The 115,343-nt window shown below is 62.6% G+C and carries 87 protein-coding genes, 1 tRNA gene and 1 riboswitch (2 of these 89 only partly in view); of the genes, 38 read left to right on the forward strand and 50 right to left on the reverse strand.

Annotated features, from left to right (window positions below):
- On the forward strand, positions 1–1,055 hold the 3' portion of the coding sequence (locus ASU23_RS27995) for a pyridoxal phosphate-dependent aminotransferase (RefSeq protein WP_003945423.1). The gene continues 166 nt to the left of window position 1, outside the view; the window shows 1,055 of its 1,221 coding nt (coding positions 167–1,221); the start codon falls outside the window, past its left edge; it ends in the stop codon at positions 1,053–1,055.
- 79 nt (positions 1,056–1,134) lie between these two features.
- On the opposite strand, the gene purQ is transcribed toward ASU23_RS27995, so the two are convergent.
- Both purQ and purS read right to left on the reverse strand, forming a co-directional pair.
- Positions 1,135–1,812 carry a phosphoribosylformylglycinamidine synthase subunit PurQ gene (gene purQ / locus ASU23_RS28000; RefSeq protein ID WP_003945887.1) on the reverse strand — a complete coding sequence of 226 codons (678 nt, stop codon included), beginning with the start codon at positions 1,810–1,812 and terminating at the stop codon, positions 1,135–1,137.
- Positions 1,809–2,048 carry a phosphoribosylformylglycinamidine synthase subunit PurS gene (gene purS / locus ASU23_RS28005; RefSeq protein WP_003945817.1) on the reverse strand — a complete coding sequence of 80 codons (240 nt, stop codon included), beginning with the start codon at positions 2,046–2,048 and terminating at the stop codon, positions 1,809–1,811. The genes purQ and purS overlap by 4 nt, the downstream gene beginning before the upstream one ends.
- Positions 2,049–2,213: 165 nt before the next feature.
- Here purS and ASU23_RS28010 point away from each other — a divergent pair, with 165 nt between their 5' ends.
- Positions 2,214–2,861, forward strand: a complete 648-nt coding sequence (locus ASU23_RS28010) for an MBL fold metallo-hydrolase (RefSeq protein WP_054781003.1) — start codon at positions 2,214–2,216, stop codon at positions 2,859–2,861.
- Between the two features lie 8 nt (positions 2,862–2,869).
- On the opposite strand, the gene ASU23_RS28015 is transcribed toward ASU23_RS28010, so the two are convergent.
- The 4 genes from ASU23_RS28015 to ASU23_RS28030 all read right to left on the reverse strand — a co-directional run bounded on the left by ASU23_RS28015 (position 2,870) and on the right by ASU23_RS28030 (position 6,759).
- Entirely contained in the window at positions 2,870–4,249 is a 1,380-nt protein-coding gene (locus tag ASU23_RS28015) for an Ig-like domain-containing protein (protein ID WP_058039165.1), read from the reverse strand.
- A 227-nt stretch (positions 4,250–4,476) separates the two neighbouring features.
- On the reverse strand, positions 4,477–5,181 hold the full coding sequence (locus tag ASU23_RS28020) for a DUF2334 domain-containing protein (protein ID WP_007734443.1): 705 nt from the start codon (positions 5,179–5,181) through the stop codon (positions 4,477–4,479).
- Positions 5,182–5,275: 94 nt separating this feature from the next.
- A complete protein-coding gene (locus ASU23_RS28025) occupies positions 5,276–5,773 on the reverse strand; it encodes a glutathione peroxidase (protein ID WP_003945816.1) in 498 nt (165 codons plus the stop codon).
- Positions 5,774–5,820: 47 nt separating this feature from the next.
- Complete coding sequence (locus ASU23_RS28030; protein WP_042452648.1) at positions 5,821–6,759, reverse strand: ABC transporter substrate-binding protein; 939 nt, start codon at positions 6,757–6,759, stop codon at positions 5,821–5,823.
- Between the two features lie 277 nt (positions 6,760–7,036).
- On the opposite strand from ASU23_RS28030, the gene ASU23_RS28035 reads away from it, so the two are divergent.
- The 3 genes from ASU23_RS28035 to ASU23_RS28045 all read left to right on the forward strand — a co-directional run bounded on the left by ASU23_RS28035 (position 7,037) and on the right by ASU23_RS28045 (position 10,484).
- Positions 7,037–7,861 carry a sucrase ferredoxin gene (locus ASU23_RS28035; RefSeq protein WP_232329985.1) on the forward strand — a complete coding sequence of 275 codons (825 nt, stop codon included), beginning with the start codon at positions 7,037–7,039 and terminating at the stop codon, positions 7,859–7,861.
- A 125-nt stretch (positions 7,862–7,986) separates the two neighbouring features.
- Entirely contained in the window at positions 7,987–9,264 is a 1,278-nt protein-coding gene (locus ASU23_RS28040; RefSeq protein ID WP_058039167.1) for an acyl-CoA dehydrogenase family protein, read from the forward strand.
- Positions 9,261–10,484, forward strand: coding sequence for an acyl-CoA dehydrogenase family protein (locus ASU23_RS28045; protein WP_054188015.1), 1,224 nt, complete (start codon positions 9,261–9,263; stop codon positions 10,482–10,484). Before ASU23_RS28040 ends, ASU23_RS28045 begins: the two co-directional genes overlap by 4 nt.
- Before the next feature lie 128 nt (positions 10,485–10,612).
- Here ASU23_RS28045 and ASU23_RS28050 read toward each other — a convergent pair whose 3' ends face one another.
- On the reverse strand, positions 10,613–12,025 hold the full coding sequence (locus ASU23_RS28050; protein WP_007734438.1) for a C4-dicarboxylate transporter DctA: 1,413 nt from the start codon (positions 12,023–12,025) through the stop codon (positions 10,613–10,615).
- A 119-nt stretch (positions 12,026–12,144) separates the two neighbouring features.
- Here ASU23_RS28050 and ASU23_RS28055 point away from each other — a divergent pair, with 119 nt between their 5' ends.
- Both ASU23_RS28055 and ASU23_RS28060 read left to right on the forward strand, forming a co-directional pair.
- Positions 12,145–13,731: a sensor histidine kinase gene (locus ASU23_RS28055; RefSeq protein ID WP_058039168.1), complete on the forward strand. Its 1,587-nt coding sequence runs from the start codon at positions 12,145–12,147 to the stop codon at positions 13,729–13,731.
- A complete protein-coding gene (locus ASU23_RS28060; protein WP_003945570.1) occupies positions 13,728–14,417 on the forward strand; it encodes a response regulator in 690 nt (229 codons plus the stop codon). Before ASU23_RS28055 ends, ASU23_RS28060 begins: the two co-directional genes overlap by 4 nt.
- 44 nt (positions 14,418–14,461) lie before the next feature.
- On the opposite strand, the gene ASU23_RS28065 is transcribed toward ASU23_RS28060, so the two are convergent.
- From ASU23_RS28065 to ASU23_RS28075, 3 genes are all read right to left on the reverse strand, one after another.
- Positions 14,462–16,576: a S9 family peptidase gene (locus ASU23_RS28065; protein WP_058039169.1), complete on the reverse strand. Its 2,115-nt coding sequence runs from the start codon at positions 16,574–16,576 to the stop codon at positions 14,462–14,464.
- The gene (locus ASU23_RS28070; RefSeq protein ID WP_003945463.1) at positions 16,573–17,466 is read right to left on the reverse strand and encodes a phosphoribosylaminoimidazolesuccinocarboxamide synthase; all 894 of its coding nucleotides are present in this window, start codon (positions 17,464–17,466) and stop codon (positions 16,573–16,575) included. Before ASU23_RS28070 ends, ASU23_RS28065 begins: the two co-directional genes overlap by 4 nt.
- A 155-nt stretch (positions 17,467–17,621) precedes the next feature.
- Entirely contained in the window at positions 17,622–18,656 is a 1,035-nt protein-coding gene (locus ASU23_RS28075; RefSeq protein ID WP_082654873.1) for an ABC transporter substrate-binding protein, read from the reverse strand.
- A 250-nt stretch (positions 18,657–18,906) separates the two neighbouring features.
- Here ASU23_RS28075 and ASU23_RS28080 point away from each other — a divergent pair, with 250 nt between their 5' ends.
- Positions 18,907–19,839, forward strand: a complete 933-nt coding sequence (locus tag ASU23_RS28080) for a tyrosine-protein phosphatase (protein WP_054188017.1) — start codon at positions 18,907–18,909, stop codon at positions 19,837–19,839.
- A 96-nt stretch (positions 19,840–19,935) separates the two neighbouring features.
- Here the strand turns inward: ASU23_RS28080 and ASU23_RS28085 are convergent, their stop codons facing one another.
- The 3 genes from ASU23_RS28085 to fepB all read right to left on the reverse strand — a co-directional run bounded on the left by ASU23_RS28085 (position 19,936) and on the right by fepB (position 23,027).
- Positions 19,936–20,598 carry a response regulator transcription factor gene (locus ASU23_RS28085; protein WP_003945911.1) on the reverse strand — a complete coding sequence of 221 codons (663 nt, stop codon included), beginning with the start codon at positions 20,596–20,598 and terminating at the stop codon, positions 19,936–19,938.
- Positions 20,595–21,908: a sensor histidine kinase gene (locus ASU23_RS28090; protein ID WP_003945842.1), complete on the reverse strand. Its 1,314-nt coding sequence runs from the start codon at positions 21,906–21,908 to the stop codon at positions 20,595–20,597. Before ASU23_RS28090 ends, ASU23_RS28085 begins: the two co-directional genes overlap by 4 nt.
- 111 nt (positions 21,909–22,019) lie before the next feature.
- A complete protein-coding gene (fepB, locus tag ASU23_RS28095; RefSeq protein ID WP_003945515.1) occupies positions 22,020–23,027 on the reverse strand; it encodes a Fe2+-enterobactin ABC transporter substrate-binding protein in 1,008 nt (335 codons plus the stop codon).
- Positions 23,028–23,081: 54 nt separating this feature from the next.
- Here fepB and fes point away from each other — a divergent pair, with 54 nt between their 5' ends.
- Positions 23,082–24,317, forward strand: a complete 1,236-nt coding sequence (fes, locus tag ASU23_RS28100; protein ID WP_058039303.1) for an enterochelin esterase — start codon at positions 23,082–23,084, stop codon at positions 24,315–24,317.
- Positions 24,318–24,330: 13 nt separating this feature from the next.
- Here the strand turns inward: fes and ASU23_RS28105 are convergent, their stop codons facing one another.
- The 5 genes from ASU23_RS28105 to ASU23_RS28125 form a co-directional block, all read right to left on the reverse strand.
- Positions 24,331–25,719 (reverse strand): DUF1254 domain-containing protein, encoded by a 1,389-nt coding sequence (locus tag ASU23_RS28105; RefSeq protein WP_058039304.1) that lies wholly within the window; start codon positions 25,717–25,719, stop codon positions 24,331–24,333.
- Between the two features lie 55 nt (positions 25,720–25,774).
- Positions 25,775–26,188, reverse strand: coding sequence for an HIT family protein (locus ASU23_RS28110; protein ID WP_042920316.1), 414 nt, complete (start codon positions 26,186–26,188; stop codon positions 25,775–25,777).
- Positions 26,189–26,254: 66 nt separating this feature from the next.
- Positions 26,255–27,676, reverse strand: a complete 1,422-nt coding sequence (purB, locus tag ASU23_RS28115) for an adenylosuccinate lyase (protein WP_058039170.1) — start codon at positions 27,674–27,676, stop codon at positions 26,255–26,257.
- A 55-nt stretch (positions 27,677–27,731) separates the two neighbouring features.
- Positions 27,732–28,337 carry a TetR/AcrR family transcriptional regulator gene (locus ASU23_RS28120; protein WP_003945736.1) on the reverse strand — a complete coding sequence of 202 codons (606 nt, stop codon included), beginning with the start codon at positions 28,335–28,337 and terminating at the stop codon, positions 27,732–27,734.
- Positions 28,338–28,401: 64 nt separating this feature from the next.
- On the reverse strand, positions 28,402–29,562 hold the full coding sequence (locus tag ASU23_RS28125; protein WP_037132442.1) for a pyridoxal phosphate-dependent aminotransferase: 1,161 nt from the start codon (positions 29,560–29,562) through the stop codon (positions 28,402–28,404).
- A gap of 162 nt (positions 29,563–29,724) precedes the next feature.
- Between ASU23_RS28125 and ASU23_RS28130 the strand changes: the two genes are divergently transcribed.
- From ASU23_RS28130 to ASU23_RS28140, 3 genes are read left to right on the forward strand one after another with little or no spacing between them, the layout of a single operon-like run.
- The gene (locus tag ASU23_RS28130) at positions 29,725–31,335 is read left to right on the forward strand and encodes an ABC transporter substrate-binding protein (protein WP_042452661.1); all 1,611 of its coding nucleotides are present in this window, start codon (positions 29,725–29,727) and stop codon (positions 31,333–31,335) included.
- A 54-nt stretch (positions 31,336–31,389) separates the two neighbouring features.
- Positions 31,390–34,758: a serine hydrolase gene (locus tag ASU23_RS28135; protein ID WP_058039171.1), complete on the forward strand. Its 3,369-nt coding sequence runs from the start codon at positions 31,390–31,392 to the stop codon at positions 34,756–34,758.
- A 20-nt stretch (positions 34,759–34,778) separates the two neighbouring features.
- Positions 34,779–36,176: a serine hydrolase gene (locus ASU23_RS28140; protein WP_042453531.1), complete on the forward strand. Its 1,398-nt coding sequence runs from the start codon at positions 34,779–34,781 to the stop codon at positions 36,174–36,176.
- Between the two features lie 51 nt (positions 36,177–36,227).
- Here ASU23_RS28140 and ASU23_RS28145 read toward each other — a convergent pair whose 3' ends face one another.
- On the reverse strand, positions 36,228–37,037 hold the full coding sequence (locus ASU23_RS28145) for a hypothetical protein (protein WP_054782118.1): 810 nt from the start codon (positions 37,035–37,037) through the stop codon (positions 36,228–36,230).
- 82 nt (positions 37,038–37,119) lie between these two features.
- Between ASU23_RS28145 and ASU23_RS28150 the strand changes: the two genes are divergently transcribed.
- Positions 37,120–38,508 carry a HAMP domain-containing sensor histidine kinase gene (locus ASU23_RS28150; protein ID WP_058039172.1) on the forward strand — a complete coding sequence of 463 codons (1,389 nt, stop codon included), beginning with the start codon at positions 37,120–37,122 and terminating at the stop codon, positions 38,506–38,508.
- Between the two features lie 3 nt (positions 38,509–38,511).
- Here ASU23_RS28150 and ASU23_RS28155 read toward each other — a convergent pair whose 3' ends face one another.
- Positions 38,512–39,186, reverse strand: a complete 675-nt coding sequence (locus ASU23_RS28155; protein ID WP_037132434.1) for a response regulator transcription factor — start codon at positions 39,184–39,186, stop codon at positions 38,512–38,514.
- 117 nt (positions 39,187–39,303) lie between these two features.
- Here ASU23_RS28155 and ASU23_RS28160 point away from each other — a divergent pair, with 117 nt between their 5' ends.
- On the forward strand, positions 39,304–40,137 hold the full coding sequence (locus tag ASU23_RS28160) for a phosphatase PAP2 family protein (RefSeq protein ID WP_207624134.1): 834 nt from the start codon (positions 39,304–39,306) through the stop codon (positions 40,135–40,137).
- Here ASU23_RS28160 and ASU23_RS28165 read toward each other — a convergent pair.
- Positions 40,073–41,155, reverse strand: coding sequence for an ABC transporter substrate-binding protein (locus tag ASU23_RS28165; RefSeq protein WP_231915000.1), 1,083 nt, complete (start codon positions 41,153–41,155; stop codon positions 40,073–40,075). The genes ASU23_RS28160 and ASU23_RS28165 overlap by 65 nt on opposite strands.
- Positions 41,156–41,197: 42 nt before the next feature.
- Here ASU23_RS28165 and ASU23_RS28170 point away from each other — a divergent pair, with 42 nt between their 5' ends.
- Positions 41,198–41,710, forward strand: coding sequence for a MarR family winged helix-turn-helix transcriptional regulator (locus ASU23_RS28170; RefSeq protein WP_231914999.1), 513 nt, complete (start codon positions 41,198–41,200; stop codon positions 41,708–41,710).
- A gap of 74 nt (positions 41,711–41,784) precedes the next feature.
- Here ASU23_RS28170 and ASU23_RS28175 read toward each other — a convergent pair whose 3' ends face one another.
- Both ASU23_RS28175 and purD read right to left on the reverse strand, forming a co-directional pair.
- On the reverse strand, positions 41,785–43,353 hold the full coding sequence (locus tag ASU23_RS28175) for a GMC oxidoreductase (RefSeq protein WP_007734403.1): 1,569 nt from the start codon (positions 43,351–43,353) through the stop codon (positions 41,785–41,787).
- A 242-nt stretch (positions 43,354–43,595) separates the two neighbouring features.
- On the reverse strand, positions 43,596–44,852 hold the full coding sequence (gene purD / locus ASU23_RS28180; RefSeq protein WP_058039174.1) for a phosphoribosylamine--glycine ligase: 1,257 nt from the start codon (positions 44,850–44,852) through the stop codon (positions 43,596–43,598).
- A 171-nt stretch (positions 44,853–45,023) separates the two neighbouring features.
- Between purD and ASU23_RS28185 the strand changes: the two genes are divergently transcribed.
- The 6 genes from ASU23_RS28185 to ASU23_RS28210 all read left to right on the forward strand — a co-directional run bounded on the left by ASU23_RS28185 (position 45,024) and on the right by ASU23_RS28210 (position 51,426).
- The gene (locus ASU23_RS28185; protein ID WP_058039175.1) at positions 45,024–46,646 is read left to right on the forward strand and encodes an ABC transporter substrate-binding protein; all 1,623 of its coding nucleotides are present in this window, start codon (positions 45,024–45,026) and stop codon (positions 46,644–46,646) included.
- Positions 46,643–47,677 carry an ABC transporter permease gene (locus ASU23_RS28190; protein WP_007734398.1) on the forward strand — a complete coding sequence of 345 codons (1,035 nt, stop codon included), beginning with the start codon at positions 46,643–46,645 and terminating at the stop codon, positions 47,675–47,677. Before ASU23_RS28185 ends, ASU23_RS28190 begins: the two co-directional genes overlap by 4 nt.
- Positions 47,670–48,491 carry an ABC transporter permease gene (locus ASU23_RS28195; protein ID WP_058039176.1) on the forward strand — a complete coding sequence of 274 codons (822 nt, stop codon included), beginning with the start codon at positions 47,670–47,672 and terminating at the stop codon, positions 48,489–48,491. The genes ASU23_RS28190 and ASU23_RS28195 overlap by 8 nt, the downstream gene beginning before the upstream one ends.
- Positions 48,488–49,405: an ABC transporter ATP-binding protein gene (locus tag ASU23_RS28200; protein WP_058039177.1), complete on the forward strand. Its 918-nt coding sequence runs from the start codon at positions 48,488–48,490 to the stop codon at positions 49,403–49,405. The genes ASU23_RS28195 and ASU23_RS28200 overlap by 4 nt, the downstream gene beginning before the upstream one ends.
- A gap of 1 nt (position 49,406) precedes the next feature.
- A complete protein-coding gene (locus ASU23_RS28205) occupies positions 49,407–50,054 on the forward strand; it encodes an ABC transporter ATP-binding protein (protein ID WP_003945821.1) in 648 nt (215 codons plus the stop codon).
- Positions 50,055–50,124: 70 nt separating this feature from the next.
- Complete coding sequence (locus tag ASU23_RS28210; RefSeq protein ID WP_058039178.1) at positions 50,125–51,426, forward strand: HNH endonuclease signature motif containing protein; 1,302 nt, start codon at positions 50,125–50,127, stop codon at positions 51,424–51,426.
- Between the two features lie 85 nt (positions 51,427–51,511).
- Here ASU23_RS28210 and ASU23_RS28215 read toward each other — a convergent pair whose 3' ends face one another.
- Together ASU23_RS28215 and ASU23_RS28220 are read right to left on the reverse strand one after the other, a co-directional pair.
- Entirely contained in the window at positions 51,512–53,659 is a 2,148-nt protein-coding gene (locus ASU23_RS28215) for a glycosyltransferase family 39 protein (RefSeq protein ID WP_058039179.1), read from the reverse strand.
- Entirely contained in the window at positions 53,656–54,882 is a 1,227-nt protein-coding gene (locus ASU23_RS28220; RefSeq protein ID WP_228232619.1) for a glycosyltransferase, read from the reverse strand. The genes ASU23_RS28215 and ASU23_RS28220 overlap by 4 nt, the downstream gene beginning before the upstream one ends.
- 102 nt (positions 54,883–54,984) lie before the next feature.
- On the opposite strand from ASU23_RS28220, the gene ASU23_RS28225 reads away from it, so the two are divergent.
- The 3 genes from ASU23_RS28225 to ASU23_RS28235 all read left to right on the forward strand — a co-directional run bounded on the left by ASU23_RS28225 (position 54,985) and on the right by ASU23_RS28235 (position 57,340).
- Positions 54,985–55,413 (forward strand): HIT family protein, encoded by a 429-nt coding sequence (locus ASU23_RS28225; RefSeq protein ID WP_058039180.1) that lies wholly within the window; start codon positions 54,985–54,987, stop codon positions 55,411–55,413.
- Positions 55,414–55,651: 238 nt separating this feature from the next.
- Positions 55,652–56,287, forward strand: a complete 636-nt coding sequence (locus tag ASU23_RS28230; protein ID WP_007734383.1) for a ScbR family autoregulator-binding transcription factor — start codon at positions 55,652–55,654, stop codon at positions 56,285–56,287.
- Between the two features lie 156 nt (positions 56,288–56,443).
- On the forward strand, positions 56,444–57,340 hold the full coding sequence (locus ASU23_RS28235) for a serine hydrolase (protein ID WP_007734380.1): 897 nt from the start codon (positions 56,444–56,446) through the stop codon (positions 57,338–57,340).
- A gap of 71 nt (positions 57,341–57,411) precedes the next feature.
- On the opposite strand, the gene ASU23_RS28240 is transcribed toward ASU23_RS28235, so the two are convergent.
- The 7 genes from ASU23_RS28240 to ASU23_RS28270 form a co-directional block, all read right to left on the reverse strand.
- Positions 57,412–59,031, reverse strand: a complete 1,620-nt coding sequence (locus ASU23_RS28240; RefSeq protein ID WP_058039306.1) for a CdaR family transcriptional regulator — start codon at positions 59,029–59,031, stop codon at positions 57,412–57,414.
- 47 nt (positions 59,032–59,078) lie between these two features.
- Positions 59,079–60,194, reverse strand: coding sequence for an o-succinylbenzoate synthase (gene menC, locus ASU23_RS28245; RefSeq protein WP_054188095.1), 1,116 nt, complete (start codon positions 60,192–60,194; stop codon positions 59,079–59,081).
- A complete protein-coding gene (locus tag ASU23_RS28250) occupies positions 60,191–61,129 on the reverse strand; it encodes a GNAT family N-acetyltransferase (RefSeq protein WP_202426978.1) in 939 nt (312 codons plus the stop codon). The genes menC and ASU23_RS28250 overlap by 4 nt, the downstream gene beginning before the upstream one ends.
- Positions 61,130–61,131: 2 nt before the next feature.
- Positions 61,132–62,226, reverse strand: a complete 1,095-nt coding sequence (locus ASU23_RS28255; RefSeq protein WP_051649497.1) for a M20 family metallopeptidase — start codon at positions 62,224–62,226, stop codon at positions 61,132–61,134.
- 143 nt (positions 62,227–62,369) lie between these two features.
- On the reverse strand, positions 62,370–63,227 hold the full coding sequence (locus tag ASU23_RS28260; RefSeq protein ID WP_003945883.1) for a tryptophan 2,3-dioxygenase: 858 nt from the start codon (positions 63,225–63,227) through the stop codon (positions 62,370–62,372).
- Positions 63,228–63,241: 14 nt separating this feature from the next.
- A complete protein-coding gene (locus ASU23_RS28265) occupies positions 63,242–64,522 on the reverse strand; it encodes an MFS transporter (RefSeq protein ID WP_037132270.1) in 1,281 nt (426 codons plus the stop codon).
- Between the two features lie 208 nt (positions 64,523–64,730).
- Complete coding sequence (locus tag ASU23_RS28270) at positions 64,731–65,576, reverse strand: M55 family metallopeptidase (protein ID WP_007734371.1); 846 nt, start codon at positions 65,574–65,576, stop codon at positions 64,731–64,733.
- A gap of 203 nt (positions 65,577–65,779) precedes the next feature.
- Between ASU23_RS28270 and ASU23_RS28275 the strand changes: the two genes are divergently transcribed.
- Together ASU23_RS28275 and ASU23_RS28280 are read left to right on the forward strand one after the other, a co-directional pair.
- On the forward strand, positions 65,780–67,255 hold the full coding sequence (locus tag ASU23_RS28275) for an amidohydrolase family protein (protein ID WP_058039182.1): 1,476 nt from the start codon (positions 65,780–65,782) through the stop codon (positions 67,253–67,255).
- Between the two features lie 47 nt (positions 67,256–67,302).
- Complete coding sequence (locus ASU23_RS28280; RefSeq protein WP_042920403.1) at positions 67,303–68,613, forward strand: alanine racemase; 1,311 nt, start codon at positions 67,303–67,305, stop codon at positions 68,611–68,613.
- A 24-nt stretch (positions 68,614–68,637) separates the two neighbouring features.
- Here ASU23_RS28280 and ASU23_RS28285 read toward each other — a convergent pair whose 3' ends face one another.
- Positions 68,638–70,089, reverse strand: a complete 1,452-nt coding sequence (locus tag ASU23_RS28285) for a cell wall metabolism sensor histidine kinase WalK (RefSeq protein WP_058039183.1) — start codon at positions 70,087–70,089, stop codon at positions 68,638–68,640.
- Complete coding sequence (locus ASU23_RS28290) at positions 70,086–70,802, reverse strand: response regulator transcription factor (RefSeq protein WP_007734368.1); 717 nt, start codon at positions 70,800–70,802, stop codon at positions 70,086–70,088. Before ASU23_RS28290 ends, ASU23_RS28285 begins: the two co-directional genes overlap by 4 nt.
- A 146-nt stretch (positions 70,803–70,948) precedes the next feature.
- On the opposite strand from ASU23_RS28290, the gene ASU23_RS28295 reads away from it, so the two are divergent.
- From ASU23_RS28295 to ASU23_RS28315, 5 genes are all read left to right on the forward strand, one after another.
- Complete coding sequence (locus ASU23_RS28295) at positions 70,949–71,449, forward strand: hypothetical protein (protein ID WP_058039184.1); 501 nt, start codon at positions 70,949–70,951, stop codon at positions 71,447–71,449.
- Positions 71,436–72,707: a hypothetical protein gene (locus ASU23_RS28300; RefSeq protein WP_058039185.1), complete on the forward strand. Its 1,272-nt coding sequence runs from the start codon at positions 71,436–71,438 to the stop codon at positions 72,705–72,707. The genes ASU23_RS28295 and ASU23_RS28300 overlap by 14 nt, the downstream gene beginning before the upstream one ends.
- A 43-nt stretch (positions 72,708–72,750) precedes the next feature.
- A riboswitch (guanidine-III (ykkC-III) riboswitch) is annotated at positions 72,751–72,816 on the forward strand.
- Positions 72,817–72,830: 14 nt separating this feature from the next.
- Positions 72,831–73,145 (forward strand): multidrug efflux SMR transporter, encoded by a 315-nt coding sequence (locus ASU23_RS28305; protein WP_058039307.1) that lies wholly within the window; start codon positions 72,831–72,833, stop codon positions 73,143–73,145.
- 47 nt (positions 73,146–73,192) lie between these two features.
- Positions 73,193–74,008, forward strand: a complete 816-nt coding sequence (locus ASU23_RS28310) for a hypothetical protein (protein WP_003945831.1) — start codon at positions 73,193–73,195, stop codon at positions 74,006–74,008.
- A gap of 478 nt (positions 74,009–74,486) precedes the next feature.
- The gene (locus ASU23_RS28315) at positions 74,487–75,284 is read left to right on the forward strand and encodes a GAF and ANTAR domain-containing protein (protein WP_003945473.1); all 798 of its coding nucleotides are present in this window, start codon (positions 74,487–74,489) and stop codon (positions 75,282–75,284) included.
- A 70-nt stretch (positions 75,285–75,354) separates the two neighbouring features.
- On the opposite strand, the gene ASU23_RS28320 is transcribed toward ASU23_RS28315, so the two are convergent.
- A tRNA-Thr gene (locus tag ASU23_RS28320) sits at positions 75,355–75,426 on the reverse strand.
- Between the two features lie 122 nt (positions 75,427–75,548).
- Here ASU23_RS28320 and ASU23_RS28325 point away from each other — a divergent pair.
- Positions 75,549–76,976, forward strand: a complete 1,428-nt coding sequence (locus tag ASU23_RS28325; RefSeq protein ID WP_007734361.1) for a threonine/serine exporter ThrE family protein — start codon at positions 75,549–75,551, stop codon at positions 76,974–76,976.
- 83 nt (positions 76,977–77,059) lie between these two features.
- On the opposite strand, the gene ASU23_RS28330 is transcribed toward ASU23_RS28325, so the two are convergent.
- The 4 genes from ASU23_RS28330 to ASU23_RS28345 all read right to left on the reverse strand — a co-directional run bounded on the left by ASU23_RS28330 (position 77,060) and on the right by ASU23_RS28345 (position 96,181).
- A complete protein-coding gene (locus tag ASU23_RS28330; protein ID WP_003945538.1) occupies positions 77,060–77,308 on the reverse strand; it encodes an MbtH family protein in 249 nt (82 codons plus the stop codon).
- Positions 77,305–78,651 carry a lysine N(6)-hydroxylase/L-ornithine N(5)-oxygenase family protein gene (locus ASU23_RS28335; protein ID WP_007734359.1) on the reverse strand — a complete coding sequence of 449 codons (1,347 nt, stop codon included), beginning with the start codon at positions 78,649–78,651 and terminating at the stop codon, positions 77,305–77,307. Before ASU23_RS28335 ends, ASU23_RS28330 begins: the two co-directional genes overlap by 4 nt.
- A gap of 150 nt (positions 78,652–78,801) precedes the next feature.
- Positions 78,802–95,496 carry a non-ribosomal peptide synthetase gene (locus ASU23_RS28340; RefSeq protein WP_253741525.1) on the reverse strand — a complete coding sequence of 5,565 codons (16,695 nt, stop codon included), beginning with the start codon at positions 95,494–95,496 and terminating at the stop codon, positions 78,802–78,804.
- Between the two features lie 100 nt (positions 95,497–95,596).
- On the reverse strand, positions 95,597–96,181 hold the full coding sequence (locus ASU23_RS28345) for a bifunctional 2-polyprenyl-6-hydroxyphenol methylase/3-demethylubiquinol 3-O-methyltransferase UbiG (RefSeq protein WP_007734355.1): 585 nt from the start codon (positions 96,179–96,181) through the stop codon (positions 95,597–95,599).
- 151 nt (positions 96,182–96,332) lie between these two features.
- Here ASU23_RS28345 and ASU23_RS28350 point away from each other — a divergent pair, with 151 nt between their 5' ends.
- The 3 genes from ASU23_RS28350 to ASU23_RS28360 all read left to right on the forward strand — a co-directional run bounded on the left by ASU23_RS28350 (position 96,333) and on the right by ASU23_RS28360 (position 99,354).
- Positions 96,333–98,480: an MMPL family transporter gene (locus tag ASU23_RS28350; protein WP_007734352.1), complete on the forward strand. Its 2,148-nt coding sequence runs from the start codon at positions 96,333–96,335 to the stop codon at positions 98,478–98,480.
- A gap of 103 nt (positions 98,481–98,583) precedes the next feature.
- Positions 98,584–98,994, forward strand: coding sequence for a DUF302 domain-containing protein (locus ASU23_RS28355; protein WP_003945447.1), 411 nt, complete (start codon positions 98,584–98,586; stop codon positions 98,992–98,994).
- 90 nt (positions 98,995–99,084) lie between these two features.
- Positions 99,085–99,354 (forward strand): metal-sensitive transcriptional regulator, encoded by a 270-nt coding sequence (locus tag ASU23_RS28360; RefSeq protein ID WP_007734349.1) that lies wholly within the window; start codon positions 99,085–99,087, stop codon positions 99,352–99,354.
- A gap of 59 nt (positions 99,355–99,413) precedes the next feature.
- On the opposite strand, the gene ASU23_RS28365 is transcribed toward ASU23_RS28360, so the two are convergent.
- Positions 99,414–100,217 (reverse strand): alpha/beta fold hydrolase, encoded by an 804-nt coding sequence (locus ASU23_RS28365; RefSeq protein ID WP_003945829.1) that lies wholly within the window; start codon positions 100,215–100,217, stop codon positions 99,414–99,416.
- A 110-nt stretch (positions 100,218–100,327) separates the two neighbouring features.
- On the opposite strand from ASU23_RS28365, the gene ASU23_RS28370 reads away from it, so the two are divergent.
- The gene (locus tag ASU23_RS28370; RefSeq protein WP_007734348.1) at positions 100,328–101,263 is read left to right on the forward strand and encodes a methionyl-tRNA formyltransferase; all 936 of its coding nucleotides are present in this window, start codon (positions 100,328–100,330) and stop codon (positions 101,261–101,263) included.
- A gap of 44 nt (positions 101,264–101,307) precedes the next feature.
- Here the strand turns inward: ASU23_RS28370 and ASU23_RS28375 are convergent, their stop codons facing one another.
- Both ASU23_RS28375 and ASU23_RS28380 read right to left on the reverse strand, forming a co-directional pair.
- Positions 101,308–103,083, reverse strand: coding sequence for an ABC transporter ATP-binding protein (locus tag ASU23_RS28375; RefSeq protein ID WP_042920544.1), 1,776 nt, complete (start codon positions 103,081–103,083; stop codon positions 101,308–101,310).
- A 23-nt stretch (positions 103,084–103,106) separates the two neighbouring features.
- Positions 103,107–104,861: an ABC transporter ATP-binding protein gene (locus tag ASU23_RS28380; RefSeq protein ID WP_080552832.1), complete on the reverse strand. Its 1,755-nt coding sequence runs from the start codon at positions 104,859–104,861 to the stop codon at positions 103,107–103,109.
- A 156-nt stretch (positions 104,862–105,017) separates the two neighbouring features.
- On the opposite strand from ASU23_RS28380, the gene ASU23_RS34385 reads away from it, so the two are divergent.
- Positions 105,018–105,191, forward strand: coding sequence for a hypothetical protein (locus ASU23_RS34385; RefSeq protein WP_164490548.1), 174 nt, complete (start codon positions 105,018–105,020; stop codon positions 105,189–105,191).
- Between the two features lie 103 nt (positions 105,192–105,294).
- Positions 105,295–106,758, forward strand: coding sequence for a trehalose-6-phosphate synthase (locus ASU23_RS28385; protein ID WP_085989962.1), 1,464 nt, complete (start codon positions 105,295–105,297; stop codon positions 106,756–106,758).
- Between the two features lie 88 nt (positions 106,759–106,846).
- On the opposite strand, the gene ASU23_RS28390 is transcribed toward ASU23_RS28385, so the two are convergent.
- The 8 genes in view from ASU23_RS28390 to ASU23_RS28425 are tightly spaced (at most 8 nt apart) and all read right to left on the reverse strand, a layout consistent with a single transcriptional unit that may run on beyond the window.
- Positions 106,847–107,395, reverse strand: a complete 549-nt coding sequence (locus ASU23_RS28390; protein ID WP_007734345.1) for a hypothetical protein — start codon at positions 107,393–107,395, stop codon at positions 106,847–106,849.
- On the reverse strand, positions 107,392–108,195 hold the full coding sequence (locus ASU23_RS33630) for a hypothetical protein (RefSeq protein WP_082661489.1): 804 nt from the start codon (positions 108,193–108,195) through the stop codon (positions 107,392–107,394). The genes ASU23_RS28390 and ASU23_RS33630 overlap by 4 nt, the downstream gene beginning before the upstream one ends.
- Positions 108,195–109,589 carry an MCE family protein gene (locus tag ASU23_RS28400; RefSeq protein ID WP_058039187.1) on the reverse strand — a complete coding sequence of 465 codons (1,395 nt, stop codon included), beginning with the start codon at positions 109,587–109,589 and terminating at the stop codon, positions 108,195–108,197. Before ASU23_RS28400 ends, ASU23_RS33630 begins: the two co-directional genes overlap by 1 nt.
- Positions 109,586–110,833, reverse strand: coding sequence for an MCE family protein (locus ASU23_RS28405; protein ID WP_042920418.1), 1,248 nt, complete (start codon positions 110,831–110,833; stop codon positions 109,586–109,588). Before ASU23_RS28405 ends, ASU23_RS28400 begins: the two co-directional genes overlap by 4 nt.
- Entirely contained in the window at positions 110,833–112,125 is a 1,293-nt protein-coding gene (locus ASU23_RS28410; protein ID WP_003945764.1) for an MCE family protein, read from the reverse strand. The genes ASU23_RS28405 and ASU23_RS28410 overlap by 1 nt, the downstream gene beginning before the upstream one ends.
- Before the next feature lie 8 nt (positions 112,126–112,133).
- Positions 112,134–113,192, reverse strand: coding sequence for an MCE family protein (locus tag ASU23_RS28415; RefSeq protein ID WP_054781758.1), 1,059 nt, complete (start codon positions 113,190–113,192; stop codon positions 112,134–112,136).
- Positions 113,189–114,208, reverse strand: a complete 1,020-nt coding sequence (locus tag ASU23_RS28420; RefSeq protein ID WP_007734337.1) for an MCE family protein — start codon at positions 114,206–114,208, stop codon at positions 113,189–113,191. Before ASU23_RS28420 ends, ASU23_RS28415 begins: the two co-directional genes overlap by 4 nt.
- A protein-coding gene (locus ASU23_RS28425) for an MCE family protein (RefSeq protein WP_042449518.1) crosses the window boundary here: on the reverse strand, positions 114,208–115,343 show its 3' portion. 49 nt of this gene lie beyond the right edge of the window; 1,136 of the gene's 1,185 nt are visible here — the last part of the coding sequence; the start codon falls outside the window, past its right edge — the gene reads right to left on this strand; it ends in the stop codon at positions 114,208–114,210. Before ASU23_RS28425 ends, ASU23_RS28420 begins: the two co-directional genes overlap by 1 nt.

Raw genomic sequence — 115,343 nt, forward strand, 5'->3', positions numbered from 1 at the left:
TGATGGCCATGATCCGCAATCTCCCTACCGCGCAGGGATATTGCGATTCTCGCGGACTGTATTCGGCGCGCACTGCGGTGGTCCAGTACTACCAGACGCGGGGTATCACCGACGTCACCGTCGACGAGATCTATCTCGGAAACGGTGTGTCCGAACTGATCACCCTGACGATGCAGGCCCTCTGCAATCCAGAGGACGAGATCCTGATTCCCGCTCCCGACTATCCCTTGTGGACGGCTTCGGTTTCACTTGCCGGCGGCACGCCCGTCCACTACCTCACCGATGAAAGCCAAGGCTGGGCACCGGACTTCGACGATCTGGAAGCTCGGATCACGCCGCGCACCCGAGGGATTGTCGTCATCAATCCCAACAATCCGACGGGCGCCGTCTACTCGACGGAGGTGCTGCAACGCTTCGTGGATCTAGCGCGCAAACACGATCTGATGCTCTTCGCCGACGAGATCTACGAAAAGATCGTCTACGACGGCCGATCCATGACAAACCTTGCGACGATGACCGGGCGAGACGTTCTGTGTCTGACGTATTCGGGACTGTCCAAGGCCTACCGCGTGTGCGGATTCCGAGCCGGATGGCTGGCCATCACCGGACCACTCGAGCGGGCGTCGAGCTTCATCGAAGGCATCAAATTGCTGGCCAACATGCGAATGTGTGCCAACGTGCCGGCGCAGCACGCTATCCAGACTGCACTCGGCGGACGCCAGTCCATCGAGGACCTGTTGCTTCCACAAGGTCGGCTGACGGCCCAGCGCGATCTCGCACACACCACGCTCAACAGCATCGACGGGATCAGTTGCCAACAGGCCGACGGGGCGCTGTACCTGTTCCCCAAGCTCGACGTCGACAAGTTCGGCATCGTCGACGACGAGAGGTTCGTTCTCGATCTACTGGAATCGGAGAAGATTCTTGTCAGCCACGGTCGCGCGTTCAATTGGATCGAACCCGATCACTTCCGGTTGGTGACTCTCCCCAACACCGACGATCTCTCGACGGCACTCGAGCGACTCGGCAACTTCCTCAGTTCCTACAGCCAGTAGCCCTGGGTACCGGGCCCACATACGACTGAACGCCGACCGGATTTCCGGTCGGCGTTCAGTGGTGAAAATCAGCAGGCGATCAGGCAGTGACGATCGCGTCGAGGGCCGAGTAGAACAAGCCCAATCCGTCGTCACTGGGACCGGTGAGAGCCTCGGTGGCGTGCTCGGGGTGCGGCATCAAACCGACGACCCGGCCGTTGGCCGAGGAGATGCCGGCGATACGACGCTGCGAGCCGTTGGGGTTCTCCTCCGAGTAACGGAAGACGACGCGGCCTTCGCCCTCGAGTTCGTCGAGAACCTTCTCGGACGCCTGGAAGCGACCTTCACCCGACTTGAGGGGGATGAGGATCTGCGCGCCGGCCTCGTATCGCGAGGACCACGCCGTGTTGTTGGCTTCGACCGTCAACCACTCGTCGCGGCAGATGAAGTGCAGACCCTGGTTACGGGTCAGAGCACCGGGCAGCAATCCTGCTTCGCAGAGGATCTGGAAACCGTTGCAGATGCCCAGGACCGGCATGCCGCCCTTGGCTGCTTCCACAACCTTGCCCATCGCGGGAGCAAAACGTGCGATCGCGCCGCAACGAAGGTAATCGCCGTACGAGAATCCGCCGGGAACGATGACCGCGTCGACACCCTTGAGGTCTGCATCGCCGTGCCAGAGTTCGACAGCTTCACCGCCGGCCAGGTTCACTGCCCGCGCCGCGTCGATGTCGTCGAGCGTGCCGGGGAAAGTGATTACTCCGATACGTGCGCTCATGCCTCGACTCGCCTGACGGTCCAATCCTCGATCACCGTGTTGGCCAGCAGGCCTTCGGCGATCTTCTCGAGTTCGGCGTCTTCGACACTGCCGTCGATCTCCAACTCGAACCGCTTGCCCTGACGGACATCGGATACTCCTGCAAAGCCCAGGCGAGACAGTGCCCCGACAATTGCCTGTCCCTGGGGGTCGAGAATCTCGGCCTTGGGCATGACTTCGACGACGACACGGGCCACGTGCTGCTCCTCGGTACTAGTGCGCGAACCCGGAGTGAAACGCTCGGGTGATGGCCAGTTTACCGGGCGGACCCGAGATGGTTCGCATCGAGTGATCGGGGCGTGACGGCGACCACCTGTGAAACCCGCCTGCGAGTCCCTTCGGGGCGGCGCATACTCGAAATCATGCGACTGACACATTTTGGCCATTCCTGTGTGCTCGTGGAGTTGAACGGCTCGAAGATCCTCTTCGATCCCGGCAACTTCTCGCACGGATTCGAAGGCATCACCGGCCTCGACGCCATCCTCGTGACACATCAACACCCCGATCACGCCGACCCTGCGCGGCTGCCCGAACTGGCCGAAGCGAATCCCGACGCCGTGCTCTACAGCGATCCGCAGACGGCTGAAAAGCTCGGTGGGCGCTGGACCGGCGTCCGGCCGGGCGACCGGTTCAGCATCGGCGACGTCGAGGTGACCGGAACGGGCGGAGAGCACGCAATCATCCATCCGGACCTACCGATGATCGACAACACCGCGTTCCTCCTCGGTGACGCCACCAACCCGGCACGGTTCATGCATCCCGGCGATTCCCTCTACGTCCCCGAACAAAAGATCGACGTTCTCGCCCTCCCCGCCGCCGCACCGTGGCTCAAGATCTCGGAGGCCATCGACTACCTCCGCGCGGTGGCGCCGCGCGTTGCGGTTCCCATTCATCAAGCGATCATCCGCGACGAGGCCGCGGGCATCTTCTACGGTCGCTACTCGGAAATGGCTGCCGACGGCACCGAGTTCCGAGTTCTCGACGAGGAGTCGAGCGTCGAAGTCGCCTGATTCGGTTCTCACGCACTCACATCGACGATGATCCAGCCGGTGCTCGTGCCACCGGCTGCGTCGGTGAGTGTGTAGAGAATCCTGTCGGTGCCTGCCTTCGTTCCGGCTTCGAACACCACTTCGCCGTTTTCGAGCTTCACGGTGCCACCGAGAAGTGACGTCGCCCCGACGCCGGTCACTTTGATCGAATCTCCGTTGCTGTCATGATCATTCGCGACGGCGTCGACGGTGACTGTGCCGCCTGAGCGGACCCGCGCGGTGTCGAGTGCGGCGTACGGCGGGATCGGGCTTGCCGTGTACCGACCGACGTCGTCGAGTCGAGCCGAGGCAACCTCCGCCGCATCGACGATGGCAGCGAATTCGGTGCCGTCGAAGCGCGAGAGGTCGTTACCGTTCATGATGGTCGATCCCTCGGCGCCGCCGCCGTGGTAGTCGTCGGCATAGAAGTTGTGGCCCAACTCGTGGCGGAGAACGCGGCTGAAGTTGCCGTCGGACTCGGCACCGACATGCGCGTAGCTGTGGTCGAGTTCGAACTTCGAGTAGTAGGCATTTCCGCCACCGGATGCGCACACGACGGTTGCCTGATCGACACTCGACCCGACCTGATCGGACCACAGATCTTCCAACTGCTCGAGATTTTCACAACTGCTCGAGTACGGATCATCGGCGGAATCTGCCCGCAGGACAACTCGACCGAGGACCGGCCGAATCCCGACGTCTCTGATCCAGATGGCAGCGGTGCGGGCCATTGATTCCTCGGCCCGATCCAGAGCGACGGCGGCACTGCCTGCGCCGTGCGCGGAGTACCACTCGCCACTGAGGTCCAGTCCGACCACGAACTGCTTGACCGTCTTGCCGACCCTTGCGGCCGAGGCCGGCGCAATGGCCGCGGTGGGCCACTTGGGTTTTGCGTCGATCGGCGCCGTGCTGCGACCGACCACCTCGGATCCGACGAACTCTATCGAAACACCACGATCGAAAATCACCTGCCCGCGCAGTGTTCCGGCGGAGTCGACGATGGCCGAGACGATTGCGTCCGGACGCCCTTCCACGCTGCCGATGTACGAACGGGGCGCCGGGATCACCGCGTCGGTCAGCTCTCCGTCGCTGTCTTGCACAGCCATCGAGAACTCGGATCCCCGCAGGTTCATCTTGTGAAGGCGCAGTGTGAGTTGCTCACCTTCATCGTCGACGGTTGCGGTGCGGACGCCATCGCTCGATCCGCTCGATCCGCTCGACCCGCCGTCGACACTGCCCGTCGGCAGCATGTGAACCGCGCCGGTCGGAGCGGCAGACGCGAGCGCCGGAACGAACGCAGCACAGACGACTGCGCCCACAGCCACGGCGACAAGACCCTCGACCGACTTGGAGAACACTCTCGTGCGCATGGCGAGATCCCAATCCCATCTACTAGCGGCAGATTAACTGCACGCACTCTAGCAGTGGGAGAGTTGGCTGACCCAGCGCTCTAATTAATCGTCCGTTTTATGCGATTTTGACCCACTCTGCACTACTACCAGCAAGGAAGTGGAGAAACGCGAAGAGTCTGCCCGCTCGGACAACCCGGACAGACGACATGTTCTCGTAGCTATCAAATAGTTGCCAACTGCCGAATTCAGGCAGCGCCGAGCTCCTGAGACGGGGAGTTCCACCGATACACCTGCGAGTCGGCTTCGTGGAAGAGGGCAAGGTCGACGGCGTCGAGGACGGCCTGACGTGGGCCCTCGTTTCCCAACTGCTTGGCCGTGATCGACAATCTGACCAGTCCCCCACGTTTGGCGGCACGCCCGGCTCCGAGAACCAATGCGCGACACCACCACGGCTCGGCCTTGAAGCCTTCGCCGATCCCGAAAACCCTTCCCCGTTGCAAGGTTCCGCGGGTCAGATCATGTACTGCCCCGAGGCCTGCCATCGTGCGAAAGCCCGTCTCCGGCAACACCGACATGGCACCGGGCGATGCCACCCAGCGCGGCGGTGCGAACACCCGGGTCCGAAGGCCTGCATGCTCGAGAACGCGGTCCGCAGCGAGTAGTCGCAGTTTCGCTTCGTGCTTCGACAGAGTGGCGAACTCGGCTCGGCGACGCTTGGTCGCGGCCTGGTCGTAGCCGTGCAGAACGATGGCATCGCCGTGCTCGCGACGCTCACGCAGCCAAGCCGTCGTCACCGCGTCGTCGGCCAGTCGGTATTTGTCCTTCAGTCGCGGCGCCACCAGGAGCGACAAGCGGACACCTCGAGTGTCCATCTCGTCTGCGAATCCGGCAGCGAGATAACATGTCTCGTCTCTGATTCCGGATACCGACACGATCAGTTCTGCGGACATACTCCGATAGTGGCAGCTGTGGGTGAACAGCACACTGCCGCCGGATGATCATCCGGCGGCAGTTTTCAGCGCACCTACTGGTTCTTGGAAACCTCTAGTTCTTGGGAAGCGCAGCTTCGATCGCGGCGACAACCTCGGGTGCGTCAGGCTCGGTCCGCGGACGGAAGCGGTTGACGACGGTGCCGTCCGGTCCGATCAGGAACTTCTCGAAGTTCCACTGAATGTCTCCCGCAGCGCCTTCGGCGTCGGCCGCCTTGGTGAGCTCGGCGTACAGCGGATGCTGGTTTTCGCCGTTCACCTCGATCTTCTCGAGAAGCGGGAACGTGACGCCGTAGGTAGTGGAGCAGAACGTCTCGATCTCTTCGGCGGTACCCGGTTCCTGCCCCATGAACTGGTTGCACGGGATACCGATCACGGTCAGACCGCGATCGGCGTACTCGCTGGCCAGCTTCTCGAGCGCCGAGTACTGCGGGGTCAGTCCACACTTGGACGCGACGTTGACCACGAGGACGGCGCGGCCGTCGTATTCACCCAAAGAGGTGGGCACGCCACCGAGGGTGTTGATCGCGATGTTCTGTACTGGAGTTGTCATAGGCTCCAACTTAGCGACTCTCTCACGCACTGCTCCTTCGCGCACTGCTAATTCGACGCTCCGAGAATGCGATCGAGGTCGTCCAGAACGGTGAGGCCGCCGAGCGGTCCGACGCCGGTGATCCAGTAGGACATGTCCACCAGATGCGGGTTCGGGAAGAATCCGGCGTTGTCGGCCACGGCCTTCGGCATCGTGCCGGCATCGGCCGGTTTCGCGGAGGTGACCAGGATGAGGTCGGCGTTGGCTCCGGAGACGAATTCCGGGGAGAGGTCCACCGAGATCGAGTTCTCCCAGTCGCGTGCGGGAATCGTGAGTCCAGCACATTCGAGAGTGCTTCCGGCAAACGACGTGGGTCCGTACAGCGTCAGAACGTCGTCGCGTGGGCGGATCAGCTGAGCGGTCTTGCCCTCGGTGCTGTGCTTGCTCGCCACTTCCTCGCAGCGTGCCGTGTAGTCACCGAGCAGTTCACCTGCCTGATCGGTCTTGTTCAACGCCTCTGCGACGAACTGGACGTTGTCCTGCCACGGATCGGTCTGAGTTGCCATGTAGACGGTCGGTGCGATGGCAGCGAGCTGCTCGTACAGATCACCGTGCCGCGATTCCGTTCCGATGATCAGGTCCGGGCTCAGTGCGACGATCTTCTCGAGGTTCGGTGCCGCGACGGTTCCGACCATCTCGATCTCCGCCGCCTTCTCACCGAGGTACGCCGGAACGCCGGTCGTCTCGCTGAGTACCGCGGTGCCCACGGGAATCACGCCCAGCGCTACCGACGTGTCGAGCTGAACCGGCTCGAGCACGACAACTCGCTGCGGATCCGTCGGTACGTCGGTAGTTCCACGGGCGTGGGTGACCGCGTGCACGGTGTCGGCAGACTGACTGCCGGTATCCGTCTTGTCGTCACTGCCACACGCCGTTGTCGTTGCCACTATGGCGGCGAGGACAAAACCACCCAGCATGTACTTCGTCCGCGAGTTACTGCGTTTCATTCACAAACTCCTGTTACCGACTGCTTCCGACCGTCACAGCCACGTGCATTCACCGCGGCTGAGCAAAGGATTCACCATCCAATAGTCTGGTGAGCCTAACCTACGAGACTGGAGCCTCATCATGTCTTCCCTCCCCTGCCACAGCGACGGTGTCCTGGGGAAAGGATCTATGCAGTGCCTTTCGGAATTTGTCGCCAATCCGCAAACCAGTCGACGCCCTCACGCCTGTACACGGCAGTCGTCGACCGCCGGCGAACCTATGGTCGGTCGCGCCGGAATGACACATCTGTGGGTATTGATCGAGCATCCCGGCCCCTGGCCGGCGTCCGCCCCTGACGACGTTCTCCCCGTCGCGCTCACCGAAAAGATCTACGCAGCGCAGGGCCGTATCCGTGTCGTGGTGATCCGGCGGACCCGCAACCGCCGGGTGCTCACCCCGACGTGTGTACTCGCCTGGACGGACGGCACACGCCAATGGATGCGGGAAGGGGCGGTCGACCGATACGAGGACCTGTCGGTACTGCCGTTCGAATCGATGGCCACCGGAGCGGAACCCGACTTCGGCCGCTCCCGCACGGAACCGCTCTTCGCAGTCTGCACGCATGGAAAGAAGGATGCGTGCTGCGCGGAACTCGGCCGCCCGGTCGTTTCGGCGCTGAACGCGGCACAGATCGCAGATGTGTGGGAATGCAGTCACATCGGCGGAGATCGTTTCGCGGCCAACATGATTGCGTGGCCTGCCGCAGTCTATTTCAGCCGACTGGACGGCAACTCCGCAATCGATGCTGCCGAGAAATACCTAGCCGGAGAATTGGAGCTGCTGCACCTGCGCGGCCGGGCGGCACTGTCACAGGCCGCTCAGGCAGCCGAACATGCTGTCCGACGCGCCACCGACATCGTCGCCACGGACGCACTCGAGAGCATCAGCGAGAGTGTCGACGGAGAACACACGACTGTCGATCTTCGGTTGGAGGGGAGAGACTTTCGCGTCGTCGTTCGCTCCGGTCCTCCAGGGCTGCCGTTCCGACATGATTGTGGTGCCGGAGGGACCGTCGAATGGAGCGGATGGACCGTCGAGCACGTTCACGAGCAACCCCACTGACCACTCGATTTCGACAAGAGTGCCCGGCAGGCCATCGAACCGAGATTTGCGCGGACTGACAACACTTCGAATCAGGTCGCGATGAAGGATCGACGCCCCTGGTGTTTACAGCTTGCATTCTTCCCATGACCACCGCACTGACGCCGAATGCCGTACCCCGGTCTGCTGATCCGATCAAAAGTGAGGTCGACTACGAAACACTGGCAGAGAAATTCCGTCCGATCTTCGCGGACATCGCACAAGGCGTCGTCGAACGCGAACGCGATCACGTACTTCCCTTCCAACAGATCGACGCACTCAAGAATGCAGGCTTCGGCGCCGTTCGGGTGCCGACAACACACGGTGGATCCGGTGCGAGCATCCCGCAATTGATCCGCTTACTAGTCGAGCTGTCGAGCGCCGATTCCAATATCACCCAGGCCCTGCGCGGACATTTCGCATTTGTCGAAGACCGACTGGTCGCCGACCCAGGCCCGGAGCGTGACATCTGGCTCCGACGCTTCGCGGAGGGACAGTTGGTCGGCAACGCGTGGACCGAAATCGGCGACGTTGCATTGGGCGAAGCCAATACCAAGGTCTCGCCCGCACCCGATGCCGACCATTTCCTGGCGAACGGGGCAAAGTTCTACAGCACGGGTTCCATCTTCGCCGACTGGATCGACCTGTACTCGCAGCGCACCGACACCGGCGCATTCGTGATCGCGGCGGCCGAGGCGAGACAACCCGGTGTCACACACAGTGACGATTGGAACGGGTTCGGTCAGCAGACGACTGGCTCCGGTTCGTCCGTCTACGAGGACGCAATTGTACAGCCGGAGAACATCTTCGACTTCTCGACACGATTCAAATACCAGACCGCGTTCTACCAATTGTTCCACCTCGCCACTCTCGCCGGCATCGCCAAGGCTGCTACGATCGAGATCTCTCGTCGAGTTGCCTCTCGCACTCGAACCTTCAGTCACGGCAACGCTCCGAGATACGCGCAGGATTCGCAGATCCAGCAAGTTGTCGGCGAGGTGTCCTCTGCAGCCTTTGCAGCCGAGGCCGTTGCACTGCACGCAGCACAGTCGTCCCAATGGGCTTACGAAGCCGCATTCTCCGGCTCGCCGGAGGAAGAGAAGGCCGCCAACATCGCAGCCGAAATCGATTCGGGGCGAGGGCAAGTCGCCTCGATCGGACTCGTCGTGCCGGCCACGGCCAAGATCTTCGACGCACTCGGTGCTTCCGGAGTCAGCCGCGACCTCGATCTCGATCGATTCTGGCGCAACGCCCGCACCGTCGCCAGCCACAATCCGGTCGTCTTCAAATCCAAAGTTGTCGGCGACTACGAAATCAACGGAACCGAACCGATTTACGTGTGGGCCATCGGGACCGCACCGACCGAAAAGGATGAACAGGCATGACCGTGACCAGTGAAACCGAAGTCTTCGTCGGCGTTCCCGACACATCCGAGGGCTGGATCGACCGGGCTCGCGAGGTGAGCAACATCCTTGCCGCCGACGCACTCGCCCGCGACCGAGCCGGCGAACCACCGTTCCGAGAAGTTCAGCTGCTCAAGGACAGTGGTCTTGTGACGCTCCTGGGCCCGGTCGAGTTCGGCGGCGGCGGGCAGCGATGGGAGACCGCCTACAAGGTGGTTCGGGAGATCGCCCGCGCCGACGGCTCCATCGGACAACTGCTCGGATACCACTATCTGTGGGCATGGGCAGCCAGATTGGTCGGAACCGATCCGCAGATCTCCGCTGTCGAGGAGCTGTACACGAGCAACCGATTCTTCTTCGGCGGCGCGGTCAACCCTCGAGACACCGACCTCACCGTCGCGGACCGCGGAGACACCCTGGTGTTCAACGGTGTGAAGTCGTTTTCCACCGGCGGCCGAGTCACCGACCTCACGGTGCTCGAAGGAATCATCGACGGAACTGCGACGCATGTGTTCGCAATCGTGCCGACTGCTCAGGACGGCATAGTCTTCCGCGGTGATTGGGACAATCTCGGGCAGCGCCTCACCGATTCCGGCAGTGTCGAGATCAACGACGTCGAGGTCGACTGGGCAAGTGCGGCAGGCTTTGTCGACAAGGAATTCCAACCTCTGGTCTACAACACCCTGAACTTCCCGGCGATCGAGATCGTGTTCGCCAACTTCTACCTCGGGATCGCTCGTGGCGCACTGGACACTGCCGCCGAGTACACCCGAACCCGTACGCGTCCATGGCCGTACGGCGGTGACAACCGCGAAATCGCAACCGACGAGTGGTACCTCCGTGAGGGCTACGGCGACTTGCAATCCAAGCTGTGGGCAGCGGAGGCCTTCGTGGATCAGGTCAGCCGTGAGGCCGACGCAGTGCTCCACGACGCTCGCGAAAACCTCACCGAGCAGGCTCGCGGCGACCTCGCCGTACGCATTGCGGCCGCAAAACTTCGCGCCGCCGACGTCTCCTTGGAGATCAGCAACAAGATCTTCGAACTGACCGGTGCCCGAGCCACGTCCAACGACGTCGGCCTGGACATCTACTGGCGCAACATCCGGACGCATACCCTTCACGATCCGCTCGCGTACAAGCGCCGTGAAGTCGGTAGTCGTTTTCTGACCGGCGAGATTCCCGAACCGACCTGGTACACCTAGCCACGAACAGAAGGAGACCGTCGCACGGTTGGTGCGGCGGTCTCTTTCATCGTTACGACCAGGATCACTGATCGTAGATCGGGTTCCGCGCCTGCAGCGCAGTCAAACGTTCAGCAGAGCGGACGTTTCTAGTGATGGCTCACGAACGACTGTTTGGTGCCGGTCGGAGCCGTTTCGAGCTTGTGCTGCTCTTCTTCGTCCTCGTCGTCGAGCATCGTGGCTTCGTTGAACGGAATCTTCCCGTCGAGTACCTCGACGACGCGTTCCTTGTCGATCGTCTTGGTCCAGGCGCCGACCAGGAGAGTCGCAACCGCATTGCCCGAGAAGTTGGTGATCGCTCGCGCTTCCGACATGAAGCGGTCGATTCCGACGATGAGTCCGACGCCGTCGAGAAGCTCGGGGCGATGGCTCTGCAGTCCGCCTGCCAGCGTGGCCAGACCGGCGCCGCTGACTCCGGCAGCGCCCTTGGAGGCGATGATCATGAACACCAGCAGCGAGAGCTGTTCACCGAAACCGAGTGGCTGTCCCATGGCGTCGGCGATGAAGATCGAGGCCATCGTCAGGTAGATCGCGGTGCCGTCGAGATTGAACGAGTAGCCCGTGGGAACGACGATGCCCACCGTGGTGCGCTCGACGCCTACGTGCTCCATCTTGGCGATCAGACGCGGCAGTGCCGATTCGGAGGACGACGTGGCGAAGATGAGCAGGTACTCACGGGCCAAGTACTTGACCAGCTTGAAGATGTTGAATCCGGTGACGGCGCGCAGCAGCGTTCCGAGAACACCGAAGACGAAAATCAGGCAGGTCAGGTAGAAGCCGATCATCAGCGTGCCGAGCTGGACGACGGCGTTCAAACCGGTCTGGCCGACGACGCTGGCGATGGCACCGAAAGCACCGATCGGGGCGAGCCAGAGGATCATCGTCAGGATCTTGAACACGAGCTTCTGGATGTATCCGACGGCCTTGAGGATCGGTTCACCCGACTTGCCGAGCGACTGGATCGCGAAGCCGACCAGAAGGGCGACGAACAGAGTCTGCAGCACGCTGCCGGCTGTGAGGGAGGACAGCATCGACGTCGGAATGATGGACGCGATGAAGTCCCAGGTACCGCCCGCGCTGTGGGCCTGATCTGCAAGCTTGGCCACGGAGGCCGCATTGGGCGTGATGTTCAGGCCACTGCCCGGGTTGAGCAGGTTGCCGACGCCCAGGCCGATCGCGAGTGCGATGGTGGACATCCCGATGAAGTAGGCGAGTGCGAGGCCGCCGACCTTGCCGACCTTGGCCGCCGCTCGAACCGAGCCGATGCCGAGCACGATGGTGCAGAAGATGACCGGGCTGATCATCATCTTGATCAGGCTGACGAACAACGTGCCGAGTACACCGACGGACTTACCGAACTCGGGTGCGAGCCAACCGACGAGGATGCCGCCGATGACCGCGACGATGACGCTCATGTAGAGCCAATGCGTCTTGTCGCGCTTTGCCTTGGTGCCCTCGGGCTGTGGGGAACCGTCTACTGTCCCTGTTGCCGTGCTGCTCATGGGGTGTCCTTTGGATCGGATATCTGTGAAGTGATCGGGATCACTTCGAGTCGTGGAGAATTCTTGTTGCAAACAGGTGGGCCCGGAAGTTTGTGTTCATTACGTTCAGGAGGCGCTCGATGGTCGAACGAAAGACCGGCCGACGTATGAGCGTCGCCAGGCAGATCCTGCTCCTGCAATTGGCGTTGTTGGCGCTGGTCATCGGTGTGGGGGCCGCGCTCGCAGTTGTCGACGAACGCCGAGACAGCGACGACGCGATCCGCAGGCAGGTGAGCTCGATAGCGCAGACTCTCGCCCTGTCGGATTCGACGGCGGCAGCCCTGACGAGTCCGGACCCGACCGCGATTCTGCAACCACAGACCGAGAAGATCCGACAGGCAACCGGCGTCGATTTCATCGTGGTGATGGCGCCTGATCGCACTCGGTTCACCCACACGAGCCCGGAGCTGATCGGTCAACTCTTCACCGGGAACATCGACCGCGCACTTGCCGGCGTGACCTTCACAGAGACGTACGCCGGGTCGCTGGGGCCGTCGATCCGCGCAGTCACTCCTGTCTACGATTCCGGCGGAACCTTGGTCGGTCTGGTTTCTGCCGGTGTCACCCGCGAGCAGATCACCAAGCAGTTCGCCCAAAGTGTTCCGGTCATCCTGTTCGTTGCCGGCGGCGGTCTTCTTGCCGCCCTCCTGAGTTCACTTCTGGTGAGTCGGCGTATCCGGCGACAGACCCTGGGGATGGCGCCGGATGAACTGCGCACCATGTACGAACACCACGACGCCGTCCTGCACAGCATCGGTGAGGGTCTGGTGGTGATCGGGCGAGGCCGAAGCAGAGATGCGCGAGTGGATATCGTCAACGACGAAGCGCGTCGCCTCCTCGATCTACCGGACGGGCCCGTGCCACTTTCGTCCATCCCCGAGACCATGCGAGTCGACGACGCCTCTCCCGCGAAGGATCAAGTGCACCTCACCGACAAGCGTGTGCTGGTGGTCAACCAACACCCGGTTGAGTGGGAGGGCAACAGAATTGGCACCGTGCTGACAATTCGCGATCACACCGAATTGCAGAACGTACTCGGGGAATTGGATTCGGTACGCAGTTTTGCCGAGTCGCTTCGATCGCAAGCCCACGAGAGTGCAAATCGTCTGCACACGATCATCACGATGGTCGAGTTGGGCCGGAACGAAGACGCAGTGGCCTTCGCCACCAATGAATTGCGAGTGTCCCAACAGTTGATAGATCGTCTGATGAATGCGGTCCACGAACCGGCGCTCGCCGCACTGCTGCTCGGGAAAATGAGTGAAGCGACCGAACGCGGGGTCGACCTGACCATCACCGAAGACACCGCGCTCGGTCCGGTTCCTTCGCTCAATGCACGCGAGTTGGTCACGCTGGTCGGCAATCTCGTGGACAATGCTATTGACGCATCGCGCGCGAGCGAGTCTCCGTGGGTGGAAGTGACGGTAATGGAAGAGGATTCGATGATGGTTGTTGCCGTCGCCGACAGCGGCCCGGGAATGACACCCGAAGCACTCGAAAAGGCCAAGGGCCGTGGCTACTCCACAAAATCCGGCTCTCGTGGACTCGGTCTCGCACTCGTCTCTCAAGTGGTGAAACGGCACGGCGGCACGCTCACCAGCGAACCGGCGATGGGCTCCATGCTGGTGGTCCGCATCCCGCTGCGCGAGGCGGAAGCGCCGCGATGATCCGTGTACTGATAGTCGACGACGAACCGTTGATCGCGCAGGCGCACCGTTCCTACGTCGAGCGAGTGCCGGAGTTCGTGGTCCACGGCGTGGTTCATTCCGGGAACGCCGCCGTGCGTGCAGTTACGGCGGCCAACGCCACCGACCAGCCCATCGACCTGGTCCTGCTCGACATCGGGTTGCCCGACGCCAGCGGTCTCGACGTGGCTTCCGCCCTGGGCGGTTTGCGGCCCAGTCCGGACATCATCGCGGTTACCTCGGCGCGCGATCTGGAGGTGGTCCGAAGCGCCGTGGCTCGCGGGATCGTCCTCTATCTTCTCAAGCCGTTCACTTTCGCAGCATTCCGCGACAAGCTCGAGCGCTACCTCGAATATCGTGCAGCGCTTCCCGCTGGAGAGTCTGCGGTCAGTCAACACGACATCGACCGCGCGATGTCTGCGCTACGAACGTCCGACGATCGAGCAGCGGCACCGAAAGGCTTTGCGTCTCAAACACTCGGACTCGTCGCAGCGTCTGTCCGGGATTCTGAGGGACCCGTGACCGCTGCAGAGGTGGCAGCCTCGGTCGGCGTGTCCCGGGTGACAGCCTGGCGCTACCTGGAAAAGCTGGCAGACGACGGCATGCTCACCCGGGAGACCGAGTACGGGCGCGCTGGGCGCCCTCAGGTTCGTTACCGCAGAACCTGATTGACACAGAACCTGACAGTCACCGAACCCGATTGACACCGGAGCTAGTTCGCACCCACGGTGTCCAGCACCCAGGCGAACTCGAACGCGACCTCTTTCCACTTCTCGTAGCGACCGCTGACACCGCCGTGTCCGGCGCTCATCTCGGTCTTGAGAAGTAGCGGAGCATCACCGGTCTTGGTGGCGCGCAGTTTTGCGACCCACTTGGCCGGCTCCACGTACAGAACACGGGTGTCGTTGATGCTCGTGATCGCAAGAATGGCGGGATAGTCCTTGGCTTCCACGTTCTCGTACGGGCTGTACGAGCGCATGTAGTCGTAGACGTCCTTGTTGTGCAGCGGATCTCCCCATTCGTCCCACTCGATGACCGTCAACGGCAGCGACGGATCGAGAATCGACGTCAACGGGTCGACAAACGGAACATTGGCGAGAATGCCGGCAAACAGTTCCGGAGCGAGGTTGGCGACAGCGCCCATCAGCAGTCCACCCGCACTACCGCCGTCGGCAACCATCCGGTCGGCCGACGTGACACCGGTGTCGATCAAATGCTTTGCGCAAGAGACAAAATCGGTGAAGGTGTTCTTCTTGGTGAGCGTCTTGCCGTTTTCGTACCAGTGACGGCCCATCTCGCCGCCGCCGCGCACGTGTGCGACGACGAAGACGACACCGCGATCGAGCAACGACAAGCGGGCAACCGAGAACGACGGGTCGATGCTCGCCTCGTAGGAACCGTAGCCGTACAACAGCAGCGGCGCGGGACCTTCCGGCGCACCTACGCGCCTCACGATCGAGAGCGGAATGCGGGTTCCGTCGTCGGCTACTGCCCAGTCGCGACGCTGCTCGTAGTTACTCGCATCGAAGTCTCCGAGAACGGGCTGCGACTTACGCAGTGCCAGTTCACCACTGGCGACGTAGTAGTCGTACACCTGCCCGGGAGTGATGAATGAGGTGAATCCGAGCCGGATGGTGGGCTGCGCCCATTCCGGGTTGGACCCCATGCCGATGCTGAAGAGTTCTTCGTCGAAGTCGATTTCGTGGCGTTCGCCGTAGCCGTCATCCGTCAACGGCCACACGGCAACCCGAGTGAGCGCCTCGCGGCGGTAACTCAGGACGAGGTGTCCGGCGAAGGCTTCGGCTTCTTCCAGACGAACGTCTGCGCTGTGCTCGATCAGCGTCGTCATGTTCGTCGGATCCGACACGGGAGCTTCCACCAACACGAAGTTCTCTGCCTTGATGCCGTCGACGACGTCGTTGTGGAGGATCAGGAAGCGGTCCTCTCCCCCGATCACGGCGTGCTCGGCCCCGTACTCGACGCCCTCGCGACGCGGGATGATGACGCGGAAGTCGCCTTCCGGGTTCGCCGATTCCAGCATCCAGCCTTCGCTGGTCACCTTGGAACCGACCCAGATCATCAGGTACTTCTCGCTGCGGGTGGACCCCACCGAAACCCAGTACCGTTCGTCGGGCTCGTGGAACACCGAAACATCTTGACTCTGCGGCGTTCCCAGCTTGTGACGCCACACCGTGTCCGGACGCCAGGAGTCGTCGACCGTCATGTAGAAGACGTGACTGTGGTCGATCGCCCAGGTGGCGCCAGGCGCGGTATCGGGAATCTCGTCGGCGAGCATCTCACCGGTCTCGAGGTTCTTGAACCGCAAGGTGTACCGCTCGTCGCCGACGATGTCCACCGAGTACGCGAGCAACGTGCCGTCCTCGCTGATGGAGAACGCGCCGAGCGAAAAGAACTCGTGCCCTTCGGCTTCGACGTTACCGTCCATGAGGATCTGCTCGTCGGCCAGCTCGACGCCGGGCGTCAGGTCGGGCGGAGTCCAGTCATCTTCACCGGCGATGGGGCACCGGCACTGGACGGTGTACGACTTGCCTTCCACGCTGCGCGAGTAGTACCACCACTTACCCATGCGCGTGGGCACCGACATGTCGGTTTCCTGCGTCCGCGACTTGATCTCCTGGAAGATCTTCTCGCGCAAGGGCTCGAGCGCGGCCGTCTGCTCGTCGGTGTACGCGTTTTCGGCTTCGAGGTATGCGACTACCTCGGCGTTGTCCTTGTCCCGCAGCCACTCGTAGTCATCGACGAACGTATGTCCGTGATGGGTACGTTCGGCGGGGACCTTCTTTGCGACCGGCGGGATCAGGCTCATGCGCTGGGACCGACCCAATCGTCGAAGGACAGACCGGAAATGCGCTCGTACGCCTCGATGTAGCGTGCCCGGGTCGCGTCGACGATCTCCTGCGGCAACGGCGGCGGTGTCGTGTCCGAGCTACGGTCCCAGCCGGATTCAGGGCTCGTGAGCCAGTCGCGCACGAACTGCTTGTCGAAACTGGGCTGCACCTTGCCCGCTTCGTAGCCTTCGAGAGGCCAGTAGCGCGACGAGTCGGGGGTGAGCACCTCGTCGGCGAGCACGAGGTTTCCAGCGGAGTCGAGACCGAATTCGAGCTTGGTGTCGGCAAGGATGATTCCGCGATCCGCTGCGAAGTTGGAGGCGCGGGCATAGACGTCGAGAGTGTCCTCACGAAGCTGCACTGCCAGCTTCTGGCCGACCTTCTCCACTACCTGATCGAAGCTGATGTTCTCGTCGTGATCCCCGAGAGCCGCCTTGGACGCCGGGGTGAAGATCGGGTCGGGCAGACGCGACGCCTCGACGAGGCCCTCGGGCAACGCGACGCCGCACACTGCGCCGGTGTTGTTGTAGTCGACCAAGCCGGAGCCGGTGAGGAAGCCACGAACGACGCATTCGACGGGAACCATGTCGAGGGAGCGCACCACGAGAGCGCGGCCGAGAACCTCTTCCGGGATACGATCGTCGTCGGGCTCGCCGGCCAGGTGGTTGGTGCCACCGAGGACGTTGAAGAAGAACACGCTCATCGCGGTGAGCACGCGCCCCTTGTCCGGGATCGGTGTGCTGAGCACGTGGTCGTAGGCCGAGATCCGATCACTCGCGACAAGCAGCAGATGCTCGTCGTCGATCGTGTAAAGGTCACGGACCTTGCCACCGGCCAGATGAGTGTAGGAATCAAGTGTAGGACGCACCCGGTCACCCTATCGGGCGTTCGCAGTTCGTACAGAACCCCGGTAGCCGGGACAGGTAAGCGTCCTCGCCGTTCGGAGAGCTGTCCGCCCTGCTCATCCGGATATGCAGGTGGCCCCTCGCCATCAGGCGAGAGGCCACCGTCACAGTCGATGAACTACTGGTTTGCGGGCAGCTTCGACAGGCCCTCGTCGATCGAATCCAGCGTCAGAAGGGCCGTCTGATAGGTCGCGGCCAGCGAATGCTGGACCTGGACGACGTTGCCGGCCTTCACTGCGGGCAATTCCTTCCACAGCTCGGAATTGACCAGCTCCTGCAACTGGGGCGACATCGAGCCGTCGGCATTGAGGCCGTAGACGATCACGTCGACATTTCCGAGATTTTCACCGATCTTCTCGATGGATACCTGTTCGACGTGGATGTCGGCAGGGTCTGCGGGGGTGCCGGGGAACTGCAGTCCGAGTCCGTCGAAGAGATTGGTCGTGTACGAGGACGCGTACTCGCGTGAGAAGGTGCCGGCTTCCGGCTTGCAGACGTTGCACACGCCGCCGAAGGTCAGCGAGCCGAGCTTGTCCTTGTACTTCGCGGCCAGTTCGGCGGTTTTGGCGTCGTAGTCGTCCTTGAACTCGCCGTAGTTGTCGGAGACATTCGCGGCATCGGCGAACTGCTCGCCCAGCACTCGCCAATCAGCAGGAACCGTCGGTCCCAGGAAGACGACGGGAGCGGCCGCCTCGAGCTGCGCCATGTCCAGCTGGCTTTCGACTCGAGCGGGAACACCCATGATGATCAGATCGGGCTCGGCAGCGACGATTCCCTCGTAGTTGAGCTGGGAGACGTTGCCGTCGGGCGCGACCTTCGGCAGAGCTTCGTAAGCGGCCTTGGTCTTGTCGTCCATGTTGCCGAGTTCACGGGTCCACTCGCATACTGCTGCCAGGTTCGCTCCCGCCTGAATCAGCGGCAGAACTGCGTATCCGCAGGCCACGATCCGCTGCGGGTCGCTCGGGATCTCGATGGATCCGTTCTGCGCCTCGAAGACACGGGTCGGCGAGCTCGCGGCTGTCGTCGACGATTCGGACGACGCCTCCTCGGAGTTGCTGCAGCCGGCGACGCCGACCGCCAGCGCAGCTGCTGCGCCGATCACCACTGCGCGGCGAAACCGCGACAGACCTTGAACCCGCATGTTGAACTCCATCTGAACGCACCGGACTGCTCCGGAATTGATTTGGTGAGGCTAACCAATATCAGGGCACTGGACCTTTACACAAACAACGGTCCCGAGGAATGAACTGCGCCTCCCGAGCCGCCCACTCTCACAGCAGCACGCCTCCCACTGAGAGGGAGCAAAGCAAGATTCCTCTCGAATCGGACACGCGAACTCGCTACCTTGCCTTCGCGATACATCATCGACTCGCCACTCTCTCCGCTCGACGAAGGGCTCACACATGTCCCGATCCACCCGTACCTGCTCACTACGGTCTGCCGCGGCCATTGCGTTGACCAGTAGCTTTCTCATCACCGGTTTCGGCGCCTCGATCGCGCAGGCCGAACCTGGCCCCTCGGCTCCGCTGTTCGGCTCGCTGGATTTCGGATCCAGCAACCTCGGCAGTTCCGAGCAGACCCCAGATGCGCCGCGGCTGACCGGGATCGACAATTTCCGCGACGTCGCAGGCACCGGCGCCGGATACTCGGGGACTTTCGGCCTGCCCGTGAACAAGGGAGTCTTCTACCGCGCGAACGCGATCACGCCCAAGGGCGATGACATGAGCAATCTCGAAAAGCTGGGACTGACAAAGGTTTACGATCTGCGCACTGAACCCGAGATCGCCAGTAAGCCCGATGTCTTGCCCGGCGGGGTTGCGTACGAGAACATTCCGATCCTGTCCGGGAACATCGCCGAGATGATCGCGAAGATCAAGTCCCCCGAGGACTCACGATCGATGATGCAGGACATGAACCGCGCCTTCGTCACCGGAGCGACGGAGCGAGCCGGGTTCGCGCAGTTGCTCACGGGTCTCGCGGAAACCGAAGGTGCACAGGTCTTCCACTGCACCGCAGGCAAAGACCGCACCGGCTGGACGTCGTTTCTGCTGCTGAGTATCGCCGGTGTCGACCGCTCGGTGATCATGAACGACTACTTGCTGACCAACGAGTACACAGCCGAAGGCATGAAGGCCACGCGCGCGGGCATCGCGGCGAGCCTGGGCGAACAGATGGCCGTCAACATGGAGCCTCTGTTGGGTGTCGAGGCAAGCTATCTCGATGCCGGTCTCGCCCAGTTGGACCAGACCTACGGGTCGGTCGATCGGTACCTGACCGAGGGCCTGGGTCTGAGCCCGGCGACTGTCATGACGCTCAAAGCCAAACTGCTGGGCTGAGTGGCACGGATGCCCCGGGTTCGACGAGGGATCGGACCCGGGGCACGTGTACTTCTCTGCCCGTGCCGCGGCGGATGCGCCGCAGCGTCCCGTGCGTCAGCGCGATACGGCGATCACGTTGTTTCGGTACGCCCAGATGACGATCTGCACACGGGTACGCACCTGCAGCTTCTTGCAGATGTTGCTGATGTGCGACTTCACCGTGCTCTGTTCGAGGCTGAGGGAATCTGCGATGTCGTTGTTTCCCAAGCCTTGTGACAGCAACTGCACCACATCCATTTCACGCGCACTGAGACCGTGATCCGATCCGGAGCGCGCCGTGGACATCGGTGCCGGCTTACGCCTCGCGAACTCCACGATCAGTCTCGACGTCAATCTCGGCGAGAGCACCGAGCCACCTTCGGCCACGGTCAACACTGCCGACGAGAGCTCTTCGGGATCGGCGTCTTTGAGCAAGAACCCTGCGGCACCGCTGTCGAGCGCCTCGAAAACGTACTCGTCGAGATCGAACGTGGTGATCACGATGACGCGGGTCCCGGGAAACTCGGCAAGGACCTCCCGGGTCGCAGTCAACCCGTCGCCGTGCGGCATTCGGATATCCATCAGCACGACGTCCGGACGCAGTGCACGCACCTGCTCGTACGCCTCGACTCCCGTCTTGGCATGCCCGACGACGCGAATCTCGGGGTGACCGGAGAGAAACAGCTCGAACCCCTGCCGTACCACCTGCTGGTCGTCTGCAATAAGGACATCGATCATGCGTTGATCCTCCCGTTCACCGGCACCAGTGCCTGCACAGCCCACTCACCTTCCGAATTCGGTCCGGCGTCCAGTTGACCACCCATGAGCGTCGCGCGTTCGCGCATTCCCACAATTCCGAGGTTTTGCCCGTCGGAGGCCGGGCGAGCATTCCCGAGAGTATTGACCACCCGTACCCTCACCGCACCGGCTTCTCGACTCAGACACACCTTGGACTCGCTACCCGGCGCATGGCGAAGGACGTTCGACAACGCCTCCTGCACGATGCGGTAACACGTCAACTGGACTCCGCTGTCCAGGTCGTCGAAGCGGCCGACCTTCTCCAACGAGATCGACGAGATGGTGCGCTTGCAGTCGTCCACCAACTCGTCGATGTCGGAGACCATGGGCGTCGGGAAATCGGGGTCTTCCTCACCCAGGCGAAGTATCCCCACGATCTGCCGCAAGCTGTTGAGGGCCCGCTGACCCTGCTCGATGACGCCCCCCAGAAGGGCTTGTGCTTGTTCGGGATTGCTCGAGAAGAACTTGTCGGCGGCACGAGCCTGGATGATCATGCCGGTCATGTGGTGGGCAGCGACGTCGTGCAGTTCACGTGCCATGTCCTGCCGTTCGGCGACAACGGCATTCGCGATCTTGCGTTCGCGGTCCCGGTGCAGATCCGCTACTGCCTGACTGTTCTCCACTGCTTGTTTTCGCAGGCGCGCGACAATCTTTCCCATGGCTGCGACGACCAGGAAACTCGTGACGGTGTTTGCCGCCGGTTCGAGGAACAAGTGAGGCAACTCCCCCACCTGAACCTCGGCGACCGTCAGCCCGTCCCGTTCGGTGAGATACATCGCCAAGATCACGTCCATCGCCATTCCGAGGACCAGCAGTCCGACCAGGCGCATGCCTGTCACTCGGATGGACACTGCCATGATCGCGAACCAGAAAAGCGGCGTGGCCCCCAGCGATCGACTGCCGAGGAAGAGCATCAATCCGCCGGATCCTGCCAACGTCAGGAGGTAGTACGCGATCGGGTACCGCCGGCGCGCACACGCCACAACGGTCAACACCGTCAGGAAACCCATGATGCCGACGACGGTTCCCGGATCGCTCAGCACTCGATTGCTCGTCTCGGGTTCAGTCTTGAGACTGGCGAGACCGAACACCCACGGCACACTCAGCAGGCCGACGATCACGGCCGCCGTGGCCGGGTTGTTCAGGTTGAAACGTCCCCACCCTCGCGATGCCAGGGCTTGCCCCGGGGCATTCTGACCAGCCGAGTCGAACATCCACTCCCCATTCCGCATCCGATGATTGACGTTCATGGTGGCATGCGCGCACCACTTGGTCCCACATTCGGCGAACGTGAAGGGAATGTTCGATTCCCGGCTCCTACCAAAGCACTAGTTGAAGGTGAAAGGCCTAGTACTTATGGCTCAGCTGAACTGCTCGACCAACCGGTTCACCATGTTGGTTGCGCTGTAGTAGTCGAGACGGAAGGTGTCCAGACCCACGGCATAGACATGGTGGTCACGAATTGCAGGATGCTGGGCCAACAGGGGAAGTGCCTCGACCGCTTTCACCGCACCGTCGTCGGCGCTGACCAGGATCAGGGTGTTGCCCGCGATACCGTCGTAGAGGTTCTCCGCCGAGACCTGAATGATGTCCTTGCGCTTACCCATGGATTCACTGCTCTTCGCGGACTCGGGAATGTCGGCGACCGTGAAACCCATCGCCGTGAGCAACTTCGCCTGCCCGGACTCGTGCGTCCAGATATTGGCGCCGCTGCCGTCCTCGTAGTAGACGAGCGCGGTGGTCGGCTGCGGGGGAAGTGTGATCTTGGCCTTCGCGGCCTCTACTGCGCTGTCGAACTTCGCGACCGTGGCCGCCGCGTTGTCTTCGAGACCTGTCGCCTTACCCAGCACAGCGGCGACTTCCTGCCAACTACTTCCGCCGTAGTCCACCACGATTGTCGGCGCGATGGCCGTGAACTGTTCGTACAGATCGACGACGGAGTCACCTCCAGTTGCCGAGACGACGATCAGGTCCGGGTTCTGCGCCAGAACGGATTCCGCGTTCGCACCGCCCATCGGCAACACTGCAAGTCCGCGTTCTTCTGCTATGTCGCCCCACTGTGTGAACAACCCCTGCGCATCCGAGACGTCGGTGTTCGGTCCCGTCGATGCGGTAGCCACCACCGGAGCGTCGATCGACAACAGCGTGCCCGTCAGCGTCACACTGGTCGAGACGATCCTCTCCGGCTTCGACGTGATCTCCACCGGCCCCTTCGGCGTTTCCACGGTACGCGGCCAATTACCCTGCGATGCAGCTGAGTCAGCATCGGAATCGGCATCCGCAGAACTACAACCGACGAGGGCGAACCCTGCTACCAAGACTGCGGAGAGCACCTTCAGGGTGCGTGATTTTTTCATTGTGACGCCCACTGGCGGACCACTCCTCGAATTCAAAAGCCCATCAAATTAGGTTAGGCTGTGCTCATGCTAACTCAGGCGGTGACCGAATTGTCCGCTACCCTCGCAGCCTCGCCCGACATCGAGACGTCCTGGAATCGGATAGTGCAACAAGGAACGCCGATCATCGAAAGCGTTGATACACAGACTGTTCGAGTTACGTTCCTCTGGCGTCAGCCCGAGGAGACCGAGGTCGAGCGCGTTTACCTGGATGCAAATTCGCTGACCGACCATCACGCAGAACAACTCAGCGTGATGCAGCGACTCGGCGACAGTCCGGTGTGGTTCTACACCGCCGAAGTCTCGAACACCTGGCGTAGCAGTTACAGCATCATCCCGGTACCGAAGTCCGTAGTCGACGAGTTCGACTATCCGGGAGCAGGCAAGGAAGACTCGATCCGCCGCACACGCTGGTTGGGGTTGCTCGAGCACCGAATTGCCGACCCACTCAATCCGCTTTCCGCAGGTGTGGACACAAGGCGTTCCGTCGCCGAGATGCCCTTGGCGCCGGTCCAGTTCGGTTGGGATGCTCCAGTTTTCAGGAAGTCGGTACAGCTCACCTGGGCTAGTTCGACTTTGGACTTCGAGCGGCCGGTGTGGATCTACGAGACCGTGGACGACGGATTGACACCGCTCGAAGAACGGCCGCTCGTGATACTTCTCGACGGGCGTCACTGGGCCGAGGTCATGCCGGCAGGCGCCGCCTTCGATCGTGCGGTCCAGACCGGCAAACTGAAATCCTGCGTTCTGCTGGCCATCGATTCCGTTGACAATCAACGCCGTTCGCAGGAATTGCCGTGCAACCGCGACTACTGGAGTGCAGTCGTCGACGAACTGCTTCCGCAGGTGCGCGCCGTCACACCTTTCTCGTCTGATCGAACGCGAACGGTGGTCTCGGGGCAGAGCTTCGGCGGCCTGGCTTCGATGTTCGCAGCACTCGAATTCCCCGAACACTTCGCGCTGGTCGCCAGCGGGTCCGGTTCGTTCTGGTGGCCAACCGGCTTGAAGCGCGGGGAAGACGGCCCGCCGGGTGGAGACATAGCCGCACGGATCGAGCGCGACGGCGTACCGGACGGTTTACGCGTTGTCCTCGAAGTAGGTAAGCACGAGTCCGACATGGTCGGGCACAGCGCAGCGGTCGCACAGGCGCTGGAGGCCGCAGGAGCGCAAGTGTCGTGTCGGATCTTCGACGGCGGCCACGACTGGTTGTGCTGGCGCAGTGTCCTTCTGGACTCCGTTGTCGAACTGATCGGCAGTCCGTGAGACAGACCACGCTCTAGGCCGGCTCGATGTCACCAAGCTTCCAAGTCCGATCGAAATACGGTTCGAGCGGTCCGTAGAAGCGGAAGTACGAGAACCAGTGCTGACCCGCAATGGTCTGAACCCAATTGGGTTCCTTCCCTACCGGAGTTGTAGGTCCGTAGTAGAGATCCACCGAACCGTCCTCGTTGACAACAAGATCGGGATCTCGCGAGCCACGGTCGCCTCGGCCCTGCTGGTTGTCGACAAGGCAGCGTGTGTCGACCGAGTAGACCGTCGCGGACCAGAACAACTTTGCCGGGACATCGGCGGGTACGTGGAGTGTGTAACTCTTTCCTCCGTCCAACCAGTGCCCCTCGGCGTCGGCGTAGCTACCCAGATACGCCTGCCCGAGTCCGGGCGTCGTACTCTTCATCGCCTCGGAGAAGGTGACCGCCTCGTAGAACCACGACGCGCGTTCGTAGAACTCGTCGTAGTTGTCCCCTCGCTGAGCTGAGTTGTCCAGGACAATCGCCAAGTCCCACTGGCGATCCGGCCAGTAGCGCGAACCGGGGAAGCGTTTGACGAACGCATTCGCCTGGGCGAACACCTCCCCCACTTCGACGGCCCGTTGCAAGATCTTTCTCACTCGATCATCCGGGGCGAAGGGCTTGCCCTTCTCAATCCCCAGCTGCCGAAGCCACGCCATCGGGAAGCGGTCGCGCTCTTCGACAGGTTCGTCCTGCACGATGTCGTGCAGGAGTTCCCAGTATCGAAGGTCTCGCGGCTGAATTCCGCTCCAGGGCTTGCCGTCCGGTGAGACCAGACGCGTCGGAGTCGGATTCTCACGATCGGAGTATGGGTACACCCGGACGGCGTCGACCAACGCGTCCGAGCGCGCCGGGTCGGGATCGAGCGTGCGGAAGCCGAACATGATGTGCATCATCGGGGAGTGGACAACGGTGTAATCACCTGTGTCCTCGACACTCTGACCTGGGCCGACTACCAGGGTCTTGCCACCCTTGCCTGCATCGGGGCCCATCTCACCGAGCACCGCGAATTCTCGTTGCCAGAAATCTGCGATGCCCCCGGCGGTCGGCCCTGGCGGCAATTCGATCACCAACGGCCCCGTTGCACCGAGATCGAAAAAGTTCAAGATGTACGGAGTCGTCGCGTTGGCGGTGATCAGGCCTAGTCGGTCACGATATGAGCGGTAGACGACGATATCGGAGGCAGTTGCTCCGAAGATGTTGGTATGCACGTCCATCCACTGAGCCCAGGACACGATGGGTATGGCCCACAAGTACGCCTGCACTGCTGTTTGGAAGTCGAGCTCGTCGAAGACCGTTGCGATGGTTTCGCGAGCGGGAAGCTCTCCGTCCCTCGGGACAAGTCCGGAGGAATACGTCAGTTCGATGTCGGCCATACCCAGATGGTGCTGGGAGAAACCTCGGCGCGAATCACCCACACCGGGTGAACCTCTAGTTCAGTGCGCCTCGAATGACGGCAGCCGTGCTGTCGAGGATTGTCCGATTGGGCGTGCGAGGTAGGGCGCGCAGGCCGAAGCCGTCGCCGCGATTTCGCGGAATGACATGCAGATGAACATGGAAGACTTCCTGCCCCGCAACAGCTCCGTCGGAGAGGTGCAGATTCACTCCGTCGACGGGGAGAGATCCGGTACGCATCGCCGCGGCGATCTTCTGCGCGACGGCGAAGATCCTGGCACCGTCGTCGGGATCGAGCGTGGACAATCCACTGGCGTGGCGCTTCGGCACGACCAGGAGATGGCCGGATGTGAACGGCCGAATATCCATGAAGGCAAGGACATTCGCGTCGTCGTAGACGACGCTGGCCTCGGCCTCACCGGCGATGATGGAACAGAAGATGCAGTCCATGGTCTCCGGCCCCTGTGCGCCTTTTCGGTAGTGGTGACCACCGAAAAGGCGCACGGGGCGTAGCCCTTACAGAATCGGCGACGGCGCGTACGCCGCAGCTTCGGGGTTGGCGTCGACAAGTTTCTGCACCTCGGCGACAACGGCATCGACCTGAGCCGAAGCGGCACCGACAAAAGCAGCCTTGTCGGCCAGGGCCTCGTCGAGTGCAACGCGGTCGAGCGGCAAACGGTCGTCGGCGGCAAGGCGATCGAGCAGGTCGGGCTCCTTGCCCTCTTCACGCATCGCCAGCGCAACTGCGACGGCATTCTCCTTGATCGCCTCGTGTGCGGTCTCGCGTCCGACGCCGGCGCGGACGGCGGCCATGAGCACGCGCGTCGTGGCGAGGAACGGCAGATACCTGGTCAGTTCCTTCTCGATGACGGCCGGGTACGCGCCCATCTCGATCAGCACGGTCAGGAAGGTCTCGAACATGCCGTCGATCGCGAAGAACGCGTCCGGAAGCGCGACGCGGCGCACGACGGAGCAGAAGACGTCGCCCTCGTTCCACTGCGCACCCGCAAGCTCGGCTGCCATGGAGCCGTATCCGCGCAGGATCACCTGAAGTCCGTTGACTCGCTCGCACGAGCGGGTGTTCATCTTGTGCGGCATCGCCGAGCTGCCGACCTGGCCGGGCTGGAAGCCTTCGGTGACCAACTCGTGGCCGGCCATCAGGCGGATCGTGTGTGCAAACGACGACGGGCCCGCGCCGACCTGAACGAGCGCGGAGATGACGTCGTGGTCGAGGGAACGCGGGTACACCTGGCCGACGCTGGTCAACACGTGAGCGAATCCGAGGTGCTCCGCAACCTTCGCTTCGAGCTGCTCGAGTTTGGCCGCATCGCCGTCGAGGAGGTCGAGCATGTCCTGAGCGGTCCCCATCGGGCCCTTGATCCCACGAAGCGGGTACCGGTCGATCAGCTGGCGCAGACGCGTCAGTGCAACCAGCAGCTCGTCGGCGGCCGAAGCGAAACGCTTGCCCAAGGTGGTGGCCTGAGCTGCGACGTTGTGCGAGCGGCCGGCCATAACGATGGACGAGTACTCGGCAGCGCGCTCACCCAGACGGGCGGCGACGGCGATGCCGTGGCTGTAGACGTGTTCGAGAGAACGCACGATCTGCAGCTGCTCGACGTTCTCGGTGAGGTCGCGGCTGGTCATGCCCTTGTGGACCTGCTCGTGCCCGGCAAGTGCGTTGAATTCCTCGATGCGTGCCTTCACGTCGTGGCGGGTGACCCGCTCGCGGTCCGCGATGGACTCGAGGTCGACGTTGTCGATGACACGCTCGTAGTCGTCGATGGCGTCGGCCGGAATGTCGATGCCCAGCTCTGCCTGCGCACGCAACACCGCCACCCACAATTGACGCTCGAGCACGATCTTGTACTCGGGAGACCACAGAGCAACAAGCTCCGGGCTGGCGTAGCGGTTGGCAAGGACATTCGGGATGCGGCTCACGAGGCCTCAGTCTAACGGTGGCCGAGCAGTGCCGTTACCCCCGATAGAGACCGAGCTAGACCGGCGGCGCCATCACGTCGATCGATTCCAAGAGCATTCCCCTGGCCAACCCCCGTGGGTCCGGGTCGTACTCCCCCAGAGCCGTGATCATCGCACCGTCGACCATCGCGACGAGACGGCGCAATTGCCCCTCGGGAGCGGAGCGGCCCGAGCGTCGAAGCGCATCGGTCAACAGGTCGTCGAGCTGGGCTCGTAGGCGCAACTGCACGTCACGAAGTGCGGGATGACGGGCACACGCGACGAATCGTTCGTAGCGCGAGATCAAACGCTCGCGGCTCTCCGGCCGCTTCTCTTCGTCTCCGAGCAGCAGCTCGACCAACAGTTCGACGGTTGATTCCGCGCCCCGCCGACGTTGGGTCACCGCAGCCACTCTGGCGCGCATCGCTTCCATGTCGGCGTTGCCGTTGAGCTCGACGGCACACGCGATCAGATCGTCGAGTGAGTCGAAGTAATAGGTCGTCGAAGCCAGTGGAAGGTCAGCTCTGGTTGCCACCGCTCGGTGACGAACGGCGTCGAACCCGCCCTCCAGCAAAAGTTCAGCAGCGGACGCCACCAGAGCTTGGCGACGTCGTTCGCCCTTGGGCGTAGCTGCAGAAGACACCACGACATCGTGCCAGCAGAGGGCACCTCCGCATGGCGAAACAGCTCGAAGACCCTGCTGTTTGTTACCCGAGCCACTTCTCGAGGCGGGCCAGTGCCTCCTGGATGTCTGCTGTCGCACCCGCGAACGAGAGTCTGACCATCCGGTTTCCGTGGACGGTGTCGAAATCGATTCCGGGTGCCAGCGCGACCCCGGTATCTGTCAGCAACCGGGCACACCACGCGGTGGCGCCCTCGTCGCCACACAGATGGCCGATGTCCGCGTAGACGTAGAACGCACCGTCGGCGGGAGCCAACTCGGTGATGCCCAGTTTCGGCAACCCGGTCAACAACAGTTCACGATTGACGGCGTACCGCTGAACGTGCCCGTCCAACTCGACCTTCGCCTCGTCCGAGAATGCCTCGACGGCGGCGTACTGAGAGATCGCGGGCGGACACACGGTCATGTTCGACGCGAGTCTCTGCAGCGGGCGCCGAAGATAGGTCGGCACCAACATCCACCCGAGTCGCCAACCCGTCATCGAGAAGTACTTGGACACCGAGCCGATCACGACGGATTCGCGTGAGGTCTCCCAGGCGCTCGACGTGTGCTGATCGCCGTATCCGATGCCGTGGTAGATCTCGTCCGAGATCAGAAGAGTTCCGTGCTGCTCGCACCACGTCGCCAATGCAGCGAGCTCCTCGGGCGAGATCACCGTGCCCGTGGGATTTGCCGGGCTCGCGACGATCAGACCGGCAGGCGGCGACGGCAAAGCCTCGAGCATTTCCACTGTCGGCTGGTATCGAGTTGCCGGCCCGCAGTCGAGTTCGACGACGTTGCAGCCGAGAGCGGCAAGGGTATTGCGGTACGCGGGATATCCGGGTCGAGCAACCACCACGGTGTCGCCCTCGTCGAACGCGGCCAGGAAGAGCAAGGTGAACGCCCCGGACGAACCGGTCGTCACCACCACGTCTTCGGCGTCGACGGCGATTCCCGATCGCTCGCTGTGGTAGCGCGCAATAGCCTCGCGTAGCTGCAGGATCCCGAAAGTCTCGGTATACCCGAGTAGTTCGGTGCCCAGAATCTCTCGCGTCGCACGTAGCACCGGTGCCGGCGCGGGCGTCGACGGTTGACCTGCCGCCAAGGTCAGGACGTCACCATGTGTCCGCTGACGTTCGGTCGCGGCCTTCCATACATCCATGACATGGAAGGTCTGGATATCTGATCGACGAGATTCTGAGCGCACACTCCGACGGTAGTCGAACCGTGGTGCGGCAAGAAACGACGACCACCCATTGTGACGATCCGACAGATTCAGGCGCTCAGCATGAGTCGATTCAACGAGACCTGGGCCACGTCCCTCGCGCAACATTGATCAACGACTTCCTTCGATCAAAAGGTGCATCAGATGAAAGCTCGCTCAGTGCCCACTGCGGCTCTGGTCACGATCGGCGTTCTCACGGTTGCCTCGTGCGGAAGCACCTCTGATCCTGGCGGCAATTCTTCCGGCGACTACGCGAAGGACGGCAGTTTCACCACGATCGTGAACACCGATCCCGGCAACCTTCATCCCCTGATCACCAATCTGACTGCCACGCAGGCGATCAACAGCTATACGAACGACTCGTTGTTGGCCATCGACCCCAAAACCCGCGCAGCGGGCTCGTATCTGGCCGAAAAATGGAGCGAGAACGGAACTTCGCTGAACTTCACCCTCAAAAAGGGGATCACGTGTGAAGACGGCACGACCTTCACTGCCCAGACAGCGGCAAACAACATCAACTGGGTCGTCGACACGACCAACGGCTCGCCGTGGTTGGGAGCATCCGTACCCGAAACTGCGGTAGCAACCGCTGATGGTGACGAGCTCACGATCAAGACAACGGAACCCGCGCCCTTCCTCCTCGAGCGCATCGGCGCTCTCAAGATGGCGTGCCAGGCAGCCCTCGACGACCCTGCCAGTGTTCGAGGCAGCAGCAACGGAACCGGACTGTTCAAGATCACCGAAGTAGTGGCCAACGATCACGTCACGCTCGAACGCCGCGACGGATACAACTGGGGGCCGAACGGCGAAACCACGTCGGACACGCTCGGAGTGCCCAAGACGGTCACGATCAAGGTCGTGACCGACGCCGCGACGACGGCGAATCTTGTCCTCACCGGAACGGTCAACGCGGCCCCGGTTGCCGGCGCGGATATCGAACGTGTGGAAGCTTCAGGCCTCGAGTCGATGACGTCCAACACCCTGAGCGGACAGTTCATCTTCAACCACAATGCGGCTCTCCCCACCAAGGACGAAGCCGTACGCACCGCACTCGTGCAAGCGATCGATCTCGACGATTACACGGACATCAACACCGGTGGCAAAGGCTCACGAGCTACGGCACTGGCAGTAGTCGATCCGCGGGCGTGTGACTTCGACAGCGTCACCGGTGTAGTTCCGAAGTTCGACATGGCCGCTGCGAAAAAGACTCTTGCGGACGCCGGTTGGAAGCCCGGATCCGACGGTGTCCTGACCAAGGACGGTCAAGCGCTGCAATTGACGGTCATCTTTGCGAACTACCGCGACACTACCTCTGCAGCAGCAGAATACGCGATGAAGCAGTGGCAGGAGCTCGGTGCGAAGGTAGAGCTTCGTGGTGGTGACAACAACTTCATCATTTCCAACACATTCGCAGCGAAAGACCTGACGTCATGGTCGATCTCGATCGGACTGACCGTCCAGAGCGATACCCCCAGCATCTTCGTTCCGTACTTCGCCGGCCCCACCCCACCGTCGGGTGTCAACTTCGCATCGATCGACAATCAAAAGTACGCCGAACTGGCGGCGAAGGCCTCGGTTCTGCCCGGGCAGGAATCCTGCTCGGTGTGGAAGGAAGCGGAACAAGCACTGTTCACCTCGTCCGACGTCATTCCGGTGTCCACGTCGCCGAACTTCATGTTCTTCAACGGCGCAACGGCCCTGTATGCACCAGTTGGCGGCACCCTGGCCGGCCCTGGCATTCGCGTTCTGAAATAAGCCGGAAGACAAAGCTTTACGTCTGCATCTATTTCTCCGATTCGAAGGATCTACATGACTGACCGTCCATTTGTTCTCGACGACCTCCACCGTGTGGTCACACCCACTGAGACCTCAATCTCTCCCGACGGCGCCGTGGTCGTCTTCGTTCGCTCGGAAATTGTTGCCGGAAAGGCAACTACATCGCTCTGGGCGGTGTCCCGCGATTCCCAGGCTCGTCGCCTCACCGCAGGGCCCGCCGATTCGGCCCCGCGGTTCTCTCCGGACGGAACGTCGATTGCCTTCCTGCGTAAGGTCGGCGACTCCGCGCAGTTGCACCTGATCCCGCTCGCCGGTGGCGAGGCCGAAACTCTCACCACAGCAGCATCACTCCCCCTCGGCGCCGGTGCAGCGGCCTGGAGCCCGGACGGAAATGCCATCGCGTTCGCCGCTGTGGTCTCACGTTCGGACTCCACCGATCCGAATGCTCCCATCGTCACCGACCGACTCGGATACAAGGTGGACGGTGCCGGTTGGCTCGGCACCTTCCGGCGCCACCTGCACACCGTCGATCTGGAGACGAAGGCAGTTCGACGGCTCACCGACGGTGATTGGAATGCAGACGTTCCGTCCTGGTCACCCGACGGCACGGCCCTTGCCTTCACCGCGAATCTCGAACCGGACAGCGATCTGAACCTCACGTTCAGCGCCTACCGCATCCTCGTCGACGATCTGTCGGTTCCCCCGCAGCGACTCGGTCATGCCACCGGAGTGCAGGGCTCCACACTGTGGCATCCGCAGGGAGATTCGGTCGTCGCCATCGGCACTCCCGAGGTCCGTGTCGGAACTGCAGACCTGATCCGGCTGTCCGTCCCCGGCCCAACCGAGACACCGGTCGACGTCACCCTCACAGCTCATCTCGATCGCAACGTGATGCCCGGTGCACCCGGTTACCCCGGCGGCACACCGGCACTGTCGAATACTCGCGACGAAATCGTGTTCTGCCTACGCGATCGTGGATGGACGCATCTGTACGCGGCCGACATCGAAACCGGCACCTCTCGATCCCTCGTCGCCAATCCCAACGAGGTCGTCTCGGCGCTCTCCGTTGCCCGTGACGCCCGCGTCGCCTCCGTCATCGTCACCACGCAGCAGTCCTTCGGCGAGGTCGCACTCGTCGATCTCGACAGCGGCGCGGTCACCACGCTGACGAAATTCACCGCAGAAGCACTCCCCGAGGTGACACTGTTTGCCGCCGAGGAACGCGAGTTCACCATCTCCGACGGCCGCACCGTGCATGGTTGGTTGCTGTCCGCTCCCGAAACCAGTGGCGCTGCACCTCTTCTGCTCGACATTCACGGCGGACCGCACAACGCGTGGACCGGCGTTGCAGATACCTATCACCCCGCCCACCAGGTTCTCGCCGCCCAGGGTTGGCGCATCCTGACCCTCAATCCACGTGGGTCGGACGGGTACGGCGCAGACTTCATGTACGCCGTCAACGGCGCCTGGGGTACCTCCGACCAAGCCGACTTCCTCGAGCCGATCGACGCGCTTGTCGCCGAGGGACTTGTCGACGGGGACCGTCTGGCGATCACCGGGTACAGCTACGGCGGATACAGTACGTGTCACCTGACGTCCGCGACGGATCGTTTTGCCGCTGCGGTTGCCGGCGGGCTGATCTGCGATTTCAACGCCATGGCCGGAGTCTGCGATTTCGGTCCGCACCTCGCGTCACTCGCCACCGGCACGACTGTTCCCGAGAACTCCGCGGGGCTCCTGGCAGCCTCACCGCTCGCCGCCGTGAAGAACGTGGTGACCCCGACGCTGATCCTGCACGGAAAGTCGGACGAGCGGTGCCCGCTGGGTCAAGCCGAGGCCTGGTTCGCCGCACTGCGCCAGCAGCACGTACCCACCCGTCTGGTGGCGTATCCCGGTGCAAGCCACGGGTTCCTCGTCAACGGCTCGATCTCGCACCGAATCGACTACAGCACACGACTCATCGAATGGGTCAAGCGATACACCTCCGCGAAGCTGCCCAAGACCGGCCTGGCCAACGCGTCTGCCGGAGCCGACGCGTGGAAGCGTTCGCTGGACGTACTGTGTGAGCGTTACGGCGTCACCGGTGCTCAATTCGGTATTCTCACACTCGATTCCAACGGCAAGGAAATCACCCGTACGACGGTGGCTTCCGGCGTGATCAATGCAGACACCGGGGTCGAGGTATCCACCGACTCCCTGTTCCAGATCGGATCCATCACCAAGGTATGGACCGCGATGCTGGTCATGCAGCTTGTCGACGAAGGCTTGCTCGACCTGGACGCGACCGTCCGGTCGATTCTGCCCGATTTCGCACTGCAGGACGAGGAAACAGCTGCCCGCATCACGGTTCGCGCACTTCTGAACCATCGCAACGGAATCGACGGTGACCTGTTCATCGACAAGGGTCGCGGCGACGACGTCGTCGAACGCTACGTCGAGGGCCTGCGTGACTTCCGTCAGGTTCATCCACTCGAGGACGGCTTCGCGTACTCGAACTCCGCGTACGTCCTTGCAGCTCGTATCGTCGAGGTTCTTCGCGGCGGCATCTGGGACGACATCCTCAAGGAGCGGATCATCGATCCGCTCGGCCTCGCGCACACACTCACGTTGACCGGAGATACACCGAGATACTCTGTGGCAGCGGGTCATACGGGGAACTCCGTCGTGATGCCCGTCTGGCCGATCACGCGCTCGATGGGGCCCGCGGGTTGCATCACTGCCAGCATCGGAGATCTACTCACGTTCGCGGAACTCGGTCTTCTCGAAGGACAGAGCGTCGACGGCGCACGGATCGTGTCGGAAAAGTCAGCCGCCGCGATGCGCACACCCGAAATCGACATCAGCGAACTGTTCCCGGACAAGTCGGGTTGGGGCTTGGGCTGGTTCCACGAAACCTGGTCGGGCGAAGAGATTTTCGGGCACGACGGCAGCACCATCGGGCAGCACGCATATCTGCGTATCTTCCCCCGCCACAATGTCGCGATCGCACTGCTGACCAGCGGCGGCAAGGCCGACGGCCTCTACCGTGATCTCTTCACCGAAGCCGCGGCCGCGTTGGTCGGACTCGAACCTCCGCAAGCCCTCGCCCCGAACCCCGCGAGTGTGGAGTCGATTCCGGATTCGGTTCTGGGAAAGTACAGCTCGGGCGGGATAGCAATCGAGTTCCGTCGTGGAGAGTCCGCTGACGAGGCCGTGATCACCGTCATCGGCGACGTAATCCCGAATCCCGAGGAAGACGAAACAGCTCCGAAGAAGCCTGCAACGGTAGCCACTCTCGTACCGTCGCAGATCCCGGGGACCTGGACCACCCGTCAACCCGGGGCCGCCGGTTGGACGACGGTACGGCCGCACCGAGACGGAGTGTACGTCGGATTCCGCTTCCTACCACGGGTTAACGCGTGACGATGACCGATACACATACGATGACGGAAACACAGAACGCCGAAACACAGAACGCCAGCGAACTCGAGGAATCAAAGATGCAAGAACAGCTTCAAGAACTCGTCGATCAGTGGAGGGTCGAGGCAAACATCCCCGGCGTCTCGGTCGGCATCGTGCACGGCGACAAGGACATCGTCGTCACCAGTGGCATCGAGAGCGTCGAAACCCAACTCCCGGTCACCGACAAGACGATGTTCATGATCGGCTCCACCACAAAGGTGTTCGCCGCAACAGCCGCGATGGCACTCGTCGAGGACGGCCTACTCGATCTCGACACCCCGTTGGTCGAGTACGTCCCCGAACTGACCTTCGCCGACGAAACAGCCACGCGCACAGTCACGATGCGTCACCTCCTCACCCACACCGGCGGATTCACCGGCGACGCGGGCCTCTCGGCAGGCTGGGGCGAAGACGCCCTGGGACGCTCGGTTTCACGGCTGAACGAACTGCGACAAGAATTTCCCGTCGGAGAAGTCTTCTCCTACAGCAACTCCGGATTCGTTCTCGCCGGACATGTCGTGGCCAAGATCAGCGGACTGACCTTCGAAGAGCTGGTCAAGCAGCGCGTGCTCGACCCCCTCGACATGAAGAACTCGGCCTTCCTGCCCTGGGACGTGATGACCCACCGGTTCGCACTCGGTCACTACATCCGCGACGGTGTGCCGTTCGTGTCCAACGAAACCGGGCTGGACCGCGGCATGATCCCTTGCGGCGGAATGTGGTCCTCGGTGCGAGACCAACTCGTCTGGGCACGTTACGCACTGTCTGGCGAACACCCCGGCGAAGGACAACCGCTCGACGAGTCCACCCGGTTGTTGATGCAGAAGCCGCAGCGTCCCGCCGCGATGATGTTCGAAGAAGTCGGCCTGGGATGGCTGTTGACTCGATACGGAACCACACAGGTAGTGCGGCACGGCGGAAACGTGAGCAACCTCCAGGTCTCCGAGTTCATGACAGTGCCCGAGAAGAACTTCGCCGTCACCGTGCTGACCAACGCCCTCGGCGGCGGAATCGGCAAGAAGATCGTCGACTGGTGCATGGCCAACCTCACTGAACTACCCACGCCGGCATCCCTCGACGTGGTCGAGCCCGAACCCGCTGCCGTCGACGCAGTCCTGGGCAAGTATCAGGCCGGCTCACTGACGATGACCGTCGCCCCCGGTGACGAGGGAATCGGCATCCGGATGGGCAGCGCGCAGGATCTCGGTGAATACGAGGACATCGTCTGGCCGCCGGCAATCCCGATCGCCTTCCTCAACGACCGTGACTTCGCTGCGCGCGCCGACACCACCCGGGCGTTGGGACGCTTCGTCACCGACGACACCGGTCGCGCCGTGATGCTCGAATTCGGCGGCCGCACCGCCAAGCGAGTGGCTTGATCCTCTAGACGGGTGACGCGGTCCGAACAAGTGCGATCGAACTCGCCGATCTCACCGGACCGCGTCACCCGTTTTTGCGTCTGCGGGCTGCCGTTCATTGCTCGGTTCTGGCAGAACATCGACTTTGGTGCCAGTGAGAAAGGCGACCAGCGCGACGATCACGATCGTGAAGACAATGCTCACCACCGTCGGCCCGAATCCCAAGCCGCCCTCATCTCGGTCTTGGGTCAACAGGTCACCGATGGACGCTCCCAATGGACGAGTGACAACATAAGCGATCCAAAATGCAAGTACAGCATTGAGTTTCAGGCCGAAGTGCGCGGCGGCCACTACGGCGATCACGACGCCGAACAACACAGCAGACTTCGCATACCCCAGGTCCACCTGTTCGGCAATCAAGTCTCCTGCCGCCGTTCCCAGTGAAAATGTGAACAGGATGGCGAACCAGTAGAACGCTTCGCGCTTCGGCGTGCGAATACTGTGGATGGACAACGTCCGTTCACTGGCAAACCAGATCCCGAACGTAGCGGCCAGGGCAACCGCAAAGACTCCCGTACTCACTTCGAGCGGTACACCGAGATCGTCGGTCAGAATGTCGGTGATGAGCGTTCCGACTACGCTGATCAGAACTACCACCAGCCAATAAATCCACGGTACATACTGTTTCCGCGTGAACTGGATGATCAGCGCGACGACCAAGAACACCGAAGTCAACGCAGCGGTGCCGATCAGTCCGATACCTAGATCCGCGTCGAGTGAATCCGCGGCAGTCTCCCCCACCGTCGTGCCCAGAATCTTGATCAGCCAGAAGTACAGTGTGACCTCTGGGACCTTGCTCGCCATTTCACGCGTGAACGCCATGTCGGCCAGCGTGGCACCTGGTTGTTGAAGGGAAGCTGAGAACGTTCGCCGCGATTGCGCCGGAGAGTACAGACTGGACGTCATGGAGCATCTTGCCTCGTCGATTCTGCACCCGTCCCGGTGGAGCGTGCGCGCGCGGTCGACCGTGGCTTCGACACTCGTGATCGCCTTCTGCCTGGTGATCGCCGGGCTTGCACTGGTTTTCGTGCTGGCAAACTCCCTGCATCTGTCCGCGCTGAACAGCTCCGACGCTCGCGCCACGCAATTGGTCCAGCAGCTCAACGGAAAAAACCCGGCCGATCTCGACCCTTCGCTTCTGTCCACAGACAGTCAGATCGGAATCGTGCAGATCGTCGACGCCGATCACCGAATAGTCGCCCAATCACCTGGAACCGACAGCGACCTCCTGTCCGAACGTTTTCTCGGCCCTGACGAGTCGGACGCTCTCGGAAGGGTCAAGAAGTCCGACGACGAGGACTACTGGCTGATCGGGCGAGGCGCTCAGACGGCGACCGGACCAGTCACCGTCTTCGTCGGCGCCGACCGCGAACCGGTTGAAACCGTGGTGACGACCGTTGCCGTTCTGCTGGCCATCGTCGGACCTCTGGTCCTGGGGCTGGCAGCGTTTGCCACCTACCGCCTCGTCGGTTCGGCCCTCGCTCCCGTCGAACGCATCCGCGCTCGGGTAGCATCGATTTCGAGTGGGCGTCAAGGTGAACGAGTGCCTGTCCCGTCAGGGAACGACGAGATAGCCCGACTGGCAACAACAATGAACGACATGCTGGCGCGCCTCGACGAAGGTGCGCTGGCCCAGCAACGATTTGTCAGCGATGCCTCACACGAGTTACGCAGTCCGCTGTCCACGATCACGACGGCCCTCGAACTGGCACACCGACGCCCGGATCTCCTCGACAACGCGCTGATCGAAGACGCACTACTTCCCGAGGCGCGCCGGATGCGGCAGTTGATCGAAGACCTGTTGATTCTCGCGCGCTCTGACGAAAGCGAACTCGAAAAGTTCGGCATCGTCGTCGACGTCGACCTCGATGACATCTTGTTCGCCGAGCAGAAAAGGATCGACGGTATCTCCGCAGTTACGGTCGCCGCTGCCGTGGCTCCGGTTCGGGTCTCCGGAGACCCGAGAGCATTGACGCGGATGGTGCGAAACCTCGTGGACAATGCAGTGCGGCATGCGGAGACCCTCGTGTATCTCGAGTGCTCCGAAGCCGGAAACGAAGCCCACATAGTGATCGAGGACGACGGGCCCGGAATCCCTGCAGCAGAACGCGAACGAATCTTCGGACGCTTCGTCCGCCTGGACCAGCCGCGGTCGAGGCAGGGAGGCGGGTCCGGACTTGGACTCGCCATCGCGTCGGAAATAGTTGCGGCGCACCACGGAACCATTTCCGTCAGCGAGAGGGCGGGCGGTGGAAGTCGATTCGAGGTGACGATTCCGGTACCGAACGACTGACGATCAGGCAGTGCCGACAAAGCGGTACCCGACGCCTCGGACCGTTTCGATGCTCTGAGTTCCGAACGGGAGGTCGAGCTTCTTACGAAGGTAACCGATATACACCTCGACGATGTTCTCGTCACCTTCGTAGTTGGTGTCCCAGACAGAGCGAACGATCTCGGTCTTCGTGACCACCACACCATTGTTGCGCATCAAGAATTCGAGAACGCTGTACTCCCTTGGCGTCAGGGTCAATTCGATTCCCGCTCTGCTCACCTGATGTTTGGCCGGGTCGAGGGACAGGTCTCCAACGGAGAGTATCGCCGGACGTTGTGGAGCGCCGCGACGCACCAGTGCGCGCAGCCGAGCGAGAAGCACGACAAACGAGAATGGCTTGACCAGGTAGTCGTCGGCGCCGAGATCGAATGCATCAGCCAGGTCGTATTCGCCGTCCTTTGCCGAGAGCATGAGGATCGGCGTCCAGATCTCCCGGGCGCGTAGATCCCGCACGATGTCGTACCCGTGTTTGCCCGGCAACATGATGTCGAGAACGATCACGTCGAATTCGTCACTGCACGCAGTCGCGAATCCGTCGTCACCGTTGAGTTCGACGGCGGTCACGAATCCCTCGGCCACCAATCCCCGCCGGATCGTCTCGGCCAGGCGCACTTCGTCTTCGACCACCAGTACTCGCACCACCGGCCCCGTTTCGTCGCCACGCAGTTGTTCGGATGCACCCAGTAGAGCAGACGGTAGACCCAGAGCCGAGTTCCGTTCAGCGTTTCTTCAGCTTCGGCTCGTCACACTGCATTCATGCCTGCAACTGTGTCGACCGTGCGAAACGTGGTCACCGAAGTCCTGACCGAGAGCACCACCGCAGAGATCGCGGTCGCCGCAATCGTGGTGGCCGCAGCTCTGTTCGCGTTCGGTTCGATCTACCGAGCTTCCGGCGTTCGGTCTACAGCCCTTCGCACGTGCGGACTCGTGCTTGCACTGGTGACGCTGTCGATCCAGGTGTATGGAAGCGGGTGGTTGACGAGCTTCGACGGGCCGGTGACCGACTGGATGGTCGATCATCGGAGCGGCGCCCTGAACCAGATCGCGGTCGCCGTCACAGATCTCGGTAGCCCGGTCGCCACCGCGCTACTCGGGATCACCTGCGGAGTGCTCATCTCATGGCGTGCGCGTTCGGTCGTTCCGGGCTTGATCGTGATCGGAACCGTTGGCGGGGCGGCGGTCGCCAGCACGGTAATCAAAGCGCTCGTCGGTCGCGAACGTCCGCCGACCAACATCCAGGTTCTTCTCGAGACCGGCCACTCGTTCCCCTCCGGTCACGTGACGGGCACAGCAGCGCTGTTCGGCATTGCCGTTCTCGTTGTGAGCGTCGACCGAACACCGGCCGTCAAACGCCTTCTGATGCTCCTCGCCGTGACGGTCACCGTCGTCGTCGCGCTGACTCGCCTCTACTTGGGTGCGCACTGGCTCACCGACGTCATCGCCGGAGCCATTCTCGCGACGCTTGCAGTCACGGTGGGTGGAGCCCTCTTCCGATTCGTCGGCACTCACAACCAAGCTGAATCGACTACTGCTGCAATGCGCTCTGCAGAACCTTCAGCACTTCACGAGCCGCAGTCGGCCCGGTATTGAGGTAAAAGACGTCATCGTCAACAGCGACGGCGTGGTTGGCGACCACACCACGTAACTGCGCCCACAACGGCGCGTTCGTCAATGTCGCCGGGTCCCCGCCCTGCACGCCGTAGAAGATCCAGTCGGCGTCCGCCACGTTCAACTCTTCTTCACTGATGTCTCGGGAAGTGTCGTCGAACTGCTGCGACTGCGGACGGGTCAAGCCGGCATCCTCGGCGATACTGCCGGTGAACGAAGGAATACCGAAGATGCGCAGACGATTTCCGTTCTGGCGCGTGAACGACACCGTCGGCGGCGACGAGAGGGAAGCACCGAGGGCCGCGGCATCGGTATTGAAGGTATCCAGCAGTACCGTCGCCTGCTGCGTCTTACCTACCCCGTCGGCAACCAGCAGGAAGTCCTGCTTCCAGTAGACGCCGGTTCCCTGTGTTGCCACCGTGGGTGCGATGGCAGAAAGCTGGTCGTACAGCGAATCAGCGTCCTTTCCTGCAACATTCATCAAGATCAGGTCAGGATCGAGCGTGACGATCGCTTCGAAATTCGGTGTGAAGCGTCCACCTGCGTCAACGACATCACTTAGCTGAGTACGGAATTCGGGGTATGCAGACAACAAGTACGGAGGCACCAGGTCCGCACCGTCACCACGCGTCGAACCTGCGGGCACGACACCGAGCGACAGGAGAGCATCTGCTTGCCCGGTCGAGATGACGACAACCTTTTCGGGCTGCGATTCGATCGTGGTGTCCCCTTTGAAGTGTGAGACGGTACGAGGGAACTCGCCGTCCGACTTTCCGCTCCCCATTCCAACCAGGACTTCTCGCGGAGCGACAAACGCAGAGTCCGCCGGAGCCGACGCACTGATCTCGGCATCTGTGGGCGACGCGTCCTCGCTCGAGCAGCCACTGAGAGCTGCCACCAATGTCAGTGCGCCGATCAGCATTACACTGCGTGACTTCTTTCGAAAATTCATGATCGTGTCCCGTACGTCGTGAAGCATGACAGCTTCATCTTCCGTCATGGTTAGGTGACCCTACCCTTTGAAGAACTGTAAACTATATCTGTGTCAGATACAGTTCCAGGGCGTGGATCACACGAGGTCGATCGCTACTCCGATCGCGTGCCCACCGCGGAAGAAGCATCGAGATCACTCATCGCTGCGGCGTTCGAATTGCGTCGAGCGCTGCGGGAATACATGGATACGTCGGGTACCGACGCGACTCTGCCAGAGGCACAATCCGAAGTACTTCACGATGTCGCACACCATCCGGGCACTCGCATCGGGGCCGTGGCCGATCGCCTCTCCAGACGCCCGAACACCGTCAGCACGCTGGTGCGCACACTCTCCGACAAAGACCTGATCGAACGGCGACCCGATCCCACGGACGGCCGAGTGAGCACACTTTTCGTGAAGGACGAGCGAAGCGCACGACGGGACCGTCGATCCGAACTACGCATCGGTGTCCTCGCCGAAGAATTGGCGTCCCTCGACGAGGGCGACCTCGACACATTGACCACTGCCGTCGGTATCCTCGACCGAGTCAATCGATCATTGCGAGATCACGCACCGCGGTGACACTCCGGGACATACAGAAGCGGTGCGGTGCAGCACCTGCCGCACCGCACCGCACCTGCTGACGAGTTACCGCCCTAGTTCATGTCGTTCGCAATGATGTTCTCGATATTCCGTTCGGCCAGAGCGGTGATGGTGACGAACGGATTGACTCCCACATTGCCCGGTACGAGGGATCCGTCCATGACGTACAGACCCGGGTACTCCGGCAGACGACCGTAGCCGTCGGTCGCCTTGCCGAGCACACAACCGCCGAGGGGGTGGTACGTCAACTGATCGCCCCACGTCTGCGTCGGGCCGAAGAGGTCGGTCCGGTAGATCGTGCCTTCCTTCTTGTTGATCTTGTCGAAGAGCTTCTTCGCCATGTCGATCGACGGCTGGTTCTGCGAGCGCTGCCAGTTCAATCCGACTTTGCCTGTTGCCGAGTTGAATTGGAACTGAGCACGTTGCGGATTCTTGGCAATCGCCAAGTACAGGCTGACCCACAGTTCGGTACCGGCCGGGAAGGGTGCGATTTCCGCAAAGACGGGAGCGGATGTGTCGGCCCAGTTGTCGATACCCATCACGGGGATCGCGGACTGCTTCGCACCGGTGGCGTCCCACATGTGATTGGCGCGGCCCACCATCACGTTGCCGTTGTGACCCCATTCCTGTCCAACTGCACCCGGCAAATTCGCCAGCTGCCCTTGCGCTTTCATCGCGACCAGGAGCTTGCTGGTCCCGATACTGCCGGCCGCGAAGAAGACCTTGTCCGCCGTCACTGTCTTGGTGCCGACGGTATTGCCCTGCTCGTTGATCTGGTTCATCACCACTTGATAGCCACCGCCGGTCGCGGCCGGGGCAACCGAGGTCACGACGTGCAGAGCTGAAATGGTGAGCTTGCCGGTGGCGGATGCCGCAGCGAGGTACGTCTTGTCCAGAGATTTCTTTCCGGCATTGTTGCCGTAGATGACCTCACTGACCAGAGCAGACTTGGTGACCTGGCCGGCAGCTTCCTGCTTCATGTAGTTGAAGTCGTAGACATTCGGCACGAACGTTGTTGTGTAACCGGATCTCTCAGCGGTCTTTCGCCCCGTCCGCGCGAACTTGTAGTACTCGGTCGATTCGAACCAGGCCGGGTCGATGTTGTTGACTCCGAGCGCAGCGTTCGCGCGCGGGAAATACGTCGAGTACATCTCGTTGGAATCGACACCGGGCAGGATCTCTTCGAAGTAGTTACGCTTGGGTGTGACGGCCATACCGCCGTTGACCAGCGACCCACCGCCGACCCCTCGGCCCTGGTAGACCTTGATCCCGCCGAAGTCCTCGGCGTCGAGAACACCGACGTAGCGGCTGATGTTCTTGTCCACCGAGCCGCCGGAGAAGTGTGAAACCGGTTGAACTGTACGGTCTCTGAGCCAGAAGGACCGACCGTCGGGCGAGAGCATCGGGCAGAAGATCTTGCCGTCGGACCCTGGTGTGGTCCACGACTTCCCCATCTCGACCATGTGCGTGTCGATACCGGCCTGTGTCAGGCGAAGTGCCGCAACGGCACCGCCGTATCCACTGCCGATCACGAGCGCGGGGACACGGTCACCGTCGTTCAATGCTCGTCTGGGCGCAGCGGCCGCCGTGGTCCACGAGGACGAGAGTGCGGCGGCCCCCACAGCTAATCCTGTTGCTGCCAAGAAGTTTCTACGCGAGAGCGTGGAATTGGTACGTGCGTGCCGTTCGTTGGATCCAGCGCGAATGCTCAAGTGTGCCCTTCTCTTTCCGTGACCCCCGCGCTGAGATATACCGGGAGAAACCGAACGAGAAGTCCATACTCGTGGGTAACTTCGAGGAACCGTTGATTTTCCATGAAAAGGGCCGATGAACAGAAAGTTCACCGGCCCTCCGAAAGAACGAGTCAGGGAATTGAGATGCGACCTTCGACGGCGCCGAGCCCGATGTCCTTGCGGAAATGACCGCCGGGAAGCTTGACGTCGGCGATCTTTGCGTAGGCGTCGTCGCGAGCTTCGGTCAGATCCTTGCCCACTCCGACAACACTCAGCACACGCCCGCCGGCCGAGACGACGGCACCGTCTTCACGCTTCTTGGTACCGGCGTGCAGGACTCCGTCGGCGTCGGCTCCGGTGATCACGTCGCCGGTGCGTGGGGTTGACGGGTAGTTCTCCGCGGCAATCACGACCGTGACAGCGGAACCGTCGCGCCACTGCAACGGACCGACCGAATCGAGTGTTCCGGTCGAGGCCGCATTGAGTAGACCGCCCAGCGGCGTTTCGAGGAGAGCAAGCACGGCCTGAGTTTCGGGGTCACCGAACCGGCAGTTGAATTCGACGACGGCCGGGCCGTCGACACCGATCGCCAGACCGGCGTAGAGAAGGCCGGAGAAACTGCTACCGCGCGCGACCAACTCGGCAGCGACAGGCTTGACGACGTCGTCGACGATCTGCATGACCATCTCGTCGGGCAGCCACGGCAATGGGGTGTACGCGCCCATGCCGCCGGTGTTGGGTCCGGAGTCTCCGTCGCCTACTCGCTTGTGGTCCTGAGCCGGGAGCAGCGGGATCACGGTTTCGCCGTCGACGAGGCAGAAGAGCGAAACTTCCGGACCGTCGAGGAAGGACTCGAGGAGAACCGGGTGTCCGGTCTCGAGCAGTTCTGCGGCATGATCGCGCGCGGCGAGACGATCCGTCGTGACGACTACGCCCTTACCCGCGGCCAGTCCGTCGTCCTTGACCACCCAGTTGGGACCGAAGCGGTCGAGTGCTTCGTCGAGCTTGGCCGGATTGTCGACGATCTCGCTGTGAGCGGTCTTGACGCCGGCGACAGCCATCACGTCCTTGGCGAAAGCCTTCGATCCCTCGATGCGGGCGGCGTCGGCCGAAGGCCCGAAGCAGGCGATACCTGCTGCGCGCACCGCGTCTGCGACACCGAGGACCAGCGGAACCTCGGGTCCGATGACGACGAGGTCGGCTTCGACCTTCTGGGCCAGCGCGGTAACCGCGTCACCCGAAGCGACGTCGATGGGGTGCTGCTCGGCGATTTTTGCGATCCCGGCATTGCCAGGCGCGCAGATCAGGGCCGTGACACCTGGATCGCGAGCAAGAGAGAGAAGGAGGGCATGTTCACGGGCTCCGGAGCCGATTACTAGTACGCGCACGGTGAACAGACTACGGCCTGCGATAACAGGGCTCTCGGAGTGCCACTGGCGGGGCCAAGGTCCCAGCGTTCGGCCTTTGTGCGAAATATCCGTTTCGAGATGAGATCATATGAATACCTGAATAGGTGAACAGATGTTTTCGTACACCTGTCCACCAAGGAAAGGACACCCGTGAAACTCCACAAACCAGGCGTTCTGACGCTCACCGCAACCGCCGCAATCGGCGCACTTCTGATCACGTCGTGCAGTAGCCCGACTGGCACCGACTCCTCGGGCAACAACGACGGCCTGGTCTTGGCCGACGGCTACGAGCTGGGCGGCTACAACCCGGTCGCAGGCTTCGGCGCTGCCGGTGAGGCCAAGATGTACGACGGCCTCGTCCGGCTCACCGGAGGGACCGGCATGCCGGGATTCGAGCCGTCTCTGGCCGCGGAGATGCCCACTGCCAATGCCGACGCGACAGTCTGGACGGTCAAGCTACGTGACGGCGTCACCTTCTCCGACGGGTCGACCTTCGACGCCGACGACGTGGTTGCCACGTACAAGGCGATCCTCGATCCGGCTTCCGCCTCCGAAGCGCGGTCGTCGTACGACATGATCAGCGACGTCGTGGCCGTCGACGACAGCACAGTCGAGTTTCGTCTCGCCTACTCGTATGCGCCCCTGCTGACGAAGATGCTGATCGGCATGGTCCCGTCGGAATCCCTCGCGACACCCGGACTGGCCGCCGAATCGCCGTTGAACACCGCACCTGTCGGTACGGGTCCGTACACACTCGTCGATCTCTCACCGGATCGAGCGGTCTTCGAGGCGAACGAGAACTACTGGGACGGTGCACCGGAGATCAAGAAGCTCACTCTCCTCTACGTTCCGGACGACAACACCCGCGCCCAACGTATGGTATCCGGCGAGATCGACGGAACCAATCTCCCTCCACTGCTTGCCAATACGTTCTCGGGCAAAGACAACATGTCGGTGACTGCCCATCAGTCAGCGGACTGGCGCGGTCTCTCACTTCCGACGAACAATCCCGTGGCAGGCGACAAAGCCGTACGGATGGCGCTCAACCTCGCCGCCGATCGCCAGTCGATGATCGACAACGTCCTGGGCGGACACGGCCGCGTCGCCGCCACCCCGATCCCCGAGGTCTACGGCGATTCGTACAACCCGAACGCAACCTTCGCCTACGACCCGGCCGAGGCCGAGCGAATTCTCACCGAAGCGGGCTGGATCGAAGGTTCCGACGGAATCCGTTCGAAAGACGGTCAGCGGGCGCAGTTCACGATCATGTACAACTCCGTCGACACCGTTCGACGTGATCTCGCTCAGGCATTTGCCTCCGATGCTCTCGCTGTCGGCATCGAGGTGGATCTCGAAGCGCTCTCCTGGGACCGCATAGACCCTCGAATCAACCAGGATTCGACGCTTCTCGGTGGTGGAGACGAACCTTTCGATCCAGACACGCAGGCGTACGACGCGCTGAACTCGAAGTACATAGCGCCCGGGGTCGGCAGCATCTACGACAACGCCAGCGACTACTCCAATCCAGCAGTCGACGCAGGCTTGGAAGTAGGACGCCGCAGCCTGGATCAGGCAACGCGTGACGCCGCGTATCGCGACGTGCAGCAGGCGTACGTCGAGGATCCCGGATTTGTCATCCTCGTATTCCTCGACCATACGTACGTTTCGAAGGATTCCGACTGGCAGATGTCCGGACCTGTACTCGAGCCACACTCACACGGTGTGACCTGGGGCCCGTGGTGGTCACTGCAGACGTGGGCCAGAGGGCAATGACAGCGGTCGACGTTCGGGTAGACGCGAGGCAATCGCTCGACCACCGTGGCAACTCCCGCCGAAAGGCCATCCTCACGATGGTCGGTCGGCGGGCGTTGTTCATCGTGCCGGTGATCGCCGTGGTGTCCGCGGGACTCTTTGCCGCCGCCGCGATCTCACCGTTCGATCCACTTGTCGGCTACCTGGGCACGCGATACATGACGACCAGCGACGCGGACAAAGCGTTGATCGCCGATCAGATGGGTTTCGACAACCCCTGGTACAGCACGTACTGGAATTGGCTCCAGGGCGTGTTCACCGGTGATCTCGGGATCTCCAGATCGTTCAATCAGCCTGTTTCCCAAGTTATCTCCGAGCGTCTGCCATGGACCCTGCTGCTGGTCGGTATCTCACTCCTCATCGCGATTCTCGCCTCGCTGACACTCGGTGTTCTCGCCGGAATCCGCAGTGGAGGATTCTTGGACAAGACCGTGTCCGGGCTGAGCGTCGTGGTCCAAGGACTTCCGCCGTTTGTCTTGTCGCTGGGTGCCATCGCGCTCTTCGCGTTGACTCTCGGCTGGCTCCCGGTCGCCGGGTTGACCGACGGGGGTGCCGATCCCACACCGGGACAGGTGATCCGGCACTTGGTCCTACCGGTGACGGTCCTCTCCATCTCGCAGATGCCGTGGCTCCTACTCGCGGTCCGAGAATCCGTCGTGGGTTCGAAAAGTGAGGGATTTGTCGCGGGCGCCGTAGCACGCGGAATCCCGACGCCGACCATCACGAAACGCCACATACTGCCGACCTCACTGGCGCCTTTCGTGAACATCGTCGGCGTGCGACTGCCCGAGCTGATAGTCGGGGCAGTGCTGGTGGAAGAGGTCTTCAGTTGGCCAGGGATCGCCGGCGCCATCGTCTCGTCAGCCCGTGACCTCGACATGGCACTGCTCGCGTTCCTCACCGTCGGTACGACATTGACGGTCATGCTCGGCTCACTGATTGCCGACGTCCTCGTTGCAGTACTCGACCCGAGAGTGAGTACCGATGGCTGAACGACGCTTCAAGATCGCCGTCGGCGTGCTGATCCTCGTGGCGCTGTACGCGGCGTTGGTCCCATGGTTGGCCGACGTCGACGACCGAGTCACAGACTTCTCGGCGGCTCGCCTGGCTCCGTCGTTCGATCACCCGTTCGGAACTGACTCGGCGGGCCGAGATCTATTCGTGCGCATAGCTGCAGGCATCAGAACCTCACTTCTGATCGCACTCGCCTGCGCGCTGCTCGCCACGGTGATCGGCGTCGCCGTTGGCACTACGGCCGGACTGGTCGGCGGCTGGGTGGACAGGTTCGTCATGCGCGGCACCGATGCCGTCAACGCACTCCCCCACCTGTTGCTCGGCATCGTCATCGTCGCGATGTTCCGTGGAAGCATTGCCGCCATCGTGCTTTCGATCGCACTGACCCACTGGACCCAAGTGGCCCGGATCATCCGCTCCGAGATCTTGAGTCTGCGCGACCGTCCCTACATCGACGCCGCCATTCTCGCGGGAGCCAGTCGACGTCACGTGATCATGCGCCACCTCGTGCCGGCGACGGCGCCACAGGCTTTGATCGCAGTCGTTCTCCTGCTGCCCCACGCCGTCTGGCACGAATCGACGTTGTCCTTCCTGGGATTCGGCCTTCCCCCGCACAAGCCCAGTCTCGGGACGCTTCTCGAAGAGGCACGCGGTTCTCTGCTCCTCGGCGGTTGGTGGACGCTGGTATTCCCCGCCGCAGTTCTCGTGATCGCCACCGTCGCAGTTGCCGTCGCCGGTTCGGCCCTGCGGTCGATGCTCACGCCCCCTCGACCTTCGGAGTTGCGACTGTGAACCACGGCCTGCGCATCGAATCTCTCACCGTCAGGATCCCTCTACTCGGAGGATCGGTAGTTCACGCTGCGAGCGACATCGACCTCGACGTTCAAGCTGGCACGGTGACCGCACTTGTCGGGGAATCGGGGTGTGGCAAGTCGATCATCGCCACCTCGGTCATGAACATGTTGCCGCCGAATGCTTCTCGAACCGGAACGGTCACCGTCGGAACACCGGACCTCGAGATCGACGTCTTCTCCGGCGCCGCGTTCCGTGGGCGGCACGTGGCTCTCGTTCCACAATCCGCCGCAACACATCTCACCCCCGTCCGCACTGCGCGATCGCAGCTACAGGAGACGATCGACGCACTCGGCAGCGATCACACTTGCGATGCCTTGGCACTTCGCGTCGGACTCGAACCGTCGGCCCTGGACTGCTACCCGCACGAACTGTCGGGCGGCATGGCGCAACGCGTGGCCATTGCCGGTGCGCTGGCCGGGAATCCGTCGGTGATCGTCGCAGACGAACCCACCGCCAACCTCGACCGCGAACTCACCGACCACGTCATGGGATTACTTCGAGAGTGCGCGGACGCCGGAGCGGCGGTCCTGCTCATCACCCATGACCTGGCATCCCTCACCCGCAGCGGTGTCGCTGATCGACTTGCCGTCATGTACGCATCACGCATCATGGAGACCGGTCCGGCCGCGCTGGTGTTCAAAGATCCGCTTCACGATTACACCCGAGACCTTCTCGGCGCCTTACCTTCCAGAGGTTTGACTCCCATGCCGGGATCGCCACCGCAACTCACCGATCTCCCCAAGGAGTGCGTCTATCACCTACGACGCCCGGAGTCGAAACAATCCGGTGGCCCGACCGAACTCGTCACATTGGGTGACCGCACGTACCGAACGCTGCGGAAGGTGGGCTGACATGAGTCTGCAAGCTCTGGGAATCACCAGCGGTTACCGTCGCAACCGGCCAGTTCTCGAGAACGTCTCGCTCGAGATTCCGTCGGGAAAGCTGATCGGCCTGACCGGGCCTTCGGGCACCGGAAAATCAACACTTGCAAGGATTCTCGCTTCGCTGGATGCACCGTGGTCAGGCGAAGTGCGGATCGACGGATCACCCGTTGTGGGTACCAAATTCTCGGTACCCGCGGCACTACGCGGCACGGTGTCCATGCTGTTTCAGTCACCTCGCGCATCGACCGACCCTCGGCAGACGCTCGCCTCGATCATCGGCCAACCCGGTGACATTGCCAGTAGGTCAATCGATGTGGCCGCGCTGGCAGCAGAAGTGGGCCTCACTCCCGATCTCTTGTCGCGCAGACCACACCAGGTGAGCGACGGCCAACTACAGCGCGCCTGCCTGGCGAGATCGCTGGCGCAACAACCGAAATACCTCATCTGTGACGAGGCGACGGCGATGCTCGACGCCGCCACGACGGCAGCGCTCATTCGGTTGATCGAGAGTCGCGCCGCCGAAACCGGCGTCGGTGTATTACTCATCAGCCATGATCGCGAATTACTCGGCGCCTGCTGCGACGTGGTCCACGACCTCGACAGTATCAGCGCTTAGCCCCTGCGAAATCGACCCTTGACCCGAACGTATGTTCGAGTATGATTTGGGCAGGGGATCGGGGGATTCAATGAGTGTCTTGTTGTCGGATGTGGTGTCTGGTTCTGCGGTGGGTTTGCGCGGACGCCTGTGGCAGTTGACTGCTGCGGAGTTGCGTGAGGCTGCTGTCGAGGCGAGTGCGGAGATTCTGCGCCTCGAGGCCGTGCGGGTGGCCGTGGTCGACGAGTTGTCGATGCGCCCGGATGATCAGGTGATCACGAGCCGCGGGGTGGGTGCGTGGTTGGCGGCCAACACGATGCTGCAGGTTCGGGACGGGAAAAAGATCGCCGCGTTAGGTTCAGCGTTGCGGCCGTTTCCGGCGGTGGCTGCTCGGTTCGATGACGGGGATTGCTCGTTCGATCATGCCGTGTTGATCGTGGCGTTCTGTGAGTCACCGCCGAAGGGGATGCCGGAGGAGGCACTCCCGCGCTGTATCGATTTGTTGTTGGCTGCTGCGTCGGGTGTGGAGGCGACGACGACGAAGGTGCGGAACGTGATCGCGACGTTGGAGCGGTTGTTCGAGTCCGATGAGATCCCGCCCGCCGAGGATGTCGATCTCAACGAGTTGCGGATCGCGTCGACCTTGAACGGTCGGGTGGTGGTGCGTGGTGATTTCGACGCCCTCACCGGTGAGATGTTGCTGTCGGCGTTGTCGAATCTGACGATGCCCACCCCGGCACCGGACGGGACGCCGGATGCCCGGTCGGCGGCGAAACGGACCGCGGACGGGTTCACCGAACTGATCCGCCGCTATCTCGATTGCGCCAAGACCGGTACCGATGGTGGTCAGCGTCCGCATGTAAACGTGCACATCAACGCTCGGGATCTGGCGGAGCATCGGGACTGCGCCGCCACACCAACTGATGGTGGTGGAGTGGCTGTGTCTGATCTTGATGTCGGGCACATGCCGTGGCTCGGACCGCTGTCCGTTTCGCAGACAAGGCTTCTCGGGTGTGATTGTTTCCTCTCGACCGTGCTGCTCGACGATCACGGCGCGCCCTTGGATGCGCAACCAGGAAAGAGGTTGGTCACCGCCGAACAACGGACTGCGTTGATTGCCCGCGACAGAGGCTGCGCGTTCCCCGGCTGCACGTGCGTACCCGCCTGGACGGATGCGCACCATATCCGGCACTGGGCGAACGGCGGCCCGACGGTGATGAACAACCTGGTCCTGCTGTGCCGTTCACACCACCGACTGATGCACCGAAAATCCGGGTTCGTCGGCAAATGGGAAATCCGAATAGGAGTCGACAACAAACCCTGGTTCATCCCGCCACCCTCGATCGACCCGCAGCAGCACCCGCGGCCGGCGAACACCACCTTCAAAACCTGAGGACGAACCTCAGGCATACAACTTCACGCCAGGTCCGCATCGAAGGAAGCACCTCCGATGCGGACCTGGCGTGCGTTCATTATGGTCAGCCTGCAACCGTCAAGTCGTAGAGGGTTACTCCGTCTACCGTTGTGGCGGTGAAGTTTTCGGTCACCCACGTCGAGATAGCGGTAGCGGTGCCTTCGGCGTTCATACCGCCACCCATCCCACCGCCTGCGATGAAGAAGTGAATCTTGCCCTCTGCCACGTACTGCTGGAACTGCGCGAGCGTCGGCGACGGATCGCTCCCGTTGAACCCTCCGATAGCCATGACCGGTGACTGCGTCGCAAGCTGATAACCCGAGGCGCTGTTGGACCCGATTGCCGCGGCTACCCACGTGAACTGGTCGGAGTTCTCTTCGAGTGTGGACACAACAGCGGCTCCCGGCGTGCTGCCCTGCAGTAGACCACCGGCACCGCCTCCCATTGCGCCCCGCGTTCCGTCGGTGGTCGGCGTGGTACCGCCCGGAACTGTTGCACCACCGGGCATCTGACCCATTCCTACAGGGGGCGTGCCCGGCATTCCGGTCCCAGCCCCGTCAGTCCGACGGTTACCGCCATCAGCCGTGCCACCGAATCCACCGAAGCCTCCGCGGCCACCGCCGGGCCCACCCATTCCACCTTCGACGCTCGGTCCGGCCGAAACTATGGAACCGGTATGCGGAGTGTTGATCGTGTCGATCGCGTATGCAGTCGGACCTGCCAGACCGGTGAAGATCGCTGCGAGAATCACTGCCACAGCCGATCGACCTCGCGTCACTGCCGGAATCAGCACTGCCACGGCACTGACGATGCCGACCACCAGAATGGTCCAGCGAAGCCACGGTACGAACGAAGGCGAGCGTCCGAGCAGTACCCACGCCATCGCGACGGTTGCGGCCAAGGACACCGCCAGAATGATGCGAACCCAGAGGACGTCACGATGACGCCACGCCACTACCGATCCTGAACCGATCAGCGCGGCGATCGCCGGCGCCAGCGCAACGGTGTAGTAGGCGTGGAAGATTCCCGCCATGAAACTGAAGGTCAGTCCGGTCACCAACAGCCACAGTCCCCAGACGATGAATGACGCGCGCTGTGTATCAGCGCGGGGTGCCCTGCCTCGCAGCACGATTCCAGCCGCCAGAAGGATCAGTGCAGCAGGAATCAACCAGGCGATCTGTCCGCCCTGGGCCGATTCGAACAGTCGGGTAATGCCGGTACTCCCCCACATACCACCGCCGGCCCCACCACCTGGTGCCATACCTCCCCCGGCCATACCACCTGCGGCCTCGCCCATGCCGGGGAAACCGCCCGCAGCAGCGCCGGCCGCGGCATCACCAGCACCGCGCATTCCGCCGCCGCCGACGCTTCCGGTCTCGTTGCCGCTCAAGCGCCCGAGCCCGTTGTAGCCGAGCGTCAGTTCGAGAATCGAATTGTTCTGTGAACCACCGATCCACGGACGCGAGTCGGCCGGCCACAGTTCGACGATTGCCAACCACCATCCGGCGGAAACGATCAGTCCGCCCAGTGCCGCGAACAGTTGGAGTACGCGCTTACCCAGTTTCGGCGGTCCGGCGATCAGATAGGTGAGCGCCAGCGGTGGAACCACCAACATGACCTGTAATTGCTTTGTCAGGAAACCGAATCCGCAGAAGATACCGACCAACACGAGCCAGCGGGTGTGGCCGTCCTGCACGGCGCGCATCATCGCCCACACTGCTGCGATCATCAGGAGCACCAGCAGAGCATCCGGGTTGTTGAACCGGAACATCAGCGCCGCTACGGGTGTGAGCGCAAGTACCAGGCCCGCGAGGAGGCCGGCGGCCGCACCGAAATACCGTCGAACCGTTCCCCACAACAGTGCAACCGATCCGACCCCGAGGAGTGCCTGCGGCACCAACATCGCCCAGGAATTGAGTCCGAAGATGCGAACCGACAGCGACATCAACCACAGGGACATGGGCGGCTTGTCGACGGTGATCGAGTTTGCAGCGTCCGAGGAGCCGAAGAAGAAAGCCTTCCACGACACCGAACCTGCCTGTACCGCAGCGGCATAGAACGAGTTGGCCCATCCGGACGCGCCCAGGCCCCAGATGTAGGCAACTCCGGTGCCCACTAACAACACTCCCAGCGCCCACGGTTCCCAGCGCACCTGACGTTGCGGTTCCGGCGCTGGCAGCGGCGCGGCGAGTGTCTCTGCAGTGGCGGTCATCGATTGGCTCCTACGGATTGTGCGGTGCGAAACACCCAGCGCAGTGCGATGAATCGACTGACTGTGGCAACAAGATTGGCGATGACGAGTACGGCAAGCTCCACGTGCTTGGAAGCATCGGGCGCCATGACGTCGAGCACGAACAATGATCCGCTGGTGAGCAGTAGACCGAACCCGAACACGAGCAGTCCCTGCATCTGGTGACGAGCGGATCCTTCCGACCCTCGGATCCCGAAGGTGAAGGCCCGGTTGGCGGCGGTGTTGAATACCGCGGTCACCAGCAATGCGACGGCGTTGGCCCACTGCGCACCCATGATCGAGTGCAGAGCGAGGTAGAGCAGCGCGTACGCGAGCGTCGAAATGACTCCCACCACGGCAAAGCGTGAGAGCTGCCCGACCATTCCTCGTGGAACTCCGGGAACCAACGGTTCACGTCCGAAACTTGCCCTGAGCTCGGCCAATGGAAGGGAACCGGTAGACAGTGCTCGCCCGACACGGACCACACCTTTGAGGTCGGCAACTGCCGTGGCAATGATGTCCACCCGACTGTCCGGGTCGTCCACCCAGTCGACAGGGACCTCGTGAATCCGCATGCCCGCTCGCTCGGCCAGCACCAGCAATTCGGTATCGAAGAACCACCCGGTGTCCTCCACCAGCGGAAGTAGTTGCCGTGCAACATCGACGCGCATGGCTTTGAATCCGCACTGGGCGTCGGAGAAGCGAGCATGCAGTGCGCTTCGGAGGATGAGGTTGTAGCTACGTGAGATGAACTCACGCTTGGGGCCGCGCACCACGCGGGACGATCGTGCCAGCCGGGAACCGATGGCGATGTCCGAGTGTCCGGAGAGCAACGGAGCAATCAACGGCATCAGGGCGTTGAGGTCGGTCGAGAGGTCGACGTCCATGTACGCGACCACGTCGGCATCGGAGTCGCTCCATACCTGCCGCAGTGCTCGACCACGACCCTTCGCATCCAGGTGGACGACCCGGACGTCGTCGAATTCTTCGGCGAGGGAACGGGCGAGTGCCAACGTGCCGTCGACACTGGCGTTGTCCGCGATGGTAATTCGTGCAGAGAATGGCACCTGCGTGCGTAAATGCCGGCGCAGGCGCCGCACGCACGTCTCGAGGCCTGCCTCTTCGTTGTATACCGGGACGACCACGTCCAGCACTACAGTCGTCGCGGAGACCTCCTCTGCGTCCGTGCTGCCCGCGGTCTGCATGGCTTCTGTCGTCATGCGTCCTAGATTTGTCGGGCCGGCTCCGACGAACCTGCGTCCAGCCTGGGAGTTTCCTGGCAACCGGACGCGGGCTAATCTCGGGGTATGCCTTCAGTCTTCAGTGCCATCATCAACGGGGATCTACCAGGACGTTTCGTGTGGGAGGACGAGGACGTCGTCGCGTTCTTGACCATCGCGCCGGTAACGCAGGGCCACGTGCTTGTGGTTCCGCGAGCCGAGGTCGATCAGTGGCAGGACGTGGATCCTGAACTCTTTGCCAAGGTCACCGCTGTTGCCCGCAACCTCGGCCAAGCCGTGCGGAAGGCGTTCGACGCGCCTCGGGCGGGTCTCCTCATCGCAGGTCTGGAAGTTCCGCATCTTCACGTTCATGTTTTCCCCGCATACGACATGGGGAACTTCGACATCAGTGGCGCCGACACCTCGCCGTCACCCGAATCTCTCGACGAGGCACAGACCAAACTCAAGTCGGCGCTACGCGACCTCGGCTTCGAGGCAACTGTCTCGGCTCGTTGATCGCATACCTTCGACCGAATTTCGCTGGCCGATAACTGGACTCCCCGCCGCAGCCTCCAACGGAGGTTGCGGCGGTCGCATTTGTCGCTCCTACCGACCGTGACCTGCGATTGCACACCGAACAGTCCGTTTCGCGCTGTCGCGCGAGCACGAGATTCGCTGCTACCGTGGGTCGCTGGTCCGGGACCTAGGGCCCTAAAACTGGTTCACGTGTTAACAGTCGGAGGACAAGGGAGCAATGCAGGAACGTGCCAAGATCAGTCGCCGACAGATTCTTCAAGGTGCTGCTGATCGGTTCGAAGTCACGGGGTACGGCAGCACGAGCATGAATGACATCGTGTCCGCGGCGCAGATGACCAAGGGCGCGGTCTATTTTCACTTCTCGTCCAAAGACGAACTGGCTCAGGCGGTGATCGAAGAACAGCACCAGATCTCGATCAGTGCCTTCACCGCAGTTGCAGCCACAGGCGCACCGGCACTGGAACAGCTCGTCATGGTGTGCCACGAGATGGGCCGCCAACTCGTCGCAGAGCCTATTGTTCGTGCGGGAATCCGACTTACCCTCGAGTTGGCCTCTGCCGACGGTTCGCAAGGCCCGTACGTCGCGTGGATCCGCGAGCTTCGAAAACTGGCCGAGGCCGCGAAGCTCGAAGGCGACATCCGCGACGATGTGGAGCCGGAATCGGTGGGTCGCGTGGTGATCTCGGCATTCACCGGCGTTCAACTGGTTTCGAACGTTCTCACCAGACGAAGCGATTTGAACGACCGTATCGACGAATTGTTCACCCTCCTGTTGGCAGGCGTGGTCTCCGACAAGCGACGCAGCGCCGTCGCCGAACTGGTCGGATGTCGCCTCGAAACTTATGCGTCCTGATCCGGAGAACACCCCGACGCCCGGATGATTCGGCGCATCAGCACCGAACCGTGCGCCAACCTTCGTCGATTCGTACAAGACCCCCCGTCGTCGACTCACTATCGTCAGATCCACGAATAACCCAGATACATGGATACCGACGAAAGGGCTTCTCGAATGACCGAAACCGCCACGTACGTTGAGAGCGCACAGCAGGAGATCGCTGCTGTACTTGCCGAAGCGAAGACCGATGCCTACGTCCACGCACGCGACATCGATTCCGGCGAAGAGTTCGGCTACGGCGCGGACGAAGGTGTCATCCTCGCCTCCGTTTTCAAGATTCCTGTTGTGCTTCAGTACGCCCGTGAAGTAGCGGCAGGCACCCTTGATCCGACCGAGCACGCCACGGTGACCGCCGAGTTCCGCTCCGGCGGCATCGGTATCGGCGGCTGCGCCGACGACGTGACTGCAAGCTGGCGAGACCTCGCTCTGCTCATGATGAGCTTCAGCGACAACGCCGCCACGGATTTCTTGTACGAGCGTCTCGGACTCGACAACATCGTCGCAACGCTGCGCGGGCTCGGTTTGGAGAAGACCAACTTGGTCCGTGACTGCCGAGGCCTCTTCAAGACGGTCTACGACGACCTCGGCGTCGACAAGGGCACCTTGCTGGAAATGCCCCCCATCGAAATTCTTCGGACAATTTCCGTCATGGATCCCGCCCGCTCCAATTCCAGTACTCCTCGTGAGATCACAATGTTGCTGGCTGCAATCTGGAGGGACGAAGCCGGCCCCGCATCGGCTTGTGAAGAGGTCCGAACCATCATGAGCAAGCAGGTCTGGCCGCACCGCCTTTCGTCCGGTTTCCCCGACGAGGTCACTGTCGCCGCCAAGACCGGAACGCTGGGACTGGTACGAAACGAGGCCGGCGTCGTGGCGTACCCGGACGGCAAGCGTTACGCCGTCGGTGTCTTCACCAAGTCCCACGAGCTCACCCACCGCGCCCCGAAGATCGACGCCTCCATCGGAACCGTCGGCCGCATCGCTGTCGAAGCACTTCGCAACAACAGCTGATCCGAACCCACTGACAAAGAATGCGGGTCGCGCTGAGAAATCAGTGCGACCCGCATTTTTCGGCTTTCGAGCTAGCGTGGACCGCGCAGACGAAGATGCACCATCAACCGGAAGCGGACGTTGGGGTCGTCGAGATCCAACGCGGCCATACCCTTCAACTTGCTGAGGCGATATCGAAAGGTGTTGGGGTGCACGTGCAATGACGCCGCGGCGTCACCGACATCACCGAACGCGTTGAGCCACGCATCGAGAGTGTCCACGAACGAGGTCGCATGAGCGGCGTCGTGGCTGGCGATCGCCTCGATCGGTCCGAGGTCCGAGAACCCTTCGGCTGCAGCTTCCGACGCGATCTCCAACAGGATGGCATCGACGTGGACGCTACTGAAGGTGGCGACGCTGCCCGACGCTCGTCCCGCCAACAACACTTCGAGGGCATGTTCGGCGTCGCGCTTCGATCGGCTCAGCTGCGCCGGTCTGGTCACGACCCGGCCGATCCCGATGATCGTGTCGCCGGACGCTCCGGTGCGGTCCAGGAAGTCCGAGGCCACACGGAACGCCTGCAACTCGGCTTCGGCCGGGGAATGCCCTCGTACAGACAGCACCGCGTAGCCGGTTCCGTTGACCAAGGCTGCCGCCGACTGCGAGTGGACGGCGCCGAGGTGCATGGCCAGAGCGTCGGTCAGTCGCACCACGTGGGCGGCATCGTCCGGCTTCGACGATCCTTCGAAAGACCTACGACCCAAAGCCATCACGAGTGCGGGGCCGGTCCCGAGGCCGAGGCGATTCATCGCGTCGACCGCACCTGACCCACCGTCGAGAAGGGTTGCGATCAGGTCTGCGCGCAGTCGGCGCTCGGCGTCGGCGCCGCCGCGCAACCGCAACATCTGCAGCGCGATCAACCCGGCTGAATCGCGCAGAGCACGCATCCGGTCGTCGGACATCGGCTCACCGGTTGCCACCCACATGGAGCCGAGGAACTCGTCGCCGGCTCTGATGGACACGGCGATACGACCCATTTTGGTACCGAGGGTCTCGGCCGAGACCCACACCGGATCGTCGCTGCGATAGAGCCGGTCGAAGACCCCGGCCTCTTCGAGCACTCGAATGTACTGGTCAGGAACTTGCCGCTCCAGAACGGTCGCGATACGTGGACCGTCTCCTTCTTCCTGGCGGCCGGAGAAGGCGATGACCCGTGAGCTTCGGTCCTCGATCGTGATCGGCGCATCGAGAAGTGCGCTGACAGCGTTGGCGAAGGCGAACAGATCGCCGGCCGGGCCACCTCCGCGTGAGTGGATGTGCCCGACTTCGTTTCGGGCCGAGAGCACCGAATGAAGCAGGCTTGTCAGCTGAACCCACGAGACTCCACGCGCCAAGGCCAACAGCACGACGCCCGAGGCGATGACGGATTCGCGGTCCGCATCGCTGACCTCGGCGGTCACTCGCGCGACCACCACGCGTACTCCGCGCTCGGCCAGGCCGGCCACGGACTCCGCGATACGTTCGCCTCCGGTGACGCCGACGAGCAGCACCATGGAGTCCGGTGTCGAGGGTGAGTCGTCGTCGGGGTCGTGAATGACCACCGAGGCGATCTCCTGGACCGCCTCCGGGTCGCCGACAACCGGATTCAGCACCGTAGTTCCCACGTCTTCGAGAAGCCGCACCAAACTGATGCGAGGTCGTACGGTGCCCACGTCTATCACTCCTTCGTCCGGTGAACGAAGTGTGTCATAGTGATTCGTCAAAGCCGATCCATGCCGATCCATTCGACCGACGTGGTAATTGCTTCGAGCAGGTCGGGGATCGGTTCGACGCCGATACCCGGTCCTTCCGGAACCTTCACGTAACCGTTGTCGAGTACGAACGGCTCGGTGATGTCTTCGGCGAAGTACCGGTCGGAAGCCGATGTATCGCCTGGTAGGACAAATCCGGGGAGCGCGGCAAGCGCGACGTTGGCGGCCCTGCCGATTCCGGTCTCGAGCATTCCGCCGCACCACACGGCAATTCCGTTGGCCTTGCAGACGTCGTGGATACGACGCGATTCCAGATAACCGCCCACACGTCCCGGTTTGATGTTCACCACGCTGCACGCACCGATTGCCAGCGCGTCGGCGGTGACCTTCGCGGAGGTGATCGACTCGTCGAGGCAGACCGGCGTCCGCATCATCTCGGCCAGCCTGGCGTGGCCGCGCAGTTCCTCTTCGGGAAGCGGCTGCTCGATCAGCAGGAGGTCGAAGTCGTCGAGCCGCTGGAGATGGCGGGCGTCAGCCAGGGTGTACGCGGTGTTCGCGTCGACCTGGAGGAGTACGTCGTCGCCGAACCTCTCGCGGACTGCGCGAACCGGCTCGATGTCCCAGCCCGGTTCGATCTTCAGTTTGATGCGCAGGTATCCGGCATCGAGGAACCCGCCTACCTCCTCTAGCAGCTCATCGATCGAATTCTTGATACCCACCGAGACACCCGCGGGTACGCGATCGACTACTGCACCCAGGTACGAAGACATGCTCGTCCCGGCAGCCCGTAACTCGGCGTCGAGAAATGCGGTTTCCAATGCCGCTTTGGCCATGGGGTGCCCGGCGAACTGTTCCATCGTCGCGCTCAGTGCGTGCACGTCGGGATCGGTGAGTTCACCCAGAGACGGAATCAGGAACTTACGAAGGACTTCGGCGGCGCCGTCCGTGTATTCGGAGCAGTAGCGAGGCTCGGACATCGCCACGCACTCGCCCCAGCCCTCCGACTCCGAGGTGACGACCTTGACGAACAACACGTCCTTGGTGGTCTCGGTGCCGAACGAGGTACGGAACGGCGCTTTCAACGGCATTGCCGCCCGGCGTAATTCAACTCCTTCGATCTTCACGATGTAACCTCCGCTGTTGTCCTGCCTGCCTGTGTTCCCGGCGCACGGTCCAGCACGTACTTTCCGGTTCTGGTAACTGCGAGAACCACTCCGTTCTCGGCGAGCACACCACCGAGAGTCTCGCGGACTGCCAGGCGCCAGTCGTTCGCTGCCGTCGGGTCCGACTTACGCAGTGTGTACACGTCATTCGGTGTAGCCACCGTGACGAATCGATTCTTGGTCGACTTCAACACGGGCAGGCCGGCTTCGGAGACGGACAGCAGTTCGCTCGCCCCCAAGGACTCGGGAGTCGGGACTTCTCCCGAACCGGCGACGACGTCGGCAACCTTGCTACTACCGATTTCCCAGTCGATCAACAACCGGTCGCTGTCTGCGCCGCCGTTGAGGCTGTCGTTCATCGGCGCGTAGAAACGCGGCAGATACTGGATCGGGAACGCACCGAGTTTCGAGACGTTGAAGTAGGCATTGCGTGCGACGAGCGGGTCGAAAGTCCACCGCACGTGGAGAATTCCCCGTTCCAGTGCCCACGCACGCTGGAACAGTTTCAACGCGAGGCCGATGTGCCCGTTCTGCACGTTCGGGAGGATCCCCGTGATGTGCGAATGCAACGAACGGTGTTGCGGTTCCTCGAAGAATGCAACCGAGCCGCCGATCAGATCCCCGCCACGAAACGCGCCGGCGACGTAGTTACCGGAGTGTGCGAGCGCCTTCATCATGTCCCGATGGACGGGAGGGTTACCGCTCTCCGGCTGCCATACCTTCTCGAACAGACCGAATACCTGTTCCAACTCGGCATGCCCGGTGACGGTTTCGATAGTCACACATGCAAGCAGAGCGGCCTGCTCGGCCTGGCTGATTGCCTGCCGCATCCGTGAAGGCGATACACCTCCGAATGGTTGAACGGTCTTGCGTTGGACATTGTTCGGCGACGTCATCGTCACAGTCCTCCCTCCAGGATTCGAGTCACCAGACCGGCCAACAAGGTGGCGCGCGGGATCATCTGATCTATCTCTACGTGTTCTGTCGCTGCGTGGGCACCACCGCCGACGGCACCGAGGCCGTCCAACGTGGGAGTTCCTACTGCGGCAGTGAAATTTCCGTCCGATGCACCGCCGACGGCGCAGTCGCGCAGCATCCCCAAGCCGCTCTCACTGCTGACCTGGTGAGCGAGAAAGTACAGCTTCTCCGAAGACACTGATTCAAGTGGTCCACGGTTGGGGCCTCCGGACACCGAAATTCGACTTTCGGCCAGCGCCGGTGTCAGTGCACGGATCGAACGGTCGATGCGTTCCTGTTCCTTCGCCGACCACATGCGAACGTCACACCACAGTTGCGCTTGCGCTGCAACAGTATTGGTGGTCGTGCCGCCACTGATCACGGACGGCACCACCGACGTTCCCGCCACCGGGTCCGCGAGCTCCACCACGGCCTGAATCTGGTGTGCGAGCTCCACTACAGCGTTCACACCTCGTTCCGGTTCCAGTCCGGCGTGTGCAGCGCGTCCCTCGATGTCGACGCAGTACAGCGACATACCCTTGCGCGCGGTCTTCACTGCGCCGTCGGCTGCGGCTTCGAGGACCAGCACCGCGTCGACCTGACGTGCTTGCTCCTCGATCAGTGCGCGCGAGGTCGGGGAGCCGATTTCCTCGTCGGAATTGAGGAGCACGACCACCCCGTCGAGCGACGGAAGCGATGCGAGCGCGTGGAAGAGCTGGACGATGCCGGCCTTCATGTCGAAGACTCCGGGTCCGGTGGCGATGTTGTCGGTGACAGACCAGGGCAACTCCGCGAGCGTTCCGAGAGGCCAGACGGTGTCGAAATGGCCCAGGAGCATCACCTTCGGCTCCGCGCCGAACGACCAACGCAAGTGCTGGCGCCCGTCGATGCGGATACGTTCGGGGGTGCTTCCGAGGTGGCGTTCGCCGATTTCGGCCACCACGTCCGCACATGCATCGACTGCGCCGAGATCGGAACTGGGCGACTCGGCGGTTACCAACGCCGCCAGGTCTGCCACCATTGATTTCTTGTCCACTCCGACGCTCTCCTGTCACCGACTTGCAACTTCGCAGTCAAGCTTGGTCGAAGCGACCCTGTCGGATCTTGTCCAAGACTCCTGTCCTTCGTGCTCGGATTCGTCGTGTGTCACGAACAGCTGGGTGTCATCAAGCAGGTGTGTCAGGTACCGATCTCTGTTCGGGCGGCAAACAGCTCGGGAAAGAAGCTCAACTCCAGCGCACGTTGCAGGAAGCCGGCACCACCACTCGAACCGCCGGTCCCCTTCTTCATGCCGATCACCCGCAGCACGGTCCGAAGGTGCCGGAACCGCCACAGCTGAAAGCTCTCCTCGAGGTCGACCAACTCCTCGAACGCCTCGTACGCCGTCCAGTGCTGTTCGACGTTCTCGTAGATTGCTTTGACCAGCGGAATCAGTTCGTCGTTTCGCACGTAGGGCGCGCTGACGTCTCGTTCGAGAGCCGACGCCGGAACGTCGTACCCCTGCCTGGACAGGTACCGCCAGAACTCGTCGTACAGTGTCGGCTCCCCGAGCAGGGTCTCCAACAATCGATGGGCGGACGGATCCGATTCGAACACCTTCAGCATGCCCGCGTTCTTGTTTCCGAGCACGAATTCCACGGCGCGGTACTGGTACGACTGGAACCCCGACGAGTTGCCGAGAACGCCCCTGAACTCCGCATACTCCGCCGGCGTCAGTGTCGCCAGCACCGACCACTGCTCGGTCAAGGTGGCCTGAATGTGTTTGACACGTGCGATCCGCTTGAACGCGACCCGAATGTCGTCGGCAGCGATCGCTGCTCTGGCCGCCCGAATCTCGTGGAGAAACAGCTTGAGCCACAACTCGCTGGTCTGGTGCTGAATGATGAACAAGAGTTCGTCGTGGTGTTCCGGCTCGCTCACCGGGTGCTGCGAATCCAGGAGGGTATCGAGTCCGAGGTAGGCCCCGTAACTCATCTTCCCGGAGAAATCGGTGACGACGTCGTCTTCGATCTTTCGTGTGCCGTCCGTTGCCGACATCTTCGGTCTCCTTGTCAGAATTTCGCCGGGGTCTGCGGAACGATCATGGCCACCAATGCGGCAGCGCTCGTCGCTCCGACCAGGACTCCGAATGCAGCCATGTACGAGAACTGGTCCACCATCCATCCCATCACGAGCGGGGTGATGAAACCGGCGAACTGACCACAACCGTTGATCAAACCCATTCCGGAACCGAGGAATTCGGCCGGAAGTGCCCGCAACGGCATCGCGAAGATCGACATCGAACACAGACCGCTGATGCCTAGAGCCAACGTCTCGTAGAACGTGAACATCGCGACGGTGTCAGCGGTGGTCATCAGGAACAAAAGGACTGCCGACGTGGCCATACACGGAACCAGAAGGATCCTGGCCCGGTCGTGGAAGTACTTGTCCACCAACCGCCCGCCCACAATCGTGGCCAGCGCCGTGACGATGAAGGGAATTGCGGCAAAGATTCCCGTGTCGATCAGCGAGAGTCCCTTGTCGTTGAGCAGATAACTCGGCACCCAGGTCATCAGCCCGTACGCGGACATGTTGGCCAGGCAGAACAGAATCGCGAACTTCCACACCGACGCGGACTTGAACACCGCGGCGCGAGAGTGCTCGCTCGCCAGAGGTTGCAAGGCTGCCTCGGGATCTTCCGAGATTTCCGTGTCCAGCGGTGCGGGCAGCACCAACCACACCACCGTGCCGATCACTGCGCCGACGATCGCCACCAGCCAGAACGCGTCACGCCACCCCACGGCCATGAGGACCGGCGCGATGATCAGCGGTGCGATGCCGGGGCCGAGGTTGTTGGCGCCGAGCATGAAACCCATCGCGGTCGCTCTGGTTTTCGGACGCGTCCGCTCAGCCAAAGCCTTGAACGACGCCGCTGGAAAGAGCCCCTGGCTGATGCCGAACATCGCACGCATGACCATCAGCGAGACGAGACCCCACGCGAACCCTGTCAACGCTGTGAACACCGACCACAGGATCAAAGCAACGATCAACAGGGGCCTGGGTCCGAAGCGGTCGGCCAACATTCCGCCGGGGACCTGCCCGAGCATGTAGAAGATCGCGAATACCGAGACCACGCCACCCAACTGCGTACTGCTGAGCGAGAATTCGTCGCCGATCATCGGAAGCGCAAGCCCGATCATGACGCGATCCACCATGTCGATCAACCAGATGGTACTGAGCAGCCCCACCGTAACGGTGGTCGTACGACGAATCGACCTGTTGTCCATCATATTTCGAACCGGACCGTCGCTCGCCCGCGACGGTCCTTCCACTGTGACGCGTTCCGCCTTCATCAAGCCTCCCGAATTGTCTTGTGCCGCATGGACTGGAACATTGAAAAGACTGATGAAGTGTGACAGCGAACACGTCTACCGCATTGGTCCGTTTCACCAATAGCCGAAGCAACGATTGGTCGGTCGGAACATGTTCTGCCCCAAGAGATGACAAATGCCGCCGGCGCACACGGCGTCGGCGGCATTTCGCGATGGAGTCGCTACTTCACTACGTGCGATTGGCGACTGCCACGATCGTCGAGACGCCTGCGGCTGCAAGCCGGGCATTGACAGTGATCAGACCGAGAATGTCGTCGACGCTGCCGAGTGTGTGCGAAATCGTACGATCCGAAATCCGTCGCGAGCCGGGAACAGCCTCGGCGAGTTCAGCTCCCGTGGTGGTGGGGTGAACGATCTCGAGGGTCCATTCGTCACGCAGCTCGACCGGCTTCAGTGTGTCGGCCTTACGCACTGCGCGCTCGGCTCCTGCTCGGATCTGCTCGCACGCCAGCGACGGCGGCAGCGAATTGGTTGCCGACCATCCATGTGCCTTCTTGACCTCGACGGTCTCGGTTGTCGGCGAGGCCGCGTCGACCAAGCCGCAGATGATGTCGTCACCCGTCACCAGGCCGACGGGAACGCCCTGGGTGGCAGCGTAGAGGGTGTTGACGTCGGTCTCCGAGACGGACTTGCCGTCGAGGCGGACGTCGGCGAACAAGCTCGAGAACGTGTGCGCCAGGACGCCGGGCCCACCGGCGGGTGCGTGATAGCCGACAAACAGCGCGACGTCGTGATCGGACGTCAGTCCCTCCGCCATGCACTGCATCTTCGGTGTTCCGAAGATCAGACGCGCCCGTGGATCCAGGTCGGCGTGAAGCAGATTGTCCATCGTTCCGTGGCTGTCGTTGACCAGGACGCTCGTCGCACCGGCGTCGAACGCACCGGCGATCGCGGCATTGGTCTCGGCGGTCATGAGCATCTGCGCACGGTGGTAGCCGCCACCGCCGCGGATCGTCTGATCGAGCGTCGCGATACCCGCGATACCCTCCATGTCCACCGAAATATAGACGTGCATTCCTGTCCTCCATCGATCTCAATCGGCTGAATTGATAACTTCGCTTTCACCTTCACACTCGAGCGCATCCGTTTCTTGTCCGCTCGAACGGTGAGTCGGCCTCCATTTGGGACGTTCACACCAGAATCCGATACCCGAGCCGTGAAACCATCGGGACATTCGCCGGGCCAGGCGGTTCGACCAACGACAGGAGTGCAGCGCTGATGCAGGTCCACGACATCGTGTTCACCGGCGGCCGTGTCGTCGATCCCGCATCGGGGACAGACGAGGTACGGGGCATCGCGATCACCGACGGCAAGGTCTCGGCGTGGGGTCGCGACGCGATCGAAGCCCGGCAGACGATCGACGTGACCGGTCAGGTCATCTGCCCCGGATTCATCGACCTGCACAGCCACGGACAGGAAATCGCCGAGCAGCGACTTCAGGCATTGGACGGAGTCACGACGGCCCTCGAACTGGAAGCCGGCGTCATTCCTGTTGCAAAGGCATATGCCCGGGCCGGCGCCGAGGGCCGCCCGATCAACTACGGCTACGCGACGTCGTGGGCGCACGCCCGAATGATCGAACTCTCAGGGGCCGATCCCGACGGCGACATCAGAACGCTCCTGCACCATCTCGGTTCCCCGAGCTGGCAGGGCGAGCCCACCGCCTCTCAGCGCGCCCACATTCTCGAACTCCTCGAAAACGATCTGGCCGCAGGCGCTCTCGGCATCGGCGTGGTGGTCGGGTACGCGCCGAAATCCGATCCGGTGGAGTACCTACAGGTGGCGGATCTCGCGGCGCGAGCCGGTGTTCCCACCTATACCCATGCGCGCCCTCTCATCTCGGCCGATCCGTCGAGCCCGGTGGATGGTGCCGTCGAAATCGCCCGTGCAGCAGCCGAAACCGGCGCACACATGCACTACTGCCACGTCAACAGCACCTCGGGAATGCACGTCGACCACGCGCTGTCGGTGGTGGCACAGGTTCAGGCAGCCGGATCGCGCGTCACGACGGAGGCGTATCCGTACGGTTCCGGGTCGACGGCCGTCGGAGCTGCATTTCTCGATCCCGACAAGCTGCACCTGATGAATCTGACACCACGGTCGCTGACATTCGTACCCACCGGTGAACGTATCGCGGACCGCAAGCAGCTGGAACATCTTCGGGCCACCGACCCCGGTGGACTGGTGCTGGTGGAGTTCCTCGACGAGAACGACACCGTGCAGCGCGAATTCCTCGAACGGGCGATGACTTTCGATCGCGCCGCCATCGCGAGCGACGCGATGCCACTGACCTGGCCCGGCCGTTCGCCTGCCGACTCATTGCAGTGGCCACTGCCGGAGAAGGCACTCGGCCACCCCCGCGGCGCAGGCACCTATGCACGTGCGATTCGTACGCTGTACCGCGAGCGTCGACTGCTGTCGCTGTCGGAGATAATCGCGCGCTGCTCGTTGATCCCTGCGCAGATTCTGGAGGAGTCGGTTCCCTCGATGGCGACGAAAGGTCGGATCAGCCCCGGTAGCGACGCGGACATCCTCGTTTTCGACCCCGAGCGAATTACCGACAACGCCACGTACATCGACGGCACCCGCCCCTCCACCGGTATCAGCCGCGTGCTGGTCGGCGGAGTACCCGTCGTCGAAGACGGTGTCGTGGTCCAGGACGCGTTGCCTGGTCGCCCGGTACGCCGCTCGTAGCCGGATCTCATTCTGACCTGCATAGTTCTGACAGAAAGTCACCACACATGAACACATCGTCTGCAATCAACGGCACAATCGATGCCATGACGGATTTCGCGAACCCCCCGATCGGTTGGCAGCACAAGGCCTTCGGCACCGACCTCGAAGGTCGCGACGGTTCCGACCTCGAGCCGCTGGGGATCTCGGCACTCGACGGCAACCTCCTGCTACCCGTGATGACACTCAACCGTGCAGCGATCGCGCACAATGTCGACCTCATGGCGCAGTTCTGCTCCGACCACGATGTGGATCTGGCGCCTCACGCGAAGACCACGATGAGCCCCGAACTGGTTCGACGGCAACTCGACGCCGGGGCTTGGGCGATGACGGCGGCAACCGTTGCGCAGGCACGCATTCTGCGTGAGTTCGGTGTGGACACCATCATCATCGCCAGCCAGGTTCTCGATCCCGCCGGTATTCGGTGGATCTGCGACGCCCAGGCCACCGACCCCGATTTCTTCGTCACCACCCTCGTGGACTCGGTCGAGAGCGTCCGCCTGATGGAACAGTTGATCGCGAAAGTCTCACCGGCCAGCCGTATCCGGGTTCTCGTTGAACTCGGCTACGACAGCGGACGCGCGGGCGCTCGCACTGTCGAGCAAGCACTCGACGTCGCACGCGCAGCATCGCAGGCACCTTCGTTGATTCTCACCGGAGTCGAGGGGTTCGAGGGCATGATGCCCGGAGCCTCGGTAGCAGCCCGCCGTATCTCCGTCGATTCGTATCTCAAATCCGCGCGGGTTTTCACGGAAATCTGTGTTGCCGAGAACCTGTTCGAGAACAACTCCGCGAAGGCTCCCCGGCCACTGGTCACTTTCGGCGGCAGTGCGTTTCACGATCTGGTCGTACGCGAGCTGGCCGGCCGGTGGGCACTCGACAACGGTGTACGCATCGTGCTGCGCAGCGGTTGCTATATCACCCATGATCACGGTCTCTATGCCGAAACTTCGCCGTGGGCTGACGGTCCGCGAACTCTGCAGGGAGCCGCAGAGGTCTGGGGTGTAGTGCTCTCCATACCTGAACCCGGACGGGTGATCCTGGGCTTCGGCCGCCGCGATGTCGGTTCCGACGCAGGCTTTCCCATAGTCCTGTGGCGCCGACGCGACGGATCCAACCGATCAGCACGAGAGCTGACGATCACCGCACTCAACGACCAGCACGCGTACGTCGACGTTCCGGCTGACTTCGACGTGAAGGTCGGCGATCTGCTCGGTTGCGGAATCTCGCATCCCTGCACCACATTCGACAAGTGGTCACTGATTCCCGAGGTCGATTCGGATTACCGCGTCGTCGGTACGGTGCACACCTACTTCTGAGGGGCCGGTTGCGGTAATCCGGCGTCAGTCGTCCTTCGGGTCACGCGGCAATTCGACGCAGAACGTCGTCCCCTGCCCGAGGGAGGTCTCGACGCTGACGGTTCCGTCGTGCGCTGCAACCAAAGCCGAAACGATGGACAGGCCGAGACCGGCGCCCCCGGTCTCACGGGTGCGAGAGGTGTCGGCGCGGTAGAAACGCTCGAAGATCCGCGCGGCATCCTCGTCACTCAAACCCTGACCGGTATCCGAAACCTCGACCACCGCGGAGTTCTCGGTCGTACCGACACGAACGGTGACCTGCGCATCCGGCGGCGTGTGTTTGATCGCGTTGCCCACCAGATTGGCGACTACCTGACGCAGCCTGGCCTCGTCACCATGCACTTCGGGCAGGCCTGGGCCGCCGGTCATCTGAAGTTCGACAGTTCGATCCGGTGCGATCGCTCGTGCCGCCTGTACCGAATCCGCCGCAACTGCAAGCAGATCCACAGGCTTGTTCTCGAGTGGACGCTGTTCGTCGAGTCTTGCCAGCATGAGCAGATCTTCGACCAGAAGTCCCATCCTCGACGCCTCGCCCTCGATCCGGTTCATCAGCGTTTCCGTATCAGTCATGGCGCCTTGGCGATACAACTCGGCGAACCCACGAATAGTCGTCAAGGGTGTGCGCAACTCGTGGCTCGCGTCGCCGACAAACCTACGCATCTTCTCCTCGGAACGCCGTGCCGATTCCTCCGAAGCCTCGGTCGCGGCAAATGCGTGTTGAATCTGCGCGAGCATTCCGTTGAGCGCCACGGACAGTCGACCGACCTCGGTGCGGTCATCGCGCTCCGGAACACGTCGATGAAGGTCGCCGGCGGCAATGGCAGCGGCAGTCTCCTCCACCTCTACCAGCGGACGGAGGCTCCGACGAACCACGAAATACGCTGCGCCGCCGAGGATCAGCAGGACAACCAGACCGATGCCGAGTTGCAGGCCGACCAAGTCGTCGACGGTCTGCTCGTTATCCGTCAGTCGCACACCGATAGTCGTGGTCGTGCCGTCGCGGACCGTCGTGAGAACCCGCCAGTTCACGTCCGAACCGTCGCTCGATCCGACGGTGATCGGGCCGTTGGTGGAATCTTTCGACAGGTCGGGTTCGGTCGTCGTCGACTTGTCGTTCAGGATGATCACCCGTCCGTCCGGGGTCACGGTCCGAACGAAGAAGGGGCTGGGTGGGCGGGTGCCCGGGCCGACGTCACTGGGCGGCTGCAGGTCTCTGCTGTGCGGCTTTGCCCAACCGTCGACCGCTTCGTACAGCGTTTTGTCGGTTCGCTGGGTCAGTGAGTTCTCGAGAGCAGAAGTGACCGCTACACCCGACGCCAACAGACCCAGCGCGGCCAACACCAGCAAGGCCGCAACCAGGGTGAAGCGCAGCGGCAGTGAATGGAGACGGAAACGACCCCGCTTCGGAAGCTGATCGTTTTCCGCGGCGGCGATCATTGCCGCGGTTCACGCATCACGTAGCCGACCCCACGCAATGTGTGAATCAGCGGTGTCTCCCCCGTGTCCACCTTGCGCCGCAGGTAGGAAACGTAGGACTCGACAACTCCGACCTCCCCACCGAAGTCGTAATTCCAGACGTGGTCGAGAATCCGCGGTTTGCTGAGAACCGTCCCGGCGTTGACCATGAAGTATCGGAGCAGTGTGAACTCGGTGGGCGAGAGTGCAACCAACTCGCCCTTCTTCCAGACCTCGCGGGTGTCGTCGTCGAGTTCGATGTCGGCGAACTTCACCCGCGGCGACTGCTCCGGCGCGACCCCGCGACCGGCGCGGCGCAGGATGACCCGCAACCGCGTCACGACTTCTTCGAGGCTGAACGGCTTGGTCACGTAGTCGTCCGCGCCGAGGGTCAGGCCGCTGATCTTGTCGTCGAGCGAATCCTTCGCCGTCAGAAACAGGACGGGCGCGTCCACACCGTCGGCGCGCAGGCGTCGAAGCAGACCGAAGCCGTCCATCCCGGGCATCATGACGTCGAGAACGATCGCGTCGGGACGGAATGTCCGTGCGACGTCCAGGCCTTGGGCGCCGCTCGAAGCAGTTGCCACCTCGAAACCCTGGAATCGGAGGCTCACGGAGAGCAACTCCACGATGGTGGGTTCGTCGTCGACAACGAGGATGCGGGCTTCGGGGGTCTTGTCGGTCACGAGAACCATCTTCTCCCCTGCCACTGGATTCCCGCTGTATGTTCCCTGGGAGCTTCCTGTGAACGGCCGAGTGCATGTGATGGACTAGGTACAGGTGAAAAGCCGGGTGCAGCTGAAAAGCTGGGGTGCAGGCCCACGAATCGGAAGGATGCGGCATGTCACTACCCCCACTGTGGAACATGGAGTGCTTGACCTGGCGTATTCCTCTGTTCACCAACAACTCCGATACCGGCGAGGATCCCGGCTTCGCGCCACCGGAGTCTTGGGCACAGGCCCTCGCAGGTGTTGCCCAAGATCTGCGTTGCCTGCGATTCGGACCTGAAGTTGTTGTCGACCGTTTGATCTGGGAATTTTCGATCAACAGCGACTACAACGTCACGATCGGCTGGCAAGGCACACGTGACATCAGCGGATTCAGCTACTTCAACGCACTGTCGATGGAGACTGCATTCGCGGACGCTGCGGTGTGGGTCGCCGACGCAGTTCAGACAAATTTGGCCGGCTACGACTTCGTTCAGTGGCCGAGTCGAGGACGCCATCTGCTGGTTCCTCGACTTCGAGACGGGGAACCGGTGTGGATTGATCCGCACGGCGATGCGACGATAAGTCGTATCGGCGAGTTGTGCAAAAATTCGACGAATTATGCAGCAACGTAGCCCAGTTCAAATCGCTCAGCTCTACGGTCCTGTGGCGTCCGCGCTGGTCGGCGGTGTGGTAGCCGCGTACGCAGTGGCCGAGTCCCGAGTTGACGACTTCTCCTTCTCCGACGCCGGCGTTATCTCGGTGGTGATCACGCCGCAGTGGGCGGGAGCAACTGCCGCTGTGGTTGCGGCCGTCGGCGTAGCGCTACTGCATCGCTGGGGACGTGGCGGTCTCGCGAGTGTCTTCGCTGTAGTCGGCGCCCTCGCCATCGCGCTACCTGCATTCGTCCCCGTCTCCGCCCAGATTTCGGTGACTCTGAACGCAATCGGAGCAGGCGCTTTCCTCGCGGCAGCGGCATTTCCGACGAAGGGTCACCGCGGAGCACAAACCGCTCTCGGACTCGGCGTAACCACGACGACCCTGTACTTCGGCGCAGCGGACTTATGGCGCGATCGCGTCCCCAGGTGGTCGCTCACACTTCCGGGCGATTCCTACCCCGTGCCGTCCACGGTTCCCGTCTGGATTCTGCTCGCCGCAACTCTTCTCGTGGGTGGAGTCGCCGCACTCGCACGACCGAATCAGGAGCCGGGCGACATCGACGCACGCCTGGTGAAGCTGGGAGTTGTTCTGCCCCTGGTATTCACGGCTCTCTATGTGTGGTTGGGCTCGACGACATCACCTGGGTCATGGGTGATCGCGGTGGTATTGGCGGTTGCCGTTACCGTCGCACTGGCTTGGCGGTTGCCGCCACACGACGGTCGTTTCGTACTCGTCGGACTGGCAGTCAGCGCGGTTTCGGTCAGCTCGATTTCCTTTCCATCCGACTGGACCTGGGCGATGCCCGCGGGAGCTGCTGCCCTGGCGTTGGGCGTCGTCGTCGGCTGGAGAAGACCGATGCCGCAACTCGGGCTGGGACTCCTTGCCGTGACTGCACTCTCGGGATTGCTGGATGCCGCCCCGACCACGGTTGCCTACGTCCTCATCCTCCCGCTTGCGCTGGGACTGGCCGTCACGTCATGCATGCCTGTTGCCGTCGAAGCAGTCTCGAGCGGGGCGATGCTGCCCGTCGCTTTCACGTTGTTCTCGGTTTCACCGACCTTCTTGGACCCGGGCTCGCGGGAATTCGGGTGGTCTACCGGTGTGCTCGTCGAACACGGACCGGCCGCCGTGAACACGCCGATTCCTCTGACTGTTCTCGCTGCGACGGCGACGATCGTGGTGTCCGTGTCGACCATCCATCTGAAGAGAGTTCGAACGGCGGTGGTGACCTAAATCGCCAGCTGATCGGGTCGGAACGCAGAATTCTGTTGCTATGGTTGGGTGGTCAACGACGACATCCGGACGAGCGCACCGTACCCGGCCAGCGAAAAGACGGTGCCTTGGGAGTTGTTCACCATGGCATGGATCGTGCTCGTCATTTCCGGACTTTTCGAAGCTGTCTGGGCTACCGCACTCGGTAAGTCCGACGGATTCAGCAAGATGTCACCCACCGTTGTCTTCATCCTCGGCCTGATCGTCAGTATGGCCGGCCTCGCGTATGCAATGCGCACCCTTCCCATCGGAACTGCGTACGCGGTCTGGGTCGGCATCGGCGCCGCCCTGACCGTGGGATATGCGATGATCACCGGCGCGGAGTCCACGTCGATCGTCAAGATACTGCTGATCCTGGGCATCGTCGGCTGTGTCGTCGGTCTGAAGGTCCTTCACTGACCGGCGATCCTGGTGAGTGTTTGTGTGTTACCGGTTACAGTTAACGCATGAAACTGCTGGAGATGCTCACGCTTCCCCTACGCGCGGGCATTGCAGCCGCAGAGATCAGTTTGGGAATCGCCGAGCTGACGGTCACGACAGTTCGTATCGCCGTCGGTAATACCGGCGCCGTGACGGCGGGTGCTGCCGGCTTGGCAAGCCCCCGCGGACCCATGCAGATGATCCAGCAGTTGTCATCGCTCACCGCTGACGATCGGCCCATCGGGCAGGCCTTGGCCCCCGGTGGGCCACTCGATCGACTTCTCTCTCCCGGCGGCCCGGTCGACAAACTGACTGCACCCGACGGCACTCTCGAACGACTACTCGCTCCCGGCGGACCACTCGAAAGACTTCTTGCCCCCGGCGGACCGCTGGATAGGGTGCTCGCCGAGAACGGCGCATTGGAACGCTTGCTCGCGCCGGACGGTCTCCTCGACCGAATGATGGCGGAGGACGGTCCGCTGGAACGCCTGACAGCGCAAGACGGTGCCGTCGAACGCCTGACTGCCAAGGACGGTGTCATCGATCGCGCACTGGCCGAGAACGGCATCCTCGAAACACTCCTGGCAGAGAACGGGGCCTTCGAACGGCTCATCGCCGAAGGCGGCCCGCTTGACCAGATCGTTGCACTGTCCGACACCTTGACTTCCCTCGCCCCCAACCTCGAGCGGATGAGCGCGAGCATCGAGGTCCTTCAGGAAACCGTCGGAATCCTCAGCGCTGCAGTCGGTCCACTCGGAGAACTTGCCGGCAAACTTCCCAATCGGTGGCTCAAGAGCAAGAGCGACCGCCCAGGGCCTGACCTTCCGATCGAATCGGCATAACAAACGGTTACTCCCCGATTACGCGGTCAGTTGTTGATCACGATATTGAGGTTGATGATGATTCCGCCGAAAGTCAGGATCGTGTTGGCCAAGCCAACGGTCATTCCACTGTTCAGAGCCGCGATCAGTCCGTTCATCGTCGTATCCCCTTCACTGTCTACGGGTTACGCGTACAAGATTGTGCGCTGGCGCTGACAATAGGCCAAGTTCGTGACCTGCGCGCCATTGCGGAGAAAACTTGTACCCCGGTCGCAGTTTCCACGTTAACTGTTGCAGGACAACATAATTCCAAGATCGGCGCACTACCCGCTAACGGCCGAATCAAACATCACGATTGGGCATACGCAGACCACTTCACATAACCGTCCGCCCCATCAGACACTTGTCCACCGAAACAGAGTGCACAACAGTTAGTCCGGTGCAACAATGAGACGAATCGGACATGCCTGCGACGTGATGGGGAAGGGTGGTTGAGACAATGACGGCGCCGCGCATCGCCAGAGGACACCGCGGCCCCACCGGGGGCCGAAATTCCGCGTCGCAGGACAGCCTGGACGCCGCCTCGGACGCCCTGCAATCGCTGTACGCGCACCTCGATCCACATGCCCAGGCCGAGCAATTTCTCGAACAAGTCTGCAGGCATGCCGTCGATCTCATCGCCGACGCCGACATGGCCGGAATTACCATCGGCGGTTCGGACACGACATTCCGAACCGTCGCCGCCACCCACCAACTTGTTCGCACCGTCGACTCGATCCAATTCCGACTGGACTACGGACCGAGTGTGACGTCGTCACGCACGGGAACCGTTGTCCGCGCACATGCCAGCGAAGCCCACAGCCGGTGGCCTCAATTCGCAAGCGCGGCAAAGGCAGTCGGCGCCGTCAGCTTCTTGTCCATGCCACTGCCTGGCCGGGAACGCCCGCTCGGAACCCTCAATCTCTACAGCCACGACCTCCGAGGTTTCACCGGCGCCGACGTGGCATTGCTCCAACTGTTCGCCGTGACCTCGGCCTACGCGCTGCACAGCTCGCAGCGCCTCGACATCGCCAGAAAGCACGCAATGGACCTCGAGCGAGCACTCGAATCGCGAGGCGTCATCGAACAGGCCAAGGGCATCATCATGGGCACCCACCACGTCGACGCCGACCGAGCCTTCCGCATTCTCATCCAGGACTCGCAGCGCAGCAACGTCAAACTGCGAGTGATCGCCCAGCAGTACATCGACGGCGCGATCGACCCGCGCCAGGCTACGAACAAGCCCGAGACCAACTGAACCGGGCGCCTATCGGCACCTCAGCAAATACAGAGGCACCCACCACATTGGTGAGTGCCTCCTCTTTCGGAGCCTCCTGTCGGGATTGAACCGACGACCTTTCGCTTACAAGGCGAGTGCTCTACCACTGAGCTAAGGAGGCGAAGACCGACGCGTTGCCGCGACTGACTTTGCGGAGCCATCATATCCAAGCCGTCGCGGTGGCCGCGCGCGGGTCACGTTAGATAGCGTGGGCCCCATGCGCAACTCCCACTCCGCCCCCTGATGGCGAAATTCACCGAAGTACTCACACGCCTGACGGGAAACCGGCAAGCCACCGTCGACACGGTCACGTCAGCTCCCGCACCGCTTCAACCGATCGACCTGACAGACGACGCCGTCGTCGCAGAGGTCCTGGACCTCGCGGTTCGGGTGGGCGAAGTCCTCCTCGCATCCGGAACCGCGGCCATGGACACCGCTGAGCAGGTGCAGTTCATCGCCGCCACGTACGGCCTTGCCCAGTGTGACGTCGACGTCACTTACAACTCGATTGTGCTCTCTGCCTATCGCGGCCCGACGCGACCGCCGGCGAGCACGATGCGCATCGTCCACTACCGCTCGATGGACTTCACGCGGCTGGCGGCCGTCGACCGTCTGACACGTCGTATCCGCCGTGAGGCGATCACACCGGACCAAGCGCACGACGCGCTCACAGCCATCACGACGGCGCCGCACCCGTACAACCGATGGACCGCGACCATGGCCTGGGCTGCGATGGCGGCTTCGGTCTCCGTCCTGCTCGGCGGCGGGTTCCTCGTTGCTACAGTCGCGTTTCTGACGACGATGGTCATCGATCGAGTCAACCGCGTACTGAACCGGTTCGGATTACCGTTCTTCTTCCAGCAGGTTGTCGGTGGTCTCATCGCGGCTGCGCCCGCCGCCACGCTCTATACATTTCAGGACCAGCTGGGGATCAGTATCCGGCCGTCGTTGGTCATCGCGGCCGGAGTGGTCGTTCTACTGTCCGGGCTGTCGTTGGTGGGCTCGGTCCAGGACGCGATCATGGGTGCACCCATTACAGCTGTCGCGCGATTCTTCGAAGTGGTGATGATGACGGGCGGCATCATCGCGGGCGTCGCAATCTCGTTGCGAATGACCGGGATGTTGGGTTCGACGCTTCCACCGATCAATGTGGAAGTCTCCACCATCACGCAGTTGCCGATCCTCATGCTCTCCGGTGCGTGTGCGTCGGTGTTCTACGCGCTCGCCTGCTACGCCGAGCGGCGTGCACTCACCGCGGCGTTCCTGGGCGGTGCGGCAGGCAGTGGTGTGTCGATCTTCGTGCAGACACTCGACGTCGGTCCCGTGATCGCCGCCGCAATCGCCGCAACCGTGGTCGGTCTTGCCGGTGGTTTGATGGCTCGCCGCGCACTGACGCCTCCGCTGGTTGTCGCGGTCGCAGGCATCACTCCGCTGCTCCCCGGTCTGTCGCTGTACCGAGGCCTGTACGCGCTGCTCAACGACCAGGTACTGATCGGGTTGACTGCCTTGCTGTCGGCCTTCGGCATCGGCTGTGCCCTGGCCGCGGGCGTCACGCTCGGCGAATGGGGAGCGCGCACGCTGCGTCGTCCACGGATTCTGATGCGCGTGGACTCGCTACGTCGCCCGATGGTCCGCAAGCGCAGGCGTCGAGTTCCCGTCACCGAGAAGTAGGCGTCGTTCAAGCAGAAAGAGCTGGGCACCTGACGGTGCCCAGCTCTTTTCTGTTCACTCGGGGGTTCCGAGCGGTGAGAGAATCAGCTCTCGACTGCGTGCTTTCCACCGGCAGCCTGATCGGCTTCCATGGCCTCGCGCAGGCTCTTCGGACGCATGTCGGTCCAGTTGGCCTCGACGTATTCGAGGCACGCCTTGCGGCTGTCTTCACCGAACACCACTCGCCAGCCGGCGGGGACCTCGGAAAACGTGGGCCACAGCGAGTGCTGGTCCTCGTCGTTCACCAGCACGTAGAAGCGGCCGTCTTCGTCATCGAAAGGGTTAGTGCTCATCTCGCCTCACTCGTTACGTACGTGTCTTGTGCGCCCAGACTAGCAAGCGCACCAGTTCGGTTCTGGTGGCTCAGCACCGACGCCAGAATCTCCCCCGCCCGCACTGCCACGTTCGACAGCAGCGACGACGTCAATCCGTGAGTCTGTTCTGTCCCACCCTGCAGATAGATACCGCCTGTCACGTCCTCCGTTACAGCCAGTCGATAATCCCGACTGACGTTACGCGGAACGGACGAATCCGGCACGAGTTCACCCAACAAATCGTCCAGAGGTGCCGGGGTGAAACCCGTGGCCAGAATGAGTGCGTCGCACGCCAGCGTGTCGGTCAAGCCGTCGAGATTGCTACGGACAGCCAGTTCGATGCCGGATTCGGTCTCCACGGCACTCGTGATCTCCGAGGCCCGACGCATGAACAGTCGCCGCGGCCCACGAACCATCTCCTGATATTCGGTGGCATACAGCTTGTTGATCAGTTCGATGTCGACGACCGAGTAATTGGTACTGCGGTGCAGATCGAGCAGTCGGCGTCGTTCCGCGGCGTCTGCACCGTGCAGCTGATCGACGGCTTCGGGATCGAAGATGCGGTTCGCGTACGGGCTGTCGTCTGCCGGGCTGTAGCCGTAACGGGCAAAAACACTGTGAACTTCGGCGTTCGGGTAGTTCGCGTGCAGGTAGTCCACGATCTCCGCGGCACTCTGGCCGGCGCCGAGAACGACGAACCGGTTGTGTACGGGCTCCGGCATTGCTTCGAGATGGAAGAGGAACTGGTGATTGTGGAAGCACCGCGACGAAGGCGTCGCCCACTCCGGGATCCGCTCTTTCAGTCCGGCTCCGACAACGATGTTGCGCGCGATCACCGTTTCACCGTCGGCGGTGCGAACCGCAAAGCGATCGACAACGCCGTCGGAGTTCTTGATGCCCTCGACCCCGTCGACGGTTGTACCGAACTGCACGTCCGCGTCGACTCGTCGAGCTGCCCAGCACAGGTAGTCGTTGAATTCGTGGCGCGTGGGGAAGAAGGTCTGGTGGTTGACGAAGTCGACCAGTCGACCCTGCTCGAACAGATACGAGAAGAAGCTGTATCCGCTCTGTGGATTCCGGAACGTCACCAGATCCTTCGGAAACGCGATCTGCATGGTGGCACCGTCGAGCAGCATCCCGGGATGCCACGCGAACTGAGACTGCTTTTCGAAGAACCGCGCGTTCACCCGATCAACGGCCGCACAATTTGCATTGTGTTCTTCGACAGCAATGGCCAACGCGAGGTTGGCCGGACCGAACCCGACGCCGACGATGTCGACAATGGCAGGTTCGGCGCTGGAGTCTCTTGGTGATTCACTCATTACAGGTAGTCCATCCCCGACGGAACGACCTGGTACGGCCGCCAATCGATGTCCCGAAGTAAGTAGCAAAGGCTACCCTTAATGAGGTGAGGGTATCAACACTGTGAGCCCCCGTATAGCGGTCGACCCCACGGAGCGATGCGACGTATGTCATAGTTTCGCCCCCTCGCTCGCGTCATCCCCTTCGGCGGCGACTGCAGCCTCGATCACGTCGACCAACTGACCTGCCCATACGCGGACTGCACCCGCATCGACGCGGTCGGCACGGAACCCGAGAGTTGCAAAGACAGGCCCATCGCCTACCGGCTCGTAAAAACTCAACGTCACATCCGCATCGGGCACTCCCACCGGAATCGGTACGAGAGAACCGAAGTCGCCGAGCCCGTCCAAATCCGCCTGCTGGTGATGGATCACCATCACCTGAGGTCTCATGGACGCCGGATTACCCAGCGCCTGCTCGACATACACATATGAGACGTCCTGATTGCTCAGCGCTTCCAGATTGTTTTCCCGGATGCGAGCCAGCAATTCTGCAAACGTCGGACTACCGGACGTATCCGTGCGCAGGAGAACAACATTGAAGAACGATCCGATCATCGGTTCGAGACGGGGATCCGACCTGCCCGCAACCAATGAACCGATGGGAAGATCAGTACCCGCGCCGGCCTTCGTGAGAACGCTGGCCAGTGCGGCCTGCAGGACCATGAACATACTCGTGCCGGTGCGCGCAGCCAGGGCGTCGATTCCGGCGTGCAGACCCGCGTCGATGTCGACGGCGATCACGTCACCTCGAGGCTCCGAGTCACCTTCCGGCAACGGAAGATTCACACTGGTCGGTATTCCGTCGAGCGCATCCCGCCAATATGCAAGTTGCTTCGACGCACGGCTGTCGACGTCTCGGGGGTCTCCCAACAGCTCGTCCGACCACACGGTGTAATCGGCGTACGTCAATGCAAGCTCGTCCCAAACCGGTTGATCTCCCTGCGACCGGGCTGCATAAGCAGAGACCAGATCTCCCAGCAGCGGCACTACTGACCACTCGTCGACGGCGATGTAGTGCATGACGAGAAGCAGTGTCCTAGAGCCGTCTTCACCGAGCACCAGATGAACCCGCAACGGTGATTGCTCACGCAGATCCATCGGAAGTTGAGCCAGTTCGAACACCACTCGACCCACATCGCCGGCGCCGACATCGACCACATCGACAGTCGGACGCACCGATTCTCTTGCCACGACGATGCCGTCGACCTCGACGAAGGTGGTCCGCAGGGGTTCGTGCCGCGAAGTCACATCGTCCAAGGCGTGCCCGAGAACCTCCGGATCGATCTTCGATTTCAGGGTCAGCGCCAGAGCGTGGCTTGCTTGCGGTTGCGCGCCGGACGCGCGGAACAACTCCCATTGACGACGTTGCGGCGCAGACAGACCCATCGTCTCGGGACGTTTCACCGCCGGCGCCAGGATCGGACGCCCACCTTCCGAACGCGCGACGACGGCCGCCAACTCCGCAACACTCGGCGCGTCGAATACGTCTCGAATACTGACGTCCACGCCGAACGCTTCACGAATGCGACCGACCAGTTTCATCGAAGCCATCGAATGGCCGCCGAGTTCGAAGAAACTGTCGTGGACTCCGACACTCGGGAGTTGCAGGATTTCCGCGAACGCAGCCGCAACCGTGGACTCCACTGCCGTGCGAGGAGCAACATCACCCGCCAGCTCCGACCAGTCCGGAGTGGGCAACGACTTGCGGTCGAGCTTTCCGTTGGGCGTCAACGGCAGCGGACCGTCAAGGGCGACAACCATGGTCGGAACCATGTAGTCGGGCAACGACACTGTCGCGAGGTTCCGCACTGCCGTCGTGTCGACGACGACACCGGGTTCCGGTGACACGTAACCGACCAGGCGCGTGATTTCGCCCTGCCGATCCGCGACGACCGTTGCCTGCTTCACCGAAGGATGGGCACTGAGAGCTCCGATGATTTCGCCCAACTCGATTCGGAAACCGCGGATCTTGACCTGATCGTCGACGCGGCCGAGGAAGTCGATGTTCCCGTCAGCGCGCCACCGCGCGCGGTCCCCGGTGCGATACATGCGATCGCCCGCGGTGAAGGGATCGGCGATGAATCTCTGTGCCGTCAGATCGAATCGGCCCAGATAGCCTCTCGCCAGGCCGCGTCCCGCGATGTACAGCTCGCCGGATACTCCCGGCGGAACCGGACGGAGTTGATCGTCGAGCACGTACGCCTGTTCGTTGGGGTCAGGGATTCCGATGGGCACGGGACCGTTCCAACCGGGTTCCGCCTGCCACAGTGTGTTGTTCACCGTGGCTTCGGTGAGTCCGTACGCGGCAAGCAAATTCAGCCGCTCCGCCCATCGCCCGATCAGCTCCGGTGGCACCGTCTCGGTTCCGACCAACACGGTGCAGCCCTGCGGCACTTCACATCCTGCCGGCAGAGCGGCCAGCAACGAGGGAGGGATGATCGCGTGGGTGACACGATTGCTCGTCATGAAATCGGTCAGCGCCGGACCGGCAACTCGTGCATTCTGCGGCACGATCACCAGGGTGCTGCTCGTGCACAGTGCCATCGCCAGCTCGAATACCGCGACGTCGAAGCCGACCGAAGCGAACTGCATCACCACCGAACCCGGTACCAGTCGCATCCGAACCTCAGCTGTGGCAACAAGACTCGGAATACCGTCATGGGAGAGGACGGCTCCCTTCGGCTTGCCGGTCGATCCCGAGGTGTAGATGACATAGGCAGCGTGGCTGACGCCAACTGGTGGCCGGGGAGTTTCGACGATCACTGCCTCGTCCAGTTCCGCACGGATCAGCGGATCGTCCAGGAGAATTCGCTCGACGCCGACCACATCCTCGATCCGCGAGCTTTCCTCCGCAGTGGACAGAAGTACCGAGGCGCGGGAATCGGTGAGCATGTATGTGATGCGCTCGCTCGGGTGACTCAAATCCAGGGGTAGATACGCGGCCCCCAGCTTGAGCACGGCGAGGACCGACGCGACCATTTCCACCGAGCGCGGGACGGCAAGCCCCACCACGTCTTCGACCGACACTCCGCGGCGATACAGCACGCCGGCGATCCGATCACACTGCTCGGAGAGTTCGCGGTACGTGGCCTGCCCCGCCTCGTCGCGCACCGCAATCGCCTCGGGCGTAGCAACGACTCCACGCGCGAAAGCGTCGTAGAACGTCTCTTCCGGCACGTCGACGGCGGTGTCGTTGAACGAGGTGACAACCTGTTCGAGTTCGCCTGGCAAGAAGATGTCGATATCACCGATCTCGATGTCGGCCGATTCCACGACGGCCGCGATCACCGATTCCAATCGGTTCGAAATTCGCTGTGCCGTTTCGCGATCGAAGAGGTCGCTGCCGTACTCGAGCCGGACGTCGATGCAGCCTTCGTCGCCGAGGTACTCGGTGAAGTTGAACACCAGATCGAACTTGGCCGTGTACTCCTCGAGTTCGAACGAATCGCCGCCCGTCTCCTCCCGGCTGTGATAGCCGACCATGACCTGGAACAGCGGATTACGTGCCAAAGTACGCGACGGATTGAGGCGCTCCACCACCGTTTCGAAGGGAACGTCAGCGTTGGCGAAGGCCTCGAGATCTCCCTCGCGAACGCGATCCACCAACTCCCGGAACGTCGGATTACCTGACGTATCCGTGCGCAGCACAATCGTATTGACGAAGAAGCCGACCAGTTCGTCGAGTCCCTGCTCACTACGTCCGGCGACGGGAGCGCCGAGGGGAAGGTCCTCACCCGCTCCGAGCGCAGTCAGCAACGCCGCCGACGCCGCGTGCAGAACCATGAACATCGAACTCCGGCTCTCGCGCGCCAGATCTCGCAGTGCAGCAGTTGTCTCCACGCCCAACCGTGTCACCACTGCACCACCGGAGAAACTCGGTCTGGCCGGTCGACTCCGGTCGGCGGGAAGCAGCAGTTCTTCGGGGGCTCCGTCCAAACTCTTCGCCCAGAAGTCCAACTGCGTGCTCAGGATGCTCGACGGATCGTCAGGGCTGCCCAACAATTCCCGTTGCCACAGAGTGTAATCCGCGTACTGAACCGGAAGCGGTTCGAAAATTGGATCTTCGCCCTGGATCCGAGAGGAGTAGGCCGACATCAGATCGCGCAGGAATGGCCGATCGGACCATTCGTCCGTAGTGATGTGATGCAGGACGATCACGACCACTACGGCACCGTCCACCTCGTCGCCGTCCACCCGGATCAGACGTGCGCGGATCGGAATCTCGTCAGACAGGTCGAACGGACGACCCACTGCCACGGCAATTTCACCGGCGACACCGGATTCGTCTCGATGAACTGTCTCGACCGGAATCGTCGCCGATTCGAGAATTATCTGCTCCGGCGATCCGTCCACCAACCGGAACACCGTACGCAGGGATTCGTGTCGTTCCACGACGTCGCCGAGCGCCGCGGCGAAGACGTCCGCGTCCAGTGCGCCGTCCAAACGGAGCACGATCGGGAAATTGTAGGCCGCGGAGTTCTCCTCCATCTGTCCGATCAGCCACAATCGCTGTTGAGCGGCAGAAAGAGGAAGGTGGTCCGGCCGCGGCTTCGCTACCAGCACCGGTCGCGTCGATCCCTGCTCGGCCACAATACGTTCCGCAAGTTCCGCCACCGTCGGCGCTTCGAAGAGATCACGCATGGTCAGACTGTTCGGAATGGCGATCCGAGCTCGACTGATCAGCTTGGTGGCCAGAAGCGAGTGCCCACCGAGGTCGAAGAAGTTGTCGTCGACCCCGATATCGCCCACATCGAGTACGTCGGAGAAGAGGTCGCAGAGGACCTCTTCCGTGTGGTTACGCGGTGCGATCGACTCCCCACTCCGCTCCCCCAGCACCGAATCAGCGGTGGGCAGTGCCTTGACGTCGAGCTTGCCGTTGACGGTCATCGGTAGCGTCTCCACCTCGATCACCACGGCCGGAACCATGTAGTCGGGTAGGAGAACTCGCGCCTGCGCGCGGTAGTCGTGCCCGGCGCCGAGTCGCACGGGCGTCACGTAGCCGACGAGCCTCTTGACTCCACCTGCCCCGACGTCGACCACCACTGCCGCTTGCCGCACATGTTCGTCGGATTCGAGAACGGAGACGATTTCGCTCGGCTCGATGCGGTGACCTCTGATCTTCACCTGATCGTCGGTGCGGCCGAGGAAGTCCAGGTTGCCGTCACCGCGTCGCCGCACGAGATCCCCGGTGCGGTACATACGTTCTCCGGTCCCAGCCGGATCTGCGACGAAGCGCTCGGACGTGAGCGCGAAGCGTCCGAGGTAGCCGCGAGCCAAACCGGCTCCGGCAATGTACAGTTCGCCGGCAACTCCATCGGGGACCGGACGCAGCCAGCCGTCGAGAATATGCGCGGCGGTGTTCCAGATCGGTTTGCCGACGGTCGGGGTGTCACTGTCGAACGTTCCGCCACCGAGCGTGTTGATCGTGTATTCTGTCGGACCGTAGAGGTTGTACCCCACGGTTCCCTCGGTGTCGCGCAGCCTGTTCCACACCGAATCCGGAACGGCTTCACCGCCGAGCAGGACCAACGGCGGGCGGTGGTGTCCCACACCGTCGTCGAGAAGCCCGCTGTCGATCAGGTGCGTCGCGTAGGTCGGTGTCACGTTGACGACGTCGATGTCCAGTGCGTCGCAGTATGCAACGAGTGCCTCGGCATCACGACGCAGATCCTCGTCGCAAATGTGCACCTCGTGGCCTTCCACGAGCCACAGAAGTTCCTCCCACGACATGTCGAAGGCGAAGGACACGGTGTGCGCGATCCGCAGGCGCCGGCCCGCCGCGGCGATCACTGGTTCGAAAATCGCCTCGCGGTGGTTGAACTGCATGTTCGTCAAGCCACGGTAACCGGTGACCACGCCCTTGGGCTTGCCGGTCGAACCGGAGGTGTAGATGACGTACGCGGGGTGGTCGAGTCGATGCGGTGCCCCCGGAGCGAATGCTCCGAGTTCCGACGCGGAGAGCGCCCGCGCCGAGATCGTCAGTCTCCTTGCTGCTGTATCGGGTTCGTCGATCACGATAGTGCGGACGTCCGCACCTTCGAACCTCGGTGAGGCCGAAACGGTTGTCAGCAACACGACAGGATCCGCGTCGTCGATCATCACGGCCAACCGTTCGGCCGGATGGTCGAGTTCGAGGGGTAGGTAGGCAGCACCCGTGCGCAATACCGCGAAGAGCGCGACGACCATGTCCACAGAACGTGGTAGGCCAAGAGCGACAATCTTTTCCGGGCCGGCGCCGCAATTGATCAGCAACCGCGCCATCCGGTTGATCTCGCCGTCGAGATCGGCGTAGGTCATCCGGCGCTTCCCGAACACGAGTGCCGTGTCGTTCGGTTGCGCCGACGCGACTTCTTCGAACAGGTCGGCAATGGTGCGCTCCGGCAACTCCCGGATCTGCGTCTGCTGCGCTACTGCGGGAACCGGAGACGCAACAACCGATCCCGTCATGTCCTGCGACCAACTCTGCAGCAGGTCGACGAAGTGACCCAGTAGGTCCTCGGCCCGGCGCGCGGTCACCAGATGCGGATGGAACTCGAACTTGACGTTGACGGTGGCACCCGGTGTGACCACGACGGTCAGCGGATAGTGCGTGTGATCGATACTGTCGCTTCCACTCACGTCGTGAGCGGCGTTGAGCGCGTGGACTTGCTTCTCGTCCACGAAGTTCTGCAGGACCATCAGCACGTCGAAGAGTTGACGATGCTCGGAAACACGCTGGATCGATGCCAAACCGAGGTAGTCGAACGGCATCAGCGAAAGTCGATCCGCCTGTGTCCGACGAAGAAGTTCCTCGACGCTCTCGTTCGGATCCAGTTGCAGCCGAACGGGAACGGTGTTGAGGAACATGCCCACCACGGTGTCGATTCCCGGTACCTCCGGCGGCCGTCCGGCAACCGTGGAGCCGAAGACGACGTCCTGTCGACCGGTGGCCGACGCCAACACGAGGGCCAGCGCTGCATTCAGTACCGTGTTGAACGTGACGCCGGACGCGGCAGCGCGCTCACGCAACACACGCGAAAGCGTTTCCGACAGAACCGCATCGCGGCGATCCGGAAGCTGAACTTCGACGCCGGGCATCGGCTCGGCAACAAGCGTCGGCTCCTCGAGTCCTGCGAGCGCTCCGCGCCACCCCTCGTCGGCGGCTGCACCGTCGCGATCGGCCAACCAGGCGAGGTATGTCTCGAACGACCCCTCGGGTTCGCCGAATGCGCTGTCGTCGCCGCCGGTATCGTAAAGCGCCAGAAGCTGACTGACGACAAGGCCGTTGGACCAGCCGTCCCACAGCAGGAACTGCCTGTTGATCACCAGACGATCCTGGCCGCCGGGCAGATGCAGCACACTCATACGCCACAGCGGCGGCGCGGTCAGGTCGAATGGCGTCACTCGGTCTTGGGCGGCGACGGCCTCGGCACGCTCACGAGCAACCGAGTCGTCGAGTTCACGGAGATCGTGGACGACGACCGGAACATCGAGTCCAGCGCTGAAGAACTGCACCGGCTCGTTCAGCCCTTCGCTCACGAAACCCGCTCGCAACGTGGGATTTCGTCGTTGAAGTGTCCGGGCGGCCGCAGCCAACCTGTCGACATCGAGGGTGTGCCCGAAGTCCATCGAGAACTGTGCCGTGTAGATGTCCCCACCACTGCTGCTGTCGCTGCTGCCCGCGTAGCCGGCTTGGAAGTACAGGCCTTCCTGCAACGGTGAGAGTGGGAGGATGCTGCTGACACCTGCCGGACTCGCATCGGCTATCGCGTCGATCTCGGTCTGACTCAGGTCGAGCAACGTCACATCGGACGGGGTCAGAATGGGAGGCCCGGCGTGACGCGCGGCCGCAGCCGCCAGATCGCCGAGGGCCGAAACCCAGCCGTCGGAGAGTGACTGCGCGTCCTCCTCGGACAAATCTTCACTTGCCCAGGCAAACTCGGCGCGGAGCCCCGAATCCACGCTGACGACATTCACGATCAGTCGGTACGGGCCTCCCATGTCTGCGTCGGGATCGGTGGACAAGGCTTCGGATTCCGCTGCCAAGGACCATGCTGTCGATCCAGCTGTCGTCGTACGTCCGAGATAGTTGAACAGGATCTGAGATTCGGAGCGCCCCGCCAATGTCGATGCCGTGCGGGCATTCACGTATCGCAGCATCCCGTAGCCGATACCGCCGTCCGGAGCCGCCCGCAGGCTCTCCTTCACCTCGCGTAGCGTGTCCACCGGGTCGATTCCGCCGTGCAGTCGCATCGGGGCAATCGTGGTGAACCAGCCGACTGTTCGCGACAGATCGATGCCCGCCACCAACTCCTCCCGGCCGTGCCTTTCCAGATCGACCAGCAATTCGTGCTCACTGCGGCCGGTGGAGCGGCGCCAGCGATCGACGGACATCGTCAGCGCTGCCAACAGAACATCCGTTCCCTCGGCACCCACCATTGCCGCAACCGATCCAAGTGCTGCCTCGGAGATTGCTCCGTCCACCGTGACCGTGCGCCTCGAGCCTCCGGATACGACGGCATCGCCCGCGGCGTCGGGGATCAACTGCGCGCCCGGAGCGGTCACGGTCAGCCAGTGATCGAGTTCGGCGAATCGATGAGCACTGTATGCGTGTTCGGCCACCGTACGGGAGAAGGTACGGAGCGAAGTTCCGACGGCATCCAGTGCGGCGGGCTCTCCGGCTTCGACTGCCACCCAGGCCATCGCGAGATCCTCGAGCACGGTTCCCCAGGAAACCCCGTCCACGACCAGGTGGTGCGCGACTATCGCGAGTCTGCCCAGACTCTCAGCGCCGCAATCGAACCAGACCACCGAGACCATCCGCCCTGCAGACGGATCCAATCGACTGGTCGCAGTGTCAGAGTGCTCAGTGACGAGTCTTCGCAACTCGGAGTCATCCAGTCCCCGAGCATCAACGCGTTCGACCAGGTTCGCTGCCCGGACACTACCGGGTTCCTCGATCCGCGCCGACCACATCCCGCGGTCATGTCGGATCAAGGTTTGGCGAAGTCCGTCGTGGTGATCGAGCACGGCCTGCAATGCGCCGGTGATCGAACCGAGAGATGTTGCCGGAGAGTGGATCAGAACTGCCTGGTTGAAGCGGTCGGTACCACCCGTCCATTCGGACAAGCGGTGAACCACCGGCAGCGGAACCAGCTCACCCACGCCGATGTCGGCCGTGACGGTGGCATCCGAGGTGGCGACATCACCCACCGCTGCAGCGATCGCAGCGGGAGTGCGCAATTCGAAGATCTGACGCGGGGTCAGCACTACCGAATCACGACGAGCCAGGTTGACCAGTCGGATCGCCAGGATACTGTCGCCGCCGAGAGTGAAGAAATCGTCGCGCACCCCGACACGGGGCAGTCCGAGAACCGTCGCGAAATGCCCGGCGAGGAGGTCTGCAACGCCCGAGGAAACCACTCCCGTCAAGTCGCCCACCTGTGCCGCAAAATCCGGTGCAGGTAGTGCTTTTCGGTCGAGCTTGCCACTCGGGCTCAGCGGCAGCGACTCGAGCCGCACGAAGGCACTTGGCACCATGAACTCCGGTAGCACTGACAACAACTGAGCTCGAACCGCAACATCATCAGCATCTCCGACCAGGTAGGCGACCACCTGCGCGCGGTTGCTCGGACCGTCGGTTCGGACGATCACGGCACTTGCCGTGACTCCGGGGCACAGCGCCAATTGCGCGTCGATTTCGCCGAGTTCGATTCGGAATCCACGAACCTTCACCTGCTCGTCGGCACGGCCGAGGTACTCGAGAACGCCGTCGGCATTCCACCGCACGATGTCACCGGTCCGGTACATCCGCGAGCCGCCGTCGCTGTACGGATTCGCCACGAATCGTTCGGAGGTCAATCCCCCACGTCCGTGGTAACCACGTGCCAGTTGTGGCCCTGCCAGATAGAGCTCACCGGTGGCACCGGCCGGGACGTTCTGCAGGTAGGGATCGAGAACCAACAGGCCGGTGTTGGCGGCAGGTGCGCCGATCGGGACGCTGACGGCGTCTGCCGGAGTTTCCTGCACCGACGGCTGCCAACTGACGTCGACGGCGGCCTCGGTGGGGCCGTAGAGGTTGTCCACCAGAGTATTCGGCAGGATCTCGGAGACCTTGCGTGCAACGTGAACGGGCAGTGCCTCACCGCTGCAGTTGACGATCTCGAGCGAAGAGCACAGTGCTGCTTTCGGCTCCGCGAGAAACACGTCGAGCATCGACGGAACAAAATGCACTCGGGTCACGGAATGTTCGACGATGACGTCGGCCAGATAGCCAGGGTCCTTGTGCCCGTCCGGCTCGGCCATCACGAGAGTTGCCCCCACCAGGAACGGCCAGAAGAATTCGGGAATGGAGACGTCGAAGCTCGACGGGGTCTTCTGCAGCATCCGGTCGGAGACGTCCATCGGACGTATCTGCTGTGCCCAGAGCAATCGGTTGACCACACCCTCGTGGTTGACCACAACGCCTTTGGGGCGACCGGTCGAACCCGAAGTGTAGATCATGTACGCGGCATCCGCGGGCGATCCTGGCACACTCAGCGGATCGGCGGGGAACTGCGCCGACTCCGATACCGTCACCCGCGGAACCGAACCCGAATCGAGTGAAGAGTCTTCCGACACCACGACGCACACAGGATCGGCGTCACCCAGCATGTACGTCAGCCGCTCCGCCGGGTAGCCGGTGTCGAGGGGAACGTATGCTCCCCCGGCCTTTCCGATGCCGAGTATCGCGACCATCAGATCAAGAGAGCGAGGCAAGGCAACCGCTACCAACGATTCGCGTCCGACGCCACGTTCGCGCAGCAGATGCGCAAAACGATCAGCACGAGAGTGAAGTTCGGCGTAGGTCAACGACTCTTCACGGAAGATCACTGCGGTGGCTTCGGGCGTACGCCCGGCTTGATCCTTCAGCAGCTCGGTCAGCGTTGCGCGCGGCCGATCCAAGGCCGTGCCGACGCTCCCCGGCTGTGCGGGTGCCAGCGCGATCCGGCCGATGACCTGATCGAGATCGCGCGAGAGCTCGGTGAGTACGACTGCGAGAGTTTCGGCCAGCGACGCAGCGGCATCGCCGTCCACCTGAGCAGCGTCGTACTTGAGCTCCAACGCCAATCGATCGCCGGGGACGACGATCAGGGTCAACGGGTAGGCCGGTCGCTCGTCGAATCGAATTCCCGTCAGTCGCACCGAGTTCGTCGGATCAGCGATTGCCGTGTCACCGAGTGGATAGTTCTCGAACACGACGAGTGATTCGAAGTCCTGCTCCAGTCCGCCGGTCCGTCGCAGTTCGGGTAACCCCAGGTACTGATGGTCGAGTAGTTCCGATTGTTCCCTCTGCCAACGGGAAAGCGCTTGCGCGGCTGTCTCTGCCGGATCGAACCGCAACCGAGCCGGCACGGTGTTGATGAACAAGCCCACCATGGACTCGATGCCGGGCAGGTCTCCACCGCGTCCCGATACGGTCGATCCGAACAGCACGTCTGTTCGGCCGGTCATTCGGCCGAGCACCAGCCCCCAGGCGCCGTGCACGAGCGTACTCAGCGTCAGGCCATGGGAGCGTCCGTTGATCGCCAGTGCGCGAGTATCACTGTCGGACAGCTCGACTCGGGTGGCACAGACGCCGCTGCTGCCCGCGCTCGGCGCGGGAAGTTCGACCGCGGGCCCGGGAGAGTTCAGCGCTTCTCTCCACACCGCTGCCGAGGCCTCGTGATCGTGGCGGGCCAACCATTCGAGATAGCTGCGGTACGGCGCCGGAGTCGGGAGCACCACGCCGGAGTCGCCAACGCTGTACGACGCCATCAGCTCCCGCAGCATCACCGGAACCGACCATCCGTCTGCGACCGCATGGTGAATCGACTGCAGCAGAAGGTACTTCTCCGAAGAGGCACGGACAAGCGTGTAACGGACGAGCGGCGGTTGCGCCAGGTCGAACCCGCGCGCGCGGTCGGCGGAAAGCAGTTCATCGACATCGGCGCCGGCCACCTCGACTACCGCCATCTCCACGACAGCGCTCGGGTGCACCACCTGCACGACCCGGCCGTCACCCAGGACCGAGAATCCGGTGCGCAGCGCCTCATGCCGATCGACGACGGATTGCAGCGCGCGGTGCAGCGCCGCACTGTCCACGGCTCCGGTCAGTTCCACAACCTGTTGCACGACATACTGATCGGCCCCCGGATCGGCAAACGCCGAATGGAAGTAGATCCCTTCCTGCAGCGGAGTGAGTGGGAGAATCTCTTCAGCCTTCGGTAACCCGTCCACGTCTGCCTGAGCGAGCGCCACCAGAGGGTAGTCCGAGGGTGTGGCTCCGCCGAAGGCTGCGAGCCCGGACACGGCCTCGAGCGAGTCCAGCCACAACCGCGCAAACTTGTCGATATCGCTACGCAGGAAGATGTTCGACGCCCAGGTCAGGGTGGCTCGCAGTCGTGGTCCACCGGCGGCGTCCTCGGCTACGACGTCGACAGACAACGCGTGACCCATCGGCATGGACGGATCGGCAGCACCGTCCATCGACACCGGGAACCAGTCCCCCTCCGCTGCGGCAGTGCGTCCCAGATAGTTGAGCACCACCTCCGGCGCTGCGAAACTACGCAACTGATCCGAGCCGCCGAGGTATCGCAATGCTCCGTACCCGAAGCCGGCGTTCGGGACCCGTCGAAGTTGCTCCTTTACGCTCTTGAGAACCCCCGCCAACTCGCCGCTCGCGTCGAGATCCGGAGCGGCTGTACCGATCTCGAGCGCCACCGGGAACACTGTGGTGAACCATCCGACGGTACGAGTCAGGTCGACGTGCGCAGCGCCGTCACCGCGAACGATGTCCTCGTCGCGTCCGTGCCCCTCCAGGTCGATCGTCACCGATCCGGCACCGCTCCAACGGGTCAGCGCCACGGCAAGTGCGGTGACCAGCACTTCGCTCACATCGGCTCCGAACGCCCGTGGGACACTGCCCAACAGCTGATCTGCAAGTTCTGGAGGTAGGGTGATCGACCGCGCCGCAGCGGTGCGCGCGAGGTCAACTGCCGGATCGAGTGCCCGACGGCCGAGAGATGCCCCTTGTGCGGACGTCACCGAGTCCCAGAACTCGATCTCCGAGTCCAGTCGCCCGGCTCCGACCGCATCCGAGACGAGTTCGGCGTACCTTCGCACCGACGTGCCGACCGGAGCGAGTGCGGGTTCGTCGCCATTCATCGCTGCGATGCCGGCGCGCGCGAGGTCCTCGAGGATGATGCGCCACGAGACGCCGTCGACCACCACGTGGTGGATGACCAGCAACAGCCGTCCGGGACCGGTCACAGGGCGGAACAGAACAGCGCTGACCATCCTGCCGTCGGCTGGATTCAGACGGCCGACAGCTCGCTCGGTCTCGGCGACGATCAACGGTCCGCATTCTTCGAGCGGTGCCGGTAGTGCACGGGTCTCGAAGACCACAGCCACTTCGTTTGTCTCCGGGACGAGCAGTCTTCCTTCGGGCGTCAACGTCGCACGAAGTGCATCGTGGCGCGCCACCAGGGCGTCGAGCGCCGCCTGGACATGCTCGGACGTCAAGGCTGACGGCGTCTGAATCAGCGCACGCTGGTGGAAGGTTCGTACTGCGTCCGACACCCCGAGAACCCTGGCGGCAATCGGCGTCGTGGCTACGTGGCCGATCGGTTGGTCCGCGTGGTCGACGATCTCAGCCACTCGGAAGGACTGGGCACGCGCCATAGCCTCGGCGGTGCGCAGTTGGAACACCTCGCGAGGACTGATCGACAAACCGGCAGCACGAGCCGCGGTCACGAGTGCGATCGCGACGATGCTGTCGCCGCCCAGTGCAAAGAAGTCGTCGGTAACGCCGACCGAATCGAGGCCGACTGCCGACGCGATCAACGTGCAGAACTGTTGTTCGACTTCGTTTCTCGCAGCGACATGTGCACTCAGTTCGGCGAGATCGGGCTCGGGTAGCGCGCGACGGTCGAGTTTGCCGTTTGCCGTGAGCGGAAACTTGTCGAGGACGGTGACGGTGGTCGGGACCATGTAGTCGGGCAGCTTGCTCGCAGCCCACTCGCGAAGCTCACGTGAGTCGATCGCGAGGTTCGTCCCCGACGCTGCGCTCACGTAGGCGGCGAGATACTTTGCACCGGTTGGTGCTTGGCGCACCCGAACTGCCACGTGACGCACTGCGGGGTGCGAAATCACGGCGGCTTCGACATCCTCGAGTTCCAGGCGCATGCCACGGATCTTCACCTGATTGTCCGTGCGTCCGAGGAAGTCGAGGGTGCCGTCCGGGGCCCATCGGGCCAAGTCACCGGTGCGGTACATCCGGGATCCGGCCAGATCACCTGAGACGAAGGGATCCGCGACAAAGCGAGATGCGGTCAGCGCCGACGCGCCGACGTATCCGCGTCCCAGCAGGAAGCCCGCGGCGTAGAGTTCGCCGCCGGTGCCGATCGGAACCGGCTGCAGGTCGCCGTCCAACACGTACAGGCGAGTGTTGGGGTTCGGCCGCCCGATGGAGGTCGCGATTCGTTCCGCGTCCTCTCGGTAGATCACATGGGAGACACCGATGGTCGCTTCTGCCGGCCCGTAGCCGTGATACAGCGTCGTGGACAGTTGGGCACGGAACCGGTCGAAGAGTTCAGGCGTGAGAACCTCACCGCCGCACCACACGTGCTTCAACGAATCGAGCTGATCGGTCTCGTTCGCCAGGTCCAGCAGTATGTCGAGCATGGACGAGACCAGGTAGACGAAGGTGACCGATTCTCCGGCGACCAGGTCGAGCAGGTATTGCGGGTCGCGTTCCCCCTCGGGCTTCGCGATCACCAATCGACCGCCGGAGACGAGCGGGAGCAGGATCTCGTTGATCGAGATGTCGAACGAGAGTGGGGCTTTGAACAAGGAGGCATCGCCGGACCCGAACCCGAGAATCCGCTCCCGTTGCCACAGCAACCTTGCGCAGATTGCCTCGTGGCGGATCATGGCGCCCTTCGGACGTCCGGTCGAACCGGACGTGAAGATGACGTATGCGAGTTGGGCACCGTGAATACGAATGTCGGAGGTCATTGTCTCGGACAGGTCCGAGGGCCCGTCCTCGTACGCCCACGCGGAGAGATCGACCGGAACGGAGTCGTCTACACCGTCCGAGGTGAGCACCAGTGTGGCACCGGCATCGGTGAGTACCGATTCGCGGCGCTCTGCGGGCCATGACGGATCCAGCGGAACGAAGGCACCGCCGGCGCACATGACGGCCAACAACCCCACCACCATCTCGGCGGATCTCGGAAGGCCGATCGCCACAACGGTTTCGGTCGCGACACCGCGAGAGATCAAGTGCGCGGCGAGCTGTGATACCCGACTTTCGAGTTCGCCGTAGGTCAGCCGGATATCGCCGTCGACCACGGCGACGGCGCCCCGATCGGCAGAGAAGCTGCTGCGCAACAAATCCGGCACCGTCGTCACGGGCTGCGGCTCTGCGGTGTCGTTCCACCCGTGGAGCACGAGTTCTCTCTCCGCGAGCGACATGGGGTCGAGTGCCGAGATCGGAAGCTGCGGCTCGGCTACGAATCGATCGAGGAACTGTTCGATTCTGGCGGTGTGATCGGCCAACTCCCTGTCGAATCCGGCCGGGGCGCGGACGTCGATCTCGATCGGTTCCCCGTCCTGACCACCGCGCACACTCAGATCCAGGTCACTGACTCGACCGGTTACCGAATTACGCACGCGCACCGGGCATCCGCCGAAGGTGAGTGTGTGTTCGAACATCATCGAGTTGATGCCGGGGCCGAAGACCTGACGGTCGGGATCGATCGCCCGAATGTCGCGAGCGAGATCCTCACCTCGGTACCGCCCGTGCTTGAGAATCGAGACCAGGGCGGTGTCGAGACGAGTTGCCAACTGGCCGATGGTTTCCGAGCGTTCTACCCGAATACTCAGCGGCAAAATCGTCGACGCCATCGAAGGAGTGCGACGCATGTCGCGCCCCACCCGAGCGGCCATCGGTACCGAGACGACAACGTCGTGCTTTCCGGTGGTTCGTGCGATGTACGCGATCAGCGCGGCCATGGGCAGGCGAGTTCGTCGAATCCCGGCGTCGGCCGCATAGCGGTAGAGCTGTGCCGCGCGATCAGCGTCGAGCGTGAGTATCGCTGAGATCGGCGGCAGCGAATCATCCACCTGCCCATGCAGAATCCGCGTCGCTTCCGGTCCCGATTCAACGCGTTCGACCCAGTACTGACGGTCGGTCTGGAATCGCGGAGAGTTCCGGTAATCCAGATCGGCTGCAACCACGGCGTCGAGTGACCACTGCGGCGCGGCAGTCCCGAGATTCGGATCGTCGTATCGCTCGGCGACGTCGGCGACGATGAGCGAGATGCCGTACCCGTCGATCACGCTGTGGTGATAGCGCTGATACCAGATGACTCGGTCGTCAGCGGTCAGCAGAAGCACCTGGCGGAACAGCAGATCGTCCGGACCGAAGACCCGAGCCATGTCGGTGTCCATCCACGACTGCGCAGTCGAATCGGGATCCGCCTCGGCCCGAAGGTCGAGAATTTCCACGTCCCAGCGCGCATCCGGAATCGGCACCTGGATCAGCTGGTTGTCGGCATCGACCTCGAAGTGCACGAACAGCGCTTCGACGCGTCCGACGCTGGCCTCGATCGCCGCTGCCGCGCGCTCGATGTCGATCGTGCCGTCGACCTCGACGACAAGTCCGATGTTGTAGACCGGACTGCTCGGATCGACGTTCTGAGCAACCCACACCTCACGCTGAGCGGCCGTCGCCGGGAGCGCTGCGTCCAGATCGGCACCGCCCGATACCGCCGGGTGAGCTACCTGAGAGTGGTCAGACATCAAGAATCCGATCATCGTCGTTCATGCTCATCGAACGACGAACACCCTCGCAAGTTTAGGGTAGGCTACCCAGGAACGTGAAGGTGCGCTCCCGCCCTGGTCAGACCTGTTCCCACGGACCGAATTCGAGCAAAACGTCAATTGCTGTCTTACCGTCCTGCGGCCGAACGACATGTTCGAGGGCATAGACCCTCGATCGCTCCGCAGCGCGAGCGAGATCGGAAATACCGGGCAGAATGGTCGGTTCGGGTGGACCGCCCACACCACGATGGAAGTTCTCGATGGAATGCCCCAAATAGAGGACCCGTCCGCCGGGCGTCAGCCACTCCCCGACGCGCTTCAAGGTTGCGGCCAGATGGTCGACCTCGAGGTGAAGAAAGCTGACCAACACCAGGTCGACCAGCCCTTCCGGCTGCCACTCGGTCGCGTCGCCGACCTGCCAGTCGACAGCCTTGTCCCCGTCACTCGCCCGTGCCAGATCGATCGCCACCGACGAGTAGTCGACCGCAGTCACCGACCAACCTTGCCCAGCCATCCACCGCGCGTGACGGCCGTCGCCGCAGGCCAGATCGATCGCGGTGCCCGGTCTCAGATCGGAAATTCTTGTTGCGACGGTTCCCGCCGGGTCGACTCCCCATGGCTCCGTCACCGCTCGGTATCGCTCGTCCCAGTCGCGTGCGTCCATGATTGCTCTCCCATATCCGTTTCACCGTTTCACCGTTTCAGATCGGACGGTGCCCCCAGCAGCATAGAGAACCCTCGAATGTGACAGATCGATACCCCTGGGGGTATACAGGTGACGGACAGGAATACCCCCACCCGTATCAGGAGTGAAGATGTCAGCGACCAGAACAGTCACCGCGGACCCACCCACCCGAGCCGACGGCATACTTGCGCGTCTCGGTCGATCGATGGCGACTCACACCCGCCTCGTCGTCGGCGTCTGGTTGATCGCGTTGATCGCACTCGGCGCCGCAGCACCCAGCGTCTTCACCTCCCTGGCCGGCGCGGGTTGGCAGGCAAACGGATCCGAATCCGTGCAAGTTCGCGAGTTGGCCGAGCAGCATTTCGGTGGAAATTCCTCCGCCGCAGTACAAGTGGTCGTTCACTCGGATTCTCTACCCATCACGGATCCGTCGATGCAGCAAACCCTGGCCGCGGCAACGGAAATCTTTTCCGCGGACCCTCGCTTCGGCGAAGTGATCGCCCCGCAGCCCGGTATGACCATCAGCCCGGACGGACATACCGGCATCATGGTCGCGGGCGCCAACGCGAGTACCGACGAGATGGTCAGCGCGGTAGACGAACTCGGCAAGAAGCTCACGGGCTTGTCCACCGACACGATCGAGGTGTACCCGACGGGTGCGTCGGCGTTGTGGAGCGATTTCAACAAGGCCAATCACGAAGCCATGATCAAAGCCGAAATGATGTCGTGGCCCGTCACTCTCGCGATCATGGTGTTGGCCTTCGGCTCCCTGGTTGCCGCGGGTCTACCACTACTGCTGACGCTTGCGGGCCTGGTCGCTTCGGCGGGCGGGCTTGTAATCCTCAACGAGATCACGCCGATTTCCGTGTGGGCCATGAACTTCGCGATGATGTTCGCTCTCGCGCTGGGCATCGACTACGCACTCTTCCTCGTCGCCAGGTTCCGGGATGCATTGCGAGCCGATCCGGATCCAAGGGCCGCCGTGGCTCAAACCATGGACACCGCCGGCAAGGCTGTGGTCCTTTCCGGCCTCACAGTTCTGGTCAGTTTGTCTGCGGTTCTCATCGTTCCAGCCCCGGCCGTACGCACGATGGCTGTCGGAATCATGCTCGCTGTGATCTTCGTTCTCGCCGCAACACTCACCCTGTTGCCTGCCGCGCTCGGCAGGATCGGCGCGAAGGTCAACGGCGGTTCTCTACCGTATGCAAAGCGCCAGCAGCACCGCTCCCCGATGTTCGCAGGTTGGGCATCATTGCTGCACAAGCACCCGTGGCCATTCGGCTTCGGCGCCTTACTCATCCTGATCGCACTCGTTGTTCCGGTCTTCGGACTGAAGGTGGCAATGCCCTCCATCGCCGTGGTTCCCGAGGACGCCCCGGTTCGCCAGGGCTATGAACTGGTGCAGCAGCAATTCGGGGACGGCGCCCCGGGGATGTTGCAGATCGTCACGTCCGCCGACGATGCAGCCGACACCTCACGTCTTACCATGAGCGTTGACGGCGTGGCCATGGTCACCCCAGCGCAACAAGCTGCCGACGGGTCCGATCTTGTTATGCTGCAAGCAGTTCCCACCGTCGACCCGTCAGATCCTGCGATGGAAACCATCCTTGCCGACCTTCGGTCGCAACTGCCGGAATCGGCGCTCGTCGGCGGCGCTCCGGCCGAAAATCTCGACCTTCAGCAGGCACTCGACGACTACCTTCCCATCGTCGTGGTCGTGATTCTGACGCTCGGATTCCTGTTGCTGCTGATCGCCCTCCAGGCGCCTTTGATCGCCTTGATCGGCACGCTGGTCAGCCTGCTGTCCACTGGGGCCGCATTCGGAATCGCGAAGCTGATCTTCCAGGACGGTCACGGAGCAGGCCTACTCGGCTTCACCCCCCAGGGTTTCCTCAACGGGTGGGGTCCGGTCTTCTTCTTCGCCATGATCTTTGCGATCGCGATGGACTACACCGTGTTCCTGCTTTCGAGTGCCAAGGAGCACTACGAACGCACAGGCGACCCCGCGATCGCACACATCGACGGCCTCGCGCATTCAGGTCGGGTCATTGCGGCGGCAGCAGCGGTGATGGTTGCGGTCTTCTTCACTTTTGCGCTCGCAGATCCCTTGCCACCCAAGGAAATGGGCATCATTCTCGGCGTAGCTGTCCTCCTGGACGCAGTGCTCGTCCGCTTGGTACTGCTGCCCGTTCTCCTACGCCTCACCGGCCGGGCAGCCTGGTGGGCGCCGGCATGGCTGCGTCGCGTCCTGCCGAACATCAGCTTCTCGCATGGCTGATCGTGTACCCGACATCACTGTCCTACTGATACCCCCAGGGGTATGATGGGGACAAGAGAAATCAAAGTCGGCGACAGTGACAGCCCACGACGAGGAGTGCGCAATGACAACACCCACAGAACCGATAGCGATCGCAACCAAGGTCACCGGAACCTTCGACGACGTCGTCACCCGCACGCGTGGCGCTCTCGCCGAGCAGGGCTTCGGCATCCTGACCGAGATCGACATGCAGGCAACACTCAAGGCGAAGCTGGACGAGGACATGGAAAAGTACCTGATCCTGGGTGCCTGTAACCCGCCGTTGGCCCATCGGGCAGTTTCGGTGGATCGTCAGATCGGCCTCCTGCTGCCGTGCAACGTCGTCGTCCGCGAAGATACGACTACCGAGAATTCGTTCTTCGTCGAAGCGATGAACCCTGCTCTCATGGTTCAGGTTTCCGGCGAACCCGGCCTCGAGTCCGTGGCAGCCGACGCAGCCGTCAAGTTGCGCGCGGCCGTCGACTCGCTGATCTGACACCGCAGTCGGATCAAACACTGAATCAAGCAGTGACATGCCCCCAGGGGTACCCTTGACCGCAGCACGAACACTCGAGAAGGGGCCACCATGACCGGCGACGAAGAGAGCATTGCGCTCGTATTGAACAGACTGCGTCGTGCCCACGGCCAACTTGCCGGGGTCATCTCGATGATCGAGAACGGCCGCGACTGCAAGGACGTCGTCACGCAACTCGCCGCCGTGTCCAAGGCGCTGGACCGAGCAGGGTTCAAGATCGTCGCTTCCGGGCTGCGTGAATGCCTGAGCGGTGACAGCGCGGAAGGTCAGGAACCGATGACCGAGGCCGAACTCGAGAAGCTGTTCCTGGCACTGGCCTGAAACATGAGAAGGGCCTGACCTGCAGTTAGCAGGTCAGGCCCTTTCTCGCGTGCGGAAAACTACTTCGCCAGGAAGTCGATCAGCACCTTGTTCACGGCCTCCGGACGCTCGAGGTAGCCGTAGTGCCCGGCGTCGGGAATCTCTTCGTACGACGCCGTCGCGATGCAGTCCGCCACCTCGCGGGAGAGGTAGGGCGGGATCATGCGGTCGTCGGCGAAAGCGACGGACAGGCACGGGCGCATGATCGACTTGTACGCACCCCGTCGATCGAAGGCGCGGTCCATACCGAGCTGTGCGCGAACACCCGGTGACGTTGCGCCGCCGGTGAACTCGAAGATATCCATCCAGTCGCGCGCCGAGTGATCGTCTGCCAGCGTGGCCGGCGAAAGGTTCATCACCGCGGTCACTGCGGCACGGTACTTGGCCGGCAGAGCGACGCCACTGTCGAACAACTGGCGCTCGCCCTCGGTCAGGACCTGCTGGAAATGATCCATCCGGGCGTGGCCGGCGAGGAACACTGCTTTGCGAACCAGATCGGGCCTGGCGAGCGTCAGTTCCTGCGCCACCCGGGCGCCCATCGAGGTGCCGATGACATGGGCCGGACCGCCACCGAGGTGCTCGATCAGTCCGGCGGTGTCTGCGACCATGTCGGGCATCGTGATGCCGCCGAGGCTCTCGCCGGACGGTGCGATTCCGCGGTTGTCGAAGGTGCAGACTCGGTAGCCGGCGGCCACCAGCGCCGGGGTCTGGTGCAGATCCCAGACGCGGCCGGGGCTGCCGGTCCCCATGATGAGCACCACCAGATCTCCATCACCCTTGACCTGGTAATTGATGGGGATTCCGTTGATTGTGGCGACCGTCATGTCAGCCTTCCTCCTCGTACGTGTGATCAACAATTTTGGTTGGATAGCCTAAGCTGATGGGCGGTCGTGTGACCGCAACCCCAGCCCATGCTCGTCCAGGAGGACCCCCGTTGAGAGTCGCTACGCTCGGATACCAAACCTGGGGCCACCGTACCCTGCAGGCCTTGATCGACTCCGATCACGAGGTCGTGCTGGCAATCACACACCCGAAGAGCGAACACGTCTACGAACAGATGTGGGCGGACTCGGTTGCAGATCTGGCGGCCGAGAACGGTGTACCCGTTCACGTGGCGAACAAGCCTGACGACGCCTTCAAAGCCGCGCTGGCCGAAGCAGCTCCCGACATCATCGTCGCCAACAACTGGCGTACCTGGTTGCCTGCGGAGGTCTTCGACGCACCCAAGTACGGCACCCTCAACATCCACGATTCGCTGCTGCCCAAGTACACGGGATTCTCCCCGCTCATCTGGGCTCTGATCAACGGCGAAGAAGAAGTCGGGCTCACGGCGCACCTGATGGACGAGGAACTCGATGCGGGCGACATCGTGCTGCAGCGTTCGACGACGGTCGGCCCGACCGACACCGTCACCGATCTGTTCCACCGCACGATCGACATGATCGGCCCCATCACACTCGACGCCCTGGATCTGATCGCGTCCGGCCGTACCGACTGGACGCCGCAGGACCGATCGCAGGCCACGTTCTTCCACAAGCGCGCACCGCAGGACAGCCACGTCGACTGGTCCTGGCCCGCCGAGGTCATCGAGCGTTTCGTCCGGGCACAGTCCGATCCGTACCCCAACGCTTTCGCCGAGTTCAAGGGCCAGCGCATCCGCATCCTGAAGGCGTCCGTCTCACGCGGGCACTACGGCGGAACCCCCGGCCGAGTGTTCATCCAGGAAGACGACGGCATGGTGATCGTCGCGGGCCCCGACGCGTGGTCGGGCAAGAACAAGGGACTGCGGATCGAGCGCGTCCGACTCGACGACGGCAGCGAGTACACCGCCGCCGAGTTCTTCCCCCACGGCGGCGGGTACCTCACCTGATCGCCGGATCAGACCCCCTCAGTACAAAACCCAGTACAAACCCCTCAGTCGCGACCTTCCCAGGCCGCCCACAGTTGTGCGTAACGCCCGCCCGCGGACACCAGTTCGCGGTGCGGGCCTTCTTCTACGATCTGTCCGTGTTCGAGCACGATCACTCGGTCGGCGCCCGCGGCCTGGGTAAGCCGGTGTGCGACAACCAGAGTGGTGCGGCCCTCCGTAGCGGCGTCGGCAGTCGCTTCCAGTTCCCGCGCTCCGGCGCTGCCCGCCTCCGCTGTTGCCTCGTCCAGTACGGCGACGGCGGGATCGGCCAACACCAGTCTCGCCAAAGCCAACTGCTGCGCCTGCGCCGCCGTCATCTCGTGCCCGCCTTCGCCGACTACGGTCAGCATTCCCTCGTCGAGAGCCTCCACCCACTCGTACGCGCCGACCGTCCGCAGTGCCGCGGCAACGTCCTCGTCCGAGGATTCGGGAGCCGCCAATCTCAGATCCTCGATCAGGGGTCCGGCAAAGACATGGACCTCCTGACTCACGATCGCGATGTGGCGTCGTAGGTCGTCGAGGTCGGCAAGCGGGACACCGCCGATCGACACCCGGCCCGACGTCGGAGTGATCGAACCGGCAGCGATCGCCGCGAGCGTCGTCTTTCCGGCTCCGGTCGAACCGACGAGCGCCACGCGCTCCCCCGCTCGCAGTGTGAGGCTCACTCCGTGGAGAACCTCATGACCACCGTCGTAGCTGTGCCGAATGTCATCCAGACGCAGCGAACCGTCGGCCGGAACGGAACCTGCATCCGTCGAAGGCTCCGTTTCCTCGATCTCGACGACGCCGACCAGTCGCGCGAGGCTGGCGCCGGCCGACTGCACTTCGTCGAAGGTGTAGAGCAGTGAGCCGATCGGGTTGAACAGGCGGTGGAACAGCAGGGCAGCAGTCGTCGTCTGGCCGACTGTCACGACGTCCTCACGGACCAGCAGGAATCCGACGACGAGAATCATGGACAGGCCCACGAATTCGGCGCGGTTACCTCGACCGGCGAACCTCGTGAACAGGCCGAACACTCCGACTGCCAGATCGCGCGCTTTTGCCGACGCCGCATCGATCTGCCCGAGGTGTTCCTTCTCGAGGCTGTACGCACGGACCGTCTTCGCACCCTGGAGACTGCTGATCAGCGCTTGTGAACGAGCGCCCATCGCTACCCGCTCGGCTGCGTAAACGGGAGCCGAGCGTGGCAGGTACCACTTGAGCGCCAGCGCGTACATCGGCAGCGCGACCATTCCGGCCAGACCGAGTCGCCAGTCGAGTCCGAGCATGGTCACCATGCTCAGAGCCACGAGCAGAACCGCCGCGATCATGCCGGGAACCACGTCGGACACGGCCTTGGCGATCACCGACACGTCGTCGCCGACACGCGAGAGCAGATCGCCCTTGCCGACCTTCTCGACGGTCTGGATCGGCAGTCGCAGTGCCCGGTCCACGGTCCGCTCTCGCAGATCCGCCAGGATCGTCTCACCGAGCCGCTTGATCAGATAGGCAGCCACACCGGTGAACACACCGCCCACGATTGCGGCAGCGGCGATGATCACGACCACCCCGACGATCGTCGACGTGGGCGCGTTGTCCCGGACCCGGTCGACCAGGACGCCGAAGACGTAAATCGGCACCAAGGCCATCGCCGACGCCGAAGCCGCGACGATCAGGACCAGCAGGCTCTGCATCCGGTGTTCGGTCAGCGCCGCCCGCAACCACTTCCAGGTCTGGCGACCACTCGCGATCGGCAACAACTCGCGCTCTGTCACCTTCTCTGCGTTCTCCCCGGCCGGCATTTCGGTTGTCGTGTCCGTGGCCGTCACCGCAGCACCGCTCCTCGGTAGTTCGCGTCGCCGCGAGAGAGTTCGGAATGTGTGCCCGTCGAGGCGATCACTCCGTCGTTCAACACGATCACCCGATCCGTCACGGCCAGCAAGGCGGGGCTGCTGGTGATCAATACCGTCGTGTGGATGCCACCGGCACCCTCGTGCCGCAGTTCTGCGATTCCTTCGGCGATCGATGCCTCGGTAACCGCGTCCACCGCCGTCGTCGGATCGTGCAGGACCATCACGGGTGCCTGTGCCACCAAGGCGCGCGCGAGGGCGACGCGTTGCCGCTGGCCTCCCGACAAACTGGCGCCCCGATCGGTCACTTCGAGGTCGAGACCGTCCGGATGTGCGTCGACGACATCCGCCGCTGCCGACGCCACCAGAGCACTCTGGATGTCGAGAGCAGCGGCATCACCGGCGCCCGCGGTGACGTTCGACGCAAGCGACCCGGAGAACAGATCGGTGATGTGCGGCTCCACCAACACCGTCCGACGTGCCAATCGCAAGTCCATGTCGGACAGGCTGATTCCGCCAACCCTCACCACTCCGCGATACGCGTCCTGCGCCAGCTGACCGGACAGGACCGCGACAAGAGCGTCGGCGTCCTGCGGCTGGTAAGCCACGACGCCCAGCAGTTCTCCGGCAGGCAGATGCAGGTCGATGCCCTTGAGTGACTTGTACTCGACTCTGTCGAGAGTCAGGTCGGTGCCTTCGAGTTCGGTCTGCGAACCCGCGCCACGCAGTGGCTCCGCGTCCAAGACCAGTGCCAGTCGATCCGACGACGCTCGCGCCACCGCGAAGTATCCGGGAATGGACGCAAGCAATCCGAGCGGTTCGATGATGAACTGCGCAAGCCCCACCACGGTGATCAGTTCACCGACCGTGATCCGGCCCTGCAACGCGAAGTATCCCGCGAACCCCGCAACACCGACCGCGAGCAACGCACTGATGGTCGCGGCAACGCCGGTGTAGATACCGGTCGCCTTGGCCGTGCCGATCGTCGATGCGAGCGCTTGACGGCTGACCGTGCGGTAGCGCGCCGACGCGGTCTTCTCGCCGCCGATACCGCGCAGCGGACGCAATCCGCTGACCAGATCCGTAGCCATCGCCGACGCCCGAGCGATCGACGCCTGCTGACCGGTGGCCCTCGACGTGATGAGAGGCGCCGCCAATTGCAGCAGACCGAGAATGACCGGCGTTCCGATCAGAACGGCCAGCCCCAGCCAGAGGTCGATCCACACCAACGCCACCGCCGACGCCACCGCAGCTGTCAGGGCCGCAGCGGCGCGCGGGACGATGTCCGCGATCCACGAAGTCTGCTCGGCATCGGATGTCGAGACTGTCAGCAATTCACCCGAACGCAGATCGGTGCGCACCCCACGCGGATCGAGGACGCGGTGCGCCACCTCGAGCCGGAGGCGATGAGCCTCCTGCTGCATCGCGGTGACGATGAAGCGTGCGCCGAAGCGCCACGCGGCCGTCAGAACGAGAAACAGAGCCGCGAGACCGACGATGGAGACGATCAGGGCCGTGGTGTCCGAAGTCTCCACCGCACGGTCGATGATCACACCGATGGAGATCGGCACCGCCGTCTCGGTCAGTTGGTGCAGACAGACCAGAACCGTGCCGATGGCGAGCGGGCCACGGTTACGGACGAGGACACGTCGCAAAATCGCAGCACCGCTGTGATTGCCACTATCCGGCTCGTCCGAGTCGACGGTCACACTCGAGGGGGTCGAACTCATGGAACTCCAAGCATCGATGGAAGCGATAAAGTTGAGTACAGAGATAAGTAAGTCGACCCTAATACATGAGCAACTAGCGTCGACACGCCCAGTTCTCATAGAGTCGCGAGTAAGAACCATTGCTTGCGCCGTGCAGGCAAGCACGAGAGGAACATGATGGCTGAGAACACGACCGTCGAAACCGAGATCGCGGACGAGGACCTCGAGCCCGTAGCGGACGAAACTGCTCGTCAGGCACAGCGCGTCGTCGCTGCCTACGCGGAAGATGCCGACGAGTGCAGGATGCTGCTCTCGATGCTCGGTATCTCCCCCGCCGCCAAGCTCGACTGAATCTTTCCCTCACCGACCGAGAAGGAACCACGTGCCTGTCAGTCCGGATTCGACCAGTTCAACCCTTTCTGACAGCGCACCTGCTTCTTCGACCGGTGAAGCCGTGTCCGGGCAGGCTGAGTTCGTTGTCGTAGCGAACCGCCTGCCCGTCGACTTGGAACGGCTTCCCGACGGCACCACCCGCTGGAAGCGAAGCCCCGGCGGACTGGTCACCGCTCTCGAGCCGATCCTGCGCAGCAATCAGGGCGCGTGGGTGGGCTGGGCGGGGGTGGCGGACGCCGAGCTCGACCCCATCGTCGAAGACGGACTCGAGCTCTACCCCGTGCCGCTGAGCGCCGAGGAGATCAACGAGTACTACGAGGGATTCTCCAACGCCACCCTCTGGCCGCTCTATCACGACGTCATCGTCAAACCCGAGTACCACCGCGAATGGTGGAACGCCTACGTCGAGGTGAACCGGCGATTCGCCGAAGCCACCTCCAAGGCAGCGGCACAGGGCGCGACAGTCTGGATCCAGGACTACCAGCTGCAGTTGGTACCGAAGATGCTGCGGATGCTGCGCCCCGACCTGACCATCGGCTTCTTCCTGCACATTCCGTTTCCCCCGGTCGAGCTGTTCATGCAGATGCCGTGGCGCACCGAGATCGTCGAAGGCCTCCTCGGCGCCGACCTCATCGGCTTCCACCTTCCGGGTGGCGCACAGAACTTCCTGTACCTGGCCAGACGCCTTGCCGGGCAACAGACTTCACGTGGAACCGTCGGCGTCCGCTCCAAACTCGGTGTGGTGCAAGTAGGTTTCCGTAGCGTCCGCGTCGGCGCCTTCCCTATCTCCATCGACTCCGGCAAGCTCGACGAGCTCTCGCGCACCAAGGCAATTCGAGACCGCGCCAAGCAGATTCGCAAAGAACTCGGAAACCCCAAGCACATCATGCTGGGCGTCGACCGCCTCGACTACACCAAAGGCATCGACGTCAGGCTCGCTGCGCTCCACGAACTTCTCATGGAGAAGCGCATCGACCCCGCCGACACCGTCATGGTGCAGTTGGCGACCCCGAGCCGCGAACGCGTCGAAAGCTACGTACAGATGCGCGGAGACATCGAGCAGAAGGTCTCCCGAATCAACGGCGAGTTCAGCGAAGTCGGCCGCCCCGTCGTCCATTACATCCATCGGCCGATCCCACGCGACGAACTGGTCGCGTTCTTCGTCGCCGCCGATCTCATGCTCGTCACGCCGCTGCGTGACGGCATGAACCTCGTCGCCAAGGAGTACGTCGCCTGCCGAAGCGATCTGGGTGGTGCATTGCTGCTCAGCGAATTCACCGGTGCCGCAGCAGAACTCCGCCAGGCATTTCTGTGCAATCCCCACGACCTCGACGACGTCAAGGATTCGATGGAGAAGGCCCTCAATCAACCGCGCGAGGACGGCCGGCGCCACATGCGTGCGCTACGTCGTCAGGTCCTGACGCACGATGTCGACCGCTGGGCGCGCTCGTTCCTCGACGCGCTCGCACACGGCGGTGCCGCAGGCCCGGCGCTGATCGCCCCGGCCGAAGCACAAGACCACTGAGGACAGTGCACAAAGGCTGAGGCCGCGGAGAGTGAATCTCCGCGGCCCCAGCCTCTTTCGTACCCGACTCCAGCCTTCGTGTGTTTGATCAGAAGGGTTGGACGTTGTTCACGAGCCAACGCCCGTCCTGCTTCTCCAGACTCATCTTCACGCGACTGCCACTGGCAACGGCTTCGGGCGATTCCGAAGACGTCGTGATCTGATTGAGGAACAGCATCGTCGTCGCGCTGTCCGCCTCGGCGTCGAGAACCGCGGCGCCCTGGACGACGACCTGAACGGTCAGCGACTTTTCCTTGGCTCCCGGAATGATCACCGATTCGATCAGGTTGGTGAACGTGCCTTGAAAATCGCCCGTCAAACCGTCTGTGGCTGCATGCAACTGCTGGTCGACGTTGTTGTAGTCGTACTGGAACATCGCTACCGCCTGATCGGAAGAGGCCTGTGCCACTTCGTCTCTGGTCTGATCGATCGCTGCGGTGTCACGCGTTCCGTCCGGACCGAAGTAGAGATACGCCGACACTGCCGCCAACGCGATGGCCACTGCACTGATGACGCACAGGATGATGGCGAGCGGTGAGGCGCGCTTCGGCTTCGGCGAAACTTGCTTGGACGTCTCGGGGTTCACTTCTGGGGTCATGGCACAAACTCCACATTCGAGGCAAGCAACTGCCCGTCGACGTCGCACATGGTGATTCGGAGTCGGTAGTTGCGTTCAGCGGGCGCTTCGTCGCCGTTCTTCTGCATCGCACGCACCGCGACCAATGAAGTCCCGCAATCGCCGTCGGATTTCTCGAACCCGGCTTCGAGCACCTCGCCGTCGGTCTGAACTCCGGCCTGCCCGAGGACGTTGACAAACGAATCCTTGCGTCCGTCGAACTGCGACTTGAACTCGTCGGTGGTGCCGGCGAGGAACTTGTCGAGGTCGGCAGCCGCCGTATCCGCGTGCAGTGTCGTCAGATTCAGTGCGGTGGTCCGGGCACCGGCCACGTAGCGGGCTCGGTCCTCGTCGGCATTGGACGCCTTGTTCCGGTCGACGAGAAGAAACACCGTCAGGGCTGCGAGAGCGATGGCGATCACCGAAGCAATGGCGATCCCGACTACCAACCCGGCCTTGGGCTTCGAACGAACAGGGGTGTCCACAGCAGTTTCTGCGGGGGTTTCGGCGGTACCGGTCGGCTCAGCCTTGGTCGCGACCTGATCACCGCTGACGACCTTCTCAGGTGGAGTATCGGGCTTGCCCAAAGCAACTGGCGCCGCCGCCTTCTGCTCAGCTGGCTTCTGCTCGGCCGGCTTCTGCTCGGCTGGCTTCTGTTCGGCCGACTTCTTTTCGGTGGGCACTACTACCGCGGCAGCGTCTGCATCCGCACCCGTGGGTCCGGCGCTGCGGGACGCGCGACGGCGCACCCGCTGCCCGGCCTGTGGATCTTCGTCTGTCATCAACCCTGCTGACCCTTCATGAACTGTTCGAGACTGACGTCGCCGCCACCGAGGTTCGGTTGCGAGTACGTCCTTCCGTCCGGCCCGATGTACGTGCCTGTAATCGGATCGTACCGACGAGCCGAGACCGAAGGCGTCGACGTGTACGAGCTCGGAGTCGCGGTAATCGGTTCCGGAGGCCCGGATTGCGGGTTCGTGCCCATCGGTACGTAGCCGGAACGGCACTGTTCGACCGTCGGCGCACGACGTCCCGGATACTCCTCGCAGGGAAGGTTTCTCGCGCCGCGCACGGCGATCGGCGAATCCTGGGCAACCTGACAGAAGAGATCCGACGGCGTCTCGATCGGTGATTCGTCCTTCGGACTGCGCCACTGCTCTGCGGGCAGGAATCCTGTAGTGCACGGCGGCGGGTCGTTGACCTCCATGTGGAAGTCCACCAGTGCACCATCCGCAGCCGGGCCGGAGCCTGCCACCGTGACCAGCGCTGCGGCCAGCGGCGGGTAGATGACCAGAATCTGCTCGATCGCGTTGTTGTAGATCACGCCGACCTGTCCGACGGACACGAGGTTCGCCAGAAGAATCGGCAATGTCGGATGCATGTCTTGCAGAAGAGCATTCGCCTCCGCCGCTGCCGCCGGCCCCTTCTGGATGACGGCACGCAGATCAGGGTCGCTGGCTCGGAGCTGATCGGTGAACGTCACCAGATTGCTTGTCCAGGAACGGATGGCGTCGCTGCTGACCACCTGGGTGTCCAGGAGTGGACCGGCCTGCTCGATCAGGGTCTTGGTCGCGTCGGAGTTGTTGTTCGCCTCCTCGACGAACAGCCGAGCCGAGTCGATCAGCTTCTGCAGATCCGGGCCGGCACCGTTGAACGCCTTGAAGGATTCGTCGATGACAGTCTTGAGCTTGGTGTCGGAAATGCTCTGCAGCAACACATCTGCCTGATCGAGCATCGCGCCGACATCCTGCGGAATGCTGGTTCGGTCTTCGGGAATCACCGATCCGTTTTCCAGATGCCCGTCGACCACGATCGCTCCGGAGCTGTCGGTGTGCGGAATCAGATCGACGAACTGCTCGCCGATCGCCGACACACTCTTGACCGCAGCGTCGACGTCCGAGGGCACCTTGACGCCGCTCTCGAGAGACAGACGCGCATTCACGCCCGTTTCCGACAACTCCACCGCGTTCACGACGCCGATGGTCTGACCGCGGTAGGTGACGTTCGAGTTCTTGTACAGCCCACCGGTGGCAGGCAATTCGACGGTGACGTCGTATCGGCCGATACCGACCATAGCGGGAACACGCACGTACTGAGTGGCCATCACTATCAAACCGACGACCGTCAAGACGGCGAAGATGATGAGCTGGATGCGGACGAACTTTGTGAGCATCATGGTGCCGGTGCCCCCTGAGGAAGTCCTGGAATGTTGATCGGCGGAAGTCCCGGAATCTGAATGGTATTCGGATCCGCTGCCGGAGCCTGTCCTGCGGGAGCCTGTCCGGCAGGGGCCTGTGCGGGCGGTGCGGCAGGCTTGAGCGGATCGCTCAACGGGTTGCCTGTCTGTCCGGCCAGCCCGGCCTGCTTACCCAACACGCCTTCCGGTCCGGAGAGCGTTCCGGCCAACGGAGTTCCGGTGAGGAAGTTCGCGTCCAGTCGGGGCAGCGAGATGTCGATGGTCATCGCCAAGTTGGCGTAGTCACCGCGAATGACGTTGTCGATTCCGTTCTGTGGGAACGGGAACGTCAAGAGGACTCCGAGAACCTGCGTGAGAGCGTTGCCCGAATCCGCCAACGCTTTCAGAGTCGGCGACAGCGCGCGAACGTTGGTCGCGAAATCGTCACCGCTCTCCTGGATGACGCGACTGGCCACCTCGCTGAGACCACCGAGGGAGGTCAAGGCGTTGGTGATGTCCTGACGCTGAGCGACAAGAACCTCGAGTGCCGGCGGAATACCTTCGAGCGCTTTGTTCAGGGTGTCGTGCTGGGCCTGGACCGTCGAGGACAGTCGATCGAGTCCCTCCATCGCCGAAACGATGTCGCCCCGTTGCTTGTCCAGACTGCCGACCAGCTGATCGAGCTGAGGCAGGAGGTCGCGAACCGAATCTTCACGCCCACCGAGAGCGGCGTTGAGTTCCTTCGTGATGTCCTGAACCTGAGCGAGACCGCCGCCGTTGAGAACAACCGACAGCGACGACAGCGTCTGTTCCGTCGTCGGGTAAGCGCCCGCCCGCTCGATCGGAATCAGGTCACCGGCTTCGAGTCGGCCCTCGGGCTCCTCCCCTACCGGCGGCGCCAACTCGATGTGCTGAGAGCCGAGCAAGCTGGTCTGACCGATTTTTGCCGTCGCGTTGGCCGGCAACTGAACCTCGGGATTCAGCGACACCGTCACCAGAGCGTGCCAGCCTTGAACCTCGATGTTCGAAACGCTTCCCACTGCCACGTCATCCACCCGGACGGGCGAATTCTGCGACAGCGTAGTCACGTTCGGCATCTCGATCTGAACCTCGTATGCGCCTTCGCCCCGGCCTTGAGTGCCTGGCATCGGCACCGAGTTGAGACCGTTCCATTCACAACCGCTGGCGCCGAGAGCCACTGCCGTGGCCAACACGGCAACCGTGGTCTTGCGAGCTACCCGCATCAGTTCCCTCCGCCCATGTTGAAGAGTTCGGCGAGATCCTTGGGAACACTCGTCATGGGAGCACCTGACATCGGTCCTGCGACGGTTTCCGGCTGATTCTGACTTGCCGCTTCCAATCCCGGCTCGGTGTAGACGATCTGATCCGGGAAAGCCTGCACGCCCGCGACCGGGTTGAACAGGAATCCGGGGTAGTTGCCGATCATCGTGCTGAGCACCGGCCCGAGGTACTGCTTACACAGGTCGGCACTGTTCTGGGAGTTACCACTCTCGATACCTTCGATGGAACCACAGATCCACTGGATCGGATTCTTGAAGTTACTCAGTGCAATTGCGCCGGTCATACTGCCCTGAGCCGGCTTGTAGATCTGATAGAAGTTGGCAAGCGACGTCGGTCCGGAGTGCAGAACCTGCTCGATCTCCGGGCGCTTGTCAGTCAGTACCTGAGTGGCATCGGCGAGACGCGCAACCGATTCGCTCAGTCCCTCGCTGTTGTCCTTGACGAACCGCTGGACGTCGCCGACGGCCAGGTCGAGATCACTGAGGGCTGTACCCAACTCGTCGGAGCTGCTTGCGAGAACGCTTGTCACCGAAGCGAGGTGACCGCTGAACTGCACGATCTGCTCGTTGCTCGAGGACAACGCAGTGACAAACGCCTGCAGGTTCCGAATGGTGGAGAACAAATCGGTCCGGCCTTCGGACAGCGTGTGCATCGTGGCCGAGAGTTCGCGCAGCGTCGACCGAATCGACTCACCGTTACCGTCGAGGTTCGTTCCCACGGTGTCGATGAATCGACCGAGGGAACCCTGATCGTCCAGACCCTCCGGTCCGAGTGCGTCCGACAGTTTGGTCAGTTCGGTCTTGATCTCGTCCCACTCCACCGGAACGGCGGTGCGCTCGATCGGGATCTCGCCGCCGTTGGGCATCTGTTCCCCGCCGGAGTACACGGGGGTCAATTGCACGAAGCGTGCGGACACGAGGCTTTGAGCAACGATGAGCGCCTTGGCATCTGCCGGAACGTCGACGCTCGAATCGATCTTCATCTCGACGTAGGTGTCCCGATCACGCGGTTCGATCTTGGTCACCTTGCCGACGTTGACACCGAGCACTCGCACGACATCGCCCTCGTAGAGACCGGTGGTCGAGACGAAGTGCGCGGAGATCTTGGTCTTGCCCAGGCCTGGGATGAAGAGGTAGGCCGCACCGGCGACGAGCAGCGCGACCAGCACACCCGCTCCGATCAGCACCCACTTCTTGCGTGGGTTGGTGGAGCCCTGTGGATCCTGTGAAGTCATGGTCTCGGTCATTCTCCCGGCCCCCTGATCGTCGGTGGAATACCGGGGAAGAAGTCTTCCAGGTCGCCCGGAACCTGCTCGGGCGCGACGCTGGTGTCCACCAGGGTCTTCCACCAGTTGCTCGGCAGAATGTTGATGATGAAGGCGTCGAAGAACGGGCCGCTGGCCACGGTCTCACCGAGCGCGGTGATGTACGGTCCGAGTCCGTCGAGCGCTCCCGCGATGTTGTCCTTGTTCTGCTGGAGAACCTCGGCGACCGAATTCAGCTTCTCGAGGGTCGGCCCCATCTGAGCCTCGTTCTCCTGCACCAGCGCTGACAGTTGACGTGAGACTGCGCCGGTGTTGACGATCAGTTCGCTGATCGCGTCACGCCGCAAGCTCAGTTCGGCAAACAGCTTGTTGCCGTCGACCAGCAACGAATCGATCTGACCGCTTCTGTCGGAGAGGATCTTGGTGACATCTTCGGCCCGCGAGAGCAATTGGAGCAGGCTCTCGTCGCGTGAGTTGATGCTCTGCGAAAGCCGCGTCATTCCGTCCAACGCGGTGCGCAGTTCGGGCGGAGTATCGGCCAGCGTGTCCGAGATCGCGTTGAGCGAATCGTTGATCTGTTCCGTGTCGAGTTCGGACACCGTTGTCCCGAGGTCACCCAGAGCGTCGTTGAGCGAGTACGGGGAGTTGGTGCGCTCGATAGGAATCGGCGTGTCCGTCCGCAGCAGTCCGGATCCTTCCGGCCGTACCGCCAACGACTTTCGCCCGAGAACCGTGTTGGTCTTGATGTCGGCCGCTGTCTGCTCGCCCAGGGCGACACCGTCCTGAACGGTGAAGGTGACCAACACCTTCTGGTCGTCGAGTTCGACGTCGCTGACCTTGCCGACCTTCACGCCGGCCATGGTCACGTCGTCGCCGGTGACCAGGCCGCCGGCATCTTGGAAGTACGCCGAGTAGCGAATGCCACCGTTGATGAACTGGAGTTGATCGTATTGAAGCGCGGCACCGACGGTTGCCACCGCCAGGACGAGACCGATGACACCGATCTGTACCGGATTACGTTCACGGGTTGGGGTCATGAGACTTTTGCGCACCTTCCCGTGTCCTGAACTGCCGTGGGCAAGATGATCGTCGTCCCGTCGGGTCCGGAGAACTTGAAAGTGTTGGCGCACAGATAGAACTGGAAGAATGCTCCGTACGTGCCCACTCGGATCAGCTTCCGGTAGTCGGACGGCAGACGATCGAGAGCGGTGTTGATGTCGTCCTTGCCCAGGTCCAGCTGCGTCATCGTTCGGTTGGTCTCCCCGATCAGCGTCTGGATGTCCGGACGTGTCGCCTGCAGCAACGACGCGAGATCTCCCGTGGCACCGGCGATCTCGGTGATCGAATTACCGATCGGGCCACTGTCCTTCGCCAATCCACTGACCAACTGCTGGAGCTGATCGATCGTGGTGGAGAACTGATCGCCCTTGTCGTTGATGGTGCCGAGTACGTCGTTGAGATTGGTGATGACGTCCCCGATCAGCTGGTCTCGGTCCGCCAACGTGCTGGTGAACGAACTGGTGTTTCCCAGCAACGAAACCAGCGTTCCGCCCTGCCCCTGGAGTACCTGCAGCAGGGCCCCGGAGAGGTCGTTGACCTGCTGCGGGTCGAGCGAACGAAGCAGCGGCTTGAATCCGCCGAGCAGCAGATCCAGATCGAGAGCGGGCGACGTCTGATCGACCGGAATGGATCCTCCCGACGGAAGCGTCTCGGTGGAACCGGCGCCCTCGAGCAGTTCCATGTAGCGATCGCCCACCAGGTTCTCGTAGCGCACAGTCGCTTTGGTGCTCTTCATCAGCGAGTACTTGGTGTCGACGTCGAACTCGACCTCGGCCTGGTTGGAGTCACCGATGGACACTCCGGTGACCGACCCGACCGGAACACCGGCGATGCGGACCTTGTCGCCGGACTTGAGTCCCGAGACGTCCGAGAAGGTGGCGTGAAATCCGTTGCTGCTGCTGAAGCGCACCTGACTGAAGACGATCGCCAGTCCGGCGAAGATGACCGCCATGACGACGGTGAAAATCAGCAGCTTGACCGTGGTCGGTCTCATCACTTCCCGTCTTCCTGCTCGTAGGAGTCACCGAAGAGATACTGGAAAATGGTCGGCACGGTAACGCGCAGTTCGGTGTTGGGAACGAAGGGCACGTTGCCGGTGTTGGTGACTGCGAACGGTGCATGCCCGTCGACCTTCGGATCGAATTCGGGCAGACCATAACAATTGGGTCCGCCGGAGGCCGCGACCTTGGGGAGAGATTGCGGATTCTGGTACGCCTCGGCGCCGTACATGAAGCTCGCACTCAGCATCAGTGCCGCTTTGTCACCGGTGCCTGCCAGTGGCTCGAACTTGATCCGGCCGTCGTTCAACCCGACGATGAAGCACGTCAGACCCGACGAGTACTTGTCGAGCAGGGTCGTCGTCGCGGTCAGAGTGTCGAGGGCGGTGGTCAGGTTCTGCTCGTTGTCGGTCAACAACGCGTTGCCGGTGTCCGCGAGGCCGGTGACGTTGAGCAACAGCAAGTCGAGGTTTGCCTGCTCGGCCACGATCGATCCGCTTGTCGCGGTGGCATTGTCGAGAATGCGCATCAGATCCGGTGCCACGTCGGCGTACAGATTGGTGACATCGGCGGCGCCGACCAAGTCTTCCTGGAGCTGCGGCAGAACCGGATTCATCTTCTTCAGATAGGTGTCACCGAGCTCGAGAACCTCACCCAGCGACTCGCCGCGCCCGTTGAGTGCGGTGGAGATCGCGCCGAGTGTGGCGTTGAGCTTTTCCGGTTCGATCTTCGCGAGTACGTCCGAAAGATGTTCGAAGACACTGTTGAACTCGACGGTGACGCTGTCCGAAGCGATGACAGCACCCTCCTGGATCGGCTGGGTCGACGGATCGTCGGGAATCACGATGTTGACGTACTTCGCACCGAACACCGTGGTGGTCTTGATCTCCACCCGGGCATTCGACGGAATCTTCGACATCTGGCCCGGGTCCATCGCCAACTTCAGGTTTGCCTGGTCCCCGTCGAGGGAGATCGATTCGACGCGGCCGACCTGCACTCCGCGCAACTTCACCTTGGCATTGGGTTCCATGACGAGGCCGGCACGCGTGGACGTCACGGTGATGGGCGTGCTCTTGGTGAACCCACCCGAGAACATGGTGAGAGCAACGGCGACGATCGCCACGAGTCCGA

The organism is Rhodococcus sp. KB6, from assembly GCF_001445685.1.
GTDB lineage: Bacteria > Actinomycetota > Actinomycetes > Mycobacteriales > Mycobacteriaceae > Rhodococcus_F > Rhodococcus_F qingshengii.

What these genes read in the sequence shown, in the direction of transcription:
- purQ (WP_003945887.1), bottom strand. Translation starts at nt 1,812, where the DNA reads ATGAGCGCACGTATCGGAGTAATCACTTTCCCCGGCACGCTCGACGAC.
- ASU23_RS28010 (WP_054781003.1), top strand. Translation starts at nt 2,214, where the DNA reads ATGCGACTGACACATTTTGGCCATTCCTGTGTGCTCGTGGAGTTGAAC.
- ASU23_RS28015 (WP_058039165.1), bottom strand. Translation starts at nt 4,249, where the DNA reads ATGCGCACGAGAGTGTTCTCCAAGTCGGTCGAGGGTCTTGTCGCCGTG.
- ASU23_RS28020 (WP_007734443.1), bottom strand. Translation starts at nt 5,181, where the DNA reads ATGTCCGCAGAACTGATCGTGTCGGTATCCGGAATCAGAGACGAGACA.
- ASU23_RS28025 (WP_003945816.1), bottom strand. Translation starts at nt 5,773, where the DNA reads ATGACAACTCCAGTACAGAACATCGCGATCAACACCCTCGGTGGCGTG.
- ASU23_RS28030 (WP_042452648.1), bottom strand. Translation starts at nt 6,759, where the DNA reads ATGAAACGCAGTAACTCGCGGACGAAGTACATGCTGGGTGGTTTTGTC.
- ASU23_RS28035 (WP_232329985.1), top strand. Translation starts at nt 7,037, where the DNA reads ATGACACATCTGTGGGTATTGATCGAGCATCCCGGCCCCTGGCCGGCG.
- ASU23_RS28040 (WP_058039167.1), top strand. Translation starts at nt 7,987, where the DNA reads ATGACCACCGCACTGACGCCGAATGCCGTACCCCGGTCTGCTGATCCG.
- ASU23_RS28045 (WP_054188015.1), top strand. Translation starts at nt 9,261, where the DNA reads ATGACCGTGACCAGTGAAACCGAAGTCTTCGTCGGCGTTCCCGACACA.
- ASU23_RS28050 (WP_007734438.1), bottom strand. Translation starts at nt 12,025, where the DNA reads ATGAGCAGCACGGCAACAGGGACAGTAGACGGTTCCCCACAGCCCGAG.
- ASU23_RS28055 (WP_058039168.1), top strand. Translation starts at nt 12,145, where the DNA reads ATGGTCGAACGAAAGACCGGCCGACGTATGAGCGTCGCCAGGCAGATC.
- ASU23_RS28060 (WP_003945570.1), top strand. Translation starts at nt 13,728, where the DNA reads ATGATCCGTGTACTGATAGTCGACGACGAACCGTTGATCGCGCAGGCG.
- ASU23_RS28065 (WP_058039169.1), bottom strand. Translation starts at nt 16,576, where the DNA reads ATGAGCCTGATCCCGCCGGTCGCAAAGAAGGTCCCCGCCGAACGTACC.
- ASU23_RS28075 (WP_082654873.1), bottom strand. Translation starts at nt 18,656, where the DNA reads ATGGAGTTCAACATGCGGGTTCAAGGTCTGTCGCGGTTTCGCCGCGCA.
- ASU23_RS28080 (WP_054188017.1), top strand. Translation starts at nt 18,907, where the DNA reads ATGTCCCGATCCACCCGTACCTGCTCACTACGGTCTGCCGCGGCCATT.
- ASU23_RS28085 (WP_003945911.1), bottom strand. Translation starts at nt 20,598, where the DNA reads ATGATCGATGTCCTTATTGCAGACGACCAGCAGGTGGTACGGCAGGGG.
- ASU23_RS28090 (WP_003945842.1), bottom strand. Translation starts at nt 21,908, where the DNA reads ATGAACGTCAATCATCGGATGCGGAATGGGGAGTGGATGTTCGACTCG.
- fes (WP_058039303.1), top strand. Translation starts at nt 23,082, where the DNA reads ATGCTAACTCAGGCGGTGACCGAATTGTCCGCTACCCTCGCAGCCTCG.
- ASU23_RS28105 (WP_058039304.1), bottom strand. Translation starts at nt 25,719, where the DNA reads ATGGCCGACATCGAACTGACGTATTCCTCCGGACTTGTCCCGAGGGAC.
- ASU23_RS28110 (WP_042920316.1), bottom strand. Translation starts at nt 26,188, where the DNA reads ATGGACTGCATCTTCTGTTCCATCATCGCCGGTGAGGCCGAGGCCAGC.
- ASU23_RS28130 (WP_042452661.1), top strand. Translation starts at nt 29,725, where the DNA reads ATGAAAGCTCGCTCAGTGCCCACTGCGGCTCTGGTCACGATCGGCGTT.
- ASU23_RS28135 (WP_058039171.1), top strand. Translation starts at nt 31,390, where the DNA reads ATGACTGACCGTCCATTTGTTCTCGACGACCTCCACCGTGTGGTCACA.
- ASU23_RS28140 (WP_042453531.1), top strand. Translation starts at nt 34,779, where the DNA reads ATGACGGAAACACAGAACGCCGAAACACAGAACGCCAGCGAACTCGAG.
- ASU23_RS28145 (WP_054782118.1), bottom strand. Translation starts at nt 37,037, where the DNA reads ATGGCGTTCACGCGTGAAATGGCGAGCAAGGTCCCAGAGGTCACACTG.
- ASU23_RS28150 (WP_058039172.1), top strand. Translation starts at nt 37,120, where the DNA reads ATGGAGCATCTTGCCTCGTCGATTCTGCACCCGTCCCGGTGGAGCGTG.
- ASU23_RS28160 (WP_207624134.1), top strand. Translation starts at nt 39,304, where the DNA reads ATGCCTGCAACTGTGTCGACCGTGCGAAACGTGGTCACCGAAGTCCTG.
- ASU23_RS28165 (WP_231915000.1), bottom strand. Translation starts at nt 41,155, where the DNA reads ATGACGGAAGATGAAGCTGTCATGCTTCACGACGTACGGGACACGATC.
- ASU23_RS28190 (WP_007734398.1), top strand. Translation starts at nt 46,643, where the DNA reads ATGACAGCGGTCGACGTTCGGGTAGACGCGAGGCAATCGCTCGACCAC.
- ASU23_RS28195 (WP_058039176.1), top strand. Translation starts at nt 47,670, where the DNA reads ATGGCTGAACGACGCTTCAAGATCGCCGTCGGCGTGCTGATCCTCGTG.
- ASU23_RS28205 (WP_003945821.1), top strand. Translation starts at nt 49,407, where the DNA reads ATGAGTCTGCAAGCTCTGGGAATCACCAGCGGTTACCGTCGCAACCGG.
- ASU23_RS28210 (WP_058039178.1), top strand. Translation starts at nt 50,125, where the DNA reads ATGAGTGTCTTGTTGTCGGATGTGGTGTCTGGTTCTGCGGTGGGTTTG.
- ASU23_RS28215 (WP_058039179.1), bottom strand. Translation starts at nt 53,659, where the DNA reads ATGACCGCCACTGCAGAGACACTCGCCGCGCCGCTGCCAGCGCCGGAA.
- ASU23_RS28220 (WP_228232619.1), bottom strand. Translation starts at nt 54,882, where the DNA reads ATGCAGACCGCGGGCAGCACGGACGCAGAGGAGGTCTCCGCGACGACT.
- ASU23_RS28225 (WP_058039180.1), top strand. Translation starts at nt 54,985, where the DNA reads ATGCCTTCAGTCTTCAGTGCCATCATCAACGGGGATCTACCAGGACGT.
- ASU23_RS28230 (WP_007734383.1), top strand. Translation starts at nt 55,652, where the DNA reads ATGCAGGAACGTGCCAAGATCAGTCGCCGACAGATTCTTCAAGGTGCT.
- ASU23_RS28235 (WP_007734380.1), top strand. Translation starts at nt 56,444, where the DNA reads ATGACCGAAACCGCCACGTACGTTGAGAGCGCACAGCAGGAGATCGCT.
- ASU23_RS28250 (WP_202426978.1), bottom strand. Translation starts at nt 61,129, where the DNA reads ATGACGTCGCCGAACAATGTCCAACGCAAGACCGTTCAACCATTCGGA.
- ASU23_RS28260 (WP_003945883.1), bottom strand. Translation starts at nt 63,227, where the DNA reads ATGTCGGCAACGGACGGCACACGAAAGATCGAAGACGACGTCGTCACC.
- ASU23_RS28265 (WP_037132270.1), bottom strand. Translation starts at nt 64,522, where the DNA reads ATGAAGGCGGAACGCGTCACAGTGGAAGGACCGTCGCGGGCGAGCGAC.
- ASU23_RS28270 (WP_007734371.1), bottom strand. Translation starts at nt 65,576, where the DNA reads ATGCACGTCTATATTTCGGTGGACATGGAGGGTATCGCGGGTATCGCG.
- ASU23_RS28275 (WP_058039182.1), top strand. Translation starts at nt 65,780, where the DNA reads ATGCAGGTCCACGACATCGTGTTCACCGGCGGCCGTGTCGTCGATCCC.
- ASU23_RS28280 (WP_042920403.1), top strand. Translation starts at nt 67,303, where the DNA reads ATGAACACATCGTCTGCAATCAACGGCACAATCGATGCCATGACGGAT.
- ASU23_RS28285 (WP_058039183.1), bottom strand. Translation starts at nt 70,089, where the DNA reads ATGATCGCCGCCGCGGAAAACGATCAGCTTCCGAAGCGGGGTCGTTTC.
- ASU23_RS28290 (WP_007734368.1), bottom strand. Translation starts at nt 70,802, where the DNA reads ATGGTTCTCGTGACCGACAAGACCCCCGAAGCCCGCATCCTCGTTGTC.
- ASU23_RS28295 (WP_058039184.1), top strand. Translation starts at nt 70,949, where the DNA reads ATGTCACTACCCCCACTGTGGAACATGGAGTGCTTGACCTGGCGTATT.
- ASU23_RS28300 (WP_058039185.1), top strand. Translation starts at nt 71,436, where the DNA reads ATGCAGCAACGTAGCCCAGTTCAAATCGCTCAGCTCTACGGTCCTGTG.
- ASU23_RS28305 (WP_058039307.1), top strand. Translation starts at nt 72,831, where the DNA reads ATGGCATGGATCGTGCTCGTCATTTCCGGACTTTTCGAAGCTGTCTGG.
- ASU23_RS28310 (WP_003945831.1), top strand. Translation starts at nt 73,193, where the DNA reads ATGAAACTGCTGGAGATGCTCACGCTTCCCCTACGCGCGGGCATTGCA.
- ASU23_RS28315 (WP_003945473.1), top strand. Translation starts at nt 74,487, where the DNA reads ATGACGGCGCCGCGCATCGCCAGAGGACACCGCGGCCCCACCGGGGGC.
- ASU23_RS28325 (WP_007734361.1), top strand. Translation starts at nt 75,549, where the DNA reads ATGGCGAAATTCACCGAAGTACTCACACGCCTGACGGGAAACCGGCAA.
- ASU23_RS28330 (WP_003945538.1), bottom strand. Translation starts at nt 77,308, where the DNA reads ATGAGCACTAACCCTTTCGATGACGAAGACGGCCGCTTCTACGTGCTG.
- ASU23_RS28335 (WP_007734359.1), bottom strand. Translation starts at nt 78,651, where the DNA reads ATGAGTGAATCACCAAGAGACTCCAGCGCCGAACCTGCCATTGTCGAC.
- ASU23_RS28340 (WP_253741525.1), bottom strand. Translation starts at nt 95,496, where the DNA reads ATGTCTGACCACTCTCAGGTAGCTCACCCGGCGGTATCGGGCGGTGCC.
- ASU23_RS28345 (WP_007734355.1), bottom strand. Translation starts at nt 96,181, where the DNA reads ATGGACGCACGCGACTGGGACGAGCGATACCGAGCGGTGACGGAGCCA.
- ASU23_RS28350 (WP_007734352.1), top strand. Translation starts at nt 96,333, where the DNA reads ATGTCAGCGACCAGAACAGTCACCGCGGACCCACCCACCCGAGCCGAC.
- ASU23_RS28355 (WP_003945447.1), top strand. Translation starts at nt 98,584, where the DNA reads ATGACAACACCCACAGAACCGATAGCGATCGCAACCAAGGTCACCGGA.
- ASU23_RS28360 (WP_007734349.1), top strand. Translation starts at nt 99,085, where the DNA reads ATGACCGGCGACGAAGAGAGCATTGCGCTCGTATTGAACAGACTGCGT.
- ASU23_RS28365 (WP_003945829.1), bottom strand. Translation starts at nt 100,217, where the DNA reads ATGACGGTCGCCACAATCAACGGAATCCCCATCAATTACCAGGTCAAG.
- ASU23_RS28375 (WP_042920544.1), bottom strand. Translation starts at nt 103,083, where the DNA reads ATGCCGGCCGGGGAGAACGCAGAGAAGGTGACAGAGCGCGAGTTGTTG.
- ASU23_RS28380 (WP_080552832.1), bottom strand. Translation starts at nt 104,861, where the DNA reads ATGAGTTCGACCCCCTCGAGTGTGACCGTCGACTCGGACGAGCCGGAT.
- ASU23_RS34385 (WP_164490548.1), top strand. Translation starts at nt 105,018, where the DNA reads ATGGCTGAGAACACGACCGTCGAAACCGAGATCGCGGACGAGGACCTC.
- ASU23_RS28390 (WP_007734345.1), bottom strand. Translation starts at nt 107,395, where the DNA reads ATGACCCCAGAAGTGAACCCCGAGACGTCCAAGCAAGTTTCGCCGAAG.
- ASU23_RS33630 (WP_082661489.1), bottom strand. Translation starts at nt 108,195, where the DNA reads ATGACAGACGAAGATCCACAGGCCGGGCAGCGGGTGCGCCGTCGCGCG.
- ASU23_RS28400 (WP_058039187.1), bottom strand. Translation starts at nt 109,589, where the DNA reads ATGATGCTCACAAAGTTCGTCCGCATCCAGCTCATCATCTTCGCCGTC.
- ASU23_RS28405 (WP_042920418.1), bottom strand. Translation starts at nt 110,833, where the DNA reads ATGCGGGTAGCTCGCAAGACCACGGTTGCCGTGTTGGCCACGGCAGTG.
- ASU23_RS28410 (WP_003945764.1), bottom strand. Translation starts at nt 112,125, where the DNA reads ATGACTTCACAGGATCCACAGGGCTCCACCAACCCACGCAAGAAGTGG.
- ASU23_RS28415 (WP_054781758.1), bottom strand. Translation starts at nt 113,192, where the DNA reads ATGACCCCAACCCGTGAACGTAATCCGGTACAGATCGGTGTCATCGGT.
- ASU23_RS28420 (WP_007734337.1), bottom strand. Translation starts at nt 114,208, where the DNA reads ATGAGACCGACCACGGTCAAGCTGCTGATTTTCACCGTCGTCATGGCG.